Source organism: Mycolicibacterium gadium (genome assembly GCF_010728925.1).
Classification (GTDB): domain Bacteria; phylum Actinomycetota; class Actinomycetes; order Mycobacteriales; family Mycobacteriaceae; genus Mycobacterium; species Mycobacterium gadium.
This window is the reverse complement of sequence record NZ_AP022608.1, coordinates 4,617,821-4,731,594: the sequence shown is the minus strand read 5'-3', so window position 1 is coordinate 4,731,594 and position 113,774 is coordinate 4,617,821. Positions and strand designations below refer to the sequence as shown.

Sequence of the window (113,774 nt, the reverse complement as noted above, 5' to 3'; positions counted from 1 at the left end):
TCGAGGTATCCGCCAAATCGGAGAGGGCCTCGGGACGCTGGACCGCGAGGTGTTCGAAGCCATCGCCGAGTCGCCCAGTCCCCTGCTCGATTCGCTGATGCCGCGACTGACCCGCGCCGCGGACCATTCGAAGCTGTGGTTCGCCATCGCGGCCGGGCTGACCGCGACACGGCACCGAGCCTCGCGGCGTGGTGCGGCGCGTGGCGTCATAACTCTCGGTGTGACCAGTCTGGTGACCAACCAGGTCGCCAAGCGGATCTGGAAGCGGCCTCGTCCCAGTCGCCTGCTGGTACCACTAGCCAGACAGAGCAGGCGGGTCCCGACATCGAATTCGCTACCGTCGGGCCACTCCGCGAGCGCGGCCGCGTTCGCGGTCGGTGTGGGCCTCGAGAACCCGCCGCTCGGACTCGGACTCGCCCTGCTGGCAGGGCTGGTGGGCCTGTCCAGGGTGGCGACCGGCGCGCACTATCCGGGCGACGTGTTCGCCGGCTTCGGCATCGGTGCCGCCATCGCTGTAGTCGGGGCGCGGATCGTGCCACCGACCGTGCCCACGAAGATTCCGACCGCGGATCCGCTCCGACTGGAAACGCCCGCTCGCCCAGAGGGTGAGGGGGTCGTGCTGGTGATCAATCCCGCGTCGGGCAGCGGCACCGGTGCACGTGTGGTGGCGGAGGTGCGAGAAGCCCTGCCGGCAGCTGAGATCGTCGAGTTGGACGAGGGGGACGACCTCGAGGTCGTCTTGCGCGCCGCGGCCGACCGGGCCGAGGTTCTCGCCGTCGGAGGCGGCGACGGAACGGTGTCGTGTGGCGCAGGCGTCGCGATTGAGTCCGGGCTACCCCTGGCGGTCTTCCCGGGCGGCACGTTCAATCACTTCGCGAAGGACATCGATTGCGACACCGTGGCCAAGACGGCCGAGGCGATCCGGCGGGGCAGCGTCGCCTTTGTCGACGTGGTGTGCCTCAACGAGAAACACATGGTGGTCAACACCGCGAGCATCGGTGCCTATCCGCAGTTCGTCCAAACACGAGAAAAACTCGAGCACAAGATCGGCAAGCCGCTCGCTGGTATCTACGCGATGTTCCACACGCTATGGCGAGATGAGCCCGTTCGAATCCGCTACGACAACAAGAACTTGCAGACTTCGCTGTTCTTCCTTGGCAATTCGACATACCTGCCGTCCGGGTTCGCCCCGTCGCGCCGAACCCGGATGGACGACGGTTTGATGGACGTCCGCATTCTCGAGACCGGTCGCAAGTTCAGCAGGCTGCGCATTCTCGTATCACTGGCGCTGGGCCGATTGGTGCGCAGCCCGCTCTATCACGAGATGCGAGTGCCCGAATTCGAGTTCAATGCCGTAGACGGTTCAACGATTTTGGCTCACGACGGCGAAGTCAGCACCGAATGCACCGACGCCAGTTTCAAGGTTCGATATCGAGTTCTTCCCGTGTTTCGTCCGCTGCCGTGACGCTGACCCAGGGAGGAAGTACCGCTAGACAGACGGCGAAATAGGCGTAGCCCAAGGCCCATCCGGCGATGACGTCGGAGGGGTGGTGCACATTGAGCACGACGCGACCGATGCCGATCGTGACGACGATCAACGCGCCCAGCACGACCACCCACCACCGCAGCCGTGGCCGCACAAAGGGCCAGACGACCGACAGGAGCACGAGCACACCGACCATCAAGCCGAGCGCATGACCGGAAGGAAATGACTGCGAATAGGCGGATACCAGTGCCGTCGGGGGGCGCGGGCGATCGGCGAGGTTTTTCGTAAGCTCGATCAGTGGGCCCGACAGCCCTGCGGTGAGCATGACGAAACCCACGAGCCGCCAATTGCGGCGCCACAGCGCGACGATGACGACGACCAGGCCGGCCAGACGAAAGGTGTTGGGGCTGAGCACGGTACAGAAAATGTCCCATGCCGTCACCCAGGCCGGATGCTTGGAGCCGTAGCGGTAGGCGGGGTCGAGAGCCGCCGAGTCCATGGCCGTCAACCAGGCCCATCCCGAGGTGATGCCAAGCCACATCAGTGCGTATACCGCGACGGCAGCCACGGCGCTCACCAGGAGCCAACGCGTCCTGGAAGTCATATAGATAGCTGTACCACGCTTTCGGAGTCCGGCCTGCTGCTGGAGGTCGCGGACGTGCCGTTCGATGTCCCGCCGAAGTTCGTCTACAGCGTGCTCGGCATACCCCGCGGCTGAGCTACGGTGCCTTTATGGCGGTGTTTCTGCGCAAGCTGTTGCGCATCGGCGGGCTGCCCGCTGAACTGCGGGCCGAGGTAGAGGCGGAGGGGGTCATCTATTTGGCCGAGTACGTCCCGGTCACTCGAAGATTCAGTGGCAAGATCCCCGGCAAGCGCGCTCATGGGAACGTGGCGAGCTATGTCGGTTCGTTGGTCCTCACCAATCAGCGGGTCCTCGGCACGCTGTCTACGGTGCCGAAGCTGGCGGGCCGCACCATCGATCAGCCCTGGAGCGCACCACAATCGGGCACGGTGACCGCCGACATCACCGAGACGGGCCTGCATCTCGAGGTCAACATCGCAGCAGTGGACCCTCGGTGCGAAGGTGAGCTCTCGCTCCAGTACAAGTCACCGATACCGCCCGAGATCCTGGCGCGCATACCCCGTCGGTCGCTGGCCTTCGACGCCCCACCCGAATACGTCTTCCGCGCGGTCGGAGTGCCCTACCACCCCTAGAGAGGGCAGGGGTTGCGCTCAGAATGGTGCTGGGTCGTGGTCGCTTGGGGGTCGTGGCCGGGTGGGGAAGTAGGTGTTGTCGCAGTCGTTTTCGGGACTGTCGCCTGGGTTGTGCTGATTGCGGGCGCGTTGTTCGGCTTCGGTGTGGATCAGTGTTTGGTTGTGTCGGCGTTCGTCGTTGATGGCTTGGGTGCGGTTCTGGGCTCGGGTGGTGGTGCGTCGGGGCATGGCCAGCCCGCGCGCTGGGTCGGTGGTGGGCGGGGTGGAGCGGTGACCCCGGACGGGCGCGGTGGGGCGGCACAGGGTGGGGAACAGCAGTCGGCTGCCGGGATAGGTGGTGTAGGTCTGGCCCTGCGGGCACGTCCAGATGACGGTGCCGTCGGGGTGCTGTTGGTCGTGCCAGCCCCAGAAGGTTTTGAGTAAGTGGTGTTTTCGGCAGAGAACTTTGAGGTTCGAGGCCTGTGTCGGGCCGTGCGGGTAGGCGATGGTGTGGTCGATATCGCAGCCATAGGCGGGATGATCGCAGCCCGGGAACCGGCACGTCATATCGCGGCACCGCACAAACGTCGCCAACACCGCCGAGGGGATATAGCGCGGCTCGGGTGGCGTGTTGCCCGGATGCACGATCGGGACGATCTTCGCCGAACCCGCGATTTTGGCGGCCAACAGCGGGGCGGGCAGCATCCCGCGACCCAGGACCAGCGCCGGTGGGGTGGCCGCGATGACCGGTGTCCACGGTGTCGGGGCGAGGGCTTCGCGCCAGGTCATCTCCGAGAGCGGTTTGCGATCTGGATCCACCGGTTTTTCGCCGTCCAACTGGGCCGGGGTGTCGTCGGTCAGTGACTCCTCGTGGGCAATCACATGGACCACCACCGCGCTGGATTGAGCGTCTTTTGCCGGGCAGTCGGGGTGATCACATAAGCAGGCCAGCCGGTCGGCTTTGTGCCCGAGCGCGCCGAGTGCCGCGGCGCGGCGCTGGTCCAGGGTGCGCGGATCGCGCTCGCACACCGTGCGCGCCATGGCGTCCAACCGTTGGTCGAGGGCCTCGGCGTCGGTGACGATGAGCCGGCCCTCGATGAACACCACACCTGATCCGTCGTCGGGGTCGTGGATGTCGACATGGCAGTTGCGGGCGGAGTGTTCGGCGCGCCGTACCGCGGCGGGGTCATAGCGATGCACCCAGTAGTCGATCTGGGTTTCGGTCTTGTGCGCTGACAGCGATCCCCAGTCTTGGACCGCGGCGGCGATCTCGGTGTCGACTTTGGCCATCGTGTCGGGATCGCTGATCAGGCGGGTGCGGGCCACGATCGCGGACACCAGCCGGTAGGTGATCGCCCCGGCGGCGAACACCTCACCCACCCGCGGGAGCCGTTCGCGCAACCCGATGGCGATGAGCAGTTGATGCGAGGCCACCCCCAAAGAGACGTTCTGCGCGGCGGCTACCGACGCCGCGACCGCACCCCAGTTGTCCAGACACCACTGCTCCCGCTCCTCAGAGCCGTCGGCGGCCCACATCCGTTCGAGCTCCTCGGCGGTCGCGAACAGCCGTCGCGCGCAGGCGGCGTTCTCCACCCGCGCCCACGCCCCTACCGCCGCGCCACCGCGGCTGTGGGTGGCCGCCTCAACGAGTCCATCGAACATAGGTTCGACACTAATCGGACCATCGACCGCGAACCAGCAGCTCAACACAACCTGTGGACAAAACCGCCATTGGGGATAACTTGCTCGCATTGAGTCAAAGGGTTGCGGAATCCGCGCGGCGGCCTGTTCGGTGGACCGACAAGCCACGGAGGGACGCTGCGTGACCGAACCGAGACGAGACAACCTGCTGATCGTGCACTGGCACGATCTGGGCCGCTATCTCGGCGTCTACGGCCACCACGACGTATCCAGCCCGCGGCTCGACCAACTCGCCGTCGAGGGCTTTCTGCTGACCCACGCGCACGCCACCGCTCCGCTGTGCTCTCCATCGCGCGGTTCGCTCTTCACCGGCCGATACCCGCAGAGCAACGGGTTGGTCGGCCTCGCCCACCACGGCTGGGAGTATCGGACGGGCATCCGCACACTCCCCCACCTGCTGTCCGAAGCCGGTTGGTACACCGCACTATTCGGCATGCAACACGAGACGTCACATCCGCCGCGGCTCGGTTTCGACGAATTCGACGTATCGAACTCGTACTGCGAATACGTCGTCGACCGGGCCGCGCATTGGCTCACCGCCCCACCTGCCCAGCCATTCCTTCTCACCGCAGGTTTCTTCGAGACGCACCGCCCCTACCCGCGCGAACGGTACGAACCGTCCGATGCGTCGACGGTCACCGTGCCCGATTACCTGCCCGACACACCTGACATCCGGCAGGACCTCGCCGAGTTCTACGGCTCGATCACCGTCGCCGACGCCGCCGTCGGCCGATTGTTGGACACCCTCGCGGAGACCGGACTCGACCGCACCACCTGGGTGGTGTTCATGACCGACCACGGACCTGCGCTCCCCCGCGCCAAGTCCACTCTGTACGACGCTGGCACCGGGATCGCGATGATCGTGCGGCCACCACGCGACGCGGCGATCGGCCCACGGCTCTACGACGAACTGTTCAGCGGCGTCGATCTGGTGCCAACGCTGCTCGGTCTGCTCGGCGTGGACATCCCGGCCGACGTCGAGGGAATCTCGCACGCCGACAACCTGCGTCACGCTCAGACGGCGCCTGCGCGCACCGAGGTCTATACCACCAAGACGTACCACGATTCTTTCGACCCGATCCGAGCCGTCCGCACGAAGGAATACAGCTACATCGAGAATTACGCCGCACGCCCGCTGCTCGATCTGCCGTGGGACATCGCCGAAAGCGCGCCAGGACAGGCGGTTGCGCCGCTGACCCAGTCGCCGCGCCCTACGCGCGAACTCTACGACCTGCAGGACGATCCCACCGAAGTCCGAAACCTGCTCGGACCCGACGCCTCCGACAAAGCAGAGGCCATCGCGAACGACCTCGCGCTGCTGCTCAACGACTGGCGCGACAAGACCAATGACGTCATCCCGTCGGAGTTCGCGGGTACCCGAATCGCGCAGCGGTACACCGAAACCTATTTGCGAATTCACGGCCCGTCGGTGATCAGCCGCTCCGCCATCGCATCCCAACGAGGTATCGAGGAGGAGGAGAGCTCCAGACAATAGTTTTCGTCACTGCGATTCTTAAAGCCTTGTCGTGCAAGGCAATTCGAATGCAGTTAGGCTCACGCGTATGTCGTCCCATCCAACGGCCTACCTGGTGCTCGCGTCGCAACGCAGCGGCAGCACGCCTGTTGGTCGAATCGCTACGGGCGACCGGTGTAGCGGGAGAGCCGCAGGAGTTCTTCCAGTACCTGCCCACCACGAGCATGTCGCCGCAACCACGTCAGTGGTTCGCCGATGTGGAGGACGAGTCGATTCTTCGCCTGCTCGATCCGCTGGACGAAGGCAAGCCGGATCTCGCGCCGCCCGAGATCTGGCGTGACTACATCCAAACCGTCGGTCGCACGCCGAACGGGATCTGGGGCGGCAAGTTGATGTGGAATCAGACACCGCTGCTGCGACAACGCGCGGCGGGCCTGCCGGACCGTGAGGGCGACGGTCTACTCGCGTCGATTCGCGCAGTCGTCGGCAGTGACCCGGTTCTGGTGTACGTTCACCGCCCCGATGTTGTCTCTCAGGCCGTTTCGTTCTGGCGCGCCGTACAGACCCGCGTCTGGCGTGGACGCCCCGACCCACGACGCGACTCCCGCGCCGAGTACCACGCATGGGCGATCGCCCACGTCGTCACGATGCTGCGGGAACAGGACAAGGGTTGGCGCGGCTGGTTCGACGACGAGGACGTCACACCCATCGAGGTAGCCTATCCGGTGTTGTGGCGAAACCTCACCCAGATCGTCGGCGACATCCTCGAAGCGCTTGGGCAGGACCGCCGCCTGGCGCCAGCGCCGGTGCTGGAGCGCCAGGCCGACCAGCGCTCCGACGTGTGGGTGGACCGCTACCGCGCCGACGCGGAGCGCGACGGGCTACCGACCTGAGCTCACTTCACCTGTGCGACAACAAATATCCGGCGGAACGGGAAGAACGTCGTGCCGTCCGCTCGCTTTGGGTAGGCCTCGTCGAGCATCGGGATCAGCTCCTCGCGGAACTGCTGCCACTGTGCCTCGTCGAGCCGGCTCTTCACCGGCGTCAGCGCCGTTCCCGTGATCCACTGCAGCACCGGATTCTCGCCGCTGAGCTCGTGGACATAGATCGTCTCCCACGCGTCGACCCGACAGCCCGCGTCGGCGAGCAGCGCGGCATATCCTGCCGCGTCGTCGACCTGGCCCTCGCGGAACGGGAAGTCCTGCAACAACTCTGACCACCGGTCACTGCGGGCGAGCGTGCGGACGGCCTCGTGCGACGGCGCGTTGAAGTTGCCAGGAACCTGCATCGCGATCCAGGCTCCGGCTGACAGCTGACCGGCCCATCGGACCAACAGCTCAGCGTGATCAGGCACCCAATGCAGCACCGCATTGGTCAGCACGACGTCGGTGTCCGGTTGCGGCACCCAATCGCCCACATCGCCCACATCGGCATCGACACCGCGTTCACGCGCCGCCTGCACCATTTCCGGTGAACTGTCCCAAGCCTCGATGGTGGCGTCAGGCCAGCGTTGCGCCAGGCTGACGGTGAGGTTTCCCGGACCGCATCCAAGGTCGACCACCCGCCGCGGCGATTCGGCCGCCACCCGCGACATCAAGTCGAAGAACGGCCTGCCGCGGTGGTCGGCGAAGGTCAGATAGACGTCGGGATTCCACATGGGGCCAGTCTTGCACTCGGGTTACGATGCGGAACGTGACCACTTCGGACACCACCCCGGTGGATCCGCCCATTCCCGTTCCCGACGTCCCCGGGGCTGACGCGACCGTCCAGGGACTCCCGCGTCGCGCCGATCTCACACTGCGCCAGCGACTCATCGTGGACTCGTCCGCAGTGGCCGACATCGCCCTGCGCACCGCCATCGCCTCGCTGCTCGCGACGACGATGCTGCCGACGCTCGTCGGGGGGCTGCGCGGCAGCCGAGCGCGGGCCGAACAAAATCAATTGAGGTTCTACGCCGAACTGGCTTCGGCGAAAGATCCCACGTTGTCCTTTCCCGCGCCGACGGAGGTGCCGCGGGTCGCGTCACGCCCAGCCAGTCCGATCGCCGAGTGGATCGCCAAGGGCAACGTGCACAACATCCGATTCGACAGCAGCTTCGAAGCCGTCAATCCGGCGTTGCGTGAACAGTGCCGAGGCTTCACCCGCAACAATGTGGTGCACGCCCAGCACTGGCGCCACGACGACGGGCCCCACCCGACACTGTGCGTGATTCACGGCTTCATGGGTTCGCCGTATCTGTTCAACGGACTGTTCTTCTCGCTGCCGTGGTTCTACCGGTCCGGCTACGATGTCCTGTTGTACACCATGCCATTCCACGGCAGCCGCGCCGAAAAAGGCTCGCCATTCAGCGGTTACGGTTTCTTCGCGAACGGCTTCTCCGGCTTCGCAGAAGCCATGGCACAGGCCGTGCACGACTTCAGGTCGATCATCGACTACCTGGAGTTCACCGGCGTCGACCGGATCAGTCTGACTGGGATGTCGTTGGGCGGCTACACCTCTGCGCTGATCGCCAGCGTCGACGACCGGATCCAGGCGGTCATTCCGAACGTCCCCGTCGTCGCGCCCGATCAAACCGTCGACGAATGGTTCCCCGCCAACAAGGTCGTCCAACTGCGGAGCCTGCTCTCGAACACCGACTCAGAGCTCACCAAGGCCGCGGCACGGTTCTCGTCGCCGCTGAACTACGAGCCTCTGGTTCCCAAGGACCGGCGGCTGATCATCACCGGTCTCGGTGATCGGCTGGCGCCGCCGGAGCAGGCCGAAATGCTATGGGAGCACTGGGATCGCTGCGCGTTTCACTGGTTCCCCGGCAACCACATCCTGCACGTCAGCCAGCCTGACTACCTACGCAGGATGACCCGCTTCATGCGCGATTTCATGTTCGACTGACCAACGGCCGCCTACCAGCCATCCTGCCGGCTCGAGCAGTCCCTGTGGCAGTGGGCTGCTGGGGATGTCGAGGCGTTCCGCCGACCCCGGCGCCAACGCGGTGAGCAACAGGCCCTGAATACCGGGTTGGGCCGTGAGACCCGCGATCGGCGTACCGCGTACTGGCTCGGCGGTCCGGATCGCGCACAGCGCCCGCACCGTGGGCTGTGCTGAGGTGCCACCGAATTCGAGCGCCGTCCACGTCTCCGTCGGCTGCGACCACAACTCGGCGAGCCGATCGGAGAGATCGTCGTCAAGCGGGATTCCGTACGCCGAGACGAATCCGCTGTCCTCCCGGACTCCGCGCCACTTCTCGCGGCCGCCACCGGTCAGCGGAGTCGGCGCCTCGTCGACGATGACCGCCAGCAGACCGTCCTCGCGGAGGTGATCGGCGAGTCGGCGACCGACGATCTGGGCCGTGTCCGACAGGGGGAGGTCGGCGGAACGGGCCTTGAGCGCCGCCAGGTTGTCGACGGCGCGCAGCGTCATGCTGATCCAGGTCGTGCGGACGCCATCGTCGTCGCGGTTGGTCACCCGGACCTTGTCGCAGCGGACGCCGAAACGTTCGACGTACCCGGCCACCGTCGGCAGCGACAGGCCCATGCCGGCCGGATCGTCGACGTGCAACACAACGGTGGCTTCGGCGGCCGCCGTTGGCTTCGACTTGGCGTGGTTGCGCCGCCACATAGCGAAGACACGGCCGATCATCTCTGTCACGAACAGTCCTCGCCACCAGGCGAATACGAACAGCGTGACGCCGACAGCGACACCGAGGATCCACCAGTCTTGGTCGGAATCCCACGGATAGGTCATGGCCGCGGGAACGATGAGAAGCAGCGCGAGCGCGATTCGGATGGTCACTTTGTCTCCGTCTTTCGTCGTTGGGCGGCGACCCCCGCGGTGACGGCGGCGACCAGCGCCAGCACACCGGTGCCGACGAAAGCCACCGTGCGCGGCGTGTTGTCCGGTGGTGCCGGTTGCGGCGGGGCCGCTACGGGTTTGGGTCGAGGTTCACCGGCGACGTCGCTCGCGGCGCTGACGTCCCACGTCAACGACGCGACGGCGTCGACGAGCCCGGCGCCGGTCAGGTTGGACGGCGCGCGGGCCGCCCCCTGCGCCCCGGCCGTCAGTCGTTCGACCACCTGGTCGGCGGTCAACTCTGGAAATCGGCTGCGCACCAACGCCGCAACGCCGGAGACATACGCCGCGGCAAAACTTGCGCTGTTGAGGGGGAAAAGCTCACCCTGGTCGCTGGGCAGCGCGTTGGCGAGCCCGCCACCGTCGGCGTTCCCGACCGAAGTGATGTTCTCGCCCGGCGCCGCGATGCCCACCCACGGGCCGGCCATAGTGAAATTCGAAGCCGTGCCGGAGGAATTCAACGAGCCGACGGACAGAACGTACTGCTGCCACCACGACGGGATCGAGATTTCGGTGACGCCCGCCCAGTTCCTCGGGTCCTCGGGCCGACCGGGGTCCGACAGCGGATTCGACGGACACGCCGAACCAGGATTCAGTCCGGCCTTGTTGTTTCCGGCCGCGGCGATGATGACGGCGTCCTTGTCGACCGCTGCGTAACGCAACGCGGCACCGAGCTCGGTCTGGTCGACGGTCTTGTTCGCTGGCAGGCACGTCACCGCCGAGATGTTGATGACGCGGGCACCGAGATCGGCCGCGCGCACGACGGCCCGTGCGAGCGTTGCGACGTCGAGCGCCACCCGTGCGGTGACGGGATCCTCCCCGGAGTCACGAGGTGCGTACCGCGCCGACGTCGACCGGATCGACAGGATCCGCGCGCCAGGTGCGACTCCCGAGAAATCGTCGTCACCCGGCTGTCCGGCGATGAGGCCGGCCACCAGAGTTCCGTGTCCGTCGCAGTCCACCAGACCGTCGGTGGTTTCCACGAAGTCGCCCCCCGGGTCGACGTTCGGCAGGCGTGGTCCTGGCCGCACGCCGGTGTCGAGTACCGCCACGAGTTGCCCGTCGCCGCGGCTGTATTTCCACGCCCCGGAAAGGTTGAGCATCGACGAGTTCTGGTTCACCGCGCCGGGATCGCTGCCCGGCAGCACACCGGTGGCGACGCACGGGTTGCGCTGCGCCATCGGCTGTACGGGACCCGGCGCCCCCGAAGGCGGTACCGCCCCGGGGTCCAGTTCGGGCGGCGTGATCGCCCCTGCCGCAGGACAACTCACTGTCGCGACGGCCAGCATCGCCGTCGCAGCCGCAAGCGCACTGCGCAGCATCGCGTACATCACCGATTCAAGACCCAGGCGAACAGTCCAACCAGATACGCCAGCACCGGGATCAGCGACGCGTCGACTCCGGAGGCGAGGAAACCCACCAGACGGCGCATCGGCAACGAATAGGTGTCCGGCGACGCGACCCGCGGGACGAGCGCCGCGAACACGAACACGGCCGTCAGACCCGCCAGCGCCGCCAGCGTCCACCAAGCCGCGGTGTAGCGGTCCTCGGCTGCGAACCCGACGAGGAACAGGGAACCCATCAGGAACGGATGGGCGAGCAGCCACGCCTTGCACGGTGCGGAGTCCCACACCCGGGCGCGCAACACCGCGCCGAGCGCGACCGCACCCACCACGTACCACGCCCAGTACGACACTCCGGTCGGGTTGGCCATCAGCCAGGTTCCCACGGTCGCAAGCACCACACCGCCTGCGACGAAACCGGTCTGGTGCGAATCGGTCACGCGCACCCGACGAGGGAGGTCTTGCAGCACTTTGAGCGAGGGCGGCGGCGGCGTCGGATCGCCCGGCGCGGGGATCACCGGCGCAGGCAGGCGCGACCACGTCGCGGAGAGTTGCGGGGCCTGCACGGTGACCGCGAGGGCCAGCACGATCAAGATCGAGGCGATGACGACGGTGTCCAGGTGCCAGATCGTCGCAGCACCGGCGGTGAGGACGGCGCCGACACCCACCACGGTCACCGCGGTGAAGACCGCGATTGCGCGCTCTGCGACGGTGATGCTGACGATCGCCCATGCCGTCACGCCGGCCGCGGCCAGCAGCACCTGCGCCGCGCCGGTCTCGCCGGGCACGGAGAGCCCGAGGGCCGCGGCGATCGGGACCAGCGCCGTGATCGACAGCGCGGTAGCGAGTTTCGGCGCGCGTCCCCACGCGAGCATCGTGACGAGCACGGAGAGCACCGCGACGCCGCACGCCGCGATGAGCCCGGCATAGCCGCCGACTGACAGCCGGTGCGCGGTGGCGAACACCGTTGCGGTCAGGATGAGTGCGATCAGGGCCAGTGTCGCGCCTCGCTGAATGTGGCTTGCACTCCACGGCTTTTCCCGTGCGGCGGAGAAGATGACCGCGGCGTCGCCGATGTCCTCCACGATCCGCGGCGCGGGCGGCCCGGCCGGTACCCGTTGCAGCGCCAGCAGATCGCCGTCGACGACGCCGACGGTGTTCAGTGTGGCGTCGAGGCTGAACGGCGCACCACCGATCGGGGCGAGCGAAAGCTGCACCGAGTCAGAAGAGTCGCCGTCATCCGTCGCCATCGCCATTCGCCGCACCGCGGGCAGGATCTCGCGCAGCGGAAGCTCTGTCGGCAGCGCCATGTCGGTGACCCGACCGCCGCCCGCAGAGTCGGGGCCGCCCGAGGCGAGCACCGCGACGCGAACGATGGGCATCACCGCCGATGAATTCGTGCCGATCAACTGACTGTCTGACGCCATTGCTGGTGTTCCGTTCTCTGGTCCGAGTCGAAGTCTCGGGTCAACTGCTGGTTGGGGAACCACGGCCCGTCGGGCAGCGTGGACGTGAGCCGCTCCATCGCGGTGGCGATGGCCAGCGGTGTGCCTGGGGCGAAGGTCGAAACCCATTCCCCATCGAAGGCTTTCGACGGGGCGACGAGGACACGCCCTTCTCGGGTGTCGACGACGCTGACGCCGACATTCGTGCTGACGCGATGGCCGTCGCGGTGGTCGCCCGCGACGATCTCCACATAGCTGCGGTCCGGCGCGTACGCCGCCGTCACGACGGCGCGCGCGGTCGCGGGGATGCCGAGGAACTCGATGACGTCATCGAGCGCGGCGCCGTCGCGCAGTTGCTCGTCGGCGCGCGCCCCGGTCCGTGCGGGAATGGTGAACTCCTCGAATTTCGCGGGCGGCCGTCCCGACAGCCCGGCGGTCAGGACGGGCACCAGTGCCTGCGGATGGTCGATGTTCAAGGCCGTCAGCGTGATCAGGCCGCCGCCACGCAGCGCGACGGCGTGCTGATCGGTCTGTTCGACGCGACGTGCGACGTGGCCGCGCAGCATGTTTCCGGATCCGCGAACGAATCTGAGGTCCATCCAGCGCCGGGGCCGGCACGTCGTCGTGACCCATTGGCGAACACCGGGATCGATGACCCCGTCCCCGGTCATCACCCCCAGGGCCGCCAGCTCCGCGGAGAGCCTGGCCGCGACCGCCGCGCGCTGCGCGTGGTCGCTGTAGGGCGGCGTGATGGCGAGAACCCAGGGAAAGCTCCCTGCGCCCAACGCATCAGCGACAAACCAGGCCTGCTCCGCGGTCAGCTCGACTGCGTTAGCGGTCAACGAACCTCAGCCACCCCACTTGGCGCCTTCGGCCGCGTCGCGGGCGCTCATCGACATGGTGTTCGTCTCATGGGTGGCGGCCATCGCGCGGTAGGCCCGCACGAGCTCCTCGAGGCTGGTGTTCCATTGCGCCTGCCACGCCTGGTAGGTCATGCCGGTATCGCCCTGCCACCCGCTCGCCAACGCCGCCTGCTCGGCGGCGATGTCCGCACCGACACCGTGCATCGCACCGGCATAGCCGGCCATCTCGCCCGCATGTCCGAGCATCGCCGGGTAGTTGTACATGATCTGCGACATCAGGTTCTCCTCTCGTCAGTTTGGGAAGTTCAGATCTCAGATTCCGGTGTAGGTGCTGGCCGCCGCGGCGTCCTCGGCCACGTACGTGCCTGCGGCGTCGCCAAGGTTGATCTGCGCGATGTCGAGCAGCGAGTTGATCTTGGCGGACACCTCGATGAAGCGGGCGTGCGCGGCCTGGAAGGCAGCCGACGATTCGCCCATGTGGAAGGCCTGCGCCGACTGCGCCGCCTGCTCGGCCTGGGCCATGGTGCTGCGCATCAGCGCAGCCTTGGCGGCGAACGCGGCCTCCGAGGAGACCAGCTGCGGGATGTGAGCGTCCAACATGCTCATGGCTTTTCCTTTCGATTCTCAGCTCTGACGGATTCGGTCGGACGGTCTGCTCAGTTGCGCGTTCCCCCCTCTTGGTCCCAGTCGCCGGGCAACATGGGTTCTGTGGGACCGCCGCCGAACGAGTCGCCGGCGAGCTCGGTGAGACCGGTGGCCTGCTCCGTCTCCGGCTTCGTTGCGGCACCGGTGAAACCGACTGTCCCAGCACCGCGTTCGGACGCGCGCATGCGCGACCGCGGTTCCGGCGGAGTGTCCTCGGCTTCGGGTTCGTAGTCCATGTACGCGTCGGCGTACTGGCGCTGGTGGATCGGCTGCGCACGCTTACGGCGAGCCTTGCGTTTTGCCAACGACGACGCCGCCGCCGCGGCCGCGGCAGATGCCGCGATGTCGGAGGCGGGCGCTTTGGCTGCGATGCCGTCCCGGAACGTCGGGGAGACACCGCCGTCCGGGCCCGCTCCGGGAACGACGTACGGCAGCGCCGCGCCGACACTCGGTGCCGGCGCGGCGCCGGCGGGCGCGGACCCGGCGCTGACCGACGGTGACGGTGCGGCAGTTCCAGTGGGCACAGTCGGTGCCACCGATGTCATCGGTGGCAGGCTCTCCGCCCGGGCCACCGGCGCACGTGCGGGGGCCGGCGCGGGCGCGGGAGCAGGGGCGGGCGCGGGAACCGCCTGTGGCGGGTTCAGATACTGGTAGATGAGCCCGATCATGATCGGGAGGAATATCGGAGCGGCGAAGATCATCGACCAGGTGGTCCATCCGAGCGGCTGGGTGATCGCCTGGTATGCGATGAACAAGAGCAGCACCCCCGACGACGGGTTGCCGAGCCACCCGAGGAAGTTGTTCAGGAAGTCGCTCAGGGAGTCGAAGATGGCGCGAAAGAAGTTGCGTACGAAGTTCAGGATCGATTCGAAAAAGTCCTCGAAGAACTTGCTGATCCGCTGCAGCAGATCCGAGATCGAGTCCGCGACGTTCAGCGCCGCACCGGAATCGGCGGCCGTCACCATCGCTGCGGACTGCTGTGCGTCTGCTGCCGCCGAACCCGCTTCTCCGACACCGGGAGTCAGCAGGAACGGCGCGGGCATGGTGGTCGGCGCGGCGGCCACCGCGGCGCCTGACACCGCCTGATAAGTGCTCATGGTCGTCGCGGCCTGAATCCACATCCGCACGTAGTCGGCTTCGTTCAGCGCGATGGGAATCGTGTTGACCCCCAGGAAGTTCGTGCCGACCAGGATCCCATGTACGGCATGGTTGAGCGCCAGCTCGGCCAGTGTCGGCATCGTCGCGAGCGCCACGCTGTAGGCGGCGGCCGCCGTCTCGTGCTGAACGGCGGTCGCCGTGCTGTTGGCACTCGCCTGTGCCAGCCACGCCAGGTACGGCGCATGTGCGGCGACGTACTGCTCGGCGCTCGGGCCCTCCCAGGCGCCACCCTGGACCCCACCCAGTACGCCGGTCAACTCCGCTGCGGCGGAGGCATATTCGGCGGCCAACGACTGCCAAGCCCCCGCGGCAGCCAGCATCGGGCCCGGGCCAGGGCCTGCGCTGAGCATCGCGGAGTGCACCTCCGGCGGGAGAGCCATCCAGATGGGGGCCATCATGTTCAGCTACCGAGCGGCCCGTGGGCCGCCAAATAAGACACAGCGGCCATCGCGTCACCGGTGAGATAGCTGGCACCGGACTCGCCGACCCCGACCCCGGAACGTCCGAGTTCCTCGACGCCGAGCGCGGCCATCGTGTTGTGCTGCACGCCGTGCGCGCTCATGCTCGCCGCGGTCTGCAGCGACACAGCATCGGCGGCCGGCGGCAGGACGGCACTGATCAGGGGCGCGGCCGCGGCGTGAGCGGCGGCGAGTCGGGCGGTCAGTGCCTCGACCGCGGCGCTGGCCGCGACAAGGCCCTCGGGAACTACGCGCAGAGTCATCAGTTGAACTCCCTTCCTCGGTTTCCGTGATGTCCGGTGCTGCCTTGGACTGTGTCTGCGAGCGGATTGACGAGCTGCAGGAACGTCGGAGCATCGCCGTCGTCCAGCAACATGGCGCGACCTGCGGGCAACCTGCGGAACCGGTGGCCCCTGATCTTGCCGCTGTCCTGCGGGTTACCGGACAACATGACGATGGCGGCTTGCAGCTCGTTGAGGCGCCGCAGCAGCGGAGCAGTCATCAAAGCGTGCGCCGACCCCGTTGCTCGCGCAGTGACGATGACGCGCAACCCGAGCTCGCTCGCCTGCGACAACAACCCGATGATGCCGGTCCACGGACGTTGACCGACGAACGGCCCGCTGACGGCGGGAGCGTCCGGGATCTGGTCGACGTCGTCGACGATCAGATAGTGGGTGTGGCCATCGGCACCTGACTGATAGGACCACCTGCTCAACTCTTGCGGGCTCAGCCCAGCCGGCGGTCGGCGCTTCTCCAAGAGTGCCGAGAGCCCGAGCATCGCGGGCGTGATCCGATCGATGTTCGGGGTGTACTCGTTGTCGGGGAACAACGGTTCCTCGACGAGGTGCAGGCGGCGGTCGATCACCGTGAACGCCACGCGGTCCGGCGTCGAGTTCTCGCGGATCGTGCGAATCACATGGCGCAGCAACGTCGTCTTGCCCGATTTGGCGTCGCCGAACACCATGAGCAAGGGATTGTCCGAAAAGCTCAACGACACCGCGGCGAGGTCCTCCTCGCGCTGGCCGACGACCACCCGCTCCGGTGCCGGATACAGCGGCGCCACCGCGGCCGGGACCAGCTCCAGCGGCAGCAGCCGCACCGGTGGCGCCGCGACACCCGGGTACCGCGCGTTGATGACCGCGATATCGCGCAGCGAGGGCTCGGCGACGAGGAAGTGCTCGGCGGCCATCGTCAGGCCGCGCCCCGGCTGGTCGGCGGGCACGGCTTCGGCGGGCCTGCGCAGCGCCCCGGTGATCCGCACATTGCTGTCACGCGCATCCGCGAGCTTGAGCTCGAGCCGCAACCCGAGCCCGTCGCGCATCGCCAACGGCACCTCGAGCCAGTTCGGCGTGGTGATGATGACGTGGATGCCATAGGACATACCGGTGTTGACCAGCTCGGTGACCTTGGCCAGCAACGGGTTTCGGGTGTTGAACGTGTCGGTGTTGTCGCGGCTGAAGGCGTACAGGTTGTCGATGACGAGAAAGACTTCGCCGTACTCATCACGCTCGCCGTTGCCGGAGTGGCCACGAGCTTGTCGCGCCTGCAGCAGCTGTTCGAGTTCACCGAACGTGCGCCGGATGCGTTCGGGTTCCAGTGGCGACGCGATGCTGCCGACGTGCGCGAGGTCTTCGAGCTCGCGCAACTGACCGCCGCCGTAGTCCAGGCAGTAGAACGTGACGTCGCGGGGCGAGTGCAGCGCGGCGGCCGACAGCATGAACGTCTGCAGCGCCGTTGTCTTGCCCGACCTCGGTCCGCCGTGAATCAGCACGTTGGCGGCGGCCGATGTCGCGTCGAAGATCAGCGGATCACGCCGCATCGCGAACGGTCGATCGATTTCGCCTAACGGCCAACGCCATTCACGCTCGGAGACGTCCGCGCGCGCGAGCAGCTCGTCCAGCGGTATCGGCTCGTCCAGCGGGGGCAGCCACAACCGCGGCGCCTTGGGGCCGTAGTGCGAGAGCTGGCCGCCGATGGTGGCGACGAGCTTGCGCGGCGGACGGTCCTCGTGCGCGGCGGGTTCGACGACCGTCACCGTATCCGCGGGCGCCTCCACGTGGCCGGCGGTGAACAGCTGTGGGACCGGAAGCGATTGCACGACAACCGACTTCTCGACCCGGGGCGGGTCGTAGATGCCGTCGACATAGGTGCTGCGGAACTTGACCGGCATGGCGCCGGGCGTCGGCACCAGGTAACCCTCACCCTTGTGATCCGGCCCCGCCTCGATGTGGAACGCGTCCTCGACGCCGATGATCTGGCGGCTGACGGCCGGGCTCGCCACCTTGAGCCCGATGCGGTACGAGGTGTTCTTGTCGATGTCCTTGATGCGACCGACGTCGAGAGTCTGCGATGCGAACAGGATGTGGATGCGGAACGACCGGCCCTTGCGAGCAACGTAGTCGAAGAGCTCTGCGTACTCGGGATGATCGGACAGCATCAGTGAGAACTCGTCGGCGACCACGAGCAGCGTCGGTAGCGGCGGCAGATCGTGGCCCGCCGCGATGGCGGCCTCGTATTCCAGCACCGAGTTGAAGGCGCTGCCTTGCACTCGCCTGCCGGCCTCCATCAGCAGTTGCTCGCGACGCGCCACCTCGCCGCGCAGTGTGTCGGCGAAACGATCTGCCAGGGAACGCTTCTCGGCCATGTTCGAGATGACGGCGACCACCTGCGGGAAGTCGCGGAAGATGTCGGCACCGGCCTCACCCTTGAAGTCGGCGTAGATGACGATCAGCCGGTCCGCGGAGTGAGTGGTCAGCAGCGACAACAGGATCGACATCAGCGTCTGCGACTTGCCCGAGCCGGTCATACCGATCATCAGACCGTGAGGGCCCATGCCGCCCTCTGCCTCGTCCTTGAGATCGAACTCCAACGGATCGCCGGTCGACGTCACACCGATGGGCACCCGAAGCTCGTCTGCACGCGCGCGGGGCGCCCACAGACTCGCCACGTCCAGCGCCGCGGCGTCCGGAATCCCGAGCAGTGTCGAAAACGTCGCCACCCCGGCATTGCTCGTACGCGCCTGGCTCGGATTGGAATCCCAGCGGGACAACCGTCGCGCGACGTGGCGGGCTTCGGCGACATCGAGGTGATCGGCCGCGTCGACATACGCTGCCCAGCCACCGGATTGCCACCGCTCGAGCCTCCCGTCCGCGACGCGCAGGATGGGCCGTTCGGGGTCGGGGTACTGCTCGCGGTGCGGAGGTTCGGCGATGCGCTGCACCAGCGTCACACCGGAGAGCCCGACGCGCGGCACCAGGACGTTCGGATCGTCGTTCTCGGGGTCGTCTATGACGATCAACAGATGCTTGGCACCCGAATCCGCGTCCGAGCCGAACGGTGGGCGGTCGGCGAGTACCGGATCCAGCAACGAGCGTAGTTGCGCAACGTCGCCGCAGAGATAGCGCGCGGGGCCCGCCCCGTCGGATGAGCCGGGTACGTCGTTGTGCGGCAACCACTTCAGCCACGACCAGTCGTCGCTCTCGAAGGCCGGTGATGCCAGGGCGACACCGAGGACGGCGGGGTCGTGCCAGGTGACCGCCTGGATGAGCCACGCGCGCAACGCAGCACGAACCTCGTCCGGCTCGCCCAGCACGGAGATCCGCGAGACCTTGGCCAAATCGATCGCCGCGGGGACGGCGCGCACCGTGCGCTGCACGTCGAGCAGTCCGCGCAAGGTGGTGTGCGAAACCGGTTCGAGGTCGACCTCGTCGGCGCTGTCCTTGACCCGCAGCCCTGTGCCCAGCGGGGCATCGTGCAAACCCGTTCGCACGACGAGGAAGTCGCTGTCGTGCGGGTCGCGCTCCCACTGGCGGCGGGTGCCAGGCACCTCGGCGAGCAACCTGGGATCCGGATGAGACCACTCGAGGGCGGCACGCTGTTCGGCCGCGTGTGCGCGCACGTTGTCGCGGATTACCGACAGATATCGCAGGTAGTCGGCCCGCTCGGCGTCCACCTCCTCGGTGCGCATCTTGTTGTCCGTGCCGCGGTAGAGCGCCGTCGCGGCCAGCAGCAGGACGAACGGGAAGAACAGCGTCGTCGGCGAGATCAGCCGCATACCGGTGGCGACCAGCGCGACGATCATGCCGATGATCAGGATGACGATCAGATACGGCAGTACCCGCCGCAACAACGACGGCGGCACCATCCGGGGCAGTTCCGGCGGCGGTTCGATCGTGATGGTGCCCTTGCGCACCGTCGGCGGCGCAATCCTGCGACGCGCTTCGAAGATGAGCCGACTCACGGATTGGTCTCCCTCACGACTGCCGGGCGGGGGTCAGCTGCGAGCCCGTCGTGGGCCAACAGGGCGTCGGCACGCGACAACGTCGGGCCCTCTGCGAACTGGCTCAGCATCGACCATGGAATGGGTAGCGGCGGCGGGGTCAGCCCGAGCGCCTCGATCGTCTTCTGGTCACCCTCGGTGTCGAGGCCGTACCGCACGCCGGTGTCGCTGAGCCAGAAAGTCGCCCCTCCGACCGGCTGCGTCGACGTTCCTCCGCCGTCCTGGCCGACGGTCTGCACCAGGAAGCCTGAGCCGGGTGTCAGCACGACGCGGTCGGCCGTGGTGCCCGATCCGGCTCCGACCAGCGCGACGGTGCGCAGTTCGTCGGCCACCGGAAGCGTTACGCCAGAACGCAACTGAAGAGTCCCCCCGGTCGCGTCCGCGGGCCGTGTCCACTGGGCGCACGTCAGCGGTGCGTCGGTGGCGTCGACGATCGTGACCGGCTCGCTCGGATACGCGTCGTTGTCGATACCGCTCGCCACCGGCGCCTTGGCGATGTCGTCGGCTCCCAGCCGCGGCGGCTGGTTGAGGCCGAACGAGTTGGTGTTGCGCAGGATCGCGGCGACTACCGGCGAAACCGGTTGCAGCCCTTGGCGAAGCACCGCGTAGTGCTGTAGTGCGTTGTCGGCTCCGAACGATGTGACGACCGCACCGACCGGAGTCGGCGTCGGCAGCGGGTAGCTCGTCGGCTCGCCCGCACCCTCGACGACGGGCGCACTCAGCGCGGAAGCCTCCGGAATCGCGTTGAACAGACCCGGAGCGACGGCGCGACTGGCGGGCGCGTCCGGGCCCAGGCCCAGCGCACCGGTGACCGCGCGATCGTTCAGGTCGATCGTGCTGCGACGGCCGTCCCACAGCAGCCACGTGCCCGCGTTGGGTCCGGCCTCGTTGGAGACCAGAATGACCTCGTTTTTGGGCAGCACCGCGGCGCGTTCGCCGCCCTCGGTCAGCGGGGCGGCGATCAGCGTCACGCCCGTCGCCGGTCCGGACGCTCCGTCGCACACCGTCCAGTCGGCGTCGCCGGTGGTGCTCTGCACCATGCGTTCTGGCGCACCGGGGATGCCGATCAGGTTGCCGCGCGCGAACTGGTCGATCTCACTGGTCTTCACCGTGGTCGGGTTGTCGGGCCGGCCCGCGATCAGGCGCGCCGAGGTCAGGTTCAGCACCGGATGCAACTGGTCGCCGAGGCGGACGTAAAGGGCCGATGAGGTGCGGTCCGCCAGGATCGCGTCGTTGCCCGCCACGCCGCCGGGCCTGATGAGCGAGAAGATGAAGCAGCCGGCGAGACCGGTGATCAGAACGAGTGCGCCGACGAGGACTGCGCGCGACTGGGTGCGCAGCGGATCGACGAGCATCCGGGTGTCATGCAGCGCCACACCGGAGGCGATGCGCCGCATGATGAATCGCCAGCCCGAGACCTGATGGCGCGTGACGAATCCACGCCGGTAAGCGACCCGGTCGGGGTTCTCGTTGACCGGGGTCCTGGAGGTGAACTCGCGGCGGTCGCCACCCTCGCGATCCTGGCCGCTCATTCGGACACCGACAGTCCGAGGCCGCGCAGCAGCGGGATGGCGGATCTCGTGACGTCCTGGTCGGTGATGGTCATCAGCTCGTCATCGGTGAAATCGTCTGTGTCGGAATGGTCGAGACGGAATTCCCGCTCCTCTTCAGAACGCTCTACGAGGTTGCGGACGAACCGGCCGTTGCCGGCGATGTCGAGGTTGCGCCGCTCGACCCCGTTGGCGTCGGGGGTGGTGACCGAGGCGAGCTGGCCGAACAGCGTCTCCATGTGTTGTAGCGCCGCCGGCTCGAAGACGCTGTCTCGCTTCTCGGCCATACGCATGGCGATCTCCACCAGTTCGTGCGGCGAATACGACGGGAAGTCGATGCTGCGGGTGAACCGCGAACGCAGACCCTCGTTCGTGTCGAGGAACGCGTCGAGGTCCTTGCGGTAACCCGCGACGATCACGACCAGCCGCTCGCGGTCGTTCTCCATACGGGCCAGCAGCGTGTCGATGGCGACGAGGCCGAAGTCGTTCTTCGCTCCGGTCGACACCAGCGCATAGGCCTCGTCGAGGAACAGCACGCCGTCGAGTGCGCTGTCGATGATGCCGTTGGTCTTGGCCTCGGTCTCGCCGATGTGCTGGCCGATCAGGTCGGCGCGGTGCACCTCGCGCACGGTCTCCTTCTTGAGAATGCCCAACCCGCAATAGATCTTGGCGACAACGCGGGCAATCGTCGTCTTACCGGTGCCCGGCGGGCCCGCGAAAACCAGGTGATTGGTGCGGTTGGCCACGGTCAGCCCGCGCTCCTGACGACGGATCGCCATGGCGACCGAGCTCTTCAGCCGGGCCACCTGGTACTTGACCTCTTCGAGGCCGATGAACTCGGCGAGCTCCGCCTCGGCCTCGATCAGCAGGTGGGCTTTGCGCTCCTTCGCGCCGGGATCGACGAAATCTGTTTCGGTGGGCTCGGTTTCGGGATCCCACGGATCGGTCCGGGCCTCGATCCTGGCTGCCGTCGTCGGCACGATGCCGTACGACGTATCCGTGATCGCGGTCTCGACTTCTTCGTTCTCGGGGTTGGCGGCGTAGAGCTCGGCGAGCACGTCGGCGGCGTCGAGGTCCTCACCCTGTGCGCGCAGAGACAGCGCCCTGGCCAGCGCGCCGTCGACGGCCGCGACCGCGACGGGTCCGGAGGGGTCCTCGAGGTAGGACAACGCCGGGGCGAACATGCCCAGCCTCGCGAGCGAGGTGCCCAGTGCGATGCGCACGGCGTGTGCGTACCTCGCGTCCAGCTTCGCGTCGTTGACGATGGGGGTGAGCAGGCGCACCACATCCGACCATCGCTCAGTCCGGTAGTACATCGCGACCCGCACCCACCGCGCCTCGACCCAGCTCGGCCGCCGCGCGATCAGGGGGTCGACGAGCTTGTCCGCCCCCGCGTAGTCGCCGACGTCGCACAGGGTTACCGCGTAGGCCAGCGCGAAATCGTCCGGCGTCGAGGCCGCGAATTGCAGGTAGAGACCGGTGTCGTAGTCGAACCCCAGATCGCCGTCGGCGAGGTCGACCTCACGCTGCAGCACACCAGCGGACTTCACCGTCTGCCACACGGCTTCGATGACCCGCGCGCTGGTATCGCCGGCGGCCGCCAAACCCGTCCACGCGTCGCACTGCTCCCGGGCGATTCGCGTCAGTTCGGCAAACCCGGACCGGGCCGCCGAGAGATCCGGCGGGCGCCGCCGATCGTGGACAGACAAGCCCAGCGCCCGGCAACACGTCGCAAAACGACTCACGACGTCGCTGTCGACGCGGGACGTCGCAGCAAAATCCGTTGATAGAGGCACGCGCGCTTGTCTCCCCCGTAAGTTATGGCAGGCTAACTTTCGAAAAGTTAGCATTGCATAACTTAACTGTCGAGACTCACGGGGTGGGTTGCGACGTGACTGCACTCACCTCATGGCGCCTGCGTCCGACTTGGGCGAGGGCATCGGCGCGCCCGGGTGATTGCCCGTTAGGTCAGCGGTCGGCCGGTTCGGATCCGCCAGTCGAGATCCCGCAGCATCCAGTTGAACGGGAAGCGCCGAATGAACCGCGGCATCACCTTGTTCACGGTGCCGATGACCGTCATCACCAGATTGAACCTGCGCTGCTTGCTTGCATCCCACGGCAGTCGCATCTCGTCGCGGAACCGTTGCGGCAGAAAGCCGGTGGTCATGAACAGGTTGACCGCGTCCAGCCGCTTCTGCAACGGCCGCGGCAACGTGGCGTTCCCGAGACGCCCGGCCGCGATGGGCCACAGATACTCATGGACGGCGTCGTCGATGTGAATCTGTTCCAGTGACTGCTGCCAGTACTCGTCGAAGGCCTTGCGATCGGCAGGCCACATCTCCGCGGGCACCTGCAACGTCGTGCCGAGTGTCATGCCTTCGCGATAGTGGCGGTCCGCGGTTTCGTCATCCATCTCGCCGACGAAGATGCGATGAACGTCGACGAAACCCTTGTACAGGCACGCCGCCACCCACATCTGCAGCTCCTTGTCAAAGGCGTTGTACTGCACCGGATCGCCAGGCCTCGAGTACACCTCTGCGTGTGACTTGTTCACCGCGCGGCGATACACCTTCTTCTGCTCCTCGGTGCCCGAGAGCGCGACCGCGAGATAGGTGAAGGTGGTCCTGGCCCGCTTGATGGGATGACGGTCGGCGCGTCCGCTTTCGACCCGGCTGTCCTTGACCCCGTACCCGACGCCGGGGCGGGCCAACTCCATGATCACGTTGGCGCCTCCGGACAGCAGACCGATGAACGCGGCGTCATCCGCGGCGCCCATCCACCTCGGCGGCTTCTTCCCACCGGGGAGCACCGGGTCGTTGAGCGGACGCTCGACATGATCGATCGGAACAGTGACCGTCACTGGCCGCCACCTATCGATAAAGTGAGAACGTATGTTTCCTGATATTGCCCTGTCAATGTGACAGGTGTCAAGATGGCATGCATGGCACAGGTCCGCCCATACCGCGGCGTCGACGCGGTCGAACGCGTCGCAGGCCGCCGTCGCCGCCTGCTCGATGCCGGGCTCGAACTACTCGGCGCCGCAGGTAAGGACCCCGCCGAGCTGACCGTGCGCGCAATCTGCGGGCAGGCCGCATTGGGCGTTCGGTACTTCTACGAAAGCTTCAACGACAAAGATCATTTTGTCGGAGCGGTGTTCGACTCGGTGATCGCCGACATCGCCGCGACCACCCAGGCCGCCGTCGCGGCGGCCTCCCCGGCCGAGCAGGCCCGTGCCGCGATGGCCAACGTCGTCCGCGCGATCTCCGCCGACCCCCGCGTAGGACGCCTTCTGTTCAGCGTCGAGCTGTCCAATACCGTGATCGTTCGCAAGCGCGCGGAATCGACGGCCTTGTTCGCCGGCCTGCTCTTCGCCCATGCGGGCGCGAAAGGGGCGCTGGACAACGACCAGGTCAAGGCCGCATCCCATTTCGCGGTCGGCGGCGTGGGTCAGGCCATCAGCGCATGGCTGTCCGGGGAAGTCCAACTCGACCACTACGAGCTGGTGGAGCTGCTGGCCGCGCTGATTGATCAGCTGGCCGCGATGCCGCCAAGACCCTAGACGCCCACCCGGGGCCGGCGATCCGCGGCGGTCTTCGGCTCGGTCGTGGTGTCGCTGTCGGTGAATTCCTTGGTCCAGCAGGCGAACTCGAGGGTGATGCCGTCTGGATCGAAGAAGTAGAACGACCGCACGTACACCCCCGGATGTAGCGTCGACGAGACTTGCTGCTTGCTCTCGTCATGGTTGAGCACCGGGCCGACGCGCACGCCTTTGTCCTTGAGCCGCTGCCGGTATTCGTCGAACTTCTCCGCCGGGACGTGGAACGCCAGGTGATTCATGGTGCTCACGGCGCTCACGATGTCGCCGATACCCGGAATGGCTTCGGGCGACGAGATTCCCGGAACGCGATCCGGTGCGTCGGCGAACCAGAAGAACGCCACGCAGTCGCCGTTACCCGCATCGAAGAAGAAGTGTTGTCCCATGCCCCCCGGCAGGTCGAGCGACTTGACCAACGGCATGCCAAGCACATTGCTGTAGAAGTCGACCGTCTTCGCCATGTCCGAGCACACGAGCGCTACGTGGTTGATGCCACCGAGTTCGAACTCGGAATTCTGGTTGTTCGGCTTGATCATGTGTGGCTGCTCCTCTAGTCAAGCTCGATTTCTGAATCTAACATCAGGTTCAGGTTCGATCAATGGTCCGATCGGCGAGCCGATCAATGGTCGAGGAGAGGCCGTGTCCGCAAGTTCTCGCGTGCAACTTCCGACGCTGCGCGGTCGGCGGACGCAAGCAGCGATCGACGCGGGAGCCCGATCGGTGATCGCCCGCAAAGGCATTCTCGCAACGACGATTTCGGATATCGCCGCCGAAGCCGGCAAGTCCACCGCATCGTTCTACAACTATTACGACTCCAAGGAGGCGATGGTCCGCGAGTGGGCCCTGCGGTTCCGCGACGAAGCCAGGGAGCGCTCACGGGCAGCGGCCGAGCCGGGCCTGTCGAACTGGGAGCGCTCCTACCAGGCCGCGGCCGCTCACTGGCACACCTATCGCCACCAACTCGCCGAGATCGTCAGCGTGTCGCAACTGGCGATGGTCAACGATGACTTCGCGGAATACTGGAACGACATCTGCTCGCTCCCGATCACGCTGGTTACCCATATGGTGAAACATGCTCAGCAACAGGGCTTCTGCGTTGACGATGATCCACGCCTGGTGGCAGTGGCGTTGGTGTCGATGCTCAACCAGTTCTGCTACACACAATTGGCCGGGGACGCCGGGCGGGGTGGCGGGAAAGACCCGGACGGCGAAGGGGACGCCGTCGACGACGAGGCATGCATCATCACGCTTGCCAACGTCTTCTACCGGACGATCTATCACAGGGGGACATGATGACCAGGGCACCATCGAGCAGCGTAACCCCGGGTGTCACCCGGGAATTCGTCGGCGTGCAGTCACCCACCGCACGTCGGGCGGGCGCGGGCGGGAACCCCTGTCAGGGCCTCTACTACCGCGGCGTCGGACGAAAACCCAAGGTCGCGATGATCGCCACGCACTACCAGATCGACTTCTCCGAACACTATCTCGCCGACTACATGGCGACCCGGGGTATCGGCTTCCTCGGTTGGAACACGCGATACCGCGGTTTCGAGAGCAGTTTCCTGCTCGACCACGCACTGGTGGACATCGGGGTGGGAGTGCGCTGGCTGCGCGAGGTGCAAGGGGTGGAAACCATTGTTCTGCTGGGCAATTCCGGCGGTGGTTCACTCATGGCGGCATATCAGGCACAGGCTGTCGATCCGCACGTGACCCCGCTGGACGGTATGCGTCCTGCCGCTGGTCTGGGCGACCTGCTGCCTGCGGACGGCTACATCGCAAGCGCTGCCCATCCCGGCCGTCCCGATGTCCTGACCGCCTGGATGGACGGGTCGGTGGTCGACGAAAGCGACCCTCTCGGAAGCGATCCCGAACTCGACCTGTTCAATCCGGAGAACGGTCCCCCTTTTTCGGGGGAGTTCGTCGCGCGCTACCGCTCGGCACAGATCGACCGCAACAACGCGATCACCGACTGGGCCGAGAACGAACTCAAACGCGTGCACGCCGCCGGCTTCTCGGACCGTCCGTTCACGGTGCTGAGAACCTGGGCGGACCCACGCATGGTCGATCCGTCCATCGAGCCGACCCGGCGTCCGCCGAACATGTGCTACGCGGGGGTCCCGATCAAGGCAAACCGTTCCGCACACGGCATCGCCGCGGCGTGCACGCTGCGCAGCTGGATCGGCATGTGGAGCCTGCGGCACGCGCAGACCAGGGCCGAGCCGCATCTGTCCCGTCTCACCTGTCCCGCGCTGGTGATCAACGCAGAACAGGACACCGGTGTGTATCCGTCGGACGCGCAACGCATTCATGACGCACTGGCCTCGAAGGACAAGACTCAGTGCTCCTTCGACACCGACCACTACTTCGCCACCCCGGGCGCACGCAGCGAGAAGGCCGATACCATCGCCAAATGGATCGCGAAGCGGTGGCGTTAAGAGTCCTCGCTCACTATGTCTCTGGTGACAAGGTCGCGCAGTTCGTTGCACCAGAAGCGAATTGGCTCGACATTCACTACTGCGCCGAAGATGACGACAACACCTTTTATCGAGAGCTCCCTCATGCCGACGTGATCTGGCATGTGCTGCGGCCGATATCGGGCGAGGACCTCGAGAAGGCTCCGCGGTGCCGGCTTGTGCACAAGCTGGGAGCGGGCGTCAACACCATCGACGTCGACACGGCGACGCGGCTCGGTATCGCCGTGGCGAACATGCCGGGCGCCAATGCCCCATCGGTCGCCGAGGGCACTGTGCTGCTGATGCTTGCCGCGCTGCGCCGGCTCACCGAGCTCGACCGCGCCACCCGCGACGGCAACGGCTGGCCCTCGGATCCGAGCCTCGGCGAGACGGTGCGTGACATCGGCGGGTGCACCGTCGGCTTGATCGGCTACGGCAACATCGCGAAACGCGTCGAAGCCATCGTGAGGGCGATGGGTACTCCAGCTTCGCGGGTGCTGCACACCAGCACCCGCGACGACGGTCTGCCCGGCTGGCGCGCGCTGCCCGACCTGCTTTCGGAAAGCGACATCGTCTCCCTGCACATCCCGTTGACGGACCAGACCGCGGGCTTGCTGGATCGCCGCGCACTCGCGTCGATGCGTTCCGATGCGGTGTTGGTGAACACCTCCCGTGGCGCGGTGATCGACGAGGACGCGCTCGTCGACACGCTGCGCTCGGGCGGGCTGGCGGCGGCGGGCCTGGACGTCTTCGCCGTCGAGCCGATCCCCGCCGGAAATCCGCTCCTGACCCTGGCCAACGTCGTGGTGACACCCCATGTCAGCTGGTACACGCTGGACACCATGAGGCGATATCTGGAGGCGGCCGTCGACAACTGCCGCCGCCTCCGGGATGGCCGGGACCTCGCCAATGTCGTGAACGGTATCGTGGTTCCCAACCGACCGGTTAATAGGGAAACGCCACAATGAGGTGCAACAGCTATGCCCATCGCAATCAACACTGAGCACAACGACCTGGCTGATTCGGTCCGGTCCCTGGTGGCGCGGGTGGCGCCGTCGGAGGTGCTGCACGAGGCGCTGGAGACGCCGGTCCCCAACCCGCCGCCGTACTGGAAGGCCGCCGCCGAGCAGGGTCTGCAGGGTGTGCATCTGTCGGAATCCGTTGGCGGACAAGGGTTTGGTGTGCTCGAGCTGGCGATTGTGCTGGCCGAGTTCGGCTATGGCGCGGTACCCGGTCCGTTCGTCCCTTCGGCGATCGCCAGCGCACTGATCGCCGCCAACGACCCCGACGCGAAGATGCTGGCGGACCTCGCGTCCGGTGACGTGATCGCGACCTACGCGATCGACTCCGGCCTGACGGCCACCAGACACGGCAGCGAACTGGTCATTCGCGGTGAGGTCCGCGCCGTGCCCGCGGCCGCGCAGGCGTCGGTGCTGGTGCTGCCGGTGGCAATCGACAGCGGTGAGGAGTGGGTGATCCTCGACGCAGAGGCGCTGGAGATCGAGCCGGTCCAGAGCGTGGACCCACTACGTCCGGTGGCCGATGTGCGCGCCAACGCCGTCGAGGTCGGCGACGATCGCGTGCTGGGCGACCTGAGCCGCAACCACGCGCGCGCCATCATCTCGACGCTGCTGTCCGCCGAGTGCGTCGGAGTCGCGCGGTGGGCGACCGACACCGCGACGGCGTACGCCAAGATCCGCGAGCAGTTCGGACGGCCTATCGGCCAGTTCCAGGCCATCAAGCACAAGTGCGCCCAGATGGTCGCCGACACCGAGCGGGCGACCGCCGCGGTATGGGACGCGGCGCGCGCCATCGATGAGCACAGCGAAAACCCCAGCGATGAAACGGCTTTCGAGTTCGCCGCGGCAGTAGCGGCCACGCTGGCTCCCGCAGCCGTGTTACACACCACCCAGGACTGCATCCAGGTGCACGGTGGCATCGGCTTCACCTGGGAACACGACACCAACGTGTACTACCGCCGCGCGCTGCTGCTGGCCGCATGCTTCGGCCGCACCAGCGATTACCCGCAGCGGGTCGTCGATATTGCGACGAGCACCGGTGCCCGAAAGCTCAACATCGATCTGGATCCCGAGACGGAGAAGCTACGCGACGAGATCCGCGCGGAAGTGGCGGCGCTGAAAGCGATTCCGAGCGAGGAGCGGACCACGGCGATCGCCGAGGGCGGCTGGGTGGTCCCCCACCTGCCCAAGCCCTGGGGTCGCGCGGCGGGCCCCGTCGAGCAGATCATCATCGCGCAGGAGTTCAGCGCCGGCCGGGTCAGACGTCCGGCGATGGGCATCGCGGCGTGGCTGATCCCGTCGGTGGTGGCATTCGGGACCGACCAGCAGCAGCAGCGCTTCCTGCCACCGACGCTGCGCGGCGAGATGATCTGGTGCCAACTGTTTTCCGAGCCCGGCGCAGGCTCGGACCTGGCCAGCCTTACCACCAAAGCAACCAAGGTCGACGGCGGCTGGCGGATCACCGGGCAGAAGATCTGGACCACCGGTGCGCAGTACTCGCAGTGGGGCATGCTGCTGGCCCGCACCGATCCGAGCGCCCCGAAGCACAACGGCATCACCTACTTTCTGCTCGACATGAGCAGTGATGGTGTCGAGGTGAAACCGCTGCGCGAACTGACCGGCAACGCGATGTTCAACACGGTGTTCATCGACGACGTGTTCGTCCCCGACGACATGGTGCTCGGTGAGGTGAACCGCGGCTGGGAGGTCAGCCGCACCACCCTGACGGCCGAGCGGGTGTCGATCGGCAGCACTGAGCCGCCGTTCCTGCCCACCTTCGACGGCTTCGTCGACTTCATCCGCGACGGCCAGTTCGATCAGGTCGGGAAGAACACCGCGGGTCATCTCATGGCCGAAGGACACGCGGCCAAGGTGCTGAACATGCGGTCCACCCTGCTGACGCTGGCCGGTGGCGATCCGATGCCCGCGGCGGCGATCTCCAAGCTGCTGTCGATGCGCACCGGTCAGAAGTACGCCGAGTTCGCGGTGTCCTCGTTCGGCACCGACGGCGCCGTGGGGAATCCGGAGACACCGCAGGGGAAGTGGGCCGAGTTCCTGTTGGCCAGCCGCGCGACGACCATCTACGGCGGCACGTCCGAGGTGCAGCTGAACATCATCGCCGAGCGGCTGCTTGGGCTGCCTCGCGATCCGTAACCGACCTCGACCACGGGCGTACGATCGAACTGTTGGCTCACGAAAGGGTCGGCAGCTATGAACCTTCTCAAGCGACGGCCGTCGCAGTTGATCATCACCGGTGCCGCGGCACTGGGATTCCTGATCGCGCCTGCGGTGTTGACGGCGGAGTCGGCCGTCGAGTCAGAGGCGGCGCCGTGCTACCCCGGCTTCGTCCCCGGTAACCCGTACGTCCCGTCCTGCAACGTCGGACCGCGCATCCCGCGGGTGCGCGGCGGGCCACCGGATCAGGCGGCAGTGATCGCGTGCCGCGATATCCCGGGGTGCCTGTCCTGGTACATCAATCATCCGCACTGAGCACGGTTTCCCCGCGCGGTACGCGGGAACCCGATCGACATGACCAATGACGTCGAGAAGCGCTGGGACCGGCCCGGCACGTTCCGCGCCGCGGCGGTCTACGTCGGTGCCGTCGTCGTTGTGGCGGGCATCGTCTTCGCCATCTACGGGTTGGCCGTCCGGGAATCCGTGATCGCGGCATCGCTGGTGCCGACCGTCTTGTTCGTCGGCGGCGTCGGCGCGTTCGTCAAGACGTACCGCGAGTGGAAAGTACAGGGGGCATGGGTGGCCTGGCAGGGTGCGGGCTGGTTCCTACTGATCCTGATGCTGGTGTGCCTGTCGATTCCCGGCGCCGCGATACAGTCGGCCTAAGGCAGGATCGCGTCGACGTATCCACCGTCGACGCGAAGCGCGCCACCGGTCGTCGCGGAAGCCTGCGGAGACGCCAGATACGTGACCATGTTGGCGATCTCGTCGGGTTCGATGAGTCGTTCCAGCAGCGACTGCGGTCGGTGGCTACGCATGAACTCCCGCTGCGCGGCGTCCCACGGCAACGACTTTTCGACGAGTTGGTAGACGAAGTCCTCCACACCCGCGGTGTGGGTGGGCCCCGCGATGACGGAGTTCACGGTGACACCGGTGCCCGACGCATCCTTGGCGAACCCTCGCGACAACGCCAACAGTGCGGTCTTCGAGACGCCGTAGTGGATCATCTCCGCCGGAGTCACGATGGCCGAATCGCTGGCGATCTGGATGATCCTGCCCCAGCCGCGATCAGCCATCGCGGGCAGATAACTTCGGATAAGTCGTGCTGCGGCAAGGATATTCACTTCGAAGTAGGTGCGCCACTGGTCGTCGGTGATCTCGCGCGCTGGAATCGCCTCGAAGATGCCGAGGTTGTTCACCAGGATGTCGAGGTCCGGTAGCTGCGCCAGGAGCTGAGCCACGCCCTCGTCGGTCGCGACGTCGGCCGCCACGCCGAGGGCGTCGCCACTCACTTTGTCGACTGCTTCCTCGACGCGCTCGGGCGTGCGCCCGTTGACTACGACGCGTGCACCGCTGGCGGCCAACCCCTGGGCAATCGCCAATCCGATGCCTTGGGTGGAACCCGTGACAAGCGCTGTCTTACCGGTCAGATCGATGTTCACGCCGTGCTACTACCACTGCGACAGCCGAACTATTCCGACCCTTCGGTGTCCATCTCACGTAGTTCGCGCTTGAGGATCTTGCCAGTGGGATTGCGTGGCAACTCGTCGAGGAACACCACCTCGCGGGGCACCTTGTAGCGGGCCAGGTTGTCCCGCACGTACGCCTTGATGGCGTCCTCATCGATTGAGGCACCGTCGGTCTTGACGACAAAGCAGCGCAGCCGGTGGCCCCACTCCTTGTCCTCGACACCGAGCGCGGTGGCCTCGACCACCTCGGGATGCCCGCTCACCAGGTCCTCGATCTCCGCGGGGAACACGTTCTCACCGCCGGAGACGATCATCTCGTCGTCACGACCGCTGACGTACAGCAGACCGTGCTCGTCGAAGTAGCCGACGTCGCCGGACGACATCAGTCCGTCGATGATCTGTTTGTGCCCGCCACCGGTATAGCCCTCAAAGGGGAAGGTGTTGCCGACGAAGATGCGCCCCACCTCGCCCTGCGGTAGCTCGGCGCCGTTGTCATCGAGGATCTTGACCTTGACGCCCTTGACGACGGGGCCGACCGTGCCCGGATTGATCGACAGGTCCTTGGGCCGCGCGATGGTCGCGAAAGCGATCTCGGTCGAGCCGTACAGGTTGTAAACGACGGGGCCGAGGTCCTTCAGCGCGCGCGTCGCCAGCTCGGCGCCCAGCTGTGACCCGGACACGAACACGATGCGCAATGACGACAGGTCGGGTTTGGGCTGGGTCTTCTCGAGTTCGTCGAGCAGCCGAGACAACATCACCGGTACGACGACGATTGCGGTGACCTTGTTCTTCTCGATGTCCGCCAGCACGGTCGCCGGCTTGAAGCGCCTGCGCAGCACCAGGGTGGAGCCCAGCATCATCGCGATCGTGGCGTGCAGGAAACCGAGCGCGTGGAACATCGGCGCCGGAAGCGACGTCACCTCCCCCGCCTTGAACGGGACGTGGGACAGCACGCCGCCGATCGGCGCCAGCGACGGCGGGGTGCTGCGGTTGGCTCCCTTGGGCGTCCCGGTGGTACCGCTGGTCAGGATGATGATCGACGAGTGCTTGCTCACCTTGGGGGCGTGCGCGGAACTGCTGCGGGCGATCAGGTCCGCGATCATCTCGTCGGTGCTTTCGGACGGCCCGTCTTTGTCCGGGTTGGTCGGTAGCGCGCGCAGCTTGCCGAAATCGGGGTCGGCCTGCGAAACGGCGGACGTGTACTCGTCGTCGTAGATGATGACCTTCGCGCCTTCGCGTTCCGACACCTCCTTGACCTGGGGTCCGGAGAATTCGCTGTTGAGCAGGATGATGCGCGCTCCGGTGCGGGCCGCGCCGTACACCGAGACGAGGAACCACCGGTGGTTTCGCGCGAGGATCGCCACCCCGTCGCCACCCTTGACGCCCATGGCCAGCAGGCCGTTGGCGACGGCGTGCGCCGCATCGTCGAGTTCTTTGAAGGTGAACTCGCCCTCGTCGTCGATGACGGCGACGCGATCCGGCGTGCGGCGCGCGTTGAGCGCCGGGATCATGCCGAACTCGCCCCAGCGCCGGATGTCGGCGAGGAACGCGGCGATGTTCTGCGGTGCCTCCAGCTTCAGCGCGCCGGCTTCGAACATCTTGCGGGCGTAGTGCAGTTCGGCCGATCCGCGCTCGAGGTACTTCTGGGAGGTCTGCTGGATTTTGGCCGCTGCCTGCAACGGAAGATCGGTTAGCTTGGGCATGAACCCACAATATGTGACACGGGTCGCATGTCGGCCTGGAACCTAACATGGACCCATGCCCGCCCCGCTCCACATGGAGGTCGACGGTCAGCAGGTGCCCATCACCAACCCTGACAAGGTCGTGTTCCCGGCATTCCAGGGAAACGGCGAGGTCACCAAGATGGACCTGATGCGCTACTACCTGCGCGTCGCCGACGGAGCGCTGCGCGGTGTGGCCGACCGGCCGATGATCCTCAAGCGGTTCGTCAAGGGCATCACCGAGGAGGCGGTGTTCCAGAAGCGTGCGCCAGCGAAGCGGCCGGACTTCGTCGACGTCGCCGAACTGAAATACGCGTCCGGAACGTCGGCCAAAGAAGCGGTGATCCGCGACGCGGGTGGGCTGGTGTGGGCCGTCAACCTCGGCTGTGTCGACCTCAATCCCCACCCGGTGCGCGCCGACGACCTGGCCCACCCCGACGAGTTACGCGTCGACCTCGATCCGATGCCCGGTGTGGACTGGCGCCAGATCGTCGCGGTGGCGCTGATCGCCCGCGAGGTACTCGAGGACTACGGGCTGACGGCATGGCCCAAGACCTCCGGGTCGCGAGGCTTCCACATCTATGCGCGCATCGAACGACGCTGGCCGTTCAAGCAGGTGCGCCTGGCCGCACAGACAATCGCGCGCGAGGTGGAAAGCCGCGCTCCGGACCTCGCCACCAGCCGGTGGTGGAAGGAGGAGCGAGAGGGTGTGTTCGTCGACTTCAACCAGAACGCGTTCGACCGCACGGTGGCATCTGCCTACTCGGTGCGGTCGCTGCCGGACGCACGGGTGTCGACACCGTTGTTGTGGGACGAGGTCGCCGACTGCCATCCCGAGCAGTTCACCATCGCGACCGTGCCACAGCGGTTCGAGGATTACGGCGACCCGTGGGAGGGAATAGACGACTCAGCGGGTTCACTCGATTCGCTGCTCGACCTCGCCGACAAGCTCGGCCCGCCCGAGAAGGCGCCGCGCGGCGCACGCAAAGGAACGGGCCGCCGTGAGTCGGTGATGCCGCTGATCGAGGTCGCCCGCACGAAAACCAAAGACGAGGCGCTGGCCGCGCTGGACACCTGGCGTGAACGTTACCCGTCGGTAGCTGAAAGGCTCGAAGCGCCAGACATTCTGGTAGACGGCATGCGGGGCCCCAGTTCGATCTGGTACCGCATTCGAATCAACCTGCAACATGTGCCCGAGGATCAGCGGCCTCCGCAGGAACCGCTGCTCGCCGACTACAACCCGTGGGAGAACTACACGGGGCCGCAATGGATGCGCCGAGACTGACTCGTTTGCTATTCGGCAGACGTGGGCACCAAAACACGTTCTTACCAAAGTATTAGCGATAGCACCCGGTTGCCTTACTTTGCCTGGATACCTTGAGACTCAAGAGACCGAGGGGAGGCAACATGTACGGCAACCCGGCGTTCGATTGTGCTGGCGCTCAGATCCATGCGGTGTGCCGGCAGTTGGCCACCGTAGTGACCGTCGAAGGCGTGATCGACGACACCAACATCGAGCGGGTCACCGCCCTGGCGCTTCGGTTCGTCATCGCGGAGAAACCCTTCGTGCTCGACCTCAGCAGCGTGAGTTCCTATTCAGGACACGCACTTTCGTTACTGTCCGCGGTCGACGAGAGTTGCTTCCACAGCGGTGTGGAGTGGTCGCTGATCACCAGCGCCCCCGTCATGCGCGCGATGCAGGCTGCCGGACTCAGCTTCCCGGTCGCCGAGTCGATTCCCGACGCGCTCCATCATTTCGCCGACAGCATCGACGAACGCCGTCGCCTGCTGCCCCTGCTGACCAAGAAATCCGCATAGCGGAAGGGTCCGAAAATGCTTCTCGATATTCGCTGGCTCCAATTCCTGCTTGGGCGCCGTCACCTGCCCGCCAGGCGCGCACTGCCCGCCGCTCGGTAACCGTATTGCGCTGGATCGTCGACGGCATGAACGTCGTCGGGTCCCGCCCGGACGGCTGGTGGCGCAATCGCCGGTCGGCGATGTCCACCTTGATCGAACATCTCGAACGTTGGGCATCCACCGAAGGTGAGGACGTGACGGTGGTGTTCGAGCATCCGCTGTCACCGCCGCTGGAATCGTCGGTCATCACCATCGCGCATGCACCGCGGGCGGCGGCCAACTCGGCCGACGACCACATCGTCACGCTGGTCGGGTCCGCCGAGAATCCGCAGGACGTCCGCGTGGCTACCTCGGATCGTGCACTGTCGGAGCGGGTCGGGGCGCTCGGCGCGACGGTCTACCCCGCCCAGCGCCTGCGTGACCTCATCGACCCTCGCTGACCCGCTCACCGGTCCAGTTCGCCAGCAGGCGTAAGGCCGTCTCCGAGGGCGACGCCGCCTCCGCGCTGTAGAGGCACAGCGTCTGGTCCGGATCGCCGAGGAGCGCGACGGACTCATACTGCAGCGTCAGGCCCCCGACGAGCGGATGGTAGTAACGCTTCGTTCCGTGCGTGCGTTCGCGCACATTGTGATCGGCCCAGAAACGGCGAAACTCCGGGCTCTTCACCGACAGCTCACCCACCAACTCCATCAGCAACGGATCGTCGGGATGACGTCCGGCGTCCAGGCGCAAGGTCCCGACGTTGTCCTTGGCGACCTCCTCCCAATCGACGAACAACTCTTGGGTGGACTCGTCTAAAAAGGTGTAGCGCAACAGATTTCGTTCACGTGGCGGGAGCGCTTCGAAATCCGTCAGCAGCGCACGCGCCAATTTGTTCGCGGCGAGCACATCCATCCGGCGGCCGAAGACGAACGCGGGTGTCACGTCGTCCAGCGTCTCGAGGATGCGCCGTACGCCGGGCCGCACGCGTTGCACGGGCGCCGGTGCACGCCGGCGCGGACGTCGCGGGTTGGTTTTGGCGATCCGAAACAGGTACGCGCGTTCGGTGTCGTCGAGGCGCAACGCGCGAGCCACGGCATCGAGAACCTCGTCGGACACGTTCAGGTGGCGGCCCTGTTCGAGGCGGCTGTAGTAGTCCACGCTGACACCGGCAAGCGCAGCGACCTCTTCACGTCGCAACCCCGGCACGCGTCGCCTTCGACCGGTGCCGCCGACATCCACATCGTCGACGTTCAGCCGCGCTCGGCGGGTACGCAGGAAGTCCCTCAGCTCCGCGTTGTGCTCCATGCCAACCAGTCTGAGGCCCCCGACGCGTGCACGCCGGAACAAACGTAGGTCTGCCAGTCCTAGGTAGAGCAGTGCTCGAATAGGCGGAAAGCATCGCGGCGTCGCGATGTTGATGTGGGCATGACCGCTTCAACCAACACCACCGACACCAACACCACTCTCATCGGCCGCGTCGCCGTCGTGACCGGCGCGTCCAGCGGCATCGGCGAGGCCACCGCCAAGCGTCTGGCCGCGTCCGGCGCCAAGGTCGCCGTGCTCGCCCGCCGCGCAGAACGACTCGACAAGCTCGTGAACGAGATCGAGCAGGCCGGCGGTACCGCACTGGCCGTCCCCATCGACGTGTCCGACGCCGAAGCCGTGCGCGCCGCCGCCGATCGGGTGGCTCGCGAGCTGGGCACCGTCGACCTGCTGTTCAACAACGCCGGGGTCATGCTTCCGGCACCGGTCGAGGAGCAGCGCTTCGATCAGTGGCAGCAACAGATCGACCTGAACATCAGCGGCCTGATGTACGTGATCGGCGCGTTCATTCCGCAACTGATCGCCGCGGCCGCCGAGAAGGGCGTCGCCGACCTGATCAACACCTCGTCGATCGGCGCGCAGAACATCTTCCCGAACTTCGCCGTCTATGCGGGAACGAAGGCCTACGTGACACACATGTCGCGGACGCTGCGTGCAGAACTCGGCCCCAAGGGAATCCGGGTTTCCGCGATCGAGCCCGGCATCGTCGAGACGGAGTTGGCGGACCACGTGACCGACGCCGGCGCCACCGAATGGATCTCGGACACCAAGGGGCGAATCGACGTGCTCGAATCCGAGGATGTCGCTGACGCAATCAACTTCCTGGCCGGCCAGCCGGCCCGGGTGAACTTCCAGCAGCTCACGATCATGCCGACCGCACAGGTTTCCTAGCCGCGGGCACGAACGCCGCGAGGTCGGATCGGTCGCTGACTAATATTCGTCCATGCCGTCCAAGGCAAGGCGCCCCGACCTCGCGGCGATGCTCGCTCCGCTGCTTCGCGAGTTGATCGCCGCAGAGCTTCCCGTGCTGGCCGAACACGATGTCTCGATGTGGGGCTACGCCGTGCTGCTCGCCCTCGACGAATCCCCGGTACGCACCCAGGCGGCGCTCGCGGAGGCCATCGGTGCCGACAAGACGCGCATCATTCCGACGCTCGACGAGCTGCAGACCAAGGGCCACATCGAGCGCCACGCAGACCCCGACGATCGCCGCGTACGACTGCTTTCCATCACCGAATCGGGCCGCCAGGTGAAAGACGCGGTGCAGAACGACATCCAGCGCGGCGAGGAGCGCTGGCTCTCGGTGCTCTCGGCCGATGAGCGTCGGGTGTTCCTGAACGCGCTACACAACATCACGCGCGTGCGCGATACCCCTTAGGGTCGAGGAGTGAATCGCCTCGACCGCTTCTTCGAGATCTCGCAGCGAGGGTCAACGCTCACCAACGAGATCCGCGGCGGCGTAGTCACTTTCATAGCGATGGCCTACATCATCGTGCTGAACCCGATCATCTTGTCCGGCATCGACGACGTCACGGGGAGCCAGCTCGAATTCGATCAGGTCTCGGCGGTGACGTCGCTGGCCGCGGGCGTCATGACCATCCTGTTCGGTCTCATCTCGCGACTGCCGTTCGCGTTCGCCGCGGGACTGGGACTCAACTCTTTCGTCGCAACGACTTTGGTCGACTCGCTGACCTGGCCCGAGGCAATGGGACTCGTCGTCATCAACGGGCTCATCATCGTCGCACTCGCGGCGACCGGGTTGCGCAGACTCGTCTTCGACGCCGTCCCGATCCAGCTGAAGATCGCGATCACCGCCGGCATCGGGTTGTTCATACTGTTCATCGGGTTGGTCGACGCCGGCTTCGTCGGGTCGACGGGGACACCGTCGCCTCCGGTGGGTCTGGGCATCGGCGGCGCCGGGGACATCAGCACCATCCCCACCGTCATCTTCGTGTTCACGCTCTTGGTGACGGGCATCCTCGTCGCACGGCGGGTGCGTGGCGGCATCCTCATCGGACTCGTCGCGGGCACCGCGGTCGCCGTCGTCGTCGAGGCGATCTGGCATCTCGGATCGGCGGTCGAGATGCCCGGCGGGTGGAGCCTGTCGGTGCCGACCTTGTCGGGATCACCGTTCGCGCTGCCCGACCTTTCACTGATCGGCGATTTCAGCCTCTTCGGCAGCTTCGGCCGCATCGGGGCGATCGCCTTCGTGATGTTCGTGTTCACTCTGGTCTTCGCGAACTTCTTCGACGCGATGGGTAGTTTCACCGGCCTCGCGCGTGAGTCCGGGCTCGCCGACGACCAAGGAATCTTTCCGCGCCTGCGTTCGGCGCTGATCGTCGAGGGCGCCGGCGCGGTCGTCGGCGGGGCGACGTCGGCGTCGTCGCAAACCGTCTTCGTCGAGTCCGGGGCGGGTATCGAGGAGGGCGCGCGGACGGGTCTGGCGAATCTCGTCACGGGCGTTCTGTTTTTGGCCGCCATGTTCATCTCGCCACTCGCGTCGATCGTTCCGACCGAGGTCGCCGCGGCTGCGCTGGTCGTCGTCGGAACGATGATGGTTGCGCACCTGCGGCACATCGACATATCCGAGTTCTCCATCGCGCTGCCCGTCGTGCTCACCGTGGCGACGATGCCGTTCTCCTACTCGATCGCCAACGGCATCGGCGTGGGATTCATCGTGTGGGTGGTGACACGCTCTGCAGCGGGCAAGACGCGCGAAATCAGCCCGCTGATGTGGGTCGTCGCCGCGGGCTTCGTGGTCTACTTCGCGCGCGGCTGGGTCGAGTCAATGCTTGGCATGTAGCGCCGCCAGGTCGTGTGGCCCCGCGGCGGGATAGCCGTGCGCCGCGCGCACGGCGGCGGAGAACCGCTGCAGGACGTCAACGGCATTCTCGAAGTCGTCACCGAGGGCTCGTAGGACCGGCGCGCACTGCGCATCGGTGCGGGTCTCGATGGCCTCACGCTCCTGCCTACCGCGATCGGTCAGCCCGCTGTCGTCGATCAGGCCGCGGCTTTCCAGGTCGGCGATGGCCGCGTCGAGCTCGGCGTCCGACCAGCCCCTGGTCCTGACGTACGTCTTCGGCCGTAACCCCCAGTACAGCTCGGTCGTCAGTCCGATCTCGATGGCGCTGTAACCGGCCGACGTCCAGGCGGCCGTATGCGCGTCGCCGCGGAATTCCCGAAGGCGGTCGGCGAACCGCCACGCCGCGCTGAGCGGGTCCTCGGGCACGTCGGCATTCATCAACCCCGCATAAAGCGGGCGCCCCGCGACCGGAAGCGACCCGCTCACCGGTCCAAGGAGTCGGGCCAGTTCGTCGGCGCCGTGCGGGTTGGCCCCGAGGATCCTTCGCAACTGACCGGCGGCGGCCTCATCCCTGGCCACGATGATCTCCGCGGCGCTCGTCAGCGACCAGCCGTGTTCGACGGCAGGTACCACGATCGCAGGATTGAACACCGCGAACGCCGACGCCACCACCTCCCCCGGCACCTGGCCGAGGATGGCGCCGCGACTGCAGAAGTAGGCGTTCATCTCGGGCATCGCCACCCCGCCGGCACGTCCCGGACTGCCGGAGAAGCCAAGCTTCTCGTACCCGGCATGGGCCTCGGGGGCGAAATAAACCTGCCCGGCGAAGGCTTCGACGGCACCCGCCAGAATTCGCGTTGCACGAAACGCGCTATCAGCACCGGCCATTGGCTCACGGTAACCTGCAGACCTATGGGGAAGCGATGAGCGCGGGTCTGTTCGGACTTCTCGACGACGTCGCGGCGCTGGCGCGGCTGGCGGCGGCGTCGGTCGACGACATCGGTGCCGCGGCCGGACGCGCGACCGCCAAGGCTGCGGGCGTCGTGATCGACGACACCGCGGTGACGCCGCAGTACGTGCACGGCATCACCGCCGACCGCGAACTGCCGATGATCAAGCGGATCGCCATCGGCTCGCTGCGCAACAAGCTGCTGTTCATCCTGCCCGCGGCCCTGCTCCTCAGCCAGTTCGCGCCGTGGATCGTGACGCCGATCCTGATGGTGGGCGCCACCTACCTCTGCTACGAAGGCGCGGAGAAGGTACTGGGCTGGTTCACCGGACATGACGCGCATGCCGCGCCGGCCGCGGTTGTTGGACAGGACGCCGAGAAGCAGATGACGGCGGGGGCGATCCGCACGGACTTCATCCTGTCCGCCGAGATCATGGTGATCGCGCTCAATGAGGTAGCGAGCGAGAGGTTCTGGTCGCGGTTCGCGATCCTCGTGGTGGTCGCCATCGTCATCACCGCAGCCGTCTACGGCGTCGTCGCACTGATCGTGAAAATGGACGACATCGGGCTGAACCTCGCGCAGCGCTCGTCGACGTTCGCGCAGAAGATCGGTCGTGGACTTGTCAGCGCGATGCCCAAACTGCTGTCGGCACTGTCGACCATCGGCACCGTCGCAATGCTCTGGGTCGGTGGGCACATCCTCCTGCTGGGAACCGACACGCTGGGCTGGCACGCGCCCTACGGCTTCGTGCACCACTTCGAGGACCTGATAAAGCGCGCGGTCGCCGAGGGTTTCGGCGGCGTGCTGGCGTGGCTGGTCAACACCGCGGCTTCGGCAGTCATCGGATTGGTCGTCGGCGCCGTCGTCGTGGCGATCATGCACGTGCTGCCGTTCGGCAAGAAGAAGCACGCAGAAGCTCCCCGAGCACACTGAAAACACGGACCATCGGACGGACGCCGGATCAGTTGCGGCGAAGCCCATTCGGGCGAGGTCGTCGATTGTGACCGATTGGTGAACTATGCCACCGTCACGAGCGCATCTCGGGTCGAAGGAGCATCTTGGAAAGTAGCCCCGCGTAGCTTCCCAGGAGCCGACGCATATGAACTCAAAACTGAACCACATCGCCGCAGCCCAAGGCGATGCCATCGACTCGCGTTATCACCCGTCGGCGGCGGTGCGCCGGCAACTCAACAAGGTGTTCCCGACCCACTGGTCGTTCCTGCTCGGCGAGATCGCGCTGTACAGCTTCATCGTCCTGATCATCACCGGCGTCTACCTCAGCTTGTTCTACGACCCATCGATGGCCGAAGTCACCTATGACGGTGTCTACCAACCGCTGCGCGGCATCGAGATGTCGAAGGCCTACGCGTCCACGCTGGACATCAGCTTCGAGGTGCGCGGCGGGTTGTTCGTCCGACAGGTCCACCACTGGGCGGCACTGTTGTTCGCCGCGGCGATCATGGTGCACCTGGCCCGCATCTTCTTCACCGGCGCTTTTCGCCGGCCCCGCGAAGCGAACTGGGTGATCGGCTCGCTGCTGTTGATCCTGGCCATATTCGAGGGTTTCTTCGGCTACTCACTGCCCGACGATCTGTTGTCCGGGACGGGCATTCGCGCGGCCCTGTCCTCTATCACGCTCGGCATACCGGTGATCGGTACCTGGCTCCACTGGGCGCTGTTCGGCGGTGACTTTCCGTGCGGCGGTGTCGGATACCAGTGCACCCAGGACGGAATCCTGTTGCCGCGTCTGTACGCGATTCATATTCTGCTCTTTCCCGGAATCATGCTCGCGCTCATCGGAATTCACCTCGCCCTGGTGTGGTTCCAGAAGCACACCCAGTTTCCCGGGCCGGGCCGCACCGAGAGCAACGTGGTCGGCGTGCGGGTGATGCCGGTGTTCGCGGTCAAGTCCGGGGCGTTCTTCGCGATGGTCGTCGGCATCCTCGGCCTGATGGGCGGGCTGCTGCAGATCAACCCCATCTGGAATCTGGGCCCCTACAAGCCCGCCCAGGTGTCGGCCGGCAGCCAGCCGGACTTCTACCTGATGTGGACGGACGGGCTGATCCGTTTGTGGCCGGCCTGGGAGCTCTACATCGGCAACTACACGGTACCGGCCGCCGTCGCGGTCGCGGTGTTGATGGGCCTGGTGTTCACGCTGCTGATCATCTATCCGTGGATCGAGAAGAAGATCACCGGCGATGATGCTCACCACAACCTGCTGCAGAGGCCCCGCGACGTCCCGGTGCGCACCGGCATCGGCGCCATGGCGATCGCGTTCTACATCGTGCTCACGTTCAGCGCAATGAACGACATCATCGCGTACAAGTTCGACGTTTCGCTGAATGCGACCACCTGGATCGGTCGAATCGGCATGGTCGTGCTGCCCGCCATCGTGTACTACATCACCTACCGGTGGTGCATCGGCCTGCAGCGCAGCGACCGTGCGGTGCTCGAGCACGGCATCGAGACCGGAATCATCAAGCGGCTGCCGCACGGAGCCTACGTCGAGTTGCATCAGCCGCTCGGCCCCGTCGACTCCGACGGTCACCCGATTCCGTTGGCGTACCAGGGCGCTGCGATTCCGAAGCGGATGAACAAGCTCGGCGCCGCGGGAGCACCGGGCAGCGGAAGTTTCTTGTTCGCCGACCCGCCGTCTGAGCAGGAGGCGCTGACCGCGGCGCATCATGCGTCGGAACAACGTGCCCTCACCGCGTTGCGGGAACACCAGGAAGGCAACGGCTCGTCAAACGGAAACACCAACGGACATCACTGACTGCTCGACAACCCGGCGCATAATGAACCAGTGAGCTTCCACGAAGTCCGCGAGCTCCTCATCGAAGCCAACTCGGACGAGGTGTTGGATGTCATGCTGGATCTGGAGGCACTCCCCGAGTGGTCACCCGCCCATCTCTCGTCGACGATACTGGAGCGGGATCAATCGGGACGGCCGCTGCGCAGCAGGTCACGCATCCAGGTTGCCGGATTCACCGACGATGTCGTGATCGCCCTCCGCTACCACCCCGATGGATACAGCTCACGACTGGAATCCGCGATGCATCAACGCGCGCAGAACGTGCGATACACGTTGACCCCCGACACGAACGGAACGCGGGTGCGATTCGAAATCACCGTTGAACCGACCCTGCCCGTACCCAATTTCATCCTGCGGCGCGTCACCGAGGGACTCAGGTACACAGCGAGCGAGGGTCTTCGCCAGCGGGTGCTTGCGTTGCGACGCCGAAATTCGCGGGATTGATCGTCGAAGACACGATGCCCAATGGCAGGTGAGACGGCGTTGCGGGGGGAACGATTCTAAGCGAAACGGCGGTCACACCATGATCTTTCGGGCGGCCGCCTGTACCGCGTCGGTGATGGCCCCGACCAACGGGCTGTCGAGTTTCCAGCACTGCCAGAACAGCGGCACGTCCAGGTGCGCGTCGACCACCCGAGCAAACGAACCGTCCGCGAGTTCCGGTTCGGCCAGATTCTGCGGGAACATGCCCCACCCGAGGCTCGCCCGCACGGCACTCCCGAAGCCTTCTGCGGTCGGCACAAAATGTTGCGGGCGAGTGATGTCGCGTCGAAACATTCTGCGCACCAGCATGTCCTGCAGCGCATCGTCGCGATTCCACGCCAGCGACGGTGCCGCCGCCACGGCGCGGGCCGTGAAACCTTGGGGGAGATGCCTTTCGATGTACCGTGGGGCTGCGACGGCTACGTACCTCATCACGCCTAGCGGCAACACTCGGCAACCCGTCACCGGCGTGCGTTCGGTCGTCACCGCCCCCATCACCACACCCTCGCGAAGCAGTCGCGCCGAATGGTCCTGGTCCTCGATGCGGATGTCGAACAAGACGCCATCCAACGCGCCGAGGACTCCGGTGAACCACGTCGCCATCGAATCAGCGTTGACGGCCAACGCAATACGCGGAGCGGACCCGTCACCGCCGCCCATCTCTGTCAACGCCTCGGCCTCCAGCAGCGCGGTCTGCGCCGCCAACCGCAACAGGGGAGCGCCCGCCGCCGTCGCCACACATGGCTTCTCCCGTACCACCACTACCTGACCCACCCGCTGCTCGAGCGCCTTGATGCGCTGGCTGATTGCCGATGGAGTCACGTGGAGCCGGGCCGCGGCGGCATCGAACGACCCCTGCTCGATGACGGCCGCAAATGCCGCCAGCTGTTGACCGTCTATCTGCACATTAGCGATGCTAATGCATCGGTCGAATCATGAACTGTGCTGTTACTGGTTCGCTCTGTTGCGGGCATGCGATGCGACCGCGTCGTCGAGCCATCCCCGCGCCGCCAGCGCCTCAACGAAATCTCGGTAGCGTTCAAGCAAGACCGGACCTCGAGTCGGATCGGGCGTGAGTTCCACGTAGCTTCGCACCATGGCCCGCGCAGCCTCGACGACAGATCGTCCCGCAAGTGTTGAGGCGAGGACCGCCATGCCCACCGCGGGTTCCGCTCGGGCAGGAATCGAGACCGGTCGACCAATCAAATCAACTCGAAGCTGCGACCAGAAACGGTTGCGGGTGCCACCGCCGGTCATCGTCAACGGGCCGTCAGTGGGTGCCCCGAGCAGGTCAAGGTAGTCCATGCAGAGCCGCTCGACGCATGCGACTCCCAGCAACAGCGCTGCGAACATCGCCACGTCGTCCTGAGCGTCACCGATAACGAACGCTTCCACGTTGCGCGCCACGAACGGGAATCGTTCGACCTCCGCCACCAGCGGATAAGCCACGGCACCTAAAGGACTTCGCGCCGCGCGAGCGGTCAGTACGTCGAGATCCTTGCCGCCGAACCGCCGTGTGATGATGCCGGCACCACTGTTCGACGCCGCGCCGGGTAGCCACGTGTCGTTCGGCCCGCGGTGACAGTAGACCACTCCGCTGGGGTCGCGAATCAGTCGTTTCGAGACGCCTTTGAGTACCAACGTGGTGCCCAACACCGAGTTCCACGAACCTGTTTCGACGGCACCCGCGCCTAATTGTGCCGCACAGCCGTCGGTCATGCCGGCGACCACCGGTGTCCCGGCGGGGATCCCCGTGCGCGACGCCGCCGACGCACTGACGACCCCGAGAACAGTTCCCGGACTCACCACGTCGGGCAGCATGCGCGTCGGCACACCGAGCCGATCGAAAACCTCACTGGGCCACCGCTCATCGATCACGTCATAGCCCGACTTGAGGGCGTTGGTGGTGTCGGTGGCGACAGGATGTCCTATCAGCCGAGCGGCGATCAGATCAGACTGATGGCAGAGGCGCAGATTTCCTGCCTTCAGTTCCGGCCGGTGCCGCAGCAACCAGACGAGCTTGGGCAGGGCCCACGATGGCTGCATTCGGAAATAACCCAGCTTGGCCCATACCGGTCGCCCCGCCTCATCAACAAGCCGAGCCTCCTCCGCCGCCCGGTCGTCGTCGTACATCAGACCGGCCGTCCGCGGACATCCCGCCTGGTCGGCGATCAGGATGGTTCCCGACGTCGCATCGACGGCGAGCCCAGCGACAGCACCGGCATCGAGACCGTTCAGAGCTGTGCTGCACGCTCCGATCACCGCCTCCCACCATCTCTCGGGATCTTGTTCGTGTCGCCCACCTCGACGTTCACCACTAAGTGCCGCCCAACCCGATCCCGCTACGTGGCCATCATCGTCGATCGCAAACACCCGGACGCTCTGCGTGCCGACGTCTATGCCGAGCCATATCCGGTCGTACACGGCTGCGGTCCTTCGCTTTTCGAGCAATCCCGGGTGGTGGGCCAAACAACCTGAACTTCCCCCCTCCTGGGGGATGGCGGGCCTCGTCAGTTTCTTGAGAGTTAGGTGCGTGGTTGTGCTATCCGCGATGACGCATCTTTGCGCAGCCTCGACTCTAGGGATCGCGAGGGGGAGACGCTCCGTAACCATCGGAACACACCGATTGACTCCCGACGGACAACGAAAACGATCAGTTTCGAGCCACAGCCGCCCAAGCCGCGGCACCGGGGAGGAGTCGCCATGATCGAAGCATCATCACCGCCATACCGCCAATCGATGCGAGTGCTGACCCCCAACGATGAATCCCGGTTGCCGGTAACAGTTTCCGGTCCGGTCAAGGGCGGGGTCGTCATCATGATTGCGCAGGCGCCGCACGGCGCCCAATACTGCGACGTCGTGCGCGAGCGCCTGCACGTCGCGAGGTTCCAAACGGTCGTCATTCCCGCGCACACCCGACTGACCCCAATGTCGGTCATCGGATTTCTCGATCAGCTGAAGATCGCCGGTGGGCTGCTCGTGGCCGACGGATCGAGTGGCGAACTGGCTTGGGACCTGGCCGCCACCGCCCGCGAGCGGTTCACCGGCCTGGTCGCCATCGATAGTGGGCACGCACGGGTTCCCAACGTCAAAGGTGTGATCCGCGACAGGGACTGCCCGGCTGTGCAAGTCGACACGACGGTGCTGTTCAGCACCAAAGCGGCACGCGACGTTGCCCACGCGAGCAGACGACATGTGCACGCAGAGTTCCGGCTCGTAGAGGTTGCGGGCCCACGAAAATCTCGCCACTTCACCGCGCAGCTGGCTACCGAGATAGTTGTGCGCGCACTTTCACGCTGAGGGCACCCGATGACCGGCCGGCCCTCAGTGCCCGAACATTTCCGAGGAGTACCGATGCGCATGAAGCGTGAGTCCGCCATCGGGGCCGAGTCCCTGGTTGCCCAGTACGTGGCGGTGATCTGTGATCTGGACGGTGTCGTATACCGCGGCGCCACACCCGTACCCGGTGCCGTGGAAACTCTGAACCGGCTATCAGCGCAAGACATTCCGGTCGTATTCGCGACCAACAACGCATCTCGCTCACCCGACGCAGTCGTCGCTCATCTCCACGAGCTCGGCGTCGGACCGGACGGGTGGACGGTGGTCACCAGCTCCCAGGCTGCCGCAGCATACCTCGCGGCGCGTCTGCCCGAGCAGACCGTCGTACTTGCCGTCGGGGGGCCGGGGGTTGTGCAAGCACTCACTGACGTCGGACTGGTCCCGGTTCGCGCCTCGGAGTTGGCCGGTGCAACCGTGGCGGCGGTAGTCCAGGGCCTTGGGGTCGACGTCACGTGGACTGAACTCGCGGAGGTCGGATACCACGCAGAGGCCGGCGCGACCTGGGTTGTCACCAATCTCGACATCATGCTCCCGACGTCGCGCGGTCGGGCACCGGGCAACGGCGCGTTGGTCGCCGCCGTGCAGGCGGCGACGACCGTGATCCCGCACGTGGTCGGCAAGCCGGGGCCGAATCTGTTCGACTTGGCTCGCTCCACGATGGGCACCGAGAAAGCGGACACTCTTGTGTGCGGCGACCGACTGGACACCGACATCGAGGGTGCCAACGCCGCCGGTTTGGACTCCCTGCTGGTGCTGACCGGCGCCTCAGATCTGAAGGACCTTGCGTTCGCTGCGCCGAGCGCACGTCCGACATATGTGACCACAGCCCTGTCGGGACTGCTCGAGCCAGGAGTGCGCCTGCGTGCGACTCCGGAGGACGGAGTCAGCGGCCGATCGTTGCGGTCCGTCGTGACAGCCACGTGGGCGGCTCTCGACGCTGGTCAGACGGTACCCGAAGACACCGGTATGTGGCGCCGCCTCGAGCGACAGCTTGGTCTGGAGCGCACCCGACCCACCTCATCGTCACCGTGCATCCGCTCTAACGATCCAGGCGGTCGCGGAACCATTCGATGAGCGCCGGGTCGGTGAGCCCGTCTGCGACGAGCGTCGCCCCGGACAGGTCGTCGCTGCGGGTGTATGAGTTGTACGCGGCCAGGCAGCACAGGCCGGCGGCGACCGCTGCCTGCACACCATTAGCGGAGTCCTCGACGGCGACCGCGCGCCCGGGTGGGCAACCAGTTCTGCTCAGCACCTCGAGGTACACCGCCGGGCTGGGCTTCAAGTCAGAAACCTCGGTTCCGGTGATCACGGTCTGGAACCTGTTGCCGAAGACGTGATCCAAAAGCGGTTCGACCCATGCGCGGGTTCCTGTTGTCGCCACGTGCATTGCCACACCGTTCGCGGCAAGCGAATCGATCAACTCTCGTGCGCCGGGCCGCGCACCCACGCGCCCGTCTGCAACGAGACGGCGCATGATCTGCGTCTTTCGTTTATGCAGCCGTTCTGCGAGCTGCGACGCCTCAGCGCGTGACCGACCGCGGTTCTGGAGCCAGAACGCCAGCCGCCTCGCGCCGCCGGTGATCTCGAGCAACTGCCCGTACGTGTCAATGTCCCAGCGATCGGGGAGCCCTGCCTCCGCGAACGCCTCGTTGAAGGCAACCCGATGACCATCTCGCTCGCTGTCGACGAGAGTGCCGTCGACGTCGAAGATCACTGCCTCCAGGCGGCTCACCGGTCGCGGATCATCGCTGGGGCGCTCCTTGTGGGGCGCTCTCGCGGGCGCGTGCAATCAGCTGTTTGACGGCGGCCGCCTTGCCATCCGGGTACGCATACATCCACGAGCCGGAGATGAAGACATCGGCACCGGCGGCGCACGCCCCCTGGATGGTTCGGTCCGTGATGCCGCCGTCGACCTCGAGTTCGATCGGCAGCCCGGATTCGTCGATCATCCGTCGCAGCCGTGCGATCTTCGGCTCTACGGCGCGAATGTAGGACTGGCCGCCGAATCCCGGATTGACGGTCATGGCCAGAACGAGGTCGGTTTCGGCCAGAACGTGTTCGACGACCTCGACGGGGGTGTGCGGATTCAGCGCAACGCCGCTGCGCGCGCCGAGGTCGCGAATGCGCGCCAGGGTGCGATGCAGGTGCGTGCATGCCTCGGCATGCACGATGACCAGCTCGCATCCTGCGTCGACGTAGCGCCCCAGCAGCTCGTCGGGGTTGACGACCATCAGATGAGCCTCGAACTCGACGGTGCTGTGCCTGCGAGTTGCCGCGATGACGTCAGGGCCGAAGGTGAGGTTGGGGACGAAGACACCGTCCATGACATCCCATTGGATCCGGTCGACGCCCGCCTCGCACAACTCGTGTACCTCCTCGCCGAGGCGTGCGAAGTCAGCGGGCAACACCGACGGCACGATGAGCGGGTGGTTGACGCTGTCCATCCTCGTGGGCGTTGTCATGGGCGCGGCCTTTCCGATCGGGTGTGTCCATCCGATCGGATCACGCGCGCGGCGCACTCACCTACGTGGGTGGAGGACCGGGTGATAACGGCTCAGCGCCCCTTACGCAGTAGCGGAAAGACGGCGTCGGCCAACCGGATTGGGTCGATCGGGTGTGGCACCGCGGCGTCCGCCCGCGACCACCGCGCAAGCCACGCGTCGTCGGGACGGCCAGTCAGGACCAGCACCGGTGGGCAGCAGTCCATCTCGTCCCTGAGACGTTTGGCAATGCCCATTCCCCCTTCGGGCGTGGCTTCGCCGTCCAGGACGGCCAGGTCGACGTCGCCGGCATCTACACATGCGATGACCATCGAGCCCGTGGCCACTTCGCGGTAGTCGATCTCGGGCAGGTCGGAGAACGGACTGGGGCCGAGCGCCTGGATGACCTGCCGGCGGGTTCGGGTGTTGTCGCTATAGACCAGGACACGCAAGCGCGCTCGGCACTCGGCTGGCGTCACCTCGGTCACCGGGCCGATGCTAGTGCGGTTTTGCCGGTGTTTCGGCGTGACGGCCGTTGTCCCCCCGTCTATCCACCCAGCGGGGGGATGGTCCGCGCCGCGGCCGCACCCAGCATGTGATTGGGCCTTGGGTGTCTTAGGTCTGCACGCTGGAACGAGGGAAGAGTGATGCTGACCAACCACACGACGCTGGTGCGGTTTCTCATCGAGGAACGCCAACATCATCCTGGCGCCAGTGGGGAATTCAACGCCCTCATCCTCGACGTCGCTTTGGCATGCAAATCGATTGCCAACCGGATTGCGTTGGGCGAACTCGGCGGAGCGCTGGGCTCTGCCGATGCGGTCAATGTGCAGGGCGAAGTCCAGCAGAAGCTTGATGTCCTGGCCAACGATTACTTCCTGCGCAACAACGAGTGGGGCGGACAAGTCGCGGGGATGGCCTCCGAGGAACTCGATGAGCCCTACCGGTTGCCGATCGAATACCCAAGGGGCAAATACCTTCTGGTCTTCGACCCGCTGGATGGATCCTCCAACATCGACGTCAACGTCTCTGTCGGCAGCATCTTCTCCATCCTGCGCGCCCCCAATCCCGGTGTCGACCCGAGCCCGGAGGACTTCCTGCAGCCGGGAACGTCGCAAGTCTGTGCGGGCTACGCTCTCTACGGCCCGTCGACATTACTTGTTCTCACGGTAGGGACGGGCGTCCACTGCTTCACATTGGATCCTCGATTGGGTGAATTCATTCTCACCCGCCAAAACCTGCAAATCCCTTCCTGTGCAAAAGAGTTCGCGATCAACGCGTCGAACCGACGATTCTGGGAACCGGCAGTCCAGCGCTACATCGACGAGTGTCTGGCCGGCCGGTCCGGGCCGCGCAAGCGGGACTTCAACATGCGCTGGGTCGCCTCCCTGGTGGCCGAGACTCACCGCATCCTCACTCGCGGAGGCGTTTTCCTCTACCCGCGTGACTCGAAGGATCCGGCCAAACCGGGCCGTCTTCGGCTGATGTACGAGACCAACCCGATGGCATTCATCATCGAGCAGGCGGGTGGCCTGGCGAGCACCGGCCGGGGCCGGATGCTCGACGTTGTTCCCGATCATCTTCACCAGCGCGTGCCGTTCATCTTCGGGGTGAAAGAGGAAGTGGAGCGGATCGAGGCCTACCACCTCGACAACAACGACCGCCCTGACGATTCGCCGCTCTATGGCCGCCGCGGGCTGTTCCGGTCCGCGATTGGTTGACGAAGGAGAACAAATGTCCCGTCTGCACCCGATCATCTCGGTCACCGGTTCTTCGGGGGCTGGCACCACGTCAGTGATGCGCACCTTCGAACAGATCTTCCGGCGCGAGGCGATGAACGTCGCCTTCGTCGAGGGCGACAGCTTCCACCGCTTCGACCGCGCAGAGATGAAGGCCGCGATAGCGGACGCTCATGTGCGCGGGGACCACAACTTCAGTCACTTCGGGCCGGAGGCGAACCTGTTCAACGAACTCGAGGAACTGTTCAGATCCTACGGAGAAACCGGAACCGGCAAGATTCGTCGCTACCTCCATGACGACAAGGAGGCAGAGCCGTACGGACAGCAACCGGGCACGTTCACCCCGTGGGAGGCCATTCCCGATGACACCGACATGCTGTTCTATGAGGGGCTGCACGGCGCCATCGTCACTGATGACGCGAATGTCGCCCAGCATGCCGATCTGCGGATCGGGGTGGTCCCGGTGATCAACCTGGAGTGGATTCAGAAGTTGCACCGCGATAAGGTGGCCCGCGGCTACAGCTCCGAGGCGGTCACCGACACCATCCTTCGCCGGATGCCGGACTATCTGAACTACATGTGCGGTCAATTCTCGCAGACGGACGTCAACTTCCAACGGGTGCCCGTCGTCGATACATCCAATCCTTTTGTGGCAAGGTCTATCCCGACGGCGGACGAGTCAATGCTCATAATTCGGTTCCGCGATCCACACGGCATCGATTTTCCGTATCTACTCTCGATGCTGCACGACTCGTTCATGTCGCGGCCCAACACGATCGTGTGTCCCGGCGGGAAGATGGACTTGGCGATGCAACTCATTTTCACCCCGATGGTCCTGCGACTGCGGGAGCGACGGAACGCCGAACTCAGCATTCGATGAGCAAGGCACCGCAGCTCACCGAAGGAACGCACCCGCACTGCCCGCTAGATCCAGCATTGGCTGCGGCACGACGCCGAACAACACCGTTGCGGCGACCGCCACCACAATTGCCGCGGCCGTAGCCGAACTGGGCACCACCACCTGCGGCCTGTCATCCGGTGGTGGCGCGAAGAACATCAGCAGGATCACCCGCGCGTAGGCGAATGCGGCGATGGCACTGGCGAAGGCGCCGACGACGACCAGCGGGACCGCACCTCCTTCGGCTGCGGCCGTGAACACCGCAAACTTGCTGACAAAGCCGCCCGTGAGCGGGACCCCGGCGAACGCGAGCAGGAAAAGCGAGAACACCGCACCGAGAAGAGGCGCTCGACGACCGAGGCCGGTCCACCGGGCGATGTCGGTGTCCTCCGCACCCCCGCCGGTGCGGACGAGCGTGACGATGGCGAACGCACCAAGCGCGCTGGGGCCGTAGACAACAAGGTAAAACAGCGTCGAAGAGATCCCGGCGTCGTTGGCTGCTATCACGCCCATCAGAATGAAACCGACCTGAGCGACCGCGGAGTAGGCAAGCATCCGTTTGATATCAGTTTGGGTGACTACCAACACCGAACCCGCGACCATTGTCAGGATGGCGATCGCCCACAGAATCGGTCGCCAGTCGTCACGCAAGCCCGGCAGCGCGACGTAGAAGATGCGCAGCATGGCCCCGAAGGCTGCGATCTTGGTGGCGGCGGCCATGAATCCGGTGATCGGTGTCGGCGCGCCTTGGTAGACGTCCGGAACCCATGAATGGAACGGCACTGCGCCCACCTTGAACAGAATTCCCACCGACAGCAGACCCACGCCGGCGATCGCAAGCGATACGTTGCCGGATCCGGCGTTGATCGCGTCACCGACGCCCGCCAGGCTAAGGGTGCCGCAGAACCCGTATAGCATCGCTGCGCCGTACAGGAAGAACGCAGACGAGAAGGCCCCCAGCAGAAAGTATTTCAACGCCGCCTCCTGAGACAGCACGCGCCGATGGCGAGCCAGCCCACAGAGCAGATACAGCGGCAGCGAGAACACTTCCAACGCGATGAACATCGTCAGCAAGTCGTTGGCGGCGGGAAAGAGCAGCATCCCGCCCACCGCGAACATCGTCAGCGGGAACACCTCGGTCTGGATGATCTTCGCTTCGGTGGCTTCGAGTTGCGCGACACTGCCGGGACCTGCGGACGCCTGCGGAGTGAAGCCCGCCAACCCCGTGGAGGGGCCACGCTCTGCGATGACGAGCACCGCAAGCAGGCCGACCAGCAGGATGACGCCCTGCAGGAACAGGGCTGGCCCGTCCACGGCGACCGCGCCTGCCACCGCAGCATGTTTCGTCCCCGCCAGCATGATGACCGCCACCAGTGCCGTGGCCAACGCGGCCACACTGAGCACCAACTGGACCCCATAGCGGCGGTCACGGGGCACGAACGCCTCTACCACGACCCCGGCAACGGCGACACCGAAGACGATGAGCATCGGCGAGAGCTCGCCGTATTCGACACTCGGAGTGGGCATACTCATGGATGCGGTCCTTCGGCTGTCATCGGTGTTGCGGGCGCAGTGGCCGGCCCCTGCTGGCCGATGGTTATCAAGGTGCGATCGACCGCCGGATTGATCACGTCGAGTGCGGGTTTGGGGTAAATGCCCAGCACCAGCAGCAGGGCGATGAGCGGTGTGACGACCGCGAGCTCCCGCGGTAGCAGATCACGCAGCTTGTCGTTGCCGTCGGTGACCGGACCTGTCATCATCCGCTGATAGAGCCACAAAATATAGATGGACGACAGCACCAGCGCGACAGAGGCCAGCACCGCGAATGCCGGGTACCGGGTGAAAGTGCCTATCAGCACCAGGAATTCGCTCATGAACGGTGCCAGACCCGGTAAGGCGAGGGTCGCCAGTCCTGCGACCATGAATGTGCCGGCCAGTACCGGCGCGACCTTCTGCACCCCGCCGTAGGCAGCGATCGTCCTGGTGCCCCGCCGCGACACCAGGAATCCGGCGATCAGGAACAGCGCCGCGGTCGAAATCCCGTGGTTGACCATGTAAAGCGTGGAGCCGGACTGCCCCTGGCTGGTCATCACGAAGATGCCGAGGACGATGAATCCGAAGTGTGATATCGACGTGTAGGCGATCAGCCGCATCACGTCGGTTTGTCCGATCGCGACAATCGCCCCATAGATGATCGCAATCACGGACAGGGTGATGATGAACGGCCGAAACGTCACTGATGCGTCGGGGAACAACTGCAGGCAATAGCGAAGCATGCCGAAGGTGCCCACCTTGTCGACGATCGACATCATCAACACCGCAGCTGCCGGAGTGGCTTCCACCGCGGCGCCGGGCAACCATGTATGAAAAGGCCACAGCGGTGCTTTGACGGCGAAGGCGAACATGAAGCCGAGGAACATTGCGTTGAGCGCAGCGGGATTGATGCCGAGTTGGCCGGAGGACACTGCTGTGGCGATGGCACGGAAGTCAAACGTCCCCGACCCGAAGACACCGCTGTGAGCGGTCACCACATATAGGCCGATCACCGCGGCCAGCATGATCAACCCGCCAAAAAGGTTGTACAGCAGAAACTTCAGCGCGGCCCTCGGAGCCGCCCCGGCGGCGACATCGGATCCCGAGCGACCCGTGCCTCCGAAGCTTCCGACGAGGAAGTACAGCGGGATGAGCATCGCCTCGAAGAACATGAAGAACAGCAGCACGTCGAGGGCGATCAGCGAGATCAGCACCATGCCCTCGACAGCCAGAATCAGCGCGACATAAGTGTGGACCAATCGCCCTCGACCGCCCGCGTCGTTCCAGCCGGCGAGCAGAATCAGCGGCACCAGCACCGCGGTGAGCAGTACCAACGCCAAGGCGATGCCGTCGATACCGAGGATATAGCCGGCGCCGAATGACGGTATCCAGATATGCGATTCGACGAACTGATACTCGTTGCCCTGAGGTTGGAACTGGACAGCCAATGCGACGGCCATGGCCAGAATTGCGATCGAAGTCATCAGTGCGGTGCACTTCGCGAGATGCCGTTGTGTCGCGGGCAGCACCATGATCACGCCGGCGCCGATCAGCGGCATCGACCACAGCGCGCTCAGCCAGGGAAAGTGACTCACCACATCCTCACCAGGGCCATGGCGACGACCACCAGCGTGGCGCCGACGAAGATGGATAGCGCGTATGACCGCGCGAACCCCGTCTGGAGCAGCCGGATCCGAGCCGAGGTTGCACCGATCAACCGGGCCAATCCCTCTACGAGGCCGTCGATACCTTTCCTGTCGACGGCGACCAGGGAACGGCTCAAAGTGCGGCCGGGACGCATGAAGATCGCCTCGTTGATCGCATCGCCATAGAGGTCGTCGCGGGCAGCGGCGGTCGCACCCGAAACCCAGGAAGTGGCAGATGCTTTCACGGGGCGGGTGGCGTACATCCGGTAGGCGACGGCCACTCCGATTGCGACGACCGTGAGGGTGATGACGGTCATCACCCACACCGGGGTGGCGTGTTCGGCTTCGTGGTGACCGACGACGGGTTCGAGCCAGTTCTGCAACGTGCCGCCGATCGCAAGCAGACCGCCGCCGGCGACCGAACCCGCCGCAAGCGCGATCATCGGCCAGGTCATCACCGCGGCGGGTTCGTGCGGATGCCTGACGGGGCCATCACCAGCTGAGTCTGCGGTACCGTCGTTCCAGCGGCGGTCCCCGAAAAACGTCATGAGCATGACACGACTCATGTAGAAAGCGGTGATCCCCGCGCCCAGCAATGTGGCACCGCCGAGGATCAGCCCTCTGAGTCCTCCCGCGGCAAAGGCTGTTTCGATGATCGCGTCCTTGGAAAAGAATCCCGCGAACGGCGGCACGCCGATGATCGCCAGATAGCCGAGCCCAAAGGTGACGAAGGTGATCGGCAGGAACTTCCGCAGACCGCCGTAGCGACGCATGTCGACGTCGTCGTTCATGGCGTGCATCACCGACCCGGCCCCCAGGAACAGGCCCGCCTTGAAGAAGCCGTGGGTCAGCAGGTGCATGATCGCCACCGCGTACCCGGCTGGGCCGAGACCGGCAGCCAGCACCATGTAACCGATCTGGCTCATGGTCGATGCGGCGAGGGCCTTCTTGATGTCGTCCTTGGCGCAGCCGACGACAGCCCCGAACAGCAATGTGACCGCGCCGACGATCACGACGCCGAGTTGGGCGTTGGGGGCCAGGTTGAAAACGGGACCGGACCGCACGATCAGATAGACCCCGGCGGTCACCATCGTCGCGGCATGGATGAGCGCCGACACGGGTGTGGGGCCCTCCATGGCGTCGCCCAGCCATGACTGCAACGGCACCTGCGCGGATTTGCCGCACGCGGCAAGCAGCAACAACAAACCGATGGCGGTCAAGGTGCCCTGCGACAACGCCGGGGCCGCGCCGAACACGTCGGCGTAGGAAATGGACCCGACAGAAGCGAACATCACCATCATCGCGATCATCAGTCCGGCATCGCCGACCCGGTTCACGACGAACGCTTTCTTGGCCGCGGTGGCCGCCGACGGCTTCTGGGACCAGAACCCGATGAGCAGATACGACGCCAAACCGACGCCTTCCCAACCCACGTACAGGCCAAGGTAATTGTCGGCCAGTACAAGCAGCAGCATCGCCGCCACGAACAGGTTCAGGTAGGCAAAGAATCGGCGCCGCTCGGGGTCGTCGGCCATATAGCCGATCGCGTAGATGTGAATGAGCGAGCCGACTCCGGTGATCAGCAGCACGAAACACATCGACAGGGCGTCGAGCTGCAGGCCGAAATCGAGTTGGAGGCCGGCAACCGGCACCCAAGGGGTGAACAGGCTTTCGTGAATCACCCGGTCGGCGGCGTCCCGACCGAGCAGTTCGACGAACAACGCGAATCCGAGCGCGAACGCTCCCATCGAGGTCGCGCACCCCAGCAGATGGCCCCAGCGGTCGCTGCGCCGTCCGGCCAGAAGCAACACGACCGCACCCGCCAACGGCAGGACGACCATCGGCCACACCAGAGTCGTCATGTCAGTTCCGCAGAAGGTTGGCGCCGTCGGCCGAAACCGATCGGCGGGTGCGGAAGATCGTCATGATTATCGCGAGGCCCACCACGACCTCGCAGGCGGCCACCACCATCGTGAAGAACGCCACCACCTGCCCATCGAGGTGGCCGTGCATTCGCGAGAACGCCACGAACGCCAGGTTGGCGGCATTCAGCATCAGCTCGACGCACATGAACATGACAAGCGCATTGCGCCGCAACAGCACTCCGGCCGCGCCGACGGTGAACAGCAACGCCGACAAGTGGAGATAGTTCACCGGATTCACTGCACACCCTCTTCCACTGTCGAAGTCGATGTCGTACGAGATTCAGAAACGAGCAGCGTCAGCACGAGTCCCCTTCGCTTCAGGGTCCTGCTGACCGAGAGGTCGCAGACGCCGCCGTCGGGGAGCCGGGCCGGAATGTCGACGGCGTTGTGGCGCGCGTAGACGCCGGGTGCCGGCAACGGGGTGGGATGTCCGCCGGGTTGGAACCGTTGCCGCGCCAGGTCGCGTTGGCTCTTGCGTCTCGTCAAACGTTCGCGGTGGGCGAGCATCATCGCAGCCAAGGTGGCGGTGATCAGCAGTGCACCGGTGAGCTCGAAGGCCCAGAGATACCTGGTGAAGATCAATTCCGCCAGCCCCTGCACGTTCCCGCCGGCGTTGGCATCGGACAAGCCGGTGAACCCGGTAGTCGCGATGTTGCCGAATGTGCCGGTCAAGACCATTGCGAAACCCGCCCCCGCGACAATGGCGGCAATGCGTTGCCCGCGTAGGGTTTCGACCAACGATTCCGACAGGTCGACACCCACGAGCATGACGACGAACAGGAACAACATCATCACCGCACCGGTGTAGACAATCACCTGCACGACACCGAGGAACAGCGCGTCCTGGGCGATGTAAAGGACGGCCAGATTGATCATCGTGGTTGCCAGGAAAATCGCGGAGTACACCGCACTGGGCGCCACGACCACGCCGACGGCAGCGAGCGCCGTCACCGCCGCCAGAATCCAGAACACCACCGCCTCGGCGGTCGAGGTCTGCGTGAGGGGCTCGGCCGCAAGCAGCGCCGTCGACGCAACAACTCTCACGAGTCGACACCCCCGTCGGCATCGGCATCTGTGGCACCGGCGATCTTGCCGCGGTAGTAGTCCTCGTCGGTGGTGCCTTCGGCCATGGGGTGTGGCAGGGGCACCATTCCGGGCAGCAGCGGTATCAGGAGCTTGTCCTTGCCGTAGATGAGGTCCGCGCGGTTGTCGTCGGCCATCTCGAATTCGTTGGTCATCGTCAGTGCACGGGTGGGGCACGCCTCGATGCACAGGCCACAGCCGATACAGCGCAGGTAGTTGATCTGATACACCCGGCCGTACCGTTCGCCGGGTGAAAAGCGCTCCGTCTCAGTATTTTGCGCGCCTTCTACATAGATGGCGTCGGCCGGACATGCCCACGCACACAGCTCACAGCCGATGCACTTCTCCAGCCCGTCGTCATAGCGGTTCAACTGGTGGCGGCCGTGGTAGCGCGGCGCGGTCGGCTCCTTGTGCTCCGGATACTGTTCAGTGATCGGCCTTTTGAACATCGTCGAGAACGTGACACCGAAACCGGCGACCGCTGCGAGAAACTTAGGCATCGTGACTATTCCCCCTGCTCAGCACAGCGTCGATCGGGATCGAGTTCCCGTTGTGGATTGGCTCGGCGACAGGGTCACCGATGTGCGCATCGACGGCACACACTTGTCCTGGCAGTGGCGGAACCGGGAATCCGCCGAGCATCGGGGCAAACGACCCGTCTGTCGTCTCTGGCTCAGGGGCCCTTCGGACTTGGTTGCGCCGCAGCACAATCAGCGTCAGCGCGAGCAACACGAGGCCGGCGACAGCTGCCGAGAGTTCTCCCTCGGCGTCGACGGTGCGCAAGGTGGCCACGGTCATTATCCAGGCCAGTGAAACCGGGATGAGCAGTTTCCAGCCCAACGCCATGAACTGGTCGTAACGCAATCGCGGCAGGGTCGCACGCAGCCAAATGAATGCGAACAGGAAGATCCAGACCTTTGCGGTGAACCAGATCAGGGTCACCCAACCGGAGTTGGCACCGTCCCACACGCTGAACGGCCACGGCGCCTGCCAGCCGCCGAGGAAGATCGTCGTCGCCAGCGCGGAGACGGTGGTCATGTTGACGTACTCGGCGAGCATGAACATCGCGAACTTCAGCGATGAGTACTCGGTGTGGAAGCCGCCGACCAGTTCACCTTCGGCCTCGGGCAGATCGAATGGTGCGCGGTTGGTTTCGCCGACCATCGCTGTGACATAGATGAGGAACGACGGCAGTAACAGAAAGATGTACCAAGTCCCGCTCTGGGCGGCCACGATCTCCGAGGTCGACATGGTGCCCGCGTGCAGGAACACTGCTGCGAACGAGAGCGCCATCGCGATCTCGTAGGAGACCACCTGGGCGCTGGAGCGCAATCCGCCCAGCAGTGGATAGGTGGAGCCGGACGCCCAGCCTGCCAGCACGATCCCATACACCCCGATCGAGGTGACCGCAAGGACGTAGAGCACCGCGACGGCGAGATCGGTCAACTGCAGCGCAGTGTGATGTCCGAACACCGAAACCGCCCCGCCCATGGGGATCACCGCGAACGCCATGAATGCCGGGATCACCGCAATGATCGGCGCGAGCAGGTAGATCGGCTTGTCGACCCCCGCCGGCACCAGTCCCTCCTTGAGGGCGAGCTTTACGCCATCCACCAGCGACTGCAACAGTCCGTACGGCCCCACCCGGTTCGGACCGAACCGCATCTGCATCCGTCCAAGAACCCTGCGCTCCACCAGGATCGCCACCAGGACGGTGACCAGTAGGAATACGAACACCCCAAGTGCCTTGGCCACAACCAACCACCACGGGTCATGGCCGAACCAGGAGAGGTCGGGTTGTTGCGTCACACTGTCCTCCGGATTCGCACCACCGCGCCGGTGGTGACTCCGAGCTGGGCGTGGACCGCCGAGCCGGTCGAGTTGAGCGGCAGCCAGACGACGCGATCAGACATCTCGGTGATCGACAGTGGTAGGTGGACCTCCCCATGGGCGGTGCTCACGGTCACTGAATCACCTGGAGCTAACCCGATTTCACTGGCCGTCGCCGCTGACAAGCGGGCAACGGAGTGCCGAGCGGTGCCGGCCAGATTCGGTTCGCCGTCCTGGAGTCGGCCGCCGTCGAGGAGCATCCGCCAACCCGCCAACACCGCCTGGCCCACATTGAGCCGCTCAGGCTCGGCGGATGGATCTTGCGGTGCGGCGCTGCGGCGCCCTACCCACACCCCGAGCCGCGCCATCTCGGCGGCCGCCACCGCAGCGGTAGGGCAACCGAGGTCGACACCGATTTCGTCGGACAGCCCGTGCAGGACCCGCAGGTCCGCGACCGCGTTGGTGGTGAGCGCGGCCTCGAATGACCGAAACCGGGCCTCCCAGTTCAGGAATGCGCCAGCTTTCTCGGCGGCGGGTGCCACCGGGAAAACGACGTCGGCGAGCTCGGTGACGGCGCTCTCCCGCAGTTCGAGACTCACGACGAATCGCGCAGCAGCGATGGCGGCGAGCGCGGCACCCGGGTCGGATAGGTCCGCAATATCGATTCCGCCAACGAGCAGGGCACTGAGTTCACCGGCACGGGCGGCGGCCAGGATCTCGGTCGTGTCCCTCCCGGGCACCGCGGGCAGGTCGGTGTGGTTCCACGCCGCGGCGGTCTGTTCGCGGGCCCGGTTATTGGCGACGGGCCGGCCGCCGGGCAGCAGGTTGGGCAGGCAACCTGCCTCAAGTGCGCCACGATCGCCGGCCCGCCGCGGAATCCACGCCAGGCGTGCGCCGGTCGCAGCGGCGAGTTGAATCGCGGCGGACAGCGCCCCAGGGCTGGTCGCCAGCCTCTCCCCCACCAGGATCAGAGCGCCGGGCTGGTGCAATAGCTCGTCGCCCGACAGGCCGGCGAGGGCGGCGGCCTCGGCCCCTGGCGCCGTCATGACGACGCGTCCGCCCATTTTCGTCAGGCCACGGCTCGCGAACGGCGCGATCGAAACCACCCGTGTGCCGTGCTTTCGCGCGGCTTTGCGTAGCCGCAGGAACACGATCGGTGATTCCTCTTCGGGGTCGAACCCGGCGATCACCACCACCGGTGCCTGTTCGAGATCGCCGTAGCTCACCGTCATCGGTTGCCCGGCGACGTTCGCGGCAAGGAACTGTGCCTCTTCGCTCGAGTGGGGCCGGATGCGGAAGTCGATGTCGTTGGTACCCAGCACCAACCGCGCGAACTTGCTGTACGCGTAGGCATCTTCGACGGTGCACCGTCCACCGACGAGGACTCCGGCATTACCTTTCGCCGCAGCCAGCCCGGCAGCAGCCAGCCTGAGCGCTTCCGGCCAGGAAGCCGGTCGCAGCGCGCCGTCACCGCGACGGATCTGTGGTGTGGTTATGCGATCGCCGACATCGGCATACCGGAAGGACCAGCGCCCCTTGTCGCAGTTCCACTCTTCATTGACAAGTGGGTCATCACCTGCGAGGCGACGTAACACCTTTCCACGGCGATGGTCGGTGCGCAGCGCGCATCCGGATGCGCAGTGTTCGCACGCCGTCGGCGAGGAGATGAGATCGAAGGGGCGGGCCCGGAAGCGGTAACTGCTGCCGGTCAATGCGCCGACCGGACAAATCTGGACGGTATTACCCGAAAAGTAGGAATCGAACGGTTCATTGGCCGCGATGCCGACCTGTTGCAAAGCACCGCGTTCCAACAACTCGATGGTCGGATCGCCCGCGATCTGCTGCGAGAAGCGAGTGCACCGGGCGCACAACACACAGCGCTCGCGATCCAGCAGCACCTGCGTCGAGAGGTTGATCGGCTTGGGGAAGGTCCGTTTGGTGTCGGTGAATCGGCTTTCGGACCTTCCGTTGGACATGGCCTGGTTTTGAAGCGGGCACTCACCGCCCTTGTCACACACGGGGCAGTCCAGCGGGTGGTTGATCAGCAACAGCTCCATCACGCCGAGTTGAGCCGCGCCGGCGTTCTCCGAGGTGTGCTGGGTGCGCACCACCATGTCGGGAGCGACGGCCATAGTGCACGACGCCACCGGTTTACGCTGACCCTTGACCTCGACCAGACACTGACGGCATGCTCCCACCGGCTCCAACAACGGGTGATCACAGAAGCGCGGTATCTGCACACCGATCAACTCGGCGGCCCGAATCACCAACGTGCCCTTGGGCACGCTGAGTTCCACGTCGTCGATGGTGAGGTGCACCCCCTCCACGTCAGCTTCCTTGCGGTGTTCGGCGAGGGTCATATCAGGGCCTCCGGTGGCGCGAGCATGGAGGCCGACGGGTCGAACGGGCAGCCGCCGCGCAGGTGCGCTTCGTACTCCGCACGAAAGAATTTGACCGAGGAGATTATCGGGCTTGCGGCACCGTCGCCCAACGCACAGAACGACTTTCCGAACAGAGTGTCTGAGATGTCGAGCAACTTCTGGATATCCGACTGGGTGCCCGACCCGGTCTCCAATCGTCGATAGATCTGAGTAAGCCAGTACGTGCCTTCCCGGCACGGAGTGCACTTGCCGCAGGACTCGTGCGCGTAGAACTGGGTCCAGCGCCGCACAGCGCGCACCACGCACGTCGTTTCGTCGAAAATCTGGAGCGCCTTTGTGCCGAGCATCGAGCCGACGCCGGCGACTCCCTCGTAATCCAGTGGCACATCAAGGTGTTCGGCGGTCAGCAACGGTGTCGACGAACCACCCGGGGTCCAGAACTTCAACTCGTGCCCGTCACGTACACCGCCCGCGTATGCCAACAACTCGCGCAGAGTGATGCCCAGCGGTGCCTCATACTGGCCAGGCTGTTTCACATGCCCGGACAGCGAATACAGCGTGAAGCCCGGTGATTCCTCTGATCCCATGGAGGCGAACCAGTCGATGCCGTTCAGCAGGATCGGTGGGACGCTCGCGATGGTCTCGACGTTGTTGACGACCGTCGGGCAGGCATACAGTCCCGCCACCGCAGGGAACGGCGGCCGCAACCGGGGTTGGCCGCGGCCACCCTCGAGCGAATCCAGCAGAGCGGTCTCCTCCCCGCAGATATAGGCCCCCGCGCCGGCATGTACCACCACCTCCAGGTCAAATCCGGACCAGCCGATGTCCTTGCCCAGGTAACCCGCCGCATACGCCTCGGCCACCGCCGACTGCAGGCGGCGCAGCACAGGAACGACCTCCCCGCGCACATAGATGAATGCCTGGTGTGCACGAATTGCGTAGGCGGCGATGATGGCACCCTCGATCAGCGCGTGCGGGGACATCAACATCAACGGAATGTCCTTGCACGTACCGGGTTCGGACTCGTCGGCATTGATGACCAGAAAGTGCGGCTTGGCGCCGATCCCGGTGTCAGCCTGTGGAATGTAGGACCACTTGGTGCCGGTGCGAAAGCCCGCGCCGCCGCGGCCCCGCAATCCCGATTTCTCGACCAGGGCGATCACGTCATCGGGTTCCATACCCAGCGCCTTGTCCAGGGCGCGGTAGCCGTCGTGGCGTCGGTAGGTTTCCAACGACCAGGAATCCGGCTCATCCCAGAACCGGCTCAGCACCGGCGTCAAGGGCGTCGACTGGGCTTGCGAAGGCACCATTACTGCCCCGATTCTGATGTGACGTCGGGTGTATCGGGTGCGGTCAATCCCAGCTCGCGCGCCACGCGCAGCCCGGCGAGCGTCGCCGTACAGACCTGTCCGGCATCGGCTTCCGCGCGATCGACAGGTGCCCCGGCCAGCATGCGGGAAGTGTCTCTGAAGCTGCACGGCGCGGCACCGCGCGTGGGCACCGGCGGTTGGCCCCCGCGCAGTGTGTCAACGAGATCACATGCGCTATCTGGTGATTGGTTGTCGAAGAACTCCCAGTTGACCATCACGACCGGGGCGTAGTCGCACGCGGCATTGCATTCGATTTGCTCGAGCGTCACCCGTCCGTCATCGGTGGTCTGCCCGACATCGACACCGAGATGATCCTGAAGGGTGCGCAGAATCGCATCGCCGCCCATCACCGCACACAACGTGTTCGTGCACACGCCGACCAGGTACTCACCCGTCGGGCTGCGTCTATACATCGAGTAAAAGGTGGCGACGGCCGTCACCTCCGCATCGGTCAGATCCAATTGGCGCGCACAGAAATTGATGCCGCCGGTGGTGACGTAGCCGTCGTGGCCCTGCACCAGATGCAACAGCGGCAGGAGCGCAGAGCGGGGCTTCGGGTACTTCGCGATGATCGCAGCGGCGTCGGCGGCCAGCCGCGCCGTCACGTCGGGGGGATACGTGGCGCCATTACCAATCGGCGCGCCGGGTTCATCGGGCCGTGGCCCCAGTTGCAGGTCCACCGTCATCGGTTGTGCCTCTTCGCGCGAGCGCTCATCAGCGGTCGACACCCCCCATGACCGGGTCGATGCTCGCGACGGCGGCGATGACGTCGGCGACCAAGCCGCCTTCACACATGGCGGCGACGGCTTGGAGGTTGGTGAACGAGGGGTCGCGGTAATGGACCCGGTAGGGTCGGGTGCCGCCGTCGGACACCATGTGCACACCCAGGTGGCCCCGAGGACTTTCGACGGCGACGTAGACCTGTCCGGCCGGAACCCGGATTCCCTCGGTGACGAGCTTGAAGTGGTGGATGAGCCCCTCCATGGAGTCGCCCATGATCGTGGAGATGTGCTCAGCAGAGTTGCCGAGGCCGTCCACCCCCAGCTTCAGATCCGCCGGCCAGGCCAGTTTCTTGTCGGTGATCATCACCGGACCGGGTTCCAGGCGCTGCACACACTGCTCGACGATCTTCAGTGATTCCTTCATCTCTTCGACCCGGATCAAGTAGCGGCCGTAGGCGTCGCATCCGTCGTCGGTGATGACATCGAAGTCGAATGTCTCGTAGCCGCAGTAGGGTTGGGTCTTACGGAGGTCGTGCGGTAATCCGGTGGACCGCAACACCGGTCCGGTGATCCCGAGTGCCATGCACCCCGTCAGATCCAGGTATCCGACGCCCTTGTTACGGGCCTTCCAGATTGCGTTCTCGCGCAGCAGGTCCTCGAGATCGCTCAGCTGGCCCGGCAGGGTCGTCAACAGCGCTCGGATTCGGTCAATGCCGTCGTCGGGCAAGTCGGCGGCCAGCCCGCCCGGCCGGATGTAGGCGTGATTCATCCGTAGGCCGGTGATCGCCTCGAAAACCTTCAGGATGTCTTCGCGACCGAGAAATCCGAAGAACATGGCGCTCATGGCTCCCAACTCCATGCCGCCGGTCGCCAGTGCGACCAGATGACTGGAGATGCGGTTGAGTTCCATCAGCAGCACCCGAATCACGCTGGCGCGCTCAGGAATGTCATCGGTGACGTCGAGCAGCTTCTCGACACCCAGGCAATAGGCGGTCTCGTTGAAGAACGGGGACAGGTAATCCATTCGGGTAACGAACGTCACGCCCTGTGTCCAGTTGCGGTACTCCAGGTTCTTTTCGATGCCGGTATGCAGGTAGCCGATACCGCAGCGGGCCTCGGTCACCGTCTCGCCCTCGATCTCCAGGATCAGCCGCAAGACACCGTGTGTCGACGGGTGCTGGGGTCCCATGTTGACGACGATGCGTTCCCCTGACGGTGACCCGGCCGCGGCCGCCGCCACGATCTGGTCCCAATCCTGCCCAGCCACCGTGATCACGGTCTCGGCCGTCACCGGTAGGACCTGCGCTCGTCGGGTGGCGGAATCGAAGCGCCGTGGTACTCGACGGGGATGCCGCCCAACGGATAGTCCTTGCGTTGCGGATGGCCCTGCCAGTCATCGGGCATTTCGATACGGGTCAGCGAGGGATGCCCATCGAAGACGATCCCGAAGAAGTCATAGGTCTCGCGCTCGTGCCAGTCCGTCGTCGGATAGACCGAAAAGAGCGACGGCACATGCGGATCGGCATCTGGGCAGCTCACCTCGAGCTGGATGCGACGGTTGTGGGTGATCGACGTCAGCGGGTACAGCGCGTGCAGCTCACGGCCGCCGTCGTCGGGGTAGTGCACCCCCGACACCCCAAGGCACAGCTCGAACCGCAACCCTGGTTCATCCCGCAGCACCTGTGCCACCGCAAGCAAGTGCTCCCTTCGTACTTCCAGTGTCAGTTCTTTGCGGAAGACGACAACCCGCTCGATGGCGTCAGCGACGCCGGACTTCGCAAGCGTGGCTGTCAGGAGGTCGACGACTTCGTCGAAGTAGCCGGAGTACGGGCGAGAGGAGCTCGGCCGCTTGGGAAGTGGCTGCAGTAGCCGCCCATAGCCGGACGTATCGCCGCTGCCCGCAACGCCGAACATTCCGTGGCGCATGCCATTCGTGCCGATTGTCCCGCTCATCGGAGCAGGCCGGTGAGTACGATGGTGGGGGGCGATGACAGCGCGGCCTGTTCGGCCGCGGCGATGGCCTCGGCGCGGTGCACACCGAGCGGCATCTTCTGAATCTGTTCGTGCAGCATCAGGATGGCGTGCAACAGCATCTCCGGACGCGGTGGGCACCCCGGTAGGTAGATGTCCACCGGCACGATGTGGTCGACGCCCTGCACGATTGCGTAGTTGTTGAACATCCCGCCCGACGATGCACACACGCCCATGGCGAGAACCCATTTCGGCTCAGCCATCTGGTCATAAACCTGACGAAGCACCGGTGCCATCTTCTGCGAGACCCGACCGGCGACGATCATCAGATCGGCCTGCCGCGGTGTCGCCGAGAACCGCTCCATTCCGAACCGCGCGATGTCGAACCGCGGTGACGCCGTGGACATCATCTCGATCGCACAACACGCCAATCCGAACGTCGCAGGCCACAAGGAGCCCTTCCGTACGTAACCGGCCACCTTTTCCAGGGTGGACAACAAGATCCCACCGGGTAGCTGCTCTTCTAGTCCCAATTGAGGCCACCTCGCCGCCACACGTAGGCGTAGGCCACAAAGACCGTCAGCATGAAGAGCAACATCTCGACCAAGGCGAATACACCCAATGAGTCGAACGACACCGCCCACGGATACAGAAACACGATTTCGATGTCGAACACGATGAACAACATCGCGGTCAGATAGAACCTGATCGGGATCCGGGCCGACGCCGTCGGTCTCTCGGCCGGTTCGATACCGCACTCGTAGGCATCGAGCTTGGCCCGGTTATACCGGCGCGGGCCGATCGCCAGCGCCATCCCCACAGAGCCGACCGCGAACGCGGTGGCGATCGCGCAGAGGACGAGTATCGGCGAATAGACACCCATGCCTGCCTCCCTGCTCGCTGTAGTGCCGCAACGTAAACCGCTGTCGCCGAGGCCCACTGGGTCTTACCGGTAACCGCATGTCTACTGACCTAACGCAGGCGGGTAGACCCCGATATGGGGGATATGCCAGGTGATTGGCGAGAATGCGCTCTCAGCGCTCTATCGGTAGGGCCAGAAGCCCCGGGTCGACGGTGGCCCGAGCCGCCACCGATGCGGCGACGGCGGAGACGATCACCGCAGCGTCGCCGTCTCTGCCCTTGGGGATTTCGATCGCCGCGCTGTCCGGCCCGTCGCGATTGGCCATCAGCCAGTCGTACAGCAACCAGTCCAGAGCGCACGCCGTCGCCAGCGGGTCGGCTTCGGGCGCGCCGGCGGCGGCCACCACCGCCGACAGAGCGTCTCGATGCTCGTTACGCGCGGCGTCCTTGTTCACCCCGGAGCTGTCGAACAGCATCATCGACAGCGTGAGCGGGAAACGCAGTCCCGACTCGGTTCGGACGATCCAGCGCCCACCCTTCCACGGCGCATCCGAATCCGCCTGACACATCTCGCCGTATCCGCTGACCACACCGAGTGAGGGGTCGTCGAGTTCGCCGTCGAACGGGGCGGGTCCCAGTAGGCCCAGGGGTTCTCGGGCGCATATCGAGAACAACGCAGCGGTTCCGATGATCTTGCCAGCCCGCACATCGGCATCGATGCCCGTCATCTCGATCGCCGTCGCATATTCGTGGCAGAGTCGGTCCAGAGCGCGGTGCAGCTGGACCAGGTCGTCCCTCTCGCTTTCCGTATCCGGTCGACGGCCGCCGCCTAGCAGCTCACCGAACCGTGCTGCGGCGATGATCAATGCATCGTCGAGGGCCTCCAGATGAGTCGCCACAAGTCGATCGGCCTCGTCATCGTCGATGACCAACTCGGACAACGTCGCCGGTGTGCCCGCCAGCGACGCCCAATGGAATCCGATCTGACCATCGGCCTGCAGGATCCGAGGTCTCATTGCGCCTGCGCAAGACGGTGATTGGTGAGCCTGAGCTGCCGGGCCGTACTGTCCTGAAGCGTCCGAACCTGATCAGCCGACAGCCGACCGCACAATCGACCCCAGTGCACGGCGACTTCGTCGCCAGCAGCGGCATCGGGCACAGCGCTGTACCCGTCCTCCCAGATTTCCAGGCGCCGTGCCGACGGTTCGGACATCCCCAGGGCGCGGCCGTCCCAGACCAGCTCGGGGGCTGACACCTCGACCTGATGATCGTCACGGGACAGCACGGTGGCCCACGTTATTCGGCAGCCGTCGAGAACCCGCAGCGGATGCTCGTCCATTCCGCGCCCGAGCAGCCGCGACCATGGATACACCCCGAACACGTGGAAGCAATGGTTGCCAGCCGCTTCGGCACCGAGATCCGAGGTGAGGTGCGACCAGTAGTGGCCCGCCCGCGGGCCGATCACCGCCAACAGTTCGTCGGCGAACTCCCGCGGGTCGAGATCGGCGGCGACGCCGCCACCAAGCCAGTATGACTCGACGAGTCGATGGTCCAACGGATCTGCGATACCGGTCATCCGGGACAACACCTGCAGGTACGGCCAGGCACCGGAAAATCCCTTCGCGACTTCTCGCACCTCGTCGGCCGTGCCGCCCCGCAAGGTGCCCGCCTCCGGCGGGCCGCAATAGCCGAGTCGGTTCGGGGCGTAGGCGTAGCGTGCGAACATCTCGGCGCCCCCGGTGTCAAGGGATCGCCGAGCCGCCGACAACGGGGTCACCCTCGTGCACCGAGCCCCACGAGCTTGGCGGCGTCGCGGTGCATCCGGCCGAAGTTGTAATACGCCGCGCAGGCGCCCTCAGCGGACACCATGCACGTCCCGATCGGTGTCTCCGGGGTGCACGCGGTACCGAAAACCTTGCACTCCCAGGGCTTCAGGACGCCCTTGAGCACCTCGCCGCACTGACACGCCTTCGGATCGGCCACACGTACACCGGGCATCGCGTATCGCAGTTCGGCGTCGAACTGCGCGAAGTCGTCATGCAGTTTCAACGCGCTCTGCGAGATGAAACCCAGCCCGCGCCATTCGAAATGCGGACGCAGCGCGAAGACCGTCGCCATCAGTGTGAGGGCGGCGACGTTGCCCTCCTCGTGCACCACGCGCGAGTACTGGTTCTCCACCTCGCAGCGACCCTCGCGGATCTGGGTCAACAACATTGCCACCGACGCCAAGATGTCAAGTGGCTCGAAGCCCGCCACTACCAAGGGTTTACCGTAGACCTCGGGGACGAACCGGTACGGCCTGTTCCCGACAACGGTTGACACGTGGCCGGGTCCTAGGAAGCCGGACAGTCGAAGATCAGGCGAATCGAGGATGGCCTTGATCGGCGGCACGATCGTGACGTGATTGCAGAAAACCGTGAAGTTCTCGACGCCCAGCTCGCGGGCGCGCACCAAGGTGACCGCGGTGGACGGCGCGGTGGTTTCGAAGCCGATCGCGAAGAACACCACCTGCTTGTCGGGATTGTCGACGGCCAGCTTGAGCGCGTCCAGCGGGGAGTAGACGAACCGCACGTCGGCCCCGCGTGCCTTCGCGTCCAGAAGGCTGCCGTTCGATCCGGGCACGCGCATCATGTCGCCGAAGCAGGTGAAGATGACATCGGGCTGCTGCGCCAGCCACATCGCGTCATCGATACGGCCCATGGGGATTACGCAGACCGGACAGCCGGGGCCGTGCACCAGCTCGACGTTATCCGGCAGCAGGTGCTCGATACCGTGCCGGTAGATGGTGTGGGTGTGTCCGCCGCACACCTCCATGAACTTGAAGTGTTCGGCACCGTTGCCCGCGAGCCTTTCGATGGCGCCGAGGAGCTTGCGGGCAGCCGCGGGATCACGGAACTCGTCAACGAAACGCATGGCGTGTCTTCCTTTTTCAGATGATTGAGGACGAATCGAAGGCTTCGATCTCTTCGGCGTAGCTGGTGCCGAGCTTTTGGACAGCCGCAAGCGTCAGCAACGCCTCCGTCTCGTCGATCTTGGCCATCGCGAAACCGACATGAACCAGCACCCACTCGTCCGGTTCAGGCAAATCCTTCTCGAGCAGCCGGATGCTGATCGTCCGCCGTACCCCACTGACATCTACTTTCGCCAAATAGTTTGCTGCATCGGTGATCTCGACGATCCGGCCGGGAATTCCAAGACACATTTTCGCCACTCCCTTCTCAGCAGATACGCGGTAACGGGTCGCCCACGAGCATGTCAACGATCCGGGTGCCGCCGAATCCGGTACGTACCACGACCGTCGCCGCCGGCTCCTCGGTGATCTCGCCGATCTCGGCCGCATCTACTCCCAGCGGATGCGAGCGCAACGCGGCAAGGCCGGCCTGGGCTTCCTCGGGTGCGACGACCGCAATGAACTTGCCTTCATTGGCAACGTAAAGCGGGTCGATGCCGAGCATTTCGCAGGCACCATTGACCGTCGGGCGGATCGGCAGGTGTGCCTCGTCCAGCACCACACCGAGACCGCTTGACTGGGCGAGTTCGTTGCAGACGGTGCCGACACCACCGCGGGTGGGGTCGCGCAGCCAGCGGGTGGACGGCGCAGCTGCCAGTAGAAGTTCCACCAATGGGCTGACTGCGGCGGTGTCCGACGCGATGTCCGCCTCGAGGTCAAGGTCGCCGCGGGCCAACATGACCGCCATGCCGTGATCGCCCATCGATCCGGACAGCAGCACCTTGTCCCCGGCGCGCACCGATTCCGCCGACAGGGTCCGGTCCACCGGAATGACGCCGGCTCCCGTGGTCGTGATGAACAACCCGTCGGCCGCGCCCCTGGACACCACTTTTGTGTCGCCAGTGACGATCTGGATGCCGGCCACGCTGGCCGCCTCCGCCATATCCGCGACGATCTCCTGCAGTTCGGCGATCGGGAAGCCCTCCTCGAGCACGAATGCCGCAGAGAGCCAGGACGGCACCGCGCCGACCATGGCCAGGTCGTTGACGGTGCCGTGCACGGCGAGATGTCCGATCGAGCCGCCCGGGAATCGCAAGGGCTGCACCACAAACGAGTCGGTGGACATCGCGACTCGCTCCCCACTGGGCAGTGTGAGAATTGCACCATCGCCCAGCGATTCGAGTTGCGGATTACGGAAGGCCTCCAGGAACACCGCGTCGACCAACGCCGCCGACGCCTTACCGCCCGCTCCATGGGCGAGCGTCACCACCTCGTCGCGCAACCGGGGACGACGCCGGCGAAACAGTTCGATCCGCTCGATCACCTCACCTTCGGCGAAGCTCGGCCCGGAGGACAGGTACTCACTTGCTGCCTTGCTCATCACATCTCAGTCCCTTGCTCGTGCACGGCCGACCACAGTTGGTATCCCAGCAGCGCCTGCGATTCCTGGATCCGATGCACGCTCTGCGAGTGAACGATGAAGCAGGCGTCGACATCCGGACTGGTCGCGAAAGTCCCGCCGTCGTATCCGGCGAAGCCGAGGACATACATGCCGCGCTTGCGCGCCTCCCGCAGGGCGACTGTCAGATCCGCGGAGCTACCGCTGGTGGACATCGCTACTGCGATGTCCCCAGAATCCGCGCGCGCGATGAGCTGTCGGGCGAAGACGAGCTCGAAACCGACGTCATTGCCCAGTGCGGTGAGTATCGCTTCATCGGCGGTCAACGACCAGGCCGGCAGGGCGCGTCCGGCCGGTGGCCGAGCGAAGAGCGTCGCCAGCGTCGTCGCATCCGTGGAACTGCCGCCGTTGCCGAAGGTGAACAGCCGGCCGCCCGCGGCGAACCGTGCCGCCATCTCGGCCGCCGCCTTTGCCAGTAGTTCCGCGCTGGACTCCACGGTGGATCGGCGCAGGGCCGCGCTTTCGGCCGCCTTGGCTTGGGCCGATGCCGCGAGATCGACGAGCAGAGAGCCCCGGTCGTGTTCCTGAGCATCGATGAACGGATAGAGGAAGTTGGTCGGCTCATGGCCCGCATCGAGGCCGGGTTCGTTCCTCATAGGTCACCGACCTTGCCGATGGCCATCCCCGCATGAACCAGCACGAGTTCGCCGGCGTCAACGGGATCGACGAGCATGGTCGACACGGTCTCCACCCCCTCTGCGGTGCGCACCCGAGCCGACCCCTGCGTCCGCGCGGAGAGCACTTCGCCGAGGCGGCCCTCATCGCTGCAGGTGATACAGACCTCCTCGTTGCACTCGGTGGGCTTCAGCAGACCCGGGTGCTCGAAGCAGACATGGGTGAGTTCCCACAGCAGGTGATACAGCAACACGAAAGCTCCTGTGGCGGGCGCTCTCGGATCGGGGTCATCGAGCCACAGCACGTGGTCGGCCGCACCGGCGGGAGGGCGCTGTCCGTTCCCGATCCAGATCGTGGTTGCACCCCAGGCCGGCGCCCTGCGCATCACCGACCGTACGTCGGGGTCGTCGGCATCGGCGACCGCGATCACGACGTCGCCGGCACGAACGGACACGCGCACCACGTCGACCAGGTCTGGTCCGGCAAGCGCCACCGCGGGCAACGCCGGTTTGCCGACGATCACCGGATGCACGAACTCGACCGCAATGTGCTGGGCGTGCGGCTGCCACGACGGCGCGAGGCACCACATCGTGGCGCCGGCGGAAAATCGTCGCGCCAAAGATAGTGCGGTCGCGGCGAGATCGGCGGCAAGATCTGCCCCGAGCCCTAGTTCGACGTCAGTCGTGTTCATTGCGAAACTCCCCGTGTTTGCCGAACGCGGCGTCACCGTCGGGCTCCAGCGCGGTCAGCATGGAAACCGCCGCCTGCCCCAACGCGAGCCCACCGTCGTTGGGCGGAACGATGTGGTGGGTGAGCACAGTGAATCCTGCCGCTTCCAGGTGCCGCCGGCACGCCCGCAACAGCAGGACGTTCTGGAACACGCCGCCTGTGAGCCCCACCAGCGCAACCGAACCGGCCACCAGAGACACCACCTCGGCGACGGCGACCGCGACCGCCTCGTGGAAGGCCGCCGCCAACAACGCGGCGTCGACTCCGGCCCGCAGCGCCGACACGATCGCCTGCATCAACCCCGCGGAATGAATCTGGCCGTCTGCGCCCACGGCCAGCCGTAGCGCCGGATCACGCGGCGTATTGCTCGCGGACTCGGCCAGCATCTCGAGTTCGATCGCGGCCTGGCCTTCGTATTCGATCCGCTGCCGCACGCCGAGCAGCGCGGCAACCGCGTCGAACAGGCGCCCCATGCTCGAACAGGGCACACATCCCGTTCCGCTGCGGAACTGGGAGCGCAGCATCCGCAGCTCCGTGGGCGAGGCCGCGGTAACGGGAGCCAGGTCCTGGTCCCAGTCGATGCCGGCCGCCCACAGTTGTGACAGCGCCATCCGCCACGGATTCCGGACCGCCACGTCGCCACCGGGCAGCGGCACGGGCACCAGGTGGCCGACGCGCGTGAAGCGGTGCGTGTCGGGTCCGATTGCGAGAATCTCGCCGCCCCATACAGTTCCGTCGCAGCCGTAACCGGTGCCGTCGAAGGCGACCCCGATGATCGGTTCGCATAATCTGCCGTGCTCGGCAAGTAGCGACACCACATGTGCATGGTGGTGCTGGACGAGGTCCAACGGGCGCCCGTCGGCGTGACGCTCGGCCCATGCCCGCGTGTGATAGCCGGGATGCAGGTCTGCGGCCAACCGCTGCGGCTTCCGACGGATTCCGCAGAGCTGGTCGACGGCGTGTTCGAATGCACGCAGCGTGTCGAGGGTGGCCATGTCGCCGATGTGACCCGAGCAGAAGGCACGATTCTCCTCGATGAGGCAGAAGGTGTTCTTCAGCTCACCGCCGACGGCCAGCACCGTGGCGGCGCTTCGCCCGGCCGGGGTTGGGATCTCAACGGGCAGTGGCGCATAGCCGCGGGACCTGCGTATCGGCAGTTCCCTGCCGTCGACAATGCGGACCACCGAATCATCGCACGGTACATGAATCGGCCGGTCGTGGTCGAGCACCGCGTCAGCGAGCGCCGAAGAACCCGAAAGTCGCTGTGCAGCATCTTCATCGGTGAAGCAGATCGGTTCGTCCGAGCGGTTGGCGCTGGTCATCACCAACGCATCCGGCACCGGCGTCTGGACACCCGGGATGGGCGCGAAGAGCAGATGGTGAACAGGAGAATACGGCAGCATCAGCCCGATCAGCGGACTGCGCGGTGCAACCAGCTCAGAGATCCGGGTGCCGGATCTGCGGCGCAACAGCACGATCGGGCGCGCAGGGCTGGACAACACCGCGGCCGCGGCGTCGTCAATTTCCGCGAATCGACGCGCGACCTCGAGATCGCGGACCAGGATCGCGAACGGCTTGCCGCCCCTGGCCTTTCGGGCACGCAGTGCGGCGAGCGCATCGTCGTCGTCGACAGCACAACTCAGGTGATACCCGCCGATCCCCTTGATCGCGACGACGGCGCCCCCACCAAGTGCTCGCTGGGTTGCCTCCAGCGCGGGGTCCGATCCGCGGACCAGTCTATTGCCGGACCGGAACCACAACGACGGGCCACAGTCCGGGCATGAGACCGGCTGTGCGTGAAATCGCCGGTTCGCCGGGTCCTGATATTCGGCAGCGCACCGGTCGCACATCTGGAAGCCGGCCATCGTGGTGCTTGGGCGGTCATATGGCAGCTCGCGGATGATCGTAAACCTCGGCCCGCAGTTCGTACACGTGACGAACGGGTGCCGGTAACGCCGGTCGCGGGGGTCGAACAACTCGGCGACGCATTCGTCACACACCGCGATGTCAGGTGGAATCGCGGATGCGGCACCGTCGACCATCTCGCTGTCCACGATCCGGAAGCCAGGCGCACCTGGGTCGGCAGCCATTTGAACCGCCGATACCGTGCTGATCGTCGCGAGGGGCGGCGCCTCGGCGCGAAGCTGTCGGGCGAACACATCAACGGTGGCCGTCGGTCCCTGCACCTCGATGAATACGGCCCTGGAATCGTTGCCGACGAATCCGGCCAGCCCCAGCGCGGTGGCAGTCCGATGCACAAACGGGCGGAAGCCGACGCCCTGGACCACGCCGGTCACCGTGAATCGATATCGGACGTCCTCGGATTTCAGGATCAGCGATGTCTGGGTCACCGACACCGCCAGACCACGACCCTGTTGTTGCCCGAATCCGCCACCGCCAGCCGATCGCTACGAAGAGAGATGCCGTACGGCCAGCACAGGGTGTCTCGTTGAACCGACGTCCACCGGTTCTCACCGTTGGATGCGAAATTCGGCTGCCCCAACACATGGTCAGCGGTGCGACCGTCGCGGGGCATGCCGTCCCACAACAGGATTCGGTTGTTCGCGGTGTCAGCCACCGCCAGCCGCTCGTTCGGGCCGCCGCAGCCGTCGAATTGAGCCGCGTAGGGGAAGCGAAATCGGTCCCCGGTGTGCGGACCGTAGGGCCATTCGTCGGCCGACGTGAAATCGACCTGTCCGAGAACGATATCCGCATCGCGGTCCGAGTCGGGTTCAGGCGACCAGCCCAGCAGTCGATGGTCCCCCGCGTCGGCGATCAGCAGCAGGCCATCGGTGCCGGTGATGTCATGGGGCCAGCGAAAGCTGGCGGGGCCGACGGCTCCACCGCGGTTCTCGTCGCGGTGGGCCGCGTCGGGTTGACCCAGGATGATGTCGGCCGGCTGCCCGGGGTCGGGGATACCGTTGTCCCAGCCGAGGACTCGTCGATTACCGGTGTCGGCGACCCAGAATCGGGAGCCCACGACCGCGATGCCGAACGGCCAGTAGAACGTCGATGCCGAGCAGTCACCACCGCGATTGGGCTCCACGGCTGCGGCATCATCCTGTCCGAGGATGATGTCCGGCGCGACGTCGCTGACCTCGGGGACCGAGTTCCACACCAGGATCCGGTGGTGCCAGGCGTCGGCGACGACGAGCCGCCCGTCATGCACGAGCACACCGGTGGGCAGGTTCATTCCCCGTTCTGGTCCGCGGCCGGCGGCGGCCCTTCCTTCGGTATGGCCGTCCGGCTGACCGAGGACGATGTCGGCGGGCTGCTCATCGTGGTCCGGAACTCCGTGCCACACGAGCACCCGGTGGTTGCCGGAATCGGCGACCACGAGATGGTCATCGCCGAGGAAGACTCCTCGCGGCGAATACATCCACGCCATCGACGGACTGGCGGACGGCAAGGCCAATCCGCCGGGTGCCGCAGCACCGAGCCACACATCGGGTGACCACCCTGCGGTCAGGTCGTCCCCCGGTTCGGGATCGGCCCGACCCCGGAACGTGCCGATGTTGTGGCGGACGGTGAACTGGGTCATGTCCCGACTCGAACCCAGACGTCGCCGGAATCGACCCGCAGCGGCACCTGCTCCAGCTGCGCCCCTGGGGCGCTCAGGCACTCCCCCGATGTCGCGTCGTAACAGAAGCCGTGCCATGGGCACGTCAGCGTGCCGTTGGCGATGTCGAGCACAGCATTGTCCAAAGGCAAGCCCTCATGGGCACATTCGTTACGGTAGGCCGAAAGCCGTCGACCGGCGTTCACCACGATGATGTCGACAAGGTCACCGGACGCCGAGGACAGGCTCAAGGTGGTGAGGTCGTCGTCGGGCAGGCTCGCGGTGGGACCCACCTTCACCCAACCCTCGCTGGCGGGGTCCGGCCCGATGCGCAGCGACTCCAGTGGGATCAGCGTGGGTGAAGGCTCATTCGGCAGCACCTCCACACCGGTGATCGACGGCACACCTTCCACAAGTGCGCTTTCGACGAGGTTTCGAAGCGTCACCGAGGACATCGAGCAGCCGTTGCAGGCACCGTCGAGCCGCACGAATGCGGTGCCATCTTCGATCCGCACCAGGACGACATCCCCGCCGTGGCTCTGCAATTGGGGCCGCACCGTCACCAATACGCGATTGGCGTGTGTCATCGGATCGGGCCGCACGATCCCGTGCAGCGACAGGAGCATGTGCACGACCGGATCGTCGACGAGTTCGAACAACACCGCCCGGGCGGCGTCGTCGGACCGCAGCCGCTGGACGATCGTCACCAGCCCGGCGCGGTGAATGGCCTCGACGGCAGCCTTGACCTCGTCTGCGACCGCCCGCGACGACTCATCCAACCCCTCAAGCGCGGCCGCGGCGTCATCGACGCGCCTGGCCAGGCTCTCGAAGTCGGCGTCGCCATCGGTGGTCGGCACTTGGCTTGCCGGCGCTTCCACGGCCGTGGTTGACATGTCGGCTCCCTAATCGGGTTCGGGTGCGGTTCGGGCCAAAGCGTGCTCGCGGGCGATCTCGTCGAGCACGCCGCGCACAGCGCGCACCGAATCGACATCGCCGAGATCCTCGAACAGGAACCGGGATTCGTACAGTTTCGCCTTGGCCTGATCGAACATCCCGAGATGGGCCAGCGCGTTGCCCTGGTTGGCCAGCACCCTGGCCCTGCCCAGCGGATCGGTCTCACGATCCCTGGCCTCGAGCACACCCTCGTAGAGTTCGACCGCCTCGACCAGGTTGTCCGCTTGATGCTTGGACGGGGTGTAGACCAGCGAGTTCGCCAGATTGAGTTGAACGCTCGCCCATTGCTCGGGATACGTTTCACGGGTGTAGACCTTCAACGCCGACCGCAACGATTGTGCGGCGACGCCGAGCCGCAGTTGCCCCGAAGCCTCCACCATCGGCATCGTCAGGTAAGCGGTGGCGAGATTAGCGTGCGTGGCCGCCCACAGCAGCGGCGCCTCATCGCGCAGCACCAGCTGCAACGCGGAGTGATAGTGCGGAATCGCCTGGGCCAGCAGATCGGGACGGTCCTCGGCCTGCTCGTGCAGCAATCCGGCAAGGTTCAGATGCAGTTCGGCGCGCCCGATGCGGAGACCGTCCGCGCCGTCCAGAAGGCGCAACGCCTGCTGGAGTCGCTGCGCCGCGTCCGGTTCGCCAAGATCTCGGCAGATCGACGCCGCCGCGCCCACGAGGACACCCTGCAACCGCCCCGAATCGGGGCCTGCGGCGGCGGCGGCGCGCTCGAGCAATGCGACGGCCCCCGACGGGTCCCCATCGTCGAGTGCCTGACTCGCCTGTGCCGAGAGAGCGACCGCAGCCAGCTCACCGTTGGTGTCGCCAGGTTCGGGCGGGGTGTCGGACCGACCGAGGACGAACAGGACGAGGTCGACGAGGGTGCCGAATTCCCCGAGGCTCGACCGTAACTCGTCGACGTCCTCGCTGTCGGGATCGAGGACGAACCGGTTGTAGCGGGTCACCGGATCGGTCCCCCGCAACGCCGCCAGCGCCGCTGTACGGTCCCCTGCAAGAGCGAGTTCGTGTGCCGCCATGCCGTCGGGCCAGTCCTGCGGCACGTTGCCGGCCAGCAGCGCCAAGCGCACTGCTTCGGTGTCCGCACCCGTAGTCGATACTGCGGGTATCAGCATGTAGCCCAAGGGAAGCGGAAAGGTGCCAAGGGGTTGCGGACGCACCGCGGCGACGGTCGAACGGGTGATTTCGGCATCTGTGGGAAGTGCGGTCATCGGTTCACGATCCTCTGTTCATAGGGGCGGGCGCGCATCCGGCGGTCATGGCCGCGGACCCTCACGTTCTGCGGCTCGCTTGATCAATTGCGCCGCGAGCTCGGCGCGGGCCTTGGTCGGGTACGTGTCGATGCGGGTCCGCACGACGCCGTCGGCGAACACGACGACGACGTCGACCGCACAGCGGCCGCGTTCCTCGACCACGACGGTCTGGACATCGTCCGCGTGTTCGGTAGAGCTGTCGTTGGGAGCCGTGAATTTCGGCCGGGCCGGCGGGTCATCACACATGACAGTCACTCGCCAGGCCCCAGCGGAATCCGTAGGGCCGCTTCGTCATCGTCCCAGAATGCACGCTGGACGCCTGTCGGAATGTGGTCTTCGAGGACTTCCCGCACCAGTGTGGCCCGGTCACCGGCCGGGTTGCGCTGCTTGAGCAGTAGACCACCGCTGCGTGGCCCACGCAGTGGCACCAGCCAGAGTGCGTCGTCACGCACAAGGGCGACCACCGCATCGGATGGGAACCGGCTGGCCGCCAATGCGGCGTCCAGGCGGATATAACCGTCTTCGGTGAACTCGACCTGTAGGTCCGCCGATGCCGCAGGGCGCAGCGCAGCGAGGTAGTCACGTTCGATGATCTCGATCACCTGGTTCATCGAGGCCTCGACCGCCGCCGTGAGGTCAGCATCGAGCTCGACCCCCGCCACCTCGATGAGGAAGACCGTGATGTCGGTGGGACAGTCGTCACCAAGTGCCCACCGCGCGAACGCAATTGCGTGATCCCAACGAAACGAGTGCGTGTGCAGCCCCTGAAGGGGCGGCAGGTCCTCGAGCTCGGCACCCGGGACCCGGTACACGGTGCCCGGCGCCGCCCCAGTGGCTGCGGCATCGACGATCACGACCCGCGCAGCGCCGCGCATCTGGAACGCCACATCCATCCCTGCGGTGCCGCCGTCAACCAGTCGGGCACCGTCGGGTACGCCGCGCTCCCACAGATGACGAACCAGGATCGGGCCGACACCGTCATCGCCGCGCAACAGATTCCCGCACCCGACAACGAGCACCGAACAACCCGGCGGCTCGATGTCGACATCGGCTCCGTCGCTGTCAGGGCGCGCTTGAGAAGTCGTGGCAATCACACCATTCCGTTGATCACAAACTTGGACAGTTCGCGGCCGGACTTGCCGTCGTAGGCGTGCACCGTACACACCAGGCAGGAGTCGAAGCTGCGGGCCACGTGCCCAAGTTCCACCGGATCCTCCGGATCGACTATCGGCGAGCCGATCAGCGCCTTCTCGATCGGGCCCACCACGCCTTCACCGTCCCGGGGGCCGATGTTCCATGCCGTCGGCGTGACCACCTGGTAGTTCTTGATCTTGTTGTCCTCGATCACGATCCAGTCGGACAGTGAACCGCGCGCCGCTTCAGTCGAGCCGAAGCCCATCCCCTCGGCATGTTCGACCGGCTTGCTGTAGAAGCTCTCCTTGAGGTTGAGCTGATCCAGCCAGCCGCGCACCCAGTTGTAGTACTTGGGCGCCTCGTGCATCCGCGCCAACTGCCGCACGAAAACACTGGGACCTATCTTGTTGATGAGGTCGACGAACAACGGGTCATCGTCCTGATGCGGTGCGGCGTTCGGTCCCCCGGCGGCCACCCGGCGCGCCAGCGGGCCCGCCTCGAGCGGGATGTTGCCAAGGCCGGGCACCTCGTAGCGCGGTGCCTTCGCCCAGCTGTACTTGCCCTGACCCCTGCCCACTTCGGGGTCGATGGGGATGGTCTCACCCTCGAACGGGTGCAGAGGTCGGCTGCCCTCGTAGAAGGAGTGGGTGACGTCCTCCCGGACCAGGGCCTGGTCGAAGTCGTGCCACTGGCCTCGCGCATATATCCCCTGCCGACCGATGAGCGCACCGTTGCGGCTGTCGATGGTCGGGTTCTCATACAGCGAGGGTTCGAAATAGGTGCCGGTGGCGAGGTAGTTGCCCACGCCCTGGCCGTACTTGTCGAGACCGATATCCAGGCTGTAGCGGATGAAGAACCCGCAGTCACTGTTGTATTGGGCCTCGTTCTCGTTCACCCACGCGAGCACGTCGTCCCAAGACTTGTTCTCCAGCCAGCGATCGACCGAGCATCCGAGCCACTGCTTTTCGAGCCAATTGTCCTTCCAGTGTTCGAAGATCGCAATCGACCGGGTGACATCGGCCAGCGACGGCGCACACATGACACCGCCGGGGACCATGAAGCTGGAGTGCGGCCACTGCCCCCCGAAGATCGCGTACACCTCCACCGGCTTGGCCGAAAGGACCACGCCCGGTTGATAACTGGTGCCGACGTACGGAGCGAACCGGCGGACCGCCTCAGCATATAGCTTTGATTTGGCGTAGTTCTTGTTCGTGAAGTCGATGGCGAACAGCGCGTAGAAGTAGCGCGGAATCGACTGCAATGTCTCTGCGGCTTGGCAGATGTTGCGGATCAGGGTGGCATTGTGCGGCACGTGGGTGCGCCACGCCGTGTCCAATGCATACGCCGACTTGTAGAGGTGGCTGCCACCGCAGATGCCGCAGATGCGCGGGCAGACCACGAGGCCGGCCTGCGGATCCTTACCGCGAAGGATGATTTCGAAACCGCGGAACATCGCGGCCTCCGTCCATGCGGAGGTGACAACACCGTCGTCGATGGTGACTCGGACGTCGAGGTCACCCTCGACGCGCCCCAAGGGACTGACAAATAGATCGAGAGAGGTCATATTGGGTCCTTTCAGAACCTGGGCTGATGGTTTGGCCGCACGATGTTTCGCCATTGCTAGACCACGAACATGTCTTCCTTCGACCATTGCGGAGCGGCGATGCGGGCAGCGGCGGCATGGGCCATGTAGGTCAGGTGATCCGACCCCTCGGGCACCTCCTTGGGGATCATCCCGCTGACTTTTTGCGTCTTGAACACCGTGCCGGGGGCCAGGTCGAAATGGGGGAACTCGGGCTCGGTGCAACCCAGGCAGGGCATGCCCGCGCGGGTCTTCGACGACTGGCGGTTCCACAGAATCCGGTTACACGGCGAGTGGGTCATCGGCCCGCGGCAACCGAACTCGTAGAACAGGCAGCCGGTGCGCGTTCCCTCGCCGAACGAGGTGGTTGACTGCTTGTACTCGAAGAACTGCACGCGTGTGCAGCCGGTCTGCGTGAAGGTCTTGAAGAACGTCTCGGGCCGGTGCAGCTCGTCGAGCGTGATGTCACCGGCACGCCCGGTGGCCAGCGCAACGAGGATCTGCGTGATCCAGTCCGGGTGCGCCGGACATCCCGGAATGTTGATCACGGGTAATCCCATCTTCGACCGGAAGTCCGGCCCAAGGAATCCGCCCTTGTCACGCTTGTGGAACTGCAGCCCGGTCGACCCGGATGGGTTGGGCTCCATCGCCGGGATTCCGCCCCAGCACGCGCAGTCACCAATCGCCACGACAATCTGTGCGGCGTCGACCAGGTCGGTCACCCAGTCCTTCATCGGCCGGTCGGCGAACATGTCCATCCGGCCGCTTCCGTCGGGTGCCTCGATGACGGTGCCTTCGAAAACGAAAATATCGAGCGGCCGCTCGCCTTTAGCGCAGTCCCAGAAGACCTTCTGCGCATTAGCGCCGAGCTCCAGACCCAATGAGGGATGCCAAAGCAAATCGAGCCCGAAATCGACGATCAAATCGACGACATTGGGTTCTTCCGCATTGAGAAATGACATTGTATTTCCACTACACGCACCACCCTGAAACCATAAAACAGAAGCCATTAAAACTCCTTTCACAGGCGACCGGGGCTGAGGTCGCAAACCTAGGGTTTTCGGGCTGGAAACCCTTTAATGCAAAGAGTTCGGGGTCATTCCTGGGCGAGCCGGCGACCGAACGCCCGCGCCACCTGAATCATGAAACCGAGGCCGCGTGCGATGTCCTTGTCCTTGGTGGCACGCCAAATGCCGAACATGCCCTTGGGACCGCCGGGATCGGCATCGGCGGCTGCCCTGCCTTCGGCAAGCGCCTGACCGAGGAACGCGAGCACCTCGGCGGTCTCCGGGTCGGTCAACCGCGACGTCAAGAGAGTGTTCAGCGCCGGGGTGGCGCCGATCAGCGCGCCGGACAGATTCGCCAGGCTTCCCGCCAGTGCCCGCAGGTCGACTTCCTTCAGCGACTCGATGCCGGGAACCAGACCCGTCCGTGAGGATTCCCTGATTTCGTCGACGGCGGCGGTCACGGACTCGCCGATTTCATCGCCGCGCCGTAGCAATCCGTCCACACCGGTCACGAGGACGGCCAGCAGATCGGCATGGTCGAGCAGGCTGTTCAATGAACTGGCTATCTGAGGGTCGTCCAGGCGGTCACGCAGGGCATCCGCCGGCGATATTGCCATCACCTGCCCGTTTGCCGTCATGCAGACCTCCCGCGTCGGATGTTGACTGGGCCGGTGTGGCCCCAGTCACAAGCTATCGGGACTGTGACATGCTGCCTATCGCAATCGCGCAGGATATGTCAGGATTGCGCAGACGTTAGCGCGCTGGGACGCGCCAGAATCCTCGGAGGCTTGCGTGATCAGCACCGATGCTTTAGTCATCGGTTCATTGTCGACGCCGCCCGACGGCGGGTCAGCGCGATGTCCCGGCTGACGCGTCTCGGCTACATCGACGTCCGGCGGACCAGTAATCCGGTTCGCCGCAAGGTGCGCTCCCGCGGTGTCCCGCCGGCCCTTGCGAGCAACGAAATCTTCTACACCGAGGACGTCGCAGAGGCATCCCGGCTGATCGCCCAAGCACTTGCGCCATTGAAACTCGAGGTGGCGCCGGAGCAGAGAGACGCGTTTGCAGCGACGATGCACGGAGTGCGGTTGCGCAACGTGAGCATGCTCTATCTCGACCTACATGTAGCCGCCACGATCGACATCCCGATTCTGGGTCAGTACTTTGCTGTGCACATGCCCATGAATGGGCGCGCGATGGTCGACCATCGCACCCGCACGTTCGAGGCCAACACAATCCGTGCACTTGTGACGAGTCCCGGGGTACCCCTGCGCGTCGCTTTCGACCACGATTCACCGCAGCTGCTGATCCGGATCGAAGCGCGAGCGATGACCGCGCACCTCACCCGATTGCTGGGCCGCAGCCTGTCGCGGCCGCTGGAATTCGAGCCTGAGTTCGATCTCGCGACAGACGCCGCGATGCGCTGGCACACCGCTGTCCAGTTGATCCACACCGAGGTCTTTCATCCCGGCTCGCTGATACAGCACGGCCAGGGCATCGGGGCCGTGGAGGAACTGGTGATGAGCAGCCTGCTGCAGTTGCAACCGTCGAACTATCACGATGAGTTCCTGCAGCCACCAAAGCCCGACCAGCGCCGCGCGGTGGTTCAAGAGGCGATGAATTACATCGACGACCACCTCGCGGAACGGATCACGATGGATTCAGTGGCACGAGCTGTGCATATAAGCGTTCGATCGATACAACAGGGTTTCCGGCAGGAACTCGGCATGACTCCGATGACCTTCGTACGGGAGCGCCGACTCGAGCGGGCGCACGAGGAACTGGCCGACGCAGTGCCCAGCGACGGCGTCACGGTGACGTCGGTGGCGGAGCGCTGGGGTTTTCACCACCTTGGCAGCTTCGCGGTGGAATACCGCAAGCGCTGGGGGGAGGCTCCGTCGGAAACCCTACGGCGCTAAGAGGTCAAGACGCACGACGCCGGACGCCGGTCACGTTGCGCCAGCCCAACTCGGGATGCGACAGCAGGTGTTCGATCAGCAGTTCGGTCGACATCGTCGCGGTGGACTGACTCACCACATGCCACGGCCGGTTCAACGGTGTGCCCGCTACCGGCAGCTCCACCAATATGCCCGCGTCCAGTTCCCGCTTCACTGCCTGTCGCGATACCAGCGTGATACCCAGGCCTGCGACCGCGGCGGCCACCACGGCGCCATGGGATCCAAGCACCAGCCGCGGCGGGGCGATCGTGAGCTCGTCGAGCAAGGCCGTCATCGTCGACCGTGTCCCGGATCCAGGTTCACGCAGCAGCCACGTCGCGGTCGCGGGCTCGAAGTCCTCGGCAACGGCAGGAGCGCCGACCATGATCAGGGTATTCGGACTTACTGCACGTATGGGCAGCGCACCACGGAGGTCATCGGGGGGACGGCCGGCGACGACGAGGTCGACCTCGTGACGCGACAGCATCGGCCAGATGGCATTGCGCGCGGCGACCTCGAGGTTCAACACCACACCGGGGTGCTCGGCCCGAAACGAGGCCAGCGCGGCGGGAATCAACAGTTCGCCGGCAGATGTCACTGCCGCGATCCGGATTGAGCCGTTCTCGGGGTCGGCCTCGCCGCGGGCCGCCCGGATCGCCTCATCGTGCAGACCGAGGATGCGGCGTGCGTACTCCACGTACCGAACGCCCGCCGGGGTCAATCGGACGCCACGCCCGTGCCGGTCGACCAACACGATGCCGATGTCGTTACTGAGGGCGCGCACGGCCGACGATATCGAGGACTCCGTCACCACCAGGCGTTCGGCGGCGCCCCGCACGGACCCCGCATCAGCCAGCTCTACGAGCGCGCGCAGTCGGGCATTGGTCGTCATATCGCCTCTGTTCCACGGGAGTCGCTCATGCAGTTTGCTCCTTCGTCGCATCCGTGAAAACGCGACTCGCCAACAGATCCGCGGGCTCGATGGTGGTGAGGGCGGACAGATCGACGCTGCCCTCGGTCGTGAGCAGTCGCCGTGCGTGCCGCAGCCGCGCTCGCTCGAGCGCGTTGCGCACGCTGCGGGCATTGGCGAACCAGGGCTGGTCGATCCTTCGCTGCAGGTAGCTACGCAGCACCTCGCGGGCGTCGTCGGAGAACGCGTAGCCCAACCCATCGGTCATCAGCACCGCGATGTCCTCGAGTTCGTAGACGGTGTAGTCGGGGAAGGTTATGTGGTGCGCAATTCGGCTCTGCATGCCGGGGTTTGCGGAGAAGAACTGATCCATCTTGTCGGCATAGCCGGCGAGGATGACCACCAGATCGTCACGGTGGTTCTCCATCACCTGCAACAGGATCTCGATCGCCTCGGAACCGTAGTCGCGCTCGTTCTCGACCTTGTACAGGTAGTACGCCTCGTCGATGAACAGCACCCCGCCCATCGCCCGCTTGATGACGTCCTTGGTTTTGGGCGCGGTATGCCCGACGTACTCGCCCACCAAATCGTCGCGGGTGACGCTGACCAGGTGTCCGCGCCGCAGGTAGCCGAGGCGATGCAGCAGGTCAGCCATCCGCATCGCCACCGTCGTCTTACCGGTACCGGGGTTACCGGTGAAGCACATGTGCAGGGTGGGCTGCGGTGCCCGCAGCCCGAATCGGCCCCGCATCTTGTCCACGAGCAGCAGCGCCGCGATCTCGGCGATGCGCGTCTTGACCGGCTCGAGGCCGACAAGCTCGGCGTCGAGCTTGCCCAGCACCTCGTCGATGCCCGACTCCCGACGGGCGGCGGAAAGATCGACGACGGCACCGGCGGGCAGGATCTCCTGCTCCGGCACGTCCGGCTCCCCGTCCAATTGCGGACCGGGAGCCGGACGAGGCCGGTACCCGAACGAGCTGCGCGGGTTCTCGGCGGATTGGATCGTCATCGGGTCATTCCGGTTGATACCGGTATCCCTCGGGACGTTCGGTGGCATAGGAGTGCGTGGTGTAGCCGATCTGCCTGTCGGCCTTCTCTGCCCGGTCGAGCCGGAAGCCCGGCTCCTCCGCAGGACGGTTGACGATGAAGGACAACGCTGTCGTCTGCCGGCCCAGGCTCGCGTCGTAGGCGTTGAGGCGGATGTAGGTGTTCGGATTCGCGGCGCGACACGCATTCACCTCGAGCAGCACACCGGCCGCATCCTTCAGGTCGAACATCGGCAGGCCCCACATCTCCCAATAGGTGTTGCGCGGATGAGGGTCGTCGGTGAATTCGACCGACAGCGGCCATTCGTTGCTCAGCGCGTAATCGATCTGGGCGGTGATCTCCTCGTCGGTGAAGTCGGGCAGGTAGGAGAAGGTGCCCTGGGTGATTCTCATGGATGAACTCCGTTCCGGTGTTTCAGGCGTTCGTCGGCGTCGCGACGACGTCGGGGGTGTCGGTGGATTCGTAGTTGAAGGTGATGTCACCCCAGGTGGCGAGCGCCGTGTCGAGCGCTCGGTTGCGGGAGGCGGCCTTCTTGAGGATCTCCGGCCCCTCCTTGTAGAAGTCGCGACCCTCGTTGCGTGCCTTGACCATGGCCTCCAACGCGACGCGGTTGGCCTCGGCACCCGAGGCGATCCCCATCGGATGCCCGATCGTGCCGCCCCCGAACTGCAGGATCACGTCCTCGCCGAGGTGATGCATCAGCTGATGCATCTGGCCGGCGTGGATTCCGCCGGACGCCACCGGCATCACACCGGGCATCGACACCCATTCCTGGTCGAAGTACAGGCCCTTGACCGGATCCGCGGGGATGCTGTCCAGGCGCAGCGTGTCGTAGAACCCGGCGGTGGTGTTGGGGTCGCCCTCGAGTTTGCCGACCACCGTGCCTGCGTGGATGTGGTCCACCCCGGCCAGCCGCATCCACTTGGAGATCACCCGGAAGCTGATGCCGTGCGACTTCTGCCGGGTGTAGGTCCCGTGGCCGGCGCGATGCAGGTGCAGGAGCACGCCGTTGTCGCGGGCCCATTTCGCCATCGACTGGATCGCTGTGTAGCCGATTGTCAGGTCGATCATGACCACCACCGAACCGAGCTCCTTGGCGAACTCGGCCCGCTCGTACATCGCCTCCATGGTCCCGCCGGTGACGTTGAGGTAATGCCCCTTGATCTCGCCGGTGGCGGCCTGCGCCCGGTTGACGGCCTCCATGCAGAACAGGAAGCGGTCACGCCAGCGCATGAACGGCTGTGAGCAGATGTTCTCGTCGTCCTTGGTGAAGTCCAAGCCGCCGCGCAGCGCCTCGTAGACGACGCGGCCGTAATTGCGCGCCGACAGGCCGAGCTTCGGCTTCGTGGTGGCGCCCAGCAGCGGACGGCCGAACTTGCTCAGGTGCTCGCGCTCCATCACGATGCCGTGCGCGGGACCCTGGAACGTCTTCACGTAATGCGTGGGGATGCGCATATCCTCCAGGCGCAACGCCTTGAGTGGCTTGAACCCGAAGACGTTGCCGATGATCGAGCTGGTGAGGTTGGCGATCGAGCCCTCCTCGAACAGGTCGATGTCGTAGGCGATCAAAGCGATCCACTGGCCGGGGGCATTGGGGACGGCCTCAACGCTGTAACACTTCGCCTGGTAGTGCTCGAAGGTGGTGAGCCGGTCGGTCCACACAACGGTCCACGTCGCGGTGCTGGATTCGCCGGCCACTGCGGCCCCGGCCTCCTCCGGCGGCACCCCGTCCTGAGGTGTGATCCGGAAGGCGCACAGCACGTCGGTGTCCTTGGGGACATAGTCCGGCTGCCAGTAGCCCATCTCTGCATAGGGAATGACTCCCGCGTTCCATCTGTCTGCCATGCGACGAATGCTGCCATCGCAATACTGAAGCTGTCTATTGAGAGTTTCATGCCAATACATGATCTTTTGCTTAAGTATCAGAGCCCCCCTCCCGATCCACCGACCGGGTGAGGCACGCCCATTCGGTGGACTCCTACCGTTGGCGAACGAGTGCCAAAAGGGCCGAGGAATGAGGGTTACGGATGACAAGCAGATCGACCGAGTGCAGGCAGATCGCCGCGCAACTCACCGCACCGGGCAAAGGCATCCTGGCCGCCGACGAGAGCATCGCCACCATGTCGTCGCGGCTCGAGCAGGCCGGCGTGACACCGTCCGCCGACAGCAGGCGCATGTATCGCGAGTTGCTCGTCACCACACCCGGTCTGTCCGATGGCGTCTCGGGGATCATCTTCTGCGACGAGACCTTGGGTCAGGTTCTCAGCGACGGCAGACCGTTCGCACAGGCCGTGCGTCAGCTAGGCATCCTGCCGGGCATCAAGGTCGACACCGGCGCCAAGCCGTGCCCCGGCCTGCCCGGCGAGACGATCACCGAGGGACTGGATGGGCTGCCGGCGCGCCTGGCCCACTACGCCGAGATCGGAGCGGCCTTCGCCAAGTGGCGCGCGGTCTTCACCATCGCCGATGACAAGCCGAGCTGGGGATCGATCGCGAACAACGCCAACGCGCTGGCGCGATACGCGGCGGCCTGTCAGGAGGCGGGCCTGGTGCCGATCGTCGAACCGGAGGTGATGATGACGGGCTCGCACACGATTCAGCGTTGCGCCGAGGTCACCGCATCCGTGCATGCCGCTGTGAGACAACAACTCTCGCTCCAGCATGTCGACTTGGCCGGTATCGTGCTGAAGCCGAACATGATCACCGAGGGTGACGGCTCCCCGGAGCGGTCCACCCCGGAACAGGTTGCCGACGCGACGGTGCAGGTGCTGCGCGCGTGGCCGGCGGAGCTGGCCGGCGTGGCCTTCCTATCCGGCGGGCAACCCCCCGAACGGGCCACCGCCAACCTCGAGGCTTTGCAACAGCATCAGACGCCCTGGCCACTCACCTTTTCGTTCGGGCGGGCCCTGGTGTCTCCGGCACTTGCCGCCTGGGGAGGCGACGAGACGCGCTATGCCGACGGCCAGACCGCGCTCGGAGTCCACGTCGCCGCGAACGCGGCCGCAGCCCGGCTTCGCCGCGATCTTCAGTCGGCATAGCCGCCATTGCGCTAGAGCGACTTGCCGACCAGTGCGACCAGGTCGACGAGAATGACTTTGTTCGCGCCCGCGTCCAGGTGGTCCTGCGCCTTGACGCGGGCGGTCGACACCCACGCCCCCGGGGGCAGCGCGGCTGGACCGGTTGACGTCAACCCGGATGGTCACCTGCCTCCTTATTTCCTTTGTTTCTTAATTGTCTCCTCAATGCAGGCAGCCAGCCTAAGCAAACGAGCGTTCGAAGTCGTGCGGGAAAAAGCCGCGAAACCGTTCACGAATTGAGCTGGTTCGCCATTAACCCTATGCATCCCCCGCTTCGGGGGATAAATGGCGTTCGATATTACCTAGCGTGTCCAAAATGACCGCCGCATCAAGTGAAGCATTAACGTGGACAGCCGAAATCGATCAATTGGCTGTCAATACGCTGCGGTTTTTGGCAGCCGACGGTGTCGAGGCGGCCAACAGCGGTCATCCGGGCTTGCCGTTGGGCACCAGCCCGATCGCCTGGACGCTGTGGTCGCGCCACCTCCGACACGACCCCGCCGATGCGCACTGGCCGGATCGCGACAGGTTCATCCTGTCGGCCGGCCACGGCTCAATGCTGCTGTATGCATTGCTGCACGTATTCGGTTACGACATGCCGATCGACCAGCTGCAGCGTTTTCGCCAACTCGGGTCCCGCACACCCGGACACCCGGAATTCGGCCACACCCCCGGCGTGGAGACGACAACGGGACCTCTCGGACAGGGGTTGGCCAATGCGGTCGGCATGGCGCTGGCCGAGCGGATGCTGGCCGCTCGATGCAACACGGCAGAACACACCGTCGTAGACCACCGAACCTGGGTGCTGGCCGGTGACGGTGACCTTATGGAGGGCATCTCGCATGAGGCGGCGTCTCTGGCCGGTCGATTGCGGCTCGGGAAGCTGACCGTCATCTTCGACGACAACGACATCACCATCGACGGTCCAGCAAGTCAGAGCTGCGCCGACGACGCAGCGGCACGCTTCGCGTCGTACGGCTGGCAGGTCCTTGCCGTCGACGACGGTAACGACATCGCGGCGCTCGACCAGGCGTTCACCACCGCATGCGAATCCGAGGAACGGCCGACCTTCATCACGGTGCGCACGACGATCGGCTACGGCGCACCAGGGGTAGAAGGCACCTCGAAGGCTCATGGCAGTCCACTGGGTGCAGAGACACTTGCGGCGATGCGCGAACGGCTTGGTTGGCCGGCGGCGAGCTTTCAGGTGCCGGTCGCGGTCGGCGCCACCGCCGCCGCCGTCGCCGTGAAGGGTGCTGCGTCGCATGCCGATTGGGCAGACACCCACGCACGGTGGCAGGCCGAGCACGCACAGCTCAGCGTGGACTTTCCCCTCGACGCCACGCCCCGACCCGAGGACCTCCGCGCCCTGACCCCGCTCTCTGATGGAGCGGTCCCCGGTGGCAAGACCGCCACCCGCAAGGCCTCAGGTGCGGCCCTCAACGCGCTCGCGACCGTGTACCCCGGGCTCATCGGTGGCTCTGCGGACTTGGCGGGGTCGACGAATACGGCCATCCCCGGCGGGGACGTCGGACCCGGCGATTACTCCGGACGCACCATTCATTTCGGAATCCGCGAGCACGCGATGGCCGCGGTGATGAACGGAATCTCGCTGCACGGCGGACTTCGGCCGTTCGGCAGCACATTCCTGGTATTCGCGGATTACCTGCGACCGGCGCTGCGCTTGTCTGCGCTGATGAAGCAGCCGGTGGTCTACGTGTTCACCCACGATTCGGTGCACGTTGGCGAGGACGGACCTACCCATCAGCCGATCGAACAGCTCGAATCGCTGCGACTGATACCGGGACTGACCGTATTGCGCCCCGCCGACGCCGCCGAGACCGCGCTGGCCTGGGAGCTGGCGGTGACCAATGTCGATGGTCCCACCGCACTGGTGTTGAGCCGCCAGGATCTCCCCATCCTGGGTGGAGCTGGACTCGACGAGATTCGCAGCCGCGGCGCGCGAGTCGTCCGCGCCCAGGCCGGGCACCAGGATGTGGTGCTGGCGGCCAGCGGATCCGAGGTTGCACTTGCACTCGATGCCGCTGACGTACTGGCGGCCAGGGGTGTGACCGCCACTGTGGCCTCGGTGATGTGGCGCGAACGCTTCGACGACGCCGTGCGAAACGGGCGGCACCAGCTGCCCGACGTGCCTGTGGTCTGGATCGAAGCGGGCGTGCCGATCGGGTGGCGCGCGATTGCCGGACCCCGCGATGCCGTCGTCGGCATTGAGCGGTTCGGCGAGAGCGGCCCTGGTGGCGAAGTCGCCGCGCACCTCGGATTGACTCCGACCGCAGTCGCGGACGCCGCACTACGCGTCGCCGCATACCTGCAGAGCGACACGGAGTGGTCCGCGATTTCGGATGCTTGACGCGACCAGTACCCCTGGTGCGCAAGGCCTTTCAGGCCAGCCTATGCGCTGGACGCACGACCGTCCTGGTCGTCGAGGAGACCCAGATCGTCGAACATCTTCCGCGTCTCCATCGCCGATTCAGCGTCGAGGCGGCTGATCGCGTACCCGGCGTGCACGATTGTGTATTCCCCGACCTGCATGTCCGGCAGATAGGCCAAACAGACGGTCTTGGTGTTGCCGCCGAAGTCAACGGTCGACATCCGGGTGCCCGCAGCCTCCCAGACATCGATCACTTGGCCGGGAACTCCGAGGCACATATGCCTTCCTTTCCGGTCAGGCAATCGCGACCGGCCATGCGCGGTTGTCGGGCTCCCCGCGCGGGTTGCGATCACGCTAGCCAAATTCCGCCGGGCCGACAATCAGAATTTCGCACAGGAAGATTGCGTTTTTCTGCCTGTCATTCCGCCGTGGATGACCACCGCGCAGCGATAGCTTTGTGTGGAGCGCCCATTCGCAGTACCTGCGACTACGAGGGCGAGGAGAGTCCAACATGGAGACGGCGGTGCGAACCAGTGCATGAGCTGTCGCTGTGTCGTGCGATCGCCGGCGTCGTCAAGACCTATGCCGCCGACCGGCATGTCGATGTCGTGCACGTCCAGGTCGGCGCTCTGCGTCAAGTGGTGCCGGATTCATTGTCCTTCTGCTGGACTCTGGTCCGCGAACACGAGTGCATGCCCGACGCGCAACTGGAACTCGAACTGGTTCCTGCCGAGGTGCAGTGCCGCTCGTGTGCACAACGGTCGGAGATCGCTTCACGGTGGTCGGTGTGCTGTCCGAAATGCGAGAGTGCCGACGTCGAGGTGGTCAAAGGCGAGGAGTTCCAGGTGACGTCGCTTGATGTGACGTGACGTGTGAAGTTTCATGAAAGGTGATGAGCATGGGTAGATTTCATCGGCACGACGACGGCACGGTGCACTCCCATGAGCACGAAGACCACGACCGGGCCCACGACCACGGGGACCACAGCGGCTACGAAACCGGCTCTGCGCGGGTAGACGTGCTCGAATCGATATTCGCCGAAAATGATGTCCGCGCAGACTTCAACCGTAATGCGTTCGAGCAACATGGGATTCGCGCCCTCAATCTCATGAGTTCACCGGGCTCGGGCAAGACGACGGTGCTCGCCGCCTCGCTCGACGAACTCAGGGGCGAGATCGCCGTCGGGGTGATCGAGGGCGATATCGCAACCGACCTCGACGCGGCCAAGCTGGGTGGCCGAGGGGCACAGATCTCCCTGCTCAACACCAACAACGGCTTCGGCGGCGAATGCCACTTGGATGCGCCGATGGTCAACAGGGCGCTGCAGGGGCTGGATCTGCCCGGGCTCGACCTGGTGATCATCGAGAACGTCGGCAACCTGGTCTGCCCTGCCGAGTTCGACGTCGGCGAGCACGCCAAGGTGATGGTCTATTCCCTCACCGAGGGTGAGGACAAGCCGCTCAAGTACCCGGTGATGTTTCGCTCAGTGGATGTGGTCCTGCTCAACAAGATTGACCTGGCCCCCTATCTCGACGCCGACATCGACACCTATATCGGCCACGTCCGCGAGGTCAACCCGACCGCCACGATCCTTCCGATCAGCGCCCGGACGGGCGCGGGCATGCCGGACTGGTTCAACTGGCTACGTCGGTTCGCCGCCGACGTGCCGTGCGCGCAACACGGTTGAGTATCAGGCCCGCAGCGCGGCATTCAACGGGACCTTCACGCTGACCGTGGTGCCCGAGGCTGGGCTCGACTGTATGGACAGTTGGCCACCGACCAGTTCGGCCCGCTCCGTCATCGACAACATTCCGTAGCCGGCGGGTTTGGCCACACGATCGCGGGGGCCGTCCCCGGAAACGGTGGATTGGCCCGTGTCGAAACCGATCCCGTCGTCGGCGACCTCCAGGCGTGCGACGTGGTCGCACACCGAGAACCGCAAGCTTGCAACGCTGGCGTGCGAATGCTTGACGACGTTCTGCAGGCACTCCTGGGCGATGCGATACAACGCGACCTCAATGTGTTCGGGCAGCCGATCGTCGGCAAGCTCGAGCTTCAGGTCGACCTGCGGAATCGAGGTCGCAAGGCTGGCCAGACCGCCGGCCAGGCCGAGGTCTTCCAGGACCGGTGGCCGAAGGCCGCTGATAGCCGAGCGCGCTTCCTCCAGCGTCAGTCCGACCATTTCACGGGACTTCGCGATCTGCTCGGCCGCCTCCGCCGAGTTCTCCTCGTCGACGGCGCGGGCCGCGGCATCCAGCCGATACGTCAGCGTCACCAGCCGCTGCGAAATGCCGTCATGGATGTCGCCCGCCAGTCGGCGCCGCTCTACCTCCTGGGCCTCGATCACCTGCTCGGCGAAGTTCTCGTGTGCTCGCTCGCGGGCCATCAGCTGCCGATGCAGCCGGCCCTGATGCAGTGCCCCGGCTATCAGCCGCCCGATGACCAGCAACAACTCGACATCACGTGCCGTGAAATTACGCTGCTGGACAGTGTGGACGTTGAGGACGCCGACAAGGCCGCCCGGCTCGGTCTCCATCGGAACCGATGCCATCGAGGTGAAGTCCGATCCACGCAATGACCCGATCGGCACATAGCGAGGGTCGGCTTCCTTGTTGTCGGTGATAACTACCGGTTGACGATGGCTGGCCACCCACCCGGAGACGCCGGACCCCAACGGCAGCCGGATCCGGCCGACCTGCTCGTCGAACGGCGGCGTCGCACCTACCAGGGTCAGGGACCGGTCGGTGTCGTCGAGGACATGCACGAAGCAGACATCCGATGCGGTCGCCGCGGTGATCATCCGTGCAGCCGCGGCCGCCATGACCTCCAGTCCGGGTCCGCTGGAGGTTGCCGCCACAATGTCGAGCAGCAGGGCGACCTCGCGATCGGGCTCGACCAGCCCGCGCATGGTGGGCGCTCCGGCTGCCGTCACTTGTAGATACCTTCACGTAGCGCGGTGGCCGCCGCGCTGGTGCGGTCGCTGACGCCGAGCTTGCGGTAGATGGACCGCAAGTGGCTCTTGACCGTCTCGTCCCCGATCACCAGCTTGTTGGCGATTCCGCGGTTCGATAGGCCAGTGACCACGTATGACAGGATCTCGCTCTCCCGTTGCGTGAGCCCCTGCCGGGCGCCCGGCCAGAACTCGTTCGATTGCAGACGTGCGGCGGTGTCGACTGCTCGCGCGGCCAGACCGGCGTCGATCGCGGTCGAGCCGTCGCGTACGTACTCGAGTTGGCGAACCAGTTCGTCGCTGGTGATTCCTTTGAGCAAGTACCCGGCCGCACCGACACGCAGTGCCTGGAATAGATACTGCTCGTCGTCGTACACGGATAGCAGGATCACTTTGCGCTCTGGATCTCGTTCCCGGATTGCCCGACACAGATCCAATCCGCTTGCACCCTGCATCCGGACATCGCACAACACGACATCGGGCATGAGGTTGGCAATAACGCTCAGCGCATTTTCCACACCGACGGCCGCACCAACGACACGCACTCTCATGTGGAACGAGGCGAGCATCGCCTTGAGGCCTTCGATGACGATCTCGTGGTCGTCCACGAGGACAACTCGCACAGGCCCTGCAACCACTGCCACCGTCATGTATGCACGGTAGTGCCGAGTCTTGCTATCGCGATAGACCTTTCGGTCCCGTTCACCCCGCGAATCCCCCACTTCGGGGACCTTCACCCAGGGTTGGAACCTACCGGCTCACGTTGCTGGACTTCGTCAACCTCGATTAGGCGTCGACGCTCCCGCTCGAACGCCTTGATCGGAATGTTCGGCCAGCCAACGGATATCCATGTGGCGCACCCGACGATGCTCCAGCACGATCCACAGAATGCCGAACACGATCGCCAGGACTGCGACGACTCCGGTCGTCATGGTGTATTCGCGATGGTTGTAGGCAACCGAGGCAACACAGCCAGCCAATGAAATCACGCCCAGCGCAATTGAAAGCAGACCCGGCCAACAATAGCCATCGATGAACGTCTCGCCCGCGTGTTGATGTGTCGTGCGGTAGTGATCAACGGGATCGCGATGGTTTCTTTCCATAGCGCCTCCAATGCGCTAGAAGTGCAGACCACCCGCTTCGCGAGTTGCGAAACGGTGTATTCGCAAACACAAGTCACGCTTCTGAGAGCGTCCAGGTGCGTTCGTGGTCATCGAATACTGCAGCAAGCATCGAGCGCCCGTCGGTGCCCTCCATCCCCCTGACGGGTGGAATTCGCGGGTGGCTTTGTGGCGATGGGAACTTCGCGTGGGTAACAGCGTTGCGGAATCGGGGGCGCCGCAGGAGGAAACGATGCTTGCCGACTTCACCGATCGGTGATGCGACTTCTCGTCGATATGAATGTTCGGCGTGAGCAGCGACCAAAAGGCAACGCCGATTAGTGTGGCTGTTCTTGCTGATGTTGCGGCTTTGGCTTGTGCCCCAGGTAGACCACCACGACAGCGGCGGCCAGCGACAGCACGCCGACCACCCACATCGCGGCCCTGGCATCGCCGGTCAGATCGTTCAGCCATCCGGTGATGTACGGCCCGCCGAACCCGCTGAGGTTTCCCAGCGAGTTGATCAATGCGATACCGCCGGCTGCGGCCACCCCGGTCAGGAAGGTGGACGGCAGCGCCCAGAAGACGGGCAGGGCGCACATCACCGAGCAGGTGGACAGGGTGACGGCGACCATCGCCAGGTAGGGGTCGGCCATGTAGAGCGCGGCCGGAATGGAAACCGCACCGACGATCGCCGGTGTCGCGACGTGCCAGACCCGTTCGTTGGTGCGGTCGGCGTGACGCGCCCAGGGCACCATCACGATGGCAGCGACGACGTACGGAACAGACGTCACCAGGCCGCGCTCGATGACGCTCAGATGAGTGCCGTACTGCTCCTGGAATCCGGCGACGATGGTCGGCAGAAAGAACCCGACCGCATACAGGCCGTAGGTGATTCCGAAGTAGATGAACGCCAGTAGGAGGATTCTCGGGTGACTGAGCGCCTTCTTGAGTGGCCAGTGCTGCCCGGTCTCGGCGAGTGAGCGTTCGACGTCCAGTGTCGTTTCCAGCCAATCCTTTTCATCGGTCTTCAGCCAGGCCGCGTCGGCCGGTCGGTCCGTGAGGTAGAACCAGCAGGCGAACGCGAGCATGACCGCCGGGATGCCCTCGACGAGAAACATCACGCGCCAGCCTTCGAGACCGAAAAGGCCGTGCCCCCAGTCGATGATCAACGAGGAAAGGGTGGATCCGATGGCTGTCGATACCGGCACAGCCACCATGAACAGCGACACCGCCTTGGCGCGATGCTTTTCCGGAAACCAGAAGGTGAGGTAGAGAATGATGCCGGGGAAGAATCCGGCTTCCGCCACGCCGAGCAGGAAGCGAAGGACGATGAGCGTTTCCGCGTTCGGCACGAAAGCGATTGCGCTACTGATGATTCCCCACGTCAGCATGATGCGTGCGAGCCAACGGCGGCCGCCGAACTTGTGAAGCGCGATATTGCTCGGCACTTCCAGCAATAGGTAGCCGATGAAGAAGATGCCCGAGGCGAAGCCGAACATCTTGGCGCTCATCGCCAGGTCTTCATTCATGCCGTTGGGGCCTGCGAAGCTGATGTTGACGCGATCGAGGTAGTTGACGAAGTAGAGCAGGATCAGAAACGGGATCAGACGGCGGGTGACCTTCGTCATCGTCTGCGGTTCCAGCGCCGAATCCGGAAGGTGGGTAGTCATCGTTGCCCTCCTACGCAGCTCGTCGCAATCGAAGCAGATCACCGGCGCTCTCGCCATTAGTGATCTTAATCCGAAATTAGAATCATTAGCTGTACTGAACGGCCGCAGGTTCCTACCGTCGAAGACATGAACTCACCGCTGCTCGTCGGCTTCCTTGCCTCCCTGACGCTGATCATCGCGATCGGCGCACAGAACGCCTTCGTGCTGCGCCAGGGCATCCGCGGTGAACATGTGGCCGCGGTGGTGGCGGTGTGCGCGGTATCCGACATCCTGCTCATCACCGCGGGCATCGCCGGCATCGGCGCCCTGATCGCCGCACACCCGGGCGCGCTCGACATCGCCCGGTTCGGTGGCGCCGCGTTCCTGATCGGTTACGGAATGCTCGCGGCGCGTCGCGCCTGGCGGCCGGCCGCGTTGACGCCGTCCGAGAAGGGCCCGGCCCGGCTGCTCGAGGTGCTGGTCACCTGCCTCGCTCTCACGTGGCTCAATCCGCACGTCTACCTCGACACGGTGATCCTGTTGGGCACCCTGGCCAACGAGCACAGCGAGCAGCGGTGGCTGTTCGGCGTCGGCGCGGTCACCGCGAGCGTGGTCTGGTTCGTCAGCCTCGGACTCGGCGCGCGGCGCCTCTCCGGGCTGTTCGCCACCCCACTCACCTGGCGGATCCTCGACGGACTGATTGCCGTCACTATGACCGGACTCGGTGTGTCTTTGATTTTGTCCTGAAATAATCCGCGTATGACGGTTGGCGGGCCAGCGCTGGGTTTGCGTGACCGCAAGAAGATCCAGACTCGCGACACCATCCGGCGCGAGGCCATGCGGCTCATCAAGGCCAACGGTTACGCGAGCACCACGATCGAACAGATCGCCTTCGCGGCGGACATCGCACCCAGCACCTTCTTCCGCTACTTCCCCACCAAAGAGTCGGTGCTGATCGCGAACGACCTGGACCAGGTGACCATTGATGCACTTGCCGGGTTGCCGTCAGACATGCCGCGCTTCAAGGCGTTTCGGCGCTCACTCGAGATCACTCTGGACGCTGTGACCGCGGCGGAGTGGCGATTCGAACGCGCCCGGTTGCGACTGGTCCTTTCGGTGCCGGAACTCAAAGCCGCCCAGCTGGACGAGTACCGGCACACTGTCGAGCGACTCGCCGAGTCAGAGGCACTCCGCACCGGGCGCGACCCGCAGGATCTGGAGGTCCGCGTGTTCGTCGGGGCATTGTCCGGCGGGTTGATGGCCGCCCTGGACGGCCATCTGCCCGAGCTGACCGACCGGATGCAACGGACCCTGGACCTCCTCGAAGCCGCAATGCACTTCGATGGAATCGTGGAGACATGACCGCTACGAGAAAGTCCGTATTCATCACCGGTGCCGCGGCCGGAATCGGGAGGGCCACCGCACTGACGTTCGCCCGAAACGGATTTCTCGTCGGCGGCTTCGACATCGACGAGGTCGGGCTCAAGACGCTGGCCGACGAGATCGACCAACGCGGGGTCGGCCGGGCGATCACCGGGCACCTCGACGTCACGGACCCCGACGAAATGGCCCAGCGGGTAGGAGATTTCGCGAAGGCCGCGGGAGGCCGGCTCGATGTGATGATCAACAACGCCGGCATCTTGCGCGCAGGTCGTTTCGAGGAGATGGAGCTCGGCGGTCACTTCAAGGAGATCGACATCAACACCAAGGGCGTGGTGAACGGGCTTTATGCCGCCTTTCCCTACCTGCGGTCCACGAGGAACTCCGTCGTCGTCAACCTCGCCTCCGCATCGGCGATCTACGGCCAAGCCGAACTCGCCAACTACAGCGCGACCAAGTTCTTCGTCCGCGGCATCACCGAGGCGCTGGACATCGAGTGGAGTAGGTACGGCATCCGGGTGATCGCGATGTGGCCGCTGTTCGTGAACACCGCGATGACGGACCACCTCAAGACGGGCAGCACCGAGTCCCTCGGCATCCGACTGACGGCTCAGGACATCGCCGACGCCATTGTCGCGGCGGTCGACCCGCGGTGGTTGCGCCGCGCCATCCACCAGGTTCACTTCCCCGTCGGCTCCCAGACCAAGGTCTTGGCGGCCGGTTCCCGATTCTCACCCGGCTGGCTGACCCGTCTGGTCAACAAGAGATTGGCGCATTCCTGATGTTCAAGATGACGGTCGAAGAGGTCTTCGCCATCAAGAATCGGGGCGTGGTCGCGACCGGCCGCGTCGAAAGTGGAACGCTGCGCGTTGGCGACACCGTCCAGATCAACGGGGGTCCGGGGGTCGAGGTGACCGCGATCGAGAAGTTCCGCAAACAGCTCGACGAGGCGAGCGCCGGTGAGAACGTGGGCGTGCTGATGAAGGGGATCGAGCGCAACGAGCTCGACCGCGGTGACGTCCTCACGTCCTCGTCGTCCTCGTCGACGACCTACTGCGAGGCGCCACCCATCTAAGCGCGCCTGGCCGCCGGGATGTTCGGCAGTTTTCAGATGAGTTAGCTACTCTCGCCGGGTGCCTGCTTCGTTGTCCCGGCGGAGTTTCCTGGCGATGACCGCCGGGGCGGCGGCTTTGGTGGCCGCGTGCGGCTCGAAGCCGGGCGAGGTCGCCGACGACGGGTCCGTCACCGTGAAGCACGTGTTCGGTGAGACCAAGGTCCTTGCACCGCCCATGCGCGTGGTGAGCGCAGGTCTCACCGAACAGGACGACCTCCTCGCCGTCGGGGTGATACCGATCGCGGTGACGGACTGGTTCGGCGGCGAACCGTTTGGCGTATGGCCTTGGGCCCAGCAAAAACTCGGCGGGACACAGCCTGCGGTGCTCAACCTCGTCGACGGCGTCGCGGTCGATCAGATCGCGGCGTTGCGGCCCGACCTGATCGTCGCCACCAATGCCGGCCTTGACAAGGACACCTACGAAAAGCTGGCGGCCATCGCCCCCACCATCGCGCAGTCCGGTGAGGACGCGTTCTTCGAGCCGTGGAAGATTCAGGCCACGACCATCGGCCAGGCGGTGTTCAAACACGACCAGATGCAGGCACTCATCACCGCCGTCGATGAGCGCTTCGCCGCCGCGGGCAGCAACAACGCGCAATTCGCCGGCAAGAAGGTCCTGCTGCTGGAAGGCACCCTGGGTCCAGACGGTCCCACGGTGATGTCACCCGATTGGCGCAGCGAATTCCTCACGAAGATGGGCTGTGCCGTCGCCGAGAACATCGATTCGGCCGACGTGCTGATCTGGACCACGGAAAGCGACGAACAGCAAGCCGCGCTGCTGGCCGACCCGGCGATCAGTCGGCGGCGCAACGCGTTCACCGGCAAGGAACTCGCGGGTGCGATCGCCTTCGCCTCACCGCTGTCGTATCCGGTGGTGGCCGACCAGTTGCCGGCGCTCATCGCCCGCGCGATCGCCTGACAAGATATTCGGGTGACTGCCACCAGCACCGAGTCCGAACACCGGGGTTTCGCACTCACGGGCTCGGCCTACTATCCGGTGCTGGTCGCGATCTTCACCGGCCTGGTTCTGATCTCGAACGTATCCGCCACCAAGGGCATCGCATTCGGACCCATCATCGGCGACTGGTCATTGATCACCGATGGCGGGTTCATCGTGTTCCCGCTGACGTACGTGATCGGTGACGTGCTGTCCGAGGTGTACGGCTTCCGGGCCACCCGCAGGGCCATCTACATCGCCTTCGTCATGGAGGCCATCGCCGCGTTCACGTTCTGGCTCACCGCCTACCTGCCCGCGGCTGACTTCTACACCAACCAGGCGGCGTTCGAGGCCGTGGTCAAGCCGTTCACGCAGTTGATCATCGCCGGGCTCGCGGGCTTCATCGTCGGGCAGACGCTCAACGCGTGGGTCGTCGTCAAGATCAAGGAACGGACCAAGGAGAAACACCTGTGGGCCCGGTTGATCGGGTCGACGGTCGTCGGCGAATTCGCTGACACCGTCGTGTTCTGCACCATCGCCGCAGGCGCGATCGGCATCAGCACATGGGGCGACTTCCTGACCTACGTAGCGTTGGGCTGGGTGTACAAGACCGTCGTCGAGATCCTCGTGCTGCCCATCACCTACCGGGTGATCGCGTACATCAAGCGCCGCGAGCCGACATATCGGCCCGCCGTGTGAGGCTTCGTTAAGGCTCCTCTGGCAAGGCTCATAGAGCGCGCATAGCAGTTGCTACTCGCGGGTAATTTGGGTCCATGAGCGTGACAGTGGATCTCATGGACGCCAACGCGACGGGTGCGGGTCCCGCCAAGATCCGCGACTACGGGGATCGGGCCCTGCTGCTGGAATTCGGAGGGACCGACGAGGTGCTAGCGTGGTCAGCGGCGATCCGGGCCGCCGACCTGCCGGGTGTGCTCGACATCGTTCCTGCCTCGCGCACCGTGCTGATCAAGCTGGCCGGTACGCGGTACCAGGGCCCCACCCGGCAGCGACTGGGCAAGCTGGATGTCGCGGCCGCGTCGGAGTCGGCCGCGGCTGCCGGTGTTCGGGCCGACGTTCAGATCGACGTCATCTACGACGGTCCCGATCTGGACGAAGTCGCGCAGCTCACCGGCTTGACCGCCGACCAGGTCGTCGCGGCGCACACAGACACACTGTGGCGCGTCGGATTCGGTGGCTTCGCACCGGGTTTCGCATATCTGATCGGGGGGGACGCGCGACTCGAGGTCCCCCGGCGGGATGAGCCGCGCACCAAGGTCCCGGTCGGGGCGGTCGGTCTCGCCGGCGAGTTCAGCGGTGTTTATCCCCGCGAGTCTCCCGGCGGCTGGCAGCTGATCGGACGCACCGCCGACGGTCAGGCGGCGCTGTGGGATGTCGACCGTGATCCGCCCGCGCTGCTGATGCCGGGCATGTGGGTGCAGTTTCGAGCGGTTGGTTAGGAGGCCGAGTCATGGGGGCCGCACTGGAGATCCTGCGTTCTGGTCCGCTGTCGCTGATCGAAGACCTGGGCCGGCCGGGTCTGGCGCATATGGGAGTGAGCAGGTCCGGTGCCGCCGATCGCCGCTCCCACACCCTGGCGAACCGGCTGGTGGCCAATCCGGGAGAGCTGGCCACCATCGAGGTGACGTTCGGCGGGCTGACGGCCCGGGTGCGCGGCGGGGAAAAGAAGGGCGTCGCCATCGCGGTCACCGGAGCCGACACCGACCCGTCCGTCAACGGAGTTCCCTTCGGCACGAACAGCATCCACTACGCGCGCGACGGCGAGGTGATCACGCTCGGCGCACCGCACTCGGGGCTGCGGACCTATCTGGCCGTCCGCGGCGGCATCGACGTCGACCCCGTGCTCGGTTCCCGCTCGTACGACGTGATGTCGGCCATCGGGCCGCTGCCACTCGCGCCGGGTGACGTCCTGCCCATCGGCGAGCACACCGACGAGTTCCCCGAGCTGGATCAGGCACCGGTGGCCGCCATCGAGGATGACGTGCTGGAGCTGATGGTCGTGCCGGGCCCGCGCGACGACTGGTTCGTCGACCCCGATGTGCTGATCCGCACCAACTGGCAGGCCACCAACAAGAGCGACCGCGTGGGGATGCGTTTGGTCGGTATGCCGCTGGAATATCGGTGGCCCGATCGCCAGCTGCCCAGCGAGGGAGCGACGCGCGGAGCAATTCAGGTGCCGCCGAACGGTTTTCCGGTGATCTTGGGCCCGGACCATCCTGTCACCGGCGGATATCCGGTGATCGGCGTGGTAGCCGACGACGACATGGACAGCGTGGCGCAGATTCGGCCCGGGCAGACGGTGCGCATGCACTGGTCGCGACCGCGTCAGCCATTCGAAGGCAGCCCATAGGACGCTCACTGCTGGTAGAACGGCAGTGTGCACGCGCACAGCTCGAGCGTCGCTCACCTGCGCGAGGACCCGTTTCCTCGCGTGTACTGCGCTCGCCTGATCCACACCTCCGATCTCGACAACGAGACCCGTGAGGACGCGCGCCGAATGGTCACCGACGCGTTCGGCGGCGAGTTCACCGACGCCGACTGGGAGCATTCGCTGGGCGGTATGCACGCGTTGATCTTCGATCACGGCGCGTTGATCGCGCACGCGGCGGTGGTGCAGCGGCGGCTGCTGTACCGCGGTACCGCGTTGCGATGCGGCTACGTCGAGGGTGTCGCGGTGCGCCAGGACCGGCGGGGCCAGGGCCTTGCCAGCGCCGTCATGAATGCCGCCGAACAGGTGCTGCGCGGCGCGTATCACCTCGGCGCCCTGAGCGCGTCGGAGGCGGGCAGACGGATCTATCCGGCCCGCGGTTGGCTGCCATGGCAGGGCCCGACGTCGGTACTGGGGCCCGCCGGAGTGACGCGAACCCCGGACGACGACGGCTGCGTGTTCGTCTTGCCTATCGCCCTGCCTGACGGCGGTGAACTGGACCTCACCGCTGAGATCACCTGTGATTGGCGCGACGGCGACGTCTGGTAGCCGCGGCTCACACGCCCACCTCCCCCGGCGTGAGCGTAATTTCACGGCGGGGTCACCACGACGCATTGCTGGGCAATAAAGCCTTTCTAACCTGGCCTTATGCGTTGCCGACGAGCCCTGACACGTCCAGGCAACGGCAAAGTAATCGCCTGGAAACATGAGCTGAATAGACAGGTCCCATGAGTGAGCCTGACTGGGCACCGCTCACCGGGTTTCGGGTGGCGGTGACCTCCGCTCGGCGTGCCGAAGAGCTTGGCACGCTACTGGAACGCCGCGGCGCCAGCGTCACCAGCGCGGCCGCGATCACGATGGTGCCGCTGCCCGATGATGAGGCGCTGCGCGCACACACCGAGGCACTGATCGATGCACCGCCCGACATCGTGATCGCCACCACCGGCATCGGATTCCGCGGTTGGATCGCGGCGGCCGACGGCTGGGGTCTGGCCAACGACCTGACCGCCGCTCTCGGGAAGGCCCGCATCGTGTCGCGCGGGCCCAAGGCGACGGGCGCACTGCGCGCCGCGGGGCTGCCCGAGGAGTGGTCCCCCGAGTCGGAATCGTCGCGAGAGGTGTTGCACTACCTCGTCGAGGGCGGCATCGCCGGGAAACGCATCGCGGTGCAACTACACGGCGCCACCGACGACTGGGATCCGTTTCCGGAGTTCCTCGACGAACTGCGCGCCGCCGGTGCGCAGGTGGTGCCGATTCGGGTCTACCGCTGGCATCCCGCACCGCGCAACGGTGAATTCGATCAATTGGTGATGGGCATCGCGGACGAGAAGTTCGACGCGGTGAGTTTCACCTCGGCACCGGCGGTCGCGTCGGTGCTCATGCGTGCGACAGAGTTGGGGATCGAGGATCGGCTGCTCGCCGCGCTGCGCACGAACGTGCACGCGATGTGCGTCGGGCCCGTGACGGCGCGGCCGCTGGTCCGCCTCGGTGTGCCCACATCGGCACCGGAGCGAATGCGGTTGGGCGCGTTGGCCCGCCACATCACCGACGAACTACCGCTGCTGTGCGCGCGCACCACCCGGGTGGCCGGCCATGTGCTCGAGATCCGAGGCACCTGCGTACTCGTCGACGGCGAGGTCAAGGCGGTTTCACCGGCCGGGATGGCGACGATCAGGGCGCTCGCGCATCGACCGGGGGCGGTGGTGTCTCGGCACGCGCTGCTGTCCGCACTGCCCGGCAGCGGCACAGACACCCACGCCGTCGAGACGGCGGTGCTGCGGCTCCGAACTGCCCTGGGGGACAAGAACATCGTGTCGACGGTGGTTAAGCGGGGGTACCGGCTGGCCGTCGACGAGGACTTGGTGCACGCATGATGAGACACGTCCTCGTCGCGCACGGCACTCGTAAGCGCACCGGCGTGGAGATGATCGGTTCGCTGGCGGATCGGGTGGCGGCCACGCTGGGATCCCCGGTTCACGTGGCCTTCGTCGACGTGCTCGGCCCGACGCCCGCCGATGTCCTTCGCGGACTCGCGGGGCCGGCCGTCGTCGTGCCAGCGTTCCTGTCACGGGGCTACCACGTCAACGCCGACATCCCCGCGCATGTCGCGGCAAGCGGACACAGCGATGTCACCGTCGCCGATGCGCTTGGGCCCAGCCCCGAAATGGCGCGGGTCCTAGCCGACCGCCTCATCGAAAGTGACTGGTGTTCAGGGGATTCAGTGATTCTGGCCGCGGCGGGAACGTCGGATCCGGCGGCCCGCAGCGATCTGCACAAGATGGCGGCATGGGTGTCGGCGCTGACGAGCTCACGTGTCGAGTTGGCGTTCGCCGCGACCGGTGAGCCGCCCGTCGCCGAGGCGGTGGCACGGCTGCGCAGTCGCGGCGCCAGGAGGGTGGTCGCGGCCTCATACCTGTTGGCCGACGGACTCTTTCAAGATCGACTCCGCAACAGCGGGGCCGACGCCGTCACCGATCCGCTGGGCACCCACCCGGCGACGGTGCGGTTGATTGTCAGCAGATTCCGGCGCGCCCGATTGCTTACCGCAGCCTAGAAGGGGTCCGCGTTTGTCGCGACGGCCCTGCGGGTACGCCCGCCTTCATGATCAAGCATGTCACCGTCGCCATCGCTTTTCTTGCCGCGCCCGTAGCCGTTCTGGGCGGCTGCGCAAACCAATCCGCCGACGACTCGTCGACGTCGACCACCTCCGGATCGGAGTCGAGCGCACAGGCACTGACCACCCAGCTCAAGACCGCCGGTGGCGAACCTGTCGCCGACGCGACAATCGATTTCACCGATGGATACGCCACCGTGACCGTCGAAACCGTCGGGACCGGAGTCCTCTCCCCCGGCCTGCACGGTCTGCACATTCACGCGATCGGCACGTGCGAAGGGGACTTCACGTCGGCGGGCGACCACTTCCAGGCACCTGGACGCACCGACCAGCCCGCCAGCGGAGATCTGCCGGCTCTGCTCGTGCGTTCCGACGGCGCCGGCAAACTCGTCGCCACCAGCGACGGATTCACCGAAGATCAGCTCAAGGATGCTGACGGCTCGGCGATCGTGTTGCATCAGGACGCCACCTCCGACCAGCGCTTCGCATGCGGCGTGCTCAGCCCGGCGAGCGCCACGAGTACGTCCGTCTCGACGTCGACGTCGACCTCGACGGTAACCACGGCGCCGCCCACCACGGTCACGGAAACCACGGTCACGGAAACCACGGTCACGGAAACCACATCACCCGCCCCTGCCGAGACCACCACCAGCGTCGCCCCGGGCACGAGCACTAGCACCGTCACCGTGATCCAGCCCCCGGAGATCCCAGATATCACCGTGCCTCCGGTACCCGGCACCGGTGGCTGATCGCCCGGATCAGGCCCCGATTTCTACGTTTCCGTCCACGATGCGGGTCGGGTAGACCGGCAGCACAACGTCCGCATCGTCGAGACAGATACCGTCATCGAGGCCGAACGCCTGCTTCTTGATCGGCGACTGCACGGTGGCGCGCCCGCCGCGGTCACCGACGATCCCACGTGAGATCACCGCGGCGCCGGAGAACGGGTCGATGTTGCCGACCGCGCGCAGGGTGCCGTCGTCGAGCCGGAACAGCGCCGCCTGCGTGCCGTCGGCCAGCAGCACGCCCACACCGCGGTTGGGGATCAGGTAGTCGTACGGGCAGGCGGCCGTCCATACCTCGATGTCATTGAGAAGACTCATCTTTGGGGCACCTTTGGCATTCCGATGGGCACGATGCGCCCGGACTGTTCGGTGAATTCGATCGTCGGATCCGCGACCTCGGGGGCGTTGACGAACGAGACGAAGCGCGACAGCTTGTTGGGGTCCTCGAGCACACCCTTCCACTCGCACGAGTAGCCCTCGACGTGGCGGGCGATGGCCTCTTCGAACTCGGCGGCCAGGCCGAGCGAGTCGTCGCACACGACGTCACGCAGATGGTCCAGCCCCCCGTCGAGCGACTCCAGCCATGGTGCGGTGCGCTGCAATCGGTCGGCGGTGCGGATATAGAACATGAGGAAGCGGTCGATGTAGCGGATCAACGTCTCGTCGTCGATGTCGCTCGCGAGCAACTGGGCGTGCCTCGGCGACATGCCGCCGTTTCCGCAGACGTAGAGGTTCCAGCCGTTCTCGGTCGCGATGACGCCGACGTCCTTGCTCTGGGCTTCCGCGCATTCGCGCGCACAACCCGACACCGCCATCTTGATCTTGTGGGGCGCACGCAGGCCGCGGTAGCGCTTCTCGATCTCGACGGCCATGTCGACCGAGTCCTGCTGGCCATATCGGCACCAGGTGCTGCCGACACAACTCTTGACCGTGCGCAGCGCCTTGCCGTAGGCGTGGCCCGATTCCATGCCGCCGTCGACGAGCCGCCGCCAGATCTCGGGGAGCTGATCGACCCGCGCCCCGAACATGTCGATGCGCTGTCCGCCGGTGATCTTGGTGTAAAGGTTGAAATCCCTCGCGATCTCGCCGATCAGGATGAGCTGTTCGGGCGTGATCTCTCCACCCGGCGATCGGGGCACGATCGAATAGCTGCCGTTGCGCTGGATGTTGGCCAGGAAGTGGTCGTTGGAGTCCTGCAACGAGGCCTGCTCCCCGTCGAGGATGTGGTCCGAGCTCGTGGACGCCAAGATGGAGGCGACCACGGGCTTGCAGATGTCGCAACCCTTTCCGGTGCCGAAGCGTTCGATCAGCGCCGAGAACGTCCGGATCGATGTGGCGGCGACGATCTCGAAGAGCTCTGCGCGCGAATGGCTGAAGTGTTCGCACAGCGCCTTGGACTGTTCGACGCCCTCGGCCTCCAACAACTGTTTCAGCAAGGGGACGCACGAACCGCAGGACGTGCCGGCGAGCGTGCACTTCTTCAGCTCGGGCACATCACAGCAGCCGCCCGCGATGGCCGTGGTGAGATCGCCCTTCGTGACGTTGTTGCACGAGCAGATTTGCGCGGCGGCCGGCAGCGCGCCGACACCCAGTCCCCCGCCCCCCTCGGATCCGGCGGGCGCGATCAGCGCAAGCGCGTCGCCGGGCAGCTCTTCGCCCACCATCGGTCGCAGCACGCCGTACGCCGACGCGTCGCCGACGAGGATGCCCCCGAGCAGCGTCTTGGCATCGTCGGAGAGCACCAGCTTGGCGTAGGTCTGGTTGACGGCGTCGTTGATCGCCACCTCGAGACAGTCCGGGGTGGCACCCATCGCATCGCCGAAGCTGGCGACGTCGACCCCGAGCAGCTTGAGCTTGGTCGACATGTCGGCCTCGCCGAACTCCGCGCCGCCACCGAGAAGCCGGTCGGCCACTACCTCGGCGCTGGTGTAGCCCGGACCAACGAGGCCGTAGCAGCGGCCGTTGATCGCCGCCACCTCGCCGATCGCGTAGATGTTGGGATCGTCTGTGGCGCAAGTCAGGTCGGTCAGGACACCGCCACGTTCGGCGATCGCCAGGCCCGCATCGCGGGCCAGCTCGTCCCGGGGCCGCACACCGGCGGCGAAGACGATCACGCCCGCGTCGATGAACGACTCGTCACTCAGCGTGATCCGCATCGAGTCGTTGTCGGCAGAGCGGCGCACCGGTCGGTTTCGCTGTGCCGGAGCGATATTGGCGGTACCGACGCCGGTGTGCACGGCGATGCCGAGGTCGCTGATCATCCGGCCCAGGAGGGCGCCCCCGGCTTCGTCGAGCTGTTGGGCCATCAGGCGCGGCGCCATCTCCACGACGTGCGCGTGCAGTCCGAAAGAGCGCAACGCGTTGGCGGCCTCCAGACCCAGCAGGCCTCCACCGATGACCACCCCGACCGGGGCGCCCGCGTCCTTCGTGCGCAGTGCACTGTCTCGGATCGCATCGAGATCATCGAGAGTCCGGTACACGTGGCAGGCCGGCAGGTCGCGTCCGGGCACCGGGGGAACGAACGCATAGGAACCGGTGGCCAGCACGAGCGCGTCGTAGTTCACCCGCCCGCCATCGGCCGTCAGCACCGACTTGGCGTGCCGGTCGATGGCCGTCACCCGGCTGCCAAGCCGAGTCTCCACCAGATCGTCGTCGGGATAGGCATTGCCGGGCAGGGCCAGCAGCGCGCGATCCCAGTGTTCGGTGTATCCGGTCAGCCCGACGCGGTCGTAGGCGGCGTCCGCCTCCTCGGCGAGTACCGTCACCCGCCATTCGCCGGTGGTGTCGCGCGAGCGCAACGCCTCGACGAACCGATGGCCAACCATGCCGTGGCCGACGACCACGACGTTCTTTGAAGACATGCAGTGAGGCTAGGCAGCCGATATTGCCGCCATGTCGCCTTGTGTGAAGCGACCATCACGGTGTGCTCACCGCCGCCGACAGCCCGCTGTGAGCGAGTTCGCTGCCAGCGAATGCCACGCTGGAACATGAGCGTGGTCGACTCAAGTTGAAAAAAGTAGCGGACCGGCGTGGTGCCGGTCACGACAAGCGAGGAGAAGAACACGATGAGCAGAGTGACGCTGTGGTCGCGGCCGACATGGGACATCGACCGCTGGGTGAAGGACGGTGTTTTGGACGGGTTCACGCCCGCCGCGGAAATCGCGCGGGACGGTGAGGACGCGGTTGTACGCGTGGAACTACCGGGTGTCGATGTCGACAAGGACGTCACCGTCGAGGTCGATCGCGGCCATCTGGTGATCCGCGGCGAGCGGCGCGACGAGCGCGCCGACGAGGAGGACGGCCGCACCCTGCGCGAGGTGCGCTACGGCTCGTTCCGTCGGTCGTTCAAGCTGCCCGCGCACGCCGCCACGGACGCGATCTCAGCGGCATACGACGCCGGTGTGCTCACGGTACGGGTCGCCGGTGCTCACAGGGGCGCCGAAGCCCAGCGCATCGCGATCGAAAGCAAATAGCACCTCGACGGCGAAGAATCGGCGGAGCCTCGGCTCCGCCGATTCTCGTGTTCTAGGCCACCGCCACCAGATATTCGCCGCGGTAGTAGAGCGTCCCGTCCGTGGCCTCGTTGACGTCGATCACCCATCCCAGGTATGTGTCTCGCACCAACTGCTCACCAAGCTGAGCCCGCGCGGCAATCAAAGGTGGAAAGCTGGTCAGCATGAAGTCGGCGTAACTCTCGGGTGACGGTTCCCGAAATTCGACGCTGTGCCGCTCGAATTCGATTGTGCCACCAAGCAACTCGCGCACATGGTCTTCGGTACCCCACAGCAGCGGCGATTGGAAGCCCTCCGGTGGAGGAGGGGATATCGAGCCGACAGTCTTGAACATCGACCCGATCGGTCCCTCTGGCGTCCAGCAAGCGATCGCTATGCGTCCGTCCGGCCGACAAACGCGACGCAACTCGTCTGCCGCTCGCTGGTGATCGGGGGCGAACATGTGCCCGATCGCCGAGATGACCCGGTCGAAACTGTCATCCTCGAACCGCAAGGCCTGGGCGTCACCTTCCATCCAATCGACCTCCACCCCCACATGTCGTCGGTCATGGCCTTAGTCTTCTCGCCTCAGCCACCACACGCGGTGGATCCGCCCGTTCAATCACCTCAGCCCGTCGTCGTCTCGGACTCCGCGCTGGTTTCCGGTGTAGGCCAGGGGATGACGGGATTGTCCTGACTGGTTTCCACACTCGGTGTTGTGTAGCGCGTCGAAGACGCCGATGAGGTGGTGTAGGTCGATGGGGTTGCCGACGACGACGGTGCCGTCGGCAGCGTCTCGGGCACCCTGGACGAATCCGCGGTGCACGACACGGCATATACCAGGATCACCACCAGGAGCAGGATCGCGCCACCGCCCCACATCGCGATTGTTCGCTGGTCCCCCCAGTTGGGCCCATCGTCACTTGTCACGACTCAGGCCCAGCGCTGCAGTATCTCCGTGGCGTGGACCGACAACGCGCGCTGCAGGAACGGGCCGAAGCTGATCCGGCCGACACCGAGCGGTCCGAACGACGCGGGGTCGTCCGCCTCCGGCAGCGCGATCGCATTGACCGGCAACGGAAGCTCAGAGGTCAACCGCCGCATCGTCTCCGGATCGTGGCGCCCGACCGGATACAGCGAGTCGGCACCCGCGGCGGCGGCCTCCTCGAGCCGCGCGATCGCTCTCTGCACGCGGTCGGACTCATCGCCGTCCTGGCGCAGGAACAGGTCCGTGCGCGCATTGAGGACCACATGCACACCCGCATCGTCAGCGGCCTTGCGCAGCGCACCGACCAACTCGGCATGCTCGCCGGACGACCGTAGTCGCTTGCCCTCCTTGTGGACCGTGTCCTCGATGTTCAGTCCGACCGCGCCCGCCTCTAGCAACCCGTTGATGAGCCGACTCGGCGATTCTCCGTACCCGGACTCGATATCGACCGAGATCGGGACGCCGACCGCTGCGGTGATCTGCGCCACCCGCGTCACGACGTCGTCGAACGACATCACTTCACCGTCCTCCTTGCCGATGGAGTCGGCCATCGGATGGCTGCCGACCGTGAGCGCGGCAAACCCTGCATCGACCGCCAGCTTGGCCGACCAGGCGTCCCACACCGTCGGCAGGACTACCGGGTTTCCCGGTTGGTGTAGGGCCAGCAGGGAGTCGGCGCGCTCTTTCAGAACCCGGTCGGGCATGGGCAAACCTCCGCTTCAGACGTGATCTGTCTCACTGGGTACTGCATGATGTGAACAACGTCAGGTGTCGTAACGTGATGACTGACACCCTTCAGCCCAAGGAGGTCAATTGTCCAGCACTACCGAACTTGCCGAACTGCACGAGCTAATCGGAAGCCTGCGGCGGTGTGTCACATCGTTGGCGTCGAGGTATGGCGACAGCCCAGCGACGCGTCGGATCGTCAACGACGCCGAGCGGATCCTCAACGACATCGATCGTCTCGACATTGACGCCGAGGAACTGGAGCTTGCCCGCGGCGTGGTGCAACACCCCCACGCCGGCGAAAAAATCTCGATCCCGGACACCGCGTACGACAGCGACTTCTGGCGTGGTGTCGACGACGAGGGTCTCGGCGGAACGCGCTAGGCGCGGGACCAACCGGGACACATCAACACCGAAAGGCAACAGTGAGCGCACCAACCGCCGACCGCAAGGCGACCGGCGTCTTCTCGCCGGGCCGTGCCCAGATCGAGCAGCGCACCCTGCGTACCGACCGATGGTGGCAATCGCCGTTGGTCATCGACCTGGGCTTCGCCGCGTTCGTGATCTACGCGACGGTGCGGGCCTTCCTGCAGAACAACTATTACGTCGCCGAGTACCACTACCTCACGCCGTTCTACTCCCCGTGCGTGGTGAAGTGGAACGAGGCAACGCAGTCCGGATGCATCCCCGAAGCCAGTCACTTCGGCCAGTTCCTCCCCGACGTCTGGTGGCTGCCCTACGCCGCGGTCACGCTGCCGTTCCTGCTGCTGTTCCGGTTGACGTGCTACTACTACCGCGGGGCCTACTACCGCACCGTATGGCAGGCGCCGACGGCGTGCGCGGTTGCCGAACCACACGCGAAATACACCGGTGAGACGCGCTTTCCGCTGATCATCCAGAACACGCACCGGTACTTCTTCTACATTGCCGGCATCATCTCGGTGATCAACACGTACGACGCGATCATCGCCTTCCAGTCCCCGTCCGGTTTCGGATTCGGTTTGGGCAACATCATTCTCGTCGTCAACGTCGTGATGCTGTGGGTGTACACGCTGTCCTGCCACTCGTGCCGCCACGTCGTCGGCGGGCGCCTCAAGCACTTCTCCAAACAC

Annotated in this window: 114 protein-coding genes and 1 pseudogene (2 of these 115 running past the window's edge); 45 read left to right on the top strand and 70 right to left on the bottom strand. The window is 65.5% G+C overall.

From position 1 onward, the window contains the following. Window positions 1-1,465: the 3' portion of a bifunctional phosphatase PAP2/diacylglycerol kinase family protein gene (locus G6N36_RS23370; RefSeq protein WP_163689172.1), read on the top strand. The gene continues 26 nt to the left of window position 1, outside the view; 1,465 of the gene's 1,491 nt are visible here — the last part of the coding sequence; its start codon lies beyond the left edge, outside the window; the stop codon is at window positions 1,463-1,465. Here the strand turns inward: G6N36_RS23370 and G6N36_RS23365 are convergent. Beyond that, the gene (locus tag G6N36_RS23365; RefSeq protein WP_163689171.1) at window positions 1,419-2,090 is read right to left on the bottom strand and encodes a phosphatase PAP2 family protein; all 672 of its coding nucleotides are present in this window, start codon (window positions 2,088-2,090) and stop codon (window positions 1,419-1,421) included. The two genes, G6N36_RS23370 and G6N36_RS23365, sit on opposite strands and share 47 nt — an antisense overlap. A 128-nt stretch (window positions 2,091-2,218) precedes the next feature. Here G6N36_RS23365 and G6N36_RS23360 point away from each other — a divergent pair, with 128 nt between their 5' ends. Then, a complete protein-coding gene (locus G6N36_RS23360; protein WP_163689170.1) occupies window positions 2,219-2,701 on the top strand; it encodes a hypothetical protein in 483 nt (160 codons plus the stop codon). 18 nt (window positions 2,702-2,719) lie between these two features. On the opposite strand, the gene G6N36_RS23355 is transcribed toward G6N36_RS23360, so the two are convergent. After that, window positions 2,720-4,342 (bottom strand): HNH endonuclease signature motif containing protein, encoded by a 1,623-nt coding sequence (locus G6N36_RS23355; protein WP_163689169.1) that lies wholly within the window; start codon window positions 4,340-4,342, stop codon window positions 2,720-2,722. 160 nt (window positions 4,343-4,502) lie between these two features. Here G6N36_RS23355 and G6N36_RS23350 point away from each other — a divergent pair, with 160 nt between their 5' ends. After that, entirely contained in the window at window positions 4,503-5,876 is a 1,374-nt protein-coding gene (locus G6N36_RS23350; protein WP_163689168.1) for a sulfatase family protein, read from the top strand. A gap of 67 nt (window positions 5,877-5,943) precedes the next feature. After that, window positions 5,944-6,748 (top strand): annotated as a pseudogene (gene stf0, locus G6N36_RS23345) (trehalose 2-sulfotransferase). Between the two features lie 2 nt (window positions 6,749-6,750). On the opposite strand, the gene G6N36_RS23340 reads toward stf0, so the two are convergent. Further along, window positions 6,751-7,512: a trans-aconitate 2-methyltransferase gene (locus G6N36_RS23340; RefSeq protein WP_163689167.1), complete on the bottom strand. Its 762-nt coding sequence runs from the start codon at window positions 7,510-7,512 to the stop codon at window positions 6,751-6,753. Between the two features lie 26 nt (window positions 7,513-7,538). Between G6N36_RS23340 and G6N36_RS23335 the strand changes: the two genes are divergently transcribed. Then, window positions 7,539-8,744, top strand: a complete 1,206-nt coding sequence (locus tag G6N36_RS23335) for an alpha/beta hydrolase family protein (protein ID WP_163689166.1) — start codon at window positions 7,539-7,541, stop codon at window positions 8,742-8,744. On the opposite strand, the gene eccE is transcribed toward G6N36_RS23335, so the two are convergent. From eccE to G6N36_RS23275, 12 genes are all read right to left on the bottom strand, one after another. Next, the gene (eccE, locus tag G6N36_RS23330) at window positions 8,700-9,644 is read right to left on the bottom strand and encodes a type VII secretion protein EccE (protein WP_163689165.1); all 945 of its coding nucleotides are present in this window, start codon (window positions 9,642-9,644) and stop codon (window positions 8,700-8,702) included. The two genes, G6N36_RS23335 and eccE, sit on opposite strands and share 45 nt — an antisense overlap. Next, window positions 9,641-11,023 carry a type VII secretion-associated serine protease mycosin gene (mycP, locus tag G6N36_RS23325; protein WP_163689164.1) on the bottom strand — a complete coding sequence of 461 codons (1,383 nt, stop codon included), beginning with the start codon at window positions 11,021-11,023 and terminating at the stop codon, window positions 9,641-9,643. Before mycP ends, eccE begins: the two co-directional genes overlap by 4 nt. Window positions 11,024-11,031: 8 nt before the next feature. Further along, complete coding sequence (eccD, locus tag G6N36_RS23320) at window positions 11,032-12,471, bottom strand: type VII secretion integral membrane protein EccD (RefSeq protein WP_276067671.1); 1,440 nt, start codon at window positions 12,469-12,471, stop codon at window positions 11,032-11,034. Next, window positions 12,450-13,331 carry an ESX secretion-associated protein EspG gene (locus G6N36_RS23315; protein ID WP_163689163.1) on the bottom strand — a complete coding sequence of 294 codons (882 nt, stop codon included), beginning with the start codon at window positions 13,329-13,331 and terminating at the stop codon, window positions 12,450-12,452. The genes eccD and G6N36_RS23315 overlap by 22 nt, the downstream gene beginning before the upstream one ends. A 6-nt stretch (window positions 13,332-13,337) precedes the next feature. Continuing rightward, on the bottom strand, window positions 13,338-13,628 hold the full coding sequence (locus G6N36_RS23310; protein ID WP_163689162.1) for a WXG100 family type VII secretion target: 291 nt from the start codon (window positions 13,626-13,628) through the stop codon (window positions 13,338-13,340). A 36-nt stretch (window positions 13,629-13,664) separates the two neighbouring features. Continuing rightward, the gene (locus G6N36_RS23305; protein WP_163689161.1) at window positions 13,665-13,958 is read right to left on the bottom strand and encodes a type VII secretion protein EsxS; all 294 of its coding nucleotides are present in this window, start codon (window positions 13,956-13,958) and stop codon (window positions 13,665-13,667) included. Between the two features lie 50 nt (window positions 13,959-14,008). Further along, on the bottom strand, window positions 14,009-15,553 hold the full coding sequence (locus G6N36_RS23300) for a PPE family protein (RefSeq protein ID WP_163689160.1): 1,545 nt from the start codon (window positions 15,551-15,553) through the stop codon (window positions 14,009-14,011). 2 nt (window positions 15,554-15,555) lie between these two features. Then, window positions 15,556-15,876, bottom strand: coding sequence for a PE family protein (locus G6N36_RS23295; protein WP_163689159.1), 321 nt, complete (start codon window positions 15,874-15,876; stop codon window positions 15,556-15,558). Beyond that, window positions 15,876-19,853, bottom strand: a complete 3,978-nt coding sequence (gene eccCa / locus G6N36_RS23290) for a type VII secretion protein EccCa (protein WP_163689158.1) — start codon at window positions 19,851-19,853, stop codon at window positions 15,876-15,878. The genes G6N36_RS23295 and eccCa overlap by 1 nt, the downstream gene beginning before the upstream one ends. After that, window positions 19,850-21,424 (bottom strand): type VII secretion protein EccB, encoded by a 1,575-nt coding sequence (gene eccB, locus G6N36_RS23285; RefSeq protein ID WP_163689157.1) that lies wholly within the window; start codon window positions 21,422-21,424, stop codon window positions 19,850-19,852. Before eccB ends, eccCa begins: the two co-directional genes overlap by 4 nt. Continuing rightward, the gene (eccA, locus tag G6N36_RS23280) at window positions 21,421-23,238 is read right to left on the bottom strand and encodes a type VII secretion AAA-ATPase EccA (protein WP_163689156.1); all 1,818 of its coding nucleotides are present in this window, start codon (window positions 23,236-23,238) and stop codon (window positions 21,421-21,423) included. The genes eccB and eccA overlap by 4 nt, the downstream gene beginning before the upstream one ends. A gap of 167 nt (window positions 23,239-23,405) precedes the next feature. Next, complete coding sequence (locus G6N36_RS23275; RefSeq protein WP_163689155.1) at window positions 23,406-24,302, bottom strand: oxygenase MpaB family protein; 897 nt, start codon at window positions 24,300-24,302, stop codon at window positions 23,406-23,408. Window positions 24,303-24,383: 81 nt separating this feature from the next. Between G6N36_RS23275 and G6N36_RS23270 the strand changes: the two genes are divergently transcribed. Beyond that, a complete protein-coding gene (locus G6N36_RS23270) occupies window positions 24,384-25,001 on the top strand; it encodes a TetR/AcrR family transcriptional regulator (protein ID WP_372512308.1) in 618 nt (205 codons plus the stop codon). Here G6N36_RS23270 and G6N36_RS23265 read toward each other — a convergent pair. Then, entirely contained in the window at window positions 24,998-25,573 is a 576-nt protein-coding gene (locus G6N36_RS23265; protein WP_163689154.1) for a VOC family protein, read from the bottom strand. The genes G6N36_RS23270 and G6N36_RS23265 overlap by 4 nt on opposite strands. A gap of 103 nt (window positions 25,574-25,676) precedes the next feature. On the opposite strand from G6N36_RS23265, the gene G6N36_RS23260 reads away from it, so the two are divergent. From G6N36_RS23260 to G6N36_RS23235, 6 genes are read left to right on the top strand one after another with little or no spacing between them, the layout of a single operon-like run. Further along, window positions 25,677-26,330, top strand: a complete 654-nt coding sequence (locus G6N36_RS23260; RefSeq protein WP_163689153.1) for a TetR/AcrR family transcriptional regulator — start codon at window positions 25,677-25,679, stop codon at window positions 26,328-26,330. Next, the gene (locus G6N36_RS23255; RefSeq protein ID WP_163689152.1) at window positions 26,330-27,472 is read left to right on the top strand and encodes an alpha/beta hydrolase; all 1,143 of its coding nucleotides are present in this window, start codon (window positions 26,330-26,332) and stop codon (window positions 27,470-27,472) included. Before G6N36_RS23260 ends, G6N36_RS23255 begins: the two co-directional genes overlap by 1 nt. Continuing rightward, window positions 27,448-28,458 carry a 2-hydroxyacid dehydrogenase gene (locus G6N36_RS23250; protein WP_163689151.1) on the top strand — a complete coding sequence of 337 codons (1,011 nt, stop codon included), beginning with the start codon at window positions 27,448-27,450 and terminating at the stop codon, window positions 28,456-28,458. The genes G6N36_RS23255 and G6N36_RS23250 overlap by 25 nt, the downstream gene beginning before the upstream one ends. A gap of 12 nt (window positions 28,459-28,470) precedes the next feature. Further along, window positions 28,471-30,663 carry an acyl-CoA dehydrogenase family protein gene (locus G6N36_RS23245; RefSeq protein WP_163689150.1) on the top strand — a complete coding sequence of 731 codons (2,193 nt, stop codon included), beginning with the start codon at window positions 28,471-28,473 and terminating at the stop codon, window positions 30,661-30,663. A gap of 57 nt (window positions 30,664-30,720) precedes the next feature. Next, entirely contained in the window at window positions 30,721-30,999 is a 279-nt protein-coding gene (locus tag G6N36_RS23240) for a hypothetical protein (RefSeq protein ID WP_163689149.1), read from the top strand. A 39-nt stretch (window positions 31,000-31,038) separates the two neighbouring features. Continuing rightward, window positions 31,039-31,350: a hypothetical protein gene (locus G6N36_RS23235; protein WP_163689148.1), complete on the top strand. Its 312-nt coding sequence runs from the start codon at window positions 31,039-31,041 to the stop codon at window positions 31,348-31,350. Here the strand turns inward: G6N36_RS23235 and G6N36_RS23230 are convergent. Continuing rightward, the gene (locus G6N36_RS23230; protein WP_163689147.1) at window positions 31,347-32,126 is read right to left on the bottom strand and encodes an SDR family NAD(P)-dependent oxidoreductase; all 780 of its coding nucleotides are present in this window, start codon (window positions 32,124-32,126) and stop codon (window positions 31,347-31,349) included. The two genes, G6N36_RS23235 and G6N36_RS23230, sit on opposite strands and share 4 nt — an antisense overlap. 29 nt (window positions 32,127-32,155) lie before the next feature. Then, a complete protein-coding gene (gene fadD2 / locus G6N36_RS23225; RefSeq protein ID WP_163689146.1) occupies window positions 32,156-33,856 on the bottom strand; it encodes a long-chain-fatty-acid--CoA ligase FadD2 in 1,701 nt (566 codons plus the stop codon). A 55-nt stretch (window positions 33,857-33,911) separates the two neighbouring features. Between fadD2 and G6N36_RS23220 the strand changes: the two genes are divergently transcribed. The 3 genes from G6N36_RS23220 to G6N36_RS23210 all read left to right on the top strand — a co-directional run bounded on the left by G6N36_RS23220 (window position 33,912) and on the right by G6N36_RS23210 (window position 36,171). Beyond that, window positions 33,912-35,159, top strand: coding sequence for a DNA polymerase domain-containing protein (locus G6N36_RS23220; RefSeq protein ID WP_163689145.1), 1,248 nt, complete (start codon window positions 33,912-33,914; stop codon window positions 35,157-35,159). Window positions 35,160-35,281: 122 nt separating this feature from the next. Next, window positions 35,282-35,692, top strand: a complete 411-nt coding sequence (locus tag G6N36_RS23215; protein WP_165799844.1) for an STAS domain-containing protein — start codon at window positions 35,282-35,284, stop codon at window positions 35,690-35,692. Between the two features lie 104 nt (window positions 35,693-35,796). Next, window positions 35,797-36,171 carry an NYN domain-containing protein gene (locus tag G6N36_RS23210; protein WP_083128119.1) on the top strand — a complete coding sequence of 125 codons (375 nt, stop codon included), beginning with the start codon at window positions 35,797-35,799 and terminating at the stop codon, window positions 36,169-36,171. Here G6N36_RS23210 and G6N36_RS23205 read toward each other — a convergent pair. Next, window positions 36,155-37,018: a helix-turn-helix transcriptional regulator gene (locus G6N36_RS23205; protein WP_163689144.1), complete on the bottom strand. Its 864-nt coding sequence runs from the start codon at window positions 37,016-37,018 to the stop codon at window positions 36,155-36,157. The genes G6N36_RS23210 and G6N36_RS23205 overlap by 17 nt on opposite strands. A 120-nt stretch (window positions 37,019-37,138) precedes the next feature. On the opposite strand from G6N36_RS23205, the gene G6N36_RS23200 reads away from it, so the two are divergent. Genes G6N36_RS23200 through G6N36_RS23190 form a run of 3 tightly spaced genes read left to right on the top strand, consistent with a single transcriptional unit; the run spans window position 37,139 to window position 39,839 of the window. Then, the gene (locus G6N36_RS23200; protein WP_163689143.1) at window positions 37,139-37,927 is read left to right on the top strand and encodes an SDR family oxidoreductase; all 789 of its coding nucleotides are present in this window, start codon (window positions 37,139-37,141) and stop codon (window positions 37,925-37,927) included. A gap of 52 nt (window positions 37,928-37,979) precedes the next feature. Then, window positions 37,980-38,414 (top strand): MarR family winged helix-turn-helix transcriptional regulator, encoded by a 435-nt coding sequence (locus G6N36_RS23195; protein WP_163689142.1) that lies wholly within the window; start codon window positions 37,980-37,982, stop codon window positions 38,412-38,414. 9 nt (window positions 38,415-38,423) lie between these two features. After that, window positions 38,424-39,839, top strand: coding sequence for an NCS2 family permease (locus tag G6N36_RS23190; protein WP_163689141.1), 1,416 nt, complete (start codon window positions 38,424-38,426; stop codon window positions 39,837-39,839). Here G6N36_RS23190 and G6N36_RS23185 read toward each other — a convergent pair. After that, a complete protein-coding gene (locus G6N36_RS23185; RefSeq protein WP_163689140.1) occupies window positions 39,822-40,727 on the bottom strand; it encodes an SCO6745 family protein in 906 nt (301 codons plus the stop codon). The two genes, G6N36_RS23190 and G6N36_RS23185, sit on opposite strands and share 18 nt — an antisense overlap. Before the next feature lie 35 nt (window positions 40,728-40,762). Here G6N36_RS23185 and G6N36_RS23180 point away from each other — a divergent pair, with 35 nt between their 5' ends. The 3 genes from G6N36_RS23180 (at window position 40,763) to G6N36_RS23170 (ending at window position 44,045) form a co-directional block, all read left to right on the top strand. Next, the gene (locus tag G6N36_RS23180; protein ID WP_163689139.1) at window positions 40,763-41,722 is read left to right on the top strand and encodes a DUF808 domain-containing protein; all 960 of its coding nucleotides are present in this window, start codon (window positions 40,763-40,765) and stop codon (window positions 41,720-41,722) included. A gap of 166 nt (window positions 41,723-41,888) precedes the next feature. After that, window positions 41,889-43,562, top strand: a complete 1,674-nt coding sequence (gene qcrB / locus G6N36_RS23175) for a cytochrome bc1 complex cytochrome b subunit (RefSeq protein WP_163689138.1) — start codon at window positions 41,889-41,891, stop codon at window positions 43,560-43,562. A gap of 30 nt (window positions 43,563-43,592) precedes the next feature. Then, the gene (locus G6N36_RS23170; RefSeq protein WP_083128126.1) at window positions 43,593-44,045 is read left to right on the top strand and encodes an SRPBCC family protein; all 453 of its coding nucleotides are present in this window, start codon (window positions 43,593-43,595) and stop codon (window positions 44,043-44,045) included. 72 nt (window positions 44,046-44,117) lie between these two features. Here the strand turns inward: G6N36_RS23170 and G6N36_RS23165 are convergent, their stop codons facing one another. Together G6N36_RS23165 and G6N36_RS23160 are read right to left on the bottom strand one after the other, a co-directional pair. Then, window positions 44,118-44,990: a LysR family transcriptional regulator ArgP gene (locus G6N36_RS23165; RefSeq protein WP_163689137.1), complete on the bottom strand. Its 873-nt coding sequence runs from the start codon at window positions 44,988-44,990 to the stop codon at window positions 44,118-44,120. Between the two features lie 42 nt (window positions 44,991-45,032). Continuing rightward, window positions 45,033-46,508, bottom strand: coding sequence for an FGGY-family carbohydrate kinase (locus G6N36_RS23160; RefSeq protein WP_163689136.1), 1,476 nt, complete (start codon window positions 46,506-46,508; stop codon window positions 45,033-45,035). 279 nt (window positions 46,509-46,787) lie between these two features. On the opposite strand from G6N36_RS23160, the gene G6N36_RS23155 reads away from it, so the two are divergent. Next, window positions 46,788-47,384 (top strand): alpha/beta hydrolase, encoded by a 597-nt coding sequence (locus G6N36_RS23155; RefSeq protein WP_308205932.1) that lies wholly within the window; start codon window positions 46,788-46,790, stop codon window positions 47,382-47,384. A 60-nt stretch (window positions 47,385-47,444) separates the two neighbouring features. After that, window positions 47,445-48,497: an HAD-IIA family hydrolase gene (locus G6N36_RS23150; RefSeq protein ID WP_235690146.1), complete on the top strand. Its 1,053-nt coding sequence runs from the start codon at window positions 47,445-47,447 to the stop codon at window positions 48,495-48,497. On the opposite strand, the gene G6N36_RS23145 is transcribed toward G6N36_RS23150, so the two are convergent. From G6N36_RS23145 to G6N36_RS23135, 3 genes are all read right to left on the bottom strand, one after another. After that, window positions 48,463-49,155: an HAD family hydrolase gene (locus G6N36_RS23145; protein ID WP_163689134.1), complete on the bottom strand. Its 693-nt coding sequence runs from the start codon at window positions 49,153-49,155 to the stop codon at window positions 48,463-48,465. The two genes, G6N36_RS23150 and G6N36_RS23145, sit on opposite strands and share 35 nt — an antisense overlap. A 10-nt stretch (window positions 49,156-49,165) precedes the next feature. Next, the gene (gene rpe, locus G6N36_RS23140) at window positions 49,166-49,885 is read right to left on the bottom strand and encodes a ribulose-phosphate 3-epimerase (RefSeq protein ID WP_235690145.1); all 720 of its coding nucleotides are present in this window, start codon (window positions 49,883-49,885) and stop codon (window positions 49,166-49,168) included. Window positions 49,886-49,977: 92 nt separating this feature from the next. Beyond that, a complete protein-coding gene (locus G6N36_RS23135; RefSeq protein ID WP_179964850.1) occupies window positions 49,978-50,391 on the bottom strand; it encodes an Rv3143 family two-component system response regulator in 414 nt (137 codons plus the stop codon). Window positions 50,392-50,550: 159 nt separating this feature from the next. Between G6N36_RS23135 and G6N36_RS23130 the strand changes: the two genes are divergently transcribed. Further along, on the top strand, window positions 50,551-51,624 hold the full coding sequence (locus G6N36_RS23130; RefSeq protein WP_163689133.1) for a class 1 fructose-bisphosphatase: 1,074 nt from the start codon (window positions 50,551-50,553) through the stop codon (window positions 51,622-51,624). A gap of 13 nt (window positions 51,625-51,637) precedes the next feature. Next, the gene (locus tag G6N36_RS23125) at window positions 51,638-52,522 is read left to right on the top strand and encodes a phosphoribulokinase (protein WP_163689132.1); all 885 of its coding nucleotides are present in this window, start codon (window positions 51,638-51,640) and stop codon (window positions 52,520-52,522) included. 15 nt (window positions 52,523-52,537) lie between these two features. Here G6N36_RS23125 and nuoN read toward each other — a convergent pair whose 3' ends face one another. The 30 genes from nuoN to G6N36_RS22975 all read right to left on the bottom strand — a co-directional run bounded on the left by nuoN (window position 52,538) and on the right by G6N36_RS22975 (window position 83,754). Then, entirely contained in the window at window positions 52,538-54,073 is a 1,536-nt protein-coding gene (gene nuoN / locus G6N36_RS23120; protein ID WP_163689131.1) for an NADH-quinone oxidoreductase subunit NuoN, read from the bottom strand. Then, a complete protein-coding gene (locus tag G6N36_RS23115; protein WP_163689130.1) occupies window positions 54,070-55,671 on the bottom strand; it encodes an NADH-quinone oxidoreductase subunit M in 1,602 nt (533 codons plus the stop codon). Before G6N36_RS23115 ends, nuoN begins: the two co-directional genes overlap by 4 nt. Further along, window positions 55,665-57,581: an NADH-quinone oxidoreductase subunit L gene (gene nuoL / locus G6N36_RS23110; protein ID WP_163689129.1), complete on the bottom strand. Its 1,917-nt coding sequence runs from the start codon at window positions 57,579-57,581 to the stop codon at window positions 55,665-55,667. The genes G6N36_RS23115 and nuoL overlap by 7 nt, the downstream gene beginning before the upstream one ends. A gap of 1 nt (window position 57,582) precedes the next feature. Beyond that, window positions 57,583-57,882: an NADH-quinone oxidoreductase subunit NuoK gene (gene nuoK / locus G6N36_RS23105; protein WP_163689128.1), complete on the bottom strand. Its 300-nt coding sequence runs from the start codon at window positions 57,880-57,882 to the stop codon at window positions 57,583-57,585. Beyond that, window positions 57,879-58,688: an NADH-quinone oxidoreductase subunit J gene (locus tag G6N36_RS23100; RefSeq protein ID WP_163689127.1), complete on the bottom strand. Its 810-nt coding sequence runs from the start codon at window positions 58,686-58,688 to the stop codon at window positions 57,879-57,881. The genes nuoK and G6N36_RS23100 overlap by 4 nt, the downstream gene beginning before the upstream one ends. After that, complete coding sequence (nuoI, locus tag G6N36_RS23095) at window positions 58,685-59,227, bottom strand: NADH-quinone oxidoreductase subunit NuoI (RefSeq protein WP_163689126.1); 543 nt, start codon at window positions 59,225-59,227, stop codon at window positions 58,685-58,687. The genes G6N36_RS23100 and nuoI overlap by 4 nt, the downstream gene beginning before the upstream one ends. Further along, entirely contained in the window at window positions 59,220-60,536 is a 1,317-nt protein-coding gene (gene nuoH / locus G6N36_RS23090) for an NADH-quinone oxidoreductase subunit NuoH (protein ID WP_163689125.1), read from the bottom strand. Before nuoH ends, nuoI begins: the two co-directional genes overlap by 8 nt. Further along, a complete protein-coding gene (locus tag G6N36_RS23085; RefSeq protein ID WP_163689124.1) occupies window positions 60,533-62,917 on the bottom strand; it encodes an NADH-quinone oxidoreductase subunit G in 2,385 nt (794 codons plus the stop codon). The genes nuoH and G6N36_RS23085 overlap by 4 nt, the downstream gene beginning before the upstream one ends. Beyond that, complete coding sequence (gene nuoF, locus G6N36_RS23080) at window positions 62,914-64,248, bottom strand: NADH-quinone oxidoreductase subunit NuoF (protein ID WP_163689123.1); 1,335 nt, start codon at window positions 64,246-64,248, stop codon at window positions 62,914-62,916. Before nuoF ends, G6N36_RS23085 begins: the two co-directional genes overlap by 4 nt. Further along, window positions 64,248-64,994: an NADH-quinone oxidoreductase subunit NuoE gene (gene nuoE / locus G6N36_RS23075; protein ID WP_163689122.1), complete on the bottom strand. Its 747-nt coding sequence runs from the start codon at window positions 64,992-64,994 to the stop codon at window positions 64,248-64,250. Before nuoE ends, nuoF begins: the two co-directional genes overlap by 1 nt. 28 nt (window positions 64,995-65,022) lie before the next feature. Further along, the gene (gene nuoD / locus G6N36_RS23070; protein WP_163689121.1) at window positions 65,023-66,321 is read right to left on the bottom strand and encodes an NADH dehydrogenase (quinone) subunit D; all 1,299 of its coding nucleotides are present in this window, start codon (window positions 66,319-66,321) and stop codon (window positions 65,023-65,025) included. After that, complete coding sequence (locus G6N36_RS23065) at window positions 66,318-66,983, bottom strand: NADH-quinone oxidoreductase subunit C (RefSeq protein ID WP_163689120.1); 666 nt, start codon at window positions 66,981-66,983, stop codon at window positions 66,318-66,320. The genes nuoD and G6N36_RS23065 overlap by 4 nt, the downstream gene beginning before the upstream one ends. Continuing rightward, window positions 66,980-67,534, bottom strand: a complete 555-nt coding sequence (locus tag G6N36_RS23060) for a NuoB/complex I 20 kDa subunit family protein (protein WP_163689119.1) — start codon at window positions 67,532-67,534, stop codon at window positions 66,980-66,982. The genes G6N36_RS23065 and G6N36_RS23060 overlap by 4 nt, the downstream gene beginning before the upstream one ends. Continuing rightward, window positions 67,525-67,884, bottom strand: a complete 360-nt coding sequence (locus G6N36_RS23055; protein WP_163689118.1) for an NADH-quinone oxidoreductase subunit A — start codon at window positions 67,882-67,884, stop codon at window positions 67,525-67,527. Before G6N36_RS23055 ends, G6N36_RS23060 begins: the two co-directional genes overlap by 10 nt. A 151-nt stretch (window positions 67,885-68,035) precedes the next feature. Next, on the bottom strand, window positions 68,036-68,878 hold the full coding sequence (locus G6N36_RS23050; RefSeq protein ID WP_163689117.1) for a hypothetical protein: 843 nt from the start codon (window positions 68,876-68,878) through the stop codon (window positions 68,036-68,038). Then, window positions 68,875-69,630, bottom strand: coding sequence for a DUF6390 family protein (locus tag G6N36_RS23045; RefSeq protein ID WP_276067698.1), 756 nt, complete (start codon window positions 69,628-69,630; stop codon window positions 68,875-68,877). The genes G6N36_RS23050 and G6N36_RS23045 overlap by 4 nt, the downstream gene beginning before the upstream one ends. Before the next feature lie 5 nt (window positions 69,631-69,635). Further along, window positions 69,636-70,775 carry a hydrogenase formation protein HypD gene (gene hypD, locus G6N36_RS23040; RefSeq protein ID WP_163689116.1) on the bottom strand — a complete coding sequence of 380 codons (1,140 nt, stop codon included), beginning with the start codon at window positions 70,773-70,775 and terminating at the stop codon, window positions 69,636-69,638. Window positions 70,776-70,791: 16 nt separating this feature from the next. Further along, complete coding sequence (locus G6N36_RS23035; RefSeq protein ID WP_163689115.1) at window positions 70,792-71,064, bottom strand: HypC/HybG/HupF family hydrogenase formation chaperone; 273 nt, start codon at window positions 71,062-71,064, stop codon at window positions 70,792-70,794. Between the two features lie 16 nt (window positions 71,065-71,080). Further along, window positions 71,081-72,193 carry a hydrogenase expression/formation protein HypE gene (gene hypE, locus G6N36_RS23030; RefSeq protein ID WP_163689114.1) on the bottom strand — a complete coding sequence of 371 codons (1,113 nt, stop codon included), beginning with the start codon at window positions 72,191-72,193 and terminating at the stop codon, window positions 71,081-71,083. Continuing rightward, on the bottom strand, window positions 72,193-72,867 hold the full coding sequence (locus tag G6N36_RS23025) for a D-sedoheptulose-7-phosphate isomerase (RefSeq protein WP_163689113.1): 675 nt from the start codon (window positions 72,865-72,867) through the stop codon (window positions 72,193-72,195). The genes hypE and G6N36_RS23025 overlap by 1 nt, the downstream gene beginning before the upstream one ends. Beyond that, window positions 72,864-73,577 carry a HypC/HybG/HupF family hydrogenase formation chaperone gene (locus G6N36_RS23020; RefSeq protein WP_163689112.1) on the bottom strand — a complete coding sequence of 238 codons (714 nt, stop codon included), beginning with the start codon at window positions 73,575-73,577 and terminating at the stop codon, window positions 72,864-72,866. Before G6N36_RS23020 ends, G6N36_RS23025 begins: the two co-directional genes overlap by 4 nt. Beyond that, window positions 73,564-75,966, bottom strand: a complete 2,403-nt coding sequence (gene hypF, locus G6N36_RS23015; protein WP_163690840.1) for a carbamoyltransferase HypF — start codon at window positions 75,964-75,966, stop codon at window positions 73,564-73,566. The genes G6N36_RS23020 and hypF overlap by 14 nt, the downstream gene beginning before the upstream one ends. After that, window positions 75,963-77,156 (bottom strand): NHL repeat-containing protein, encoded by a 1,194-nt coding sequence (locus G6N36_RS23010; protein WP_163689111.1) that lies wholly within the window; start codon window positions 77,154-77,156, stop codon window positions 75,963-75,965. Before G6N36_RS23010 ends, hypF begins: the two co-directional genes overlap by 4 nt. Next, a complete protein-coding gene (locus G6N36_RS23005; RefSeq protein ID WP_163689110.1) occupies window positions 77,153-78,067 on the bottom strand; it encodes a NifU family protein in 915 nt (304 codons plus the stop codon). The genes G6N36_RS23010 and G6N36_RS23005 overlap by 4 nt, the downstream gene beginning before the upstream one ends. 9 nt (window positions 78,068-78,076) lie before the next feature. Next, entirely contained in the window at window positions 78,077-79,351 is a 1,275-nt protein-coding gene (locus tag G6N36_RS23000; RefSeq protein ID WP_163689109.1) for a tetratricopeptide repeat protein, read from the bottom strand. A gap of 45 nt (window positions 79,352-79,396) precedes the next feature. Then, window positions 79,397-79,639 (bottom strand): hypothetical protein, encoded by a 243-nt coding sequence (locus G6N36_RS22995; RefSeq protein WP_163689108.1) that lies wholly within the window; start codon window positions 79,637-79,639, stop codon window positions 79,397-79,399. 5 nt (window positions 79,640-79,644) lie between these two features. Next, on the bottom strand, window positions 79,645-80,487 hold the full coding sequence (locus G6N36_RS22990; protein ID WP_235690144.1) for a hydrogenase maturation protease: 843 nt from the start codon (window positions 80,485-80,487) through the stop codon (window positions 79,645-79,647). Next, window positions 80,484-82,091, bottom strand: a complete 1,608-nt coding sequence (locus G6N36_RS22985) for a nickel-dependent hydrogenase large subunit (RefSeq protein ID WP_163689107.1) — start codon at window positions 82,089-82,091, stop codon at window positions 80,484-80,486. The genes G6N36_RS22990 and G6N36_RS22985 overlap by 4 nt, the downstream gene beginning before the upstream one ends. Window positions 82,092-82,147: 56 nt before the next feature. Then, a complete protein-coding gene (locus tag G6N36_RS22980; protein WP_099039813.1) occupies window positions 82,148-83,119 on the bottom strand; it encodes an NADH-quinone oxidoreductase subunit B family protein in 972 nt (323 codons plus the stop codon). A gap of 86 nt (window positions 83,120-83,205) precedes the next feature. Continuing rightward, window positions 83,206-83,754, bottom strand: a complete 549-nt coding sequence (locus tag G6N36_RS22975) for a helical membrane plugin domain-containing protein (protein ID WP_163689106.1) — start codon at window positions 83,752-83,754, stop codon at window positions 83,206-83,208. A 219-nt stretch (window positions 83,755-83,973) separates the two neighbouring features. Here G6N36_RS22975 and G6N36_RS22970 point away from each other — a divergent pair, with 219 nt between their 5' ends. Next, the gene (locus G6N36_RS22970) at window positions 83,974-85,035 is read left to right on the top strand and encodes an AraC family transcriptional regulator (protein ID WP_163689105.1); all 1,062 of its coding nucleotides are present in this window, start codon (window positions 83,974-83,976) and stop codon (window positions 85,033-85,035) included. A gap of 4 nt (window positions 85,036-85,039) precedes the next feature. Here the strand turns inward: G6N36_RS22970 and G6N36_RS22965 are convergent, their stop codons facing one another. Genes G6N36_RS22965 through G6N36_RS22950 form a run of 4 tightly spaced genes read right to left on the bottom strand, consistent with a single transcriptional unit; the run spans window position 85,040 to window position 88,855 of the window. Continuing rightward, on the bottom strand, window positions 85,040-85,945 hold the full coding sequence (locus G6N36_RS22965; RefSeq protein WP_163689104.1) for a LysR family transcriptional regulator: 906 nt from the start codon (window positions 85,943-85,945) through the stop codon (window positions 85,040-85,042). A gap of 25 nt (window positions 85,946-85,970) precedes the next feature. Beyond that, the gene (gene cbbX / locus G6N36_RS22960; protein WP_163689103.1) at window positions 85,971-86,972 is read right to left on the bottom strand and encodes a CbbX protein; all 1,002 of its coding nucleotides are present in this window, start codon (window positions 86,970-86,972) and stop codon (window positions 85,971-85,973) included. 4 nt (window positions 86,973-86,976) lie between these two features. Next, the gene (locus tag G6N36_RS22955) at window positions 86,977-87,402 is read right to left on the bottom strand and encodes a ribulose bisphosphate carboxylase small subunit (protein WP_163689102.1); all 426 of its coding nucleotides are present in this window, start codon (window positions 87,400-87,402) and stop codon (window positions 86,977-86,979) included. Window positions 87,403-87,424: 22 nt separating this feature from the next. Next, a complete protein-coding gene (locus G6N36_RS22950; RefSeq protein ID WP_163689101.1) occupies window positions 87,425-88,855 on the bottom strand; it encodes a form I ribulose bisphosphate carboxylase large subunit in 1,431 nt (476 codons plus the stop codon). A gap of 182 nt (window positions 88,856-89,037) precedes the next feature. Here G6N36_RS22950 and G6N36_RS22945 point away from each other — a divergent pair, with 182 nt between their 5' ends. Further along, window positions 89,038-90,048 (top strand): class I fructose-bisphosphate aldolase, encoded by a 1,011-nt coding sequence (locus G6N36_RS22945; protein WP_163689100.1) that lies wholly within the window; start codon window positions 89,038-89,040, stop codon window positions 90,046-90,048. Window positions 90,049-90,059: 11 nt separating this feature from the next. Here the strand turns inward: G6N36_RS22945 and G6N36_RS22940 are convergent, their stop codons facing one another. Then, window positions 90,060-90,200 carry a hypothetical protein gene (locus tag G6N36_RS22940; RefSeq protein WP_163689099.1) on the bottom strand — a complete coding sequence of 47 codons (141 nt, stop codon included), beginning with the start codon at window positions 90,198-90,200 and terminating at the stop codon, window positions 90,060-90,062. 203 nt (window positions 90,201-90,403) lie between these two features. On the opposite strand from G6N36_RS22940, the gene tkt reads away from it, so the two are divergent. Further along, the gene (gene tkt / locus G6N36_RS22935; protein ID WP_163689098.1) at window positions 90,404-92,458 is read left to right on the top strand and encodes a transketolase; all 2,055 of its coding nucleotides are present in this window, start codon (window positions 90,404-90,406) and stop codon (window positions 92,456-92,458) included. A 41-nt stretch (window positions 92,459-92,499) separates the two neighbouring features. On the opposite strand, the gene G6N36_RS22930 is transcribed toward tkt, so the two are convergent. Beyond that, window positions 92,500-92,757 (bottom strand): HypC/HybG/HupF family hydrogenase formation chaperone, encoded by a 258-nt coding sequence (locus G6N36_RS22930; RefSeq protein ID WP_163689097.1) that lies wholly within the window; start codon window positions 92,755-92,757, stop codon window positions 92,500-92,502. A 255-nt stretch (window positions 92,758-93,012) separates the two neighbouring features. On the opposite strand from G6N36_RS22930, the gene G6N36_RS22925 reads away from it, so the two are divergent. Together G6N36_RS22925 and hypB are read left to right on the top strand one after the other, a co-directional pair. Continuing rightward, a complete protein-coding gene (locus tag G6N36_RS22925; protein WP_163689096.1) occupies window positions 93,013-93,348 on the top strand; it encodes a hydrogenase maturation nickel metallochaperone HypA/HybF in 336 nt (111 codons plus the stop codon). A gap of 29 nt (window positions 93,349-93,377) precedes the next feature. Then, window positions 93,378-94,166: a hydrogenase nickel incorporation protein HypB gene (hypB, locus tag G6N36_RS22920; RefSeq protein WP_163689095.1), complete on the top strand. Its 789-nt coding sequence runs from the start codon at window positions 93,378-93,380 to the stop codon at window positions 94,164-94,166. 3 nt (window positions 94,167-94,169) lie between these two features. Here hypB and G6N36_RS22915 read toward each other — a convergent pair whose 3' ends face one another. The 4 genes from G6N36_RS22915 to G6N36_RS22900 all read right to left on the bottom strand — a co-directional run bounded on the left by G6N36_RS22915 (window position 94,170) and on the right by G6N36_RS22900 (window position 98,202). Then, complete coding sequence (locus G6N36_RS22915; RefSeq protein ID WP_163690838.1) at window positions 94,170-95,387, bottom strand: GAF domain-containing sensor histidine kinase; 1,218 nt, start codon at window positions 95,385-95,387, stop codon at window positions 94,170-94,172. Window positions 95,388-95,407: 20 nt separating this feature from the next. Beyond that, window positions 95,408-96,079 carry a response regulator gene (locus G6N36_RS22910; protein ID WP_179964849.1) on the bottom strand — a complete coding sequence of 224 codons (672 nt, stop codon included), beginning with the start codon at window positions 96,077-96,079 and terminating at the stop codon, window positions 95,408-95,410. Window positions 96,080-96,205: 126 nt separating this feature from the next. Then, the gene (gene usfY, locus G6N36_RS22905; protein ID WP_163689094.1) at window positions 96,206-96,532 is read right to left on the bottom strand and encodes a protein UsfY; all 327 of its coding nucleotides are present in this window, start codon (window positions 96,530-96,532) and stop codon (window positions 96,206-96,208) included. Between the two features lie 335 nt (window positions 96,533-96,867). Further along, window positions 96,868-98,202 carry an MFS transporter gene (locus G6N36_RS22900; RefSeq protein ID WP_163689093.1) on the bottom strand — a complete coding sequence of 445 codons (1,335 nt, stop codon included), beginning with the start codon at window positions 98,200-98,202 and terminating at the stop codon, window positions 96,868-96,870. Between the two features lie 126 nt (window positions 98,203-98,328). Here G6N36_RS22900 and lysE point away from each other — a divergent pair, with 126 nt between their 5' ends. The 12 genes from lysE to G6N36_RS22840 all read left to right on the top strand — a co-directional run bounded on the left by lysE (window position 98,329) and on the right by G6N36_RS22840 (window position 107,421). After that, window positions 98,329-98,928 carry an L-lysine exporter gene (gene lysE / locus G6N36_RS22895; protein ID WP_083128129.1) on the top strand — a complete coding sequence of 200 codons (600 nt, stop codon included), beginning with the start codon at window positions 98,329-98,331 and terminating at the stop codon, window positions 98,926-98,928. 12 nt (window positions 98,929-98,940) lie between these two features. Beyond that, entirely contained in the window at window positions 98,941-99,543 is a 603-nt protein-coding gene (locus tag G6N36_RS22890) for an acyl-CoA-like ligand-binding transcription factor (RefSeq protein ID WP_163689092.1), read from the top strand. Continuing rightward, the gene (locus tag G6N36_RS22885) at window positions 99,540-100,343 is read left to right on the top strand and encodes an SDR family oxidoreductase (RefSeq protein WP_163689091.1); all 804 of its coding nucleotides are present in this window, start codon (window positions 99,540-99,542) and stop codon (window positions 100,341-100,343) included. The genes G6N36_RS22890 and G6N36_RS22885 overlap by 4 nt, the downstream gene beginning before the upstream one ends. Then, the gene (locus G6N36_RS22880) at window positions 100,343-100,636 is read left to right on the top strand and encodes an EF-Tu/IF-2/RF-3 family GTPase (protein ID WP_083128132.1); all 294 of its coding nucleotides are present in this window, start codon (window positions 100,343-100,345) and stop codon (window positions 100,634-100,636) included. The genes G6N36_RS22885 and G6N36_RS22880 overlap by 1 nt, the downstream gene beginning before the upstream one ends. Window positions 100,637-100,694: 58 nt before the next feature. Beyond that, window positions 100,695-101,594 (top strand): ABC transporter substrate-binding protein, encoded by a 900-nt coding sequence (locus G6N36_RS22875; protein ID WP_163689090.1) that lies wholly within the window; start codon window positions 100,695-100,697, stop codon window positions 101,592-101,594. A gap of 12 nt (window positions 101,595-101,606) precedes the next feature. After that, window positions 101,607-102,311: a queuosine precursor transporter gene (locus G6N36_RS22870; RefSeq protein WP_163689089.1), complete on the top strand. Its 705-nt coding sequence runs from the start codon at window positions 101,607-101,609 to the stop codon at window positions 102,309-102,311. Between the two features lie 74 nt (window positions 102,312-102,385). Beyond that, window positions 102,386-103,069: a 5-oxoprolinase subunit B family protein gene (locus G6N36_RS22865; protein WP_163689088.1), complete on the top strand. Its 684-nt coding sequence runs from the start codon at window positions 102,386-102,388 to the stop codon at window positions 103,067-103,069. 11 nt (window positions 103,070-103,080) lie between these two features. Beyond that, window positions 103,081-103,980, top strand: a complete 900-nt coding sequence (locus G6N36_RS22860) for a 5-oxoprolinase/urea amidolyase family protein (protein ID WP_163689087.1) — start codon at window positions 103,081-103,083, stop codon at window positions 103,978-103,980. Window positions 103,981-104,037: 57 nt separating this feature from the next. After that, a complete protein-coding gene (locus G6N36_RS22855; RefSeq protein ID WP_163690836.1) occupies window positions 104,038-104,607 on the top strand; it encodes a GNAT family N-acetyltransferase in 570 nt (189 codons plus the stop codon). Between the two features lie 179 nt (window positions 104,608-104,786). After that, window positions 104,787-105,932, top strand: a complete 1,146-nt coding sequence (locus G6N36_RS22850; protein ID WP_163689086.1) for a uroporphyrinogen-III synthase — start codon at window positions 104,787-104,789, stop codon at window positions 105,930-105,932. Continuing rightward, the gene (locus tag G6N36_RS22845; protein ID WP_163690835.1) at window positions 105,932-106,612 is read left to right on the top strand and encodes a sirohydrochlorin chelatase; all 681 of its coding nucleotides are present in this window, start codon (window positions 105,932-105,934) and stop codon (window positions 106,610-106,612) included. The genes G6N36_RS22850 and G6N36_RS22845 overlap by 1 nt, the downstream gene beginning before the upstream one ends. Before the next feature lie 47 nt (window positions 106,613-106,659). Next, window positions 106,660-107,421 carry a superoxide dismutase family protein gene (locus G6N36_RS22840; protein WP_170311138.1) on the top strand — a complete coding sequence of 254 codons (762 nt, stop codon included), beginning with the start codon at window positions 106,660-106,662 and terminating at the stop codon, window positions 107,419-107,421. A 9-nt stretch (window positions 107,422-107,430) separates the two neighbouring features. On the opposite strand, the gene nirD is transcribed toward G6N36_RS22840, so the two are convergent. Next, window positions 107,431-107,775: a nitrite reductase small subunit NirD gene (gene nirD / locus G6N36_RS22835; protein WP_163689085.1), complete on the bottom strand. Its 345-nt coding sequence runs from the start codon at window positions 107,773-107,775 to the stop codon at window positions 107,431-107,433. Continuing rightward, window positions 107,772-110,318 (bottom strand): nitrite reductase large subunit NirB, encoded by a 2,547-nt coding sequence (gene nirB / locus G6N36_RS22830; protein ID WP_163689084.1) that lies wholly within the window; start codon window positions 110,316-110,318, stop codon window positions 107,772-107,774. Before nirB ends, nirD begins: the two co-directional genes overlap by 4 nt. A 204-nt stretch (window positions 110,319-110,522) precedes the next feature. Between nirB and G6N36_RS22825 the strand changes: the two genes are divergently transcribed. Continuing rightward, entirely contained in the window at window positions 110,523-110,930 is a 408-nt protein-coding gene (locus tag G6N36_RS22825; protein ID WP_163689083.1) for an Hsp20/alpha crystallin family protein, read from the top strand. A 52-nt stretch (window positions 110,931-110,982) separates the two neighbouring features. On the opposite strand, the gene G6N36_RS29960 is transcribed toward G6N36_RS22825, so the two are convergent. The 3 genes from G6N36_RS29960 to G6N36_RS22815 form a co-directional block, all read right to left on the bottom strand. After that, complete coding sequence (locus G6N36_RS29960; RefSeq protein WP_372512307.1) at window positions 110,983-111,498, bottom strand: class I SAM-dependent methyltransferase; 516 nt, start codon at window positions 111,496-111,498, stop codon at window positions 110,983-110,985. A 77-nt stretch (window positions 111,499-111,575) separates the two neighbouring features. Next, window positions 111,576-111,878, bottom strand: coding sequence for a hypothetical protein (locus G6N36_RS29955; RefSeq protein ID WP_235690141.1), 303 nt, complete (start codon window positions 111,876-111,878; stop codon window positions 111,576-111,578). 3 nt (window positions 111,879-111,881) lie between these two features. After that, complete coding sequence (locus tag G6N36_RS22815; RefSeq protein ID WP_163689082.1) at window positions 111,882-112,640, bottom strand: isocitrate lyase/PEP mutase family protein; 759 nt, start codon at window positions 112,638-112,640, stop codon at window positions 111,882-111,884. 109 nt (window positions 112,641-112,749) lie between these two features. Between G6N36_RS22815 and G6N36_RS22810 the strand changes: the two genes are divergently transcribed. Together G6N36_RS22810 and G6N36_RS22805 are read left to right on the top strand one after the other, a co-directional pair. After that, entirely contained in the window at window positions 112,750-113,046 is a 297-nt protein-coding gene (locus G6N36_RS22810; RefSeq protein WP_163689081.1) for an Rv0250c family protein, read from the top strand. Window positions 113,047-113,087: 41 nt separating this feature from the next. Further along, on the top strand, window positions 113,088-113,774 hold the 5' portion of the coding sequence (locus G6N36_RS22805; RefSeq protein ID WP_163689080.1) for a succinate dehydrogenase subunit SdhC. Its footprint extends 153 nt past the window's final position; 687 of the gene's 840 nt are visible here — the first part of the coding sequence; the start codon lies at window positions 113,088-113,090; its stop codon lies beyond the right edge, outside the window.

Coding starts and splice junctions, on each gene's coding strand:
- G6N36_RS22950 (WP_163689101.1), bottom strand. CDS start 88,855: ATGGCAGACAGATGGAACGCGGGAGTCATTCCCTATGCAGAGATGGGC.
- G6N36_RS23240 (WP_163689149.1), top strand. CDS start 30,721: ATGAACCTTCTCAAGCGACGGCCGTCGCAGTTGATCATCACCGGTGCC.
- nirD (WP_163689085.1), bottom strand. CDS start 107,775: ATGAGTCTTCTCAATGACATCGAGGTATGGACGGCCGCCTGCCCGTAC.
- hypE (WP_163689114.1), bottom strand. CDS start 72,193: ATGAGCAAGGCAGCAAGTGAGTACCTGTCCTCCGGGCCGAGCTTCGCC.
- G6N36_RS23180 (WP_163689139.1), top strand. CDS start 40,763: ATGAGCGCGGGTCTGTTCGGACTTCTCGACGACGTCGCGGCGCTGGCG.
- G6N36_RS22865 (WP_163689088.1), top strand. CDS start 102,386: ATGAGCGTGACAGTGGATCTCATGGACGCCAACGCGACGGGTGCGGGT.
- G6N36_RS23065 (WP_163689120.1), bottom strand. CDS start 66,983: ATGAGCGGGACAATCGGCACGAATGGCATGCGCCACGGAATGTTCGGC.
- G6N36_RS22955 (WP_163689102.1), bottom strand. CDS start 87,402: ATGAGAATCACCCAGGGCACCTTCTCCTACCTGCCCGACTTCACCGAC.
- G6N36_RS23220 (WP_163689145.1), top strand. CDS start 33,912: ATGCCCGCCCCGCTCCACATGGAGGTCGACGGTCAGCAGGTGCCCATC.
- G6N36_RS22850 (WP_163689086.1), top strand. CDS start 104,787: ATGAGTGAGCCTGACTGGGCACCGCTCACCGGGTTTCGGGTGGCGGTG.
- G6N36_RS22995 (WP_163689108.1), bottom strand. CDS start 79,639: ATGTGTGATGACCCGCCGGCCCGGCCGAAATTCACGGCTCCCAACGAC.
- qcrB (WP_163689138.1), top strand. CDS start 41,889: ATGAACTCAAAACTGAACCACATCGCCGCAGCCCAAGGCGATGCCATC.
- G6N36_RS23300 (WP_163689160.1), bottom strand. CDS start 15,553: ATGATGGCCCCCATCTGGATGGCTCTCCCGCCGGAGGTGCACTCCGCG.
- G6N36_RS23200 (WP_163689143.1), top strand. CDS start 37,139: ATGACCGCTTCAACCAACACCACCGACACCAACACCACTCTCATCGGC.
- nuoN (WP_163689131.1), bottom strand. CDS start 54,073: ATGAGTATGCCCACTCCGAGTGTCGAATACGGCGAGCTCTCGCCGATG.
- G6N36_RS23005 (WP_163689110.1), bottom strand. CDS start 78,067: ATGTCAACCACGGCCGTGGAAGCGCCGGCAAGCCAAGTGCCGACCACC.
- nuoI (WP_163689126.1), bottom strand. CDS start 59,227: ATGCCTAAGTTTCTCGCAGCGGTCGCCGGTTTCGGTGTCACGTTCTCG.
- mycP (WP_163689164.1), bottom strand. CDS start 11,023: ATGCTGCGCAGTGCGCTTGCGGCTGCGACGGCGATGCTGGCCGTCGCG.
- G6N36_RS23265 (WP_163689154.1), bottom strand. CDS start 25,573: ATGATCAAGCCGAACAACCAGAATTCCGAGTTCGAACTCGGTGGCATC.
- G6N36_RS23255 (WP_163689152.1), top strand. CDS start 26,330: ATGACCAGGGCACCATCGAGCAGCGTAACCCCGGGTGTCACCCGGGAA.
- G6N36_RS22885 (WP_163689091.1), top strand. CDS start 99,540: ATGACCGCTACGAGAAAGTCCGTATTCATCACCGGTGCCGCGGCCGGA.
- G6N36_RS22970 (WP_163689105.1), top strand. CDS start 83,974: ATGTCCCGGCTGACGCGTCTCGGCTACATCGACGTCCGGCGGACCAGT.
- nuoF (WP_163689123.1), bottom strand. CDS start 64,248: ATGGTGCCTTCGCAAGCCCAGTCGACGCCCTTGACGCCGGTGCTGAGC.
- G6N36_RS23310 (WP_163689162.1), bottom strand. CDS start 13,628: ATGTCGCAGATCATGTACAACTACCCGGCGATGCTCGGACATGCGGGC.
- G6N36_RS23235 (WP_163689148.1), top strand. CDS start 31,039: ATGACCAATGACGTCGAGAAGCGCTGGGACCGGCCCGGCACGTTCCGC.
- G6N36_RS22825 (WP_163689083.1), top strand. CDS start 110,523: ATGAGCAGAGTGACGCTGTGGTCGCGGCCGACATGGGACATCGACCGC.
- G6N36_RS22915 (WP_163690838.1), bottom strand. CDS start 95,387: ATGCGCGGGCTGGTCGAGCCCGATCGCGAGGTCGCCCTGCTGCTCGAC.
- nirB (WP_163689084.1), bottom strand. CDS start 110,318: ATGTCTTCAAAGAACGTCGTGGTCGTCGGCCACGGCATGGTTGGCCAT.
- G6N36_RS23125 (WP_163689132.1), top strand. CDS start 51,638: ATGTCCCGTCTGCACCCGATCATCTCGGTCACCGGTTCTTCGGGGGCT.
- G6N36_RS22945 (WP_163689100.1), top strand. CDS start 89,038: ATGACAAGCAGATCGACCGAGTGCAGGCAGATCGCCGCGCAACTCACC.
- G6N36_RS22980 (WP_099039813.1), bottom strand. CDS start 83,119: ATGGCTTCTGTTTTATGGTTTCAGGGTGGTGCGTGTAGTGGAAATACA.
- G6N36_RS22930 (WP_163689097.1), bottom strand. CDS start 92,757: ATGTGCCTCGGAGTTCCCGGCCAAGTGATCGATGTCTGGGAGGCTGCG.
- G6N36_RS22845 (WP_163690835.1), top strand. CDS start 105,932: ATGAGACACGTCCTCGTCGCGCACGGCACTCGTAAGCGCACCGGCGTG.
- G6N36_RS23025 (WP_163689113.1), bottom strand. CDS start 72,867: ATGAGGAACGAACCCGGCCTCGATGCGGGCCATGAGCCGACCAACTTC.
- G6N36_RS22840 (WP_170311138.1), top strand. CDS start 106,660: ATGATCAAGCATGTCACCGTCGCCATCGCTTTTCTTGCCGCGCCCGTA.
- hypD (WP_163689116.1), bottom strand. CDS start 70,775: ATGCGTTTCGTTGACGAGTTCCGTGATCCCGCGGCTGCCCGCAAGCTC.
- G6N36_RS23340 (WP_163689167.1), bottom strand. CDS start 7,512: ATGTGGAATCCCGACGTCTATCTGACCTTCGCCGACCACCGCGGCAGG.
- G6N36_RS23185 (WP_163689140.1), bottom strand. CDS start 40,727: ATGGCCGGTGCTGATAGCGCGTTTCGTGCAACGCGAATTCTGGCGGGT.
- G6N36_RS23365 (WP_163689171.1), bottom strand. CDS start 2,090: ATGACTTCCAGGACGCGTTGGCTCCTGGTGAGCGCCGTGGCTGCCGTC.
- G6N36_RS23250 (WP_163689151.1), top strand. CDS start 27,448: ATGGATCGCGAAGCGGTGGCGTTAAGAGTCCTCGCTCACTATGTCTCT.
- G6N36_RS23130 (WP_163689133.1), top strand. CDS start 50,551: ATGCTGACCAACCACACGACGCTGGTGCGGTTTCTCATCGAGGAACGC.
- hypB (WP_163689095.1), top strand. CDS start 93,378: ATGGGTAGATTTCATCGGCACGACGACGGCACGGTGCACTCCCATGAG.
- G6N36_RS23335 (WP_163689166.1), top strand. CDS start 7,539: ATGCGGAACGTGACCACTTCGGACACCACCCCGGTGGATCCGCCCATT.
- G6N36_RS23215 (WP_165799844.1), top strand. CDS start 35,282: ATGTACGGCAACCCGGCGTTCGATTGTGCTGGCGCTCAGATCCATGCG.
- G6N36_RS22860 (WP_163689087.1), top strand. CDS start 103,081: ATGGGGGCCGCACTGGAGATCCTGCGTTCTGGTCCGCTGTCGCTGATC.
- G6N36_RS23050 (WP_163689117.1), bottom strand. CDS start 68,878: ATGAGACCTCGGATCCTGCAGGCCGATGGTCAGATCGGATTCCATTGG.
- G6N36_RS22910 (WP_179964849.1), bottom strand. CDS start 96,079: ATGACGGTGGCAGTGGTTGCAGGGCCTGTGCGAGTTGTCCTCGTGGAC.
- G6N36_RS23305 (WP_163689161.1), bottom strand. CDS start 13,958: ATGAGCATGTTGGACGCTCACATCCCGCAGCTGGTCTCCTCGGAGGCC.
- eccB (WP_163689157.1), bottom strand. CDS start 21,424: ATGAGCGGCCAGGATCGCGAGGGTGGCGACCGCCGCGAGTTCACCTCC.
- usfY (WP_163689094.1), bottom strand. CDS start 96,532: ATGGAAAGAAACCATCGCGATCCCGTTGATCACTACCGCACGACACAT.
- G6N36_RS23355 (WP_163689169.1), bottom strand. CDS start 4,342: ATGTTCGATGGACTCGTTGAGGCGGCCACCCACAGCCGCGGTGGCGCG.
- G6N36_RS23010 (WP_163689111.1), bottom strand. CDS start 77,156: ATGACCCAGTTCACCGTCCGCCACAACATCGGCACGTTCCGGGGTCGG.
- G6N36_RS22815 (WP_163689082.1), bottom strand. CDS start 112,640: ATGCCCGACCGGGTTCTGAAAGAGCGCGCCGACTCCCTGCTGGCCCTA.
- G6N36_RS23055 (WP_163689118.1), bottom strand. CDS start 67,884: ATGGGTGTCTATTCGCCGATACTCGTCCTCTGCGCGATCGCCACCGCG.
- G6N36_RS22965 (WP_163689104.1), bottom strand. CDS start 85,945: ATGACGACCAATGCCCGACTGCGCGCGCTCGTAGAGCTGGCTGATGCG.
- G6N36_RS23150 (WP_235690146.1), top strand. CDS start 47,445: ATGAAGCGTGAGTCCGCCATCGGGGCCGAGTCCCTGGTTGCCCAGTAC.
- G6N36_RS22880 (WP_083128132.1), top strand. CDS start 100,343: ATGTTCAAGATGACGGTCGAAGAGGTCTTCGCCATCAAGAATCGGGGC.
- tkt (WP_163689098.1), top strand. CDS start 90,404: ATGACCGCCGCATCAAGTGAAGCATTAACGTGGACAGCCGAAATCGAT.
- nuoL (WP_163689129.1), bottom strand. CDS start 57,581: ATGACGACTCTGGTGTGGCCGATGGTCGTCCTGCCGTTGGCGGGTGCG.
- nuoE (WP_163689122.1), bottom strand. CDS start 64,994: ATGACGGTGGACCTGCAACTGGGGCCACGGCCCGATGAACCCGGCGCG.
- cbbX (WP_163689103.1), bottom strand. CDS start 86,972: ATGACGATCCAATCCGCCGAGAACCCGCGCAGCTCGTTCGGGTACCGG.
- G6N36_RS22900 (WP_163689093.1), bottom strand. CDS start 98,202: ATGACTACCCACCTTCCGGATTCGGCGCTGGAACCGCAGACGATGACG.
- G6N36_RS23360 (WP_163689170.1), top strand. CDS start 2,219: ATGGCGGTGTTTCTGCGCAAGCTGTTGCGCATCGGCGGGCTGCCCGCT.
- G6N36_RS23035 (WP_163689115.1), bottom strand. CDS start 71,064: ATGTGTCTTGGAATTCCCGGCCGGATCGTCGAGATCACCGATGCAGCA.
- G6N36_RS23270 (WP_372512308.1), top strand. CDS start 24,384: ATGGCACAGGTCCGCCCATACCGCGGCGTCGACGCGGTCGAACGCGTC.
- rpe (WP_235690145.1), bottom strand. CDS start 49,885: ATGACAACGCCCACGAGGATGGACAGCGTCAACCACCCGCTCATCGTG.
- eccD (WP_276067671.1), bottom strand. CDS start 12,471: ATGGCGTCAGACAGTCAGTTGATCGGCACGAATTCATCGGCGGTGATG.
- lysE (WP_083128129.1), top strand. CDS start 98,329: ATGAACTCACCGCTGCTCGTCGGCTTCCTTGCCTCCCTGACGCTGATC.
- G6N36_RS22890 (WP_163689092.1), top strand. CDS start 98,941: ATGACGGTTGGCGGGCCAGCGCTGGGTTTGCGTGACCGCAAGAAGATC.
- fadD2 (WP_163689146.1), bottom strand. CDS start 33,856: ATGCCCAAGCTAACCGATCTTCCGTTGCAGGCAGCGGCCAAAATCCAG.
- G6N36_RS23295 (WP_163689159.1), bottom strand. CDS start 15,876: ATGACTCTGCGCGTAGTTCCCGAGGGCCTTGTCGCGGCCAGCGCCGCG.
- G6N36_RS23085 (WP_163689124.1), bottom strand. CDS start 62,917: ATGACCCTCGCCGAACACCGCAAGGAAGCTGACGTGGAGGGGGTGCAC.
- G6N36_RS23020 (WP_163689112.1), bottom strand. CDS start 73,577: ATGAACACGACTGACGTCGAACTAGGGCTCGGGGCAGATCTTGCCGCC.
- G6N36_RS23000 (WP_163689109.1), bottom strand. CDS start 79,351: ATGACCGCACTTCCCACAGATGCCGAAATCACCCGTTCGACCGTCGCC.
- G6N36_RS23205 (WP_163689144.1), bottom strand. CDS start 37,018: ATGGAGCACAACGCGGAGCTGAGGGACTTCCTGCGTACCCGCCGAGCG.
- G6N36_RS23245 (WP_163689150.1), top strand. CDS start 28,471: ATGCCCATCGCAATCAACACTGAGCACAACGACCTGGCTGATTCGGTC.
- G6N36_RS23155 (WP_308205932.1), top strand. CDS start 46,788: ATGATCGAAGCATCATCACCGCCATACCGCCAATCGATGCGAGTGCTG.
- G6N36_RS22975 (WP_163689106.1), bottom strand. CDS start 83,754: ATGACGGCAAACGGGCAGGTGATGGCAATATCGCCGGCGGATGCCCTG.
- G6N36_RS23195 (WP_163689142.1), top strand. CDS start 37,980: ATGCCGTCCAAGGCAAGGCGCCCCGACCTCGCGGCGATGCTCGCTCCG.
- G6N36_RS22985 (WP_163689107.1), bottom strand. CDS start 82,091: ATGACCTCTCTCGATCTATTTGTCAGTCCCTTGGGGCGCGTCGAGGGT.